At 58.8% G+C, this 115,343-nt stretch carries 77 protein-coding genes and 1 pseudogene (2 of these 78 cut by a window edge); 40 read left to right on the forward strand and 38 right to left on the reverse strand.

Translation table 11 applies throughout. From position 1 onward, the window contains the following. Both TBK1r_RS19165 and TBK1r_RS19170 read left to right on the forward strand, forming a co-directional pair. Positions 1–729 carry the 3' portion of an acetyltransferase gene (locus tag TBK1r_RS19165; RefSeq protein ID WP_145214130.1) on the forward strand. Its footprint begins 228 nt before the window's first position, so the window shows 729 of its 957 coding nt (coding positions 229–957); its start codon lies off the left edge, out of view; its stop codon occupies positions 727–729. Then, a complete protein-coding gene (locus tag TBK1r_RS19170; protein ID WP_145214133.1) occupies positions 729–1,121 on the forward strand; it encodes a hypothetical protein in 393 nt (130 codons plus the stop codon). The genes TBK1r_RS19165 and TBK1r_RS19170 overlap by 1 nt, the downstream gene beginning before the upstream one ends. Here the strand turns inward: TBK1r_RS19170 and TBK1r_RS19175 are convergent. The 4 genes from TBK1r_RS19175 to TBK1r_RS19190 all read right to left on the reverse strand — a co-directional run bounded on the left by TBK1r_RS19175 (position 1,081) and on the right by TBK1r_RS19190 (position 9,407). Beyond that, positions 1,081–3,600: a glycoside hydrolase family 3 protein gene (locus tag TBK1r_RS19175; RefSeq protein ID WP_145214136.1), complete on the reverse strand. Its 2,520-nt coding sequence runs from the start codon at positions 3,598–3,600 to the stop codon at positions 1,081–1,083. The two genes, TBK1r_RS19170 and TBK1r_RS19175, sit on opposite strands and share 41 nt — an antisense overlap. Positions 3,601–4,093: 493 nt before the next feature. Further along, a complete protein-coding gene (locus tag TBK1r_RS19180; protein WP_145214139.1) occupies positions 4,094–6,028 on the reverse strand; it encodes a sulfatase-like hydrolase/transferase in 1,935 nt (644 codons plus the stop codon). A gap of 59 nt (positions 6,029–6,087) precedes the next feature. Beyond that, positions 6,088–8,673, reverse strand: coding sequence for a sulfatase-like hydrolase/transferase (locus TBK1r_RS19185; RefSeq protein WP_145214142.1), 2,586 nt, complete (start codon positions 8,671–8,673; stop codon positions 6,088–6,090). Positions 8,674–9,032: 359 nt separating this feature from the next. Further along, on the reverse strand, positions 9,033–9,407 hold the full coding sequence (locus TBK1r_RS19190; RefSeq protein ID WP_145214145.1) for a hypothetical protein: 375 nt from the start codon (positions 9,405–9,407) through the stop codon (positions 9,033–9,035). 175 nt (positions 9,408–9,582) lie between these two features. Here TBK1r_RS19190 and TBK1r_RS38685 point away from each other — a divergent pair, with 175 nt between their 5' ends. The 5 genes and pseudogenes from TBK1r_RS38685 to TBK1r_RS38690 form a co-directional block, all read left to right on the forward strand. Then, positions 9,583–9,798, forward strand: coding sequence for an alpha amylase C-terminal domain-containing protein (locus TBK1r_RS38685; protein ID WP_419580145.1), 216 nt, complete (start codon positions 9,583–9,585; stop codon positions 9,796–9,798). Positions 9,799–9,858: 60 nt separating this feature from the next. After that, on the forward strand, positions 9,859–10,578 hold the full coding sequence (locus tag TBK1r_RS19200) for a beta-xylosidase family glycoside hydrolase (protein WP_145214150.1): 720 nt from the start codon (positions 9,859–9,861) through the stop codon (positions 10,576–10,578). A gap of 264 nt (positions 10,579–10,842) precedes the next feature. Continuing rightward, entirely contained in the window at positions 10,843–13,434 is a 2,592-nt protein-coding gene (locus TBK1r_RS19205) for an alpha/beta hydrolase-fold protein (RefSeq protein WP_145214153.1), read from the forward strand. A 443-nt stretch (positions 13,435–13,877) separates the two neighbouring features. After that, positions 13,878–15,257, forward strand: a complete 1,380-nt coding sequence (locus TBK1r_RS19210) for a Gfo/Idh/MocA family protein (protein WP_145214156.1) — start codon at positions 13,878–13,880, stop codon at positions 15,255–15,257. Positions 15,258–15,305: 48 nt separating this feature from the next. Continuing rightward, positions 15,306–15,659 (forward strand): annotated as a pseudogene (locus TBK1r_RS38690) (hypothetical protein); the annotation flags it as partial. Here TBK1r_RS38690 and TBK1r_RS38695 read toward each other — a convergent pair. Further along, positions 15,639–15,821 carry a hypothetical protein gene (locus TBK1r_RS38695; protein ID WP_419580146.1) on the reverse strand — a complete coding sequence of 61 codons (183 nt, stop codon included), beginning with the start codon at positions 15,819–15,821 and terminating at the stop codon, positions 15,639–15,641. The pseudogene TBK1r_RS38690 and the gene TBK1r_RS38695 sit on opposite strands and share 21 nt — an antisense overlap. Positions 15,822–16,048: 227 nt before the next feature. Here TBK1r_RS38695 and TBK1r_RS38700 point away from each other — a divergent pair, with 227 nt between their 5' ends. The 4 genes from TBK1r_RS38700 to TBK1r_RS19230 all read left to right on the forward strand — a co-directional run bounded on the left by TBK1r_RS38700 (position 16,049) and on the right by TBK1r_RS19230 (position 20,479). Then, entirely contained in the window at positions 16,049–16,576 is a 528-nt protein-coding gene (locus tag TBK1r_RS38700; RefSeq protein ID WP_419580147.1) for an outer membrane protein assembly factor BamB family protein, read from the forward strand. Between the two features lie 248 nt (positions 16,577–16,824). Then, a complete protein-coding gene (locus TBK1r_RS19220; protein WP_419580148.1) occupies positions 16,825–18,093 on the forward strand; it encodes a glucuronyl esterase domain-containing protein in 1,269 nt (422 codons plus the stop codon). Positions 18,094–18,101: 8 nt separating this feature from the next. Further along, the gene (locus TBK1r_RS19225; protein ID WP_145214159.1) at positions 18,102–18,935 is read left to right on the forward strand and encodes a methyltransferase domain-containing protein; all 834 of its coding nucleotides are present in this window, start codon (positions 18,102–18,104) and stop codon (positions 18,933–18,935) included. Between the two features lie 215 nt (positions 18,936–19,150). Continuing rightward, positions 19,151–20,479 (forward strand): IS4 family transposase, encoded by a 1,329-nt coding sequence (locus TBK1r_RS19230; protein ID WP_419580149.1) that lies wholly within the window; start codon positions 19,151–19,153, stop codon positions 20,477–20,479. 104 nt (positions 20,480–20,583) lie between these two features. Here the strand turns inward: TBK1r_RS19230 and TBK1r_RS19235 are convergent, their stop codons facing one another. Then, complete coding sequence (locus tag TBK1r_RS19235) at positions 20,584–25,815, reverse strand: DUF1559 family PulG-like putative transporter (RefSeq protein WP_419580150.1); 5,232 nt, start codon at positions 25,813–25,815, stop codon at positions 20,584–20,586. A 634-nt stretch (positions 25,816–26,449) separates the two neighbouring features. On the opposite strand from TBK1r_RS19235, the gene TBK1r_RS19240 reads away from it, so the two are divergent. The 5 genes from TBK1r_RS19240 to TBK1r_RS19260 all read left to right on the forward strand — a co-directional run bounded on the left by TBK1r_RS19240 (position 26,450) and on the right by TBK1r_RS19260 (position 35,214). Beyond that, positions 26,450–27,766: a Gfo/Idh/MocA family protein gene (locus TBK1r_RS19240; protein WP_145214165.1), complete on the forward strand. Its 1,317-nt coding sequence runs from the start codon at positions 26,450–26,452 to the stop codon at positions 27,764–27,766. A gap of 75 nt (positions 27,767–27,841) precedes the next feature. Next, entirely contained in the window at positions 27,842–29,425 is a 1,584-nt protein-coding gene (locus TBK1r_RS19245; protein WP_145214168.1) for a phytoene desaturase family protein, read from the forward strand. A 27-nt stretch (positions 29,426–29,452) separates the two neighbouring features. Further along, complete coding sequence (locus tag TBK1r_RS19250) at positions 29,453–31,807, forward strand: hybrid sensor histidine kinase/response regulator (RefSeq protein WP_145214171.1); 2,355 nt, start codon at positions 29,453–29,455, stop codon at positions 31,805–31,807. A gap of 108 nt (positions 31,808–31,915) precedes the next feature. Further along, on the forward strand, positions 31,916–34,096 hold the full coding sequence (locus TBK1r_RS19255; protein ID WP_145207905.1) for a recombinase family protein: 2,181 nt from the start codon (positions 31,916–31,918) through the stop codon (positions 34,094–34,096). A gap of 71 nt (positions 34,097–34,167) precedes the next feature. After that, a complete protein-coding gene (locus TBK1r_RS19260) occupies positions 34,168–35,214 on the forward strand; it encodes a response regulator (protein WP_145214174.1) in 1,047 nt (348 codons plus the stop codon). Positions 35,215–35,262: 48 nt separating this feature from the next. Here TBK1r_RS19260 and TBK1r_RS19265 read toward each other — a convergent pair whose 3' ends face one another. The 3 genes from TBK1r_RS19265 to TBK1r_RS19275 form a co-directional block, all read right to left on the reverse strand. Then, complete coding sequence (locus TBK1r_RS19265) at positions 35,263–36,594, reverse strand: sulfatase-like hydrolase/transferase (protein ID WP_145214177.1); 1,332 nt, start codon at positions 36,592–36,594, stop codon at positions 35,263–35,265. Between the two features lie 148 nt (positions 36,595–36,742). Further along, positions 36,743–38,092 (reverse strand): DUF1552 domain-containing protein, encoded by a 1,350-nt coding sequence (locus TBK1r_RS19270; RefSeq protein ID WP_473772437.1) that lies wholly within the window; start codon positions 38,090–38,092, stop codon positions 36,743–36,745. After that, the gene (locus tag TBK1r_RS19275; protein ID WP_145214180.1) at positions 38,089–40,170 is read right to left on the reverse strand and encodes a DUF1592 domain-containing protein; all 2,082 of its coding nucleotides are present in this window, start codon (positions 40,168–40,170) and stop codon (positions 38,089–38,091) included. The genes TBK1r_RS19270 and TBK1r_RS19275 overlap by 4 nt, the downstream gene beginning before the upstream one ends. A 354-nt stretch (positions 40,171–40,524) precedes the next feature. Between TBK1r_RS19275 and TBK1r_RS19280 the strand changes: the two genes are divergently transcribed. After that, complete coding sequence (locus TBK1r_RS19280) at positions 40,525–43,509, forward strand: outer membrane protein assembly factor BamB family protein (protein ID WP_419580151.1); 2,985 nt, start codon at positions 40,525–40,527, stop codon at positions 43,507–43,509. Positions 43,510–43,987: 478 nt separating this feature from the next. Then, the gene (locus TBK1r_RS19285) at positions 43,988–47,062 is read left to right on the forward strand and encodes a serine hydrolase (protein ID WP_145214186.1); all 3,075 of its coding nucleotides are present in this window, start codon (positions 43,988–43,990) and stop codon (positions 47,060–47,062) included. 84 nt (positions 47,063–47,146) lie between these two features. Here the strand turns inward: TBK1r_RS19285 and TBK1r_RS19290 are convergent, their stop codons facing one another. Further along, positions 47,147–48,373 (reverse strand): FG-GAP repeat domain-containing protein, encoded by a 1,227-nt coding sequence (locus TBK1r_RS19290; RefSeq protein ID WP_145214189.1) that lies wholly within the window; start codon positions 48,371–48,373, stop codon positions 47,147–47,149. A gap of 279 nt (positions 48,374–48,652) precedes the next feature. Here TBK1r_RS19290 and TBK1r_RS19295 point away from each other — a divergent pair, with 279 nt between their 5' ends. Both TBK1r_RS19295 and TBK1r_RS19300 read left to right on the forward strand, forming a co-directional pair. Next, positions 48,653–49,003: a hypothetical protein gene (locus tag TBK1r_RS19295; RefSeq protein WP_145214192.1), complete on the forward strand. Its 351-nt coding sequence runs from the start codon at positions 48,653–48,655 to the stop codon at positions 49,001–49,003. A 112-nt stretch (positions 49,004–49,115) separates the two neighbouring features. Next, the gene (locus TBK1r_RS19300) at positions 49,116–50,435 is read left to right on the forward strand and encodes a DUF3472 domain-containing protein (RefSeq protein WP_419580152.1); all 1,320 of its coding nucleotides are present in this window, start codon (positions 49,116–49,118) and stop codon (positions 50,433–50,435) included. Positions 50,436–50,721: 286 nt separating this feature from the next. On the opposite strand, the gene TBK1r_RS19305 is transcribed toward TBK1r_RS19300, so the two are convergent. Then, on the reverse strand, positions 50,722–51,696 hold the full coding sequence (locus tag TBK1r_RS19305; protein WP_473772438.1) for a DUF3500 domain-containing protein: 975 nt from the start codon (positions 51,694–51,696) through the stop codon (positions 50,722–50,724). Between the two features lie 368 nt (positions 51,697–52,064). Continuing rightward, the gene (locus TBK1r_RS19310) at positions 52,065–53,861 is read right to left on the reverse strand and encodes an arylsulfatase (protein ID WP_145214195.1); all 1,797 of its coding nucleotides are present in this window, start codon (positions 53,859–53,861) and stop codon (positions 52,065–52,067) included. Between the two features lie 277 nt (positions 53,862–54,138). Between TBK1r_RS19310 and TBK1r_RS19315 the strand changes: the two genes are divergently transcribed. Then, positions 54,139–55,344, forward strand: a complete 1,206-nt coding sequence (locus TBK1r_RS19315) for a hypothetical protein (RefSeq protein ID WP_145214198.1) — start codon at positions 54,139–54,141, stop codon at positions 55,342–55,344. Here TBK1r_RS19315 and TBK1r_RS19320 read toward each other — a convergent pair. From TBK1r_RS19320 to TBK1r_RS19340, 5 genes are all read right to left on the reverse strand, one after another. Then, complete coding sequence (locus TBK1r_RS19320; protein WP_419580154.1) at positions 55,341–56,699, reverse strand: sigma-54-dependent transcriptional regulator; 1,359 nt, start codon at positions 56,697–56,699, stop codon at positions 55,341–55,343. The two genes, TBK1r_RS19315 and TBK1r_RS19320, sit on opposite strands and share 4 nt — an antisense overlap. A gap of 28 nt (positions 56,700–56,727) precedes the next feature. Continuing rightward, positions 56,728–60,174 carry an efflux RND transporter permease subunit gene (locus TBK1r_RS19325; protein ID WP_145214201.1) on the reverse strand — a complete coding sequence of 1,149 codons (3,447 nt, stop codon included), beginning with the start codon at positions 60,172–60,174 and terminating at the stop codon, positions 56,728–56,730. Positions 60,175–60,250: 76 nt separating this feature from the next. Continuing rightward, positions 60,251–61,471, reverse strand: coding sequence for an efflux RND transporter periplasmic adaptor subunit (locus tag TBK1r_RS19330; RefSeq protein WP_419580155.1), 1,221 nt, complete (start codon positions 61,469–61,471; stop codon positions 60,251–60,253). A gap of 47 nt (positions 61,472–61,518) precedes the next feature. Next, a complete protein-coding gene (locus TBK1r_RS19335; RefSeq protein WP_145214204.1) occupies positions 61,519–61,728 on the reverse strand; it encodes a hypothetical protein in 210 nt (69 codons plus the stop codon). 125 nt (positions 61,729–61,853) lie between these two features. After that, entirely contained in the window at positions 61,854–62,585 is a 732-nt protein-coding gene (locus tag TBK1r_RS19340; protein ID WP_145214207.1) for a cytidylate kinase-like family protein, read from the reverse strand. Between the two features lie 405 nt (positions 62,586–62,990). Here TBK1r_RS19340 and TBK1r_RS38705 point away from each other — a divergent pair, with 405 nt between their 5' ends. Beyond that, the gene (locus TBK1r_RS38705; protein ID WP_419580156.1) at positions 62,991–63,116 is read left to right on the forward strand and encodes a hypothetical protein; all 126 of its coding nucleotides are present in this window, start codon (positions 62,991–62,993) and stop codon (positions 63,114–63,116) included. A gap of 301 nt (positions 63,117–63,417) precedes the next feature. Further along, positions 63,418–65,232: a TolC family protein gene (locus TBK1r_RS19345; protein WP_419580157.1), complete on the forward strand. Its 1,815-nt coding sequence runs from the start codon at positions 63,418–63,420 to the stop codon at positions 65,230–65,232. 242 nt (positions 65,233–65,474) lie between these two features. On the opposite strand, the gene TBK1r_RS19350 is transcribed toward TBK1r_RS19345, so the two are convergent. Both TBK1r_RS19350 and TBK1r_RS19355 read right to left on the reverse strand, forming a co-directional pair. Further along, a complete protein-coding gene (locus TBK1r_RS19350) occupies positions 65,475–67,535 on the reverse strand; it encodes a glycoside hydrolase family 32 protein (RefSeq protein WP_145214210.1) in 2,061 nt (686 codons plus the stop codon). 54 nt (positions 67,536–67,589) lie between these two features. After that, positions 67,590–68,471, reverse strand: coding sequence for a carbohydrate kinase family protein (locus tag TBK1r_RS19355; protein WP_419580158.1), 882 nt, complete (start codon positions 68,469–68,471; stop codon positions 67,590–67,592). 187 nt (positions 68,472–68,658) lie between these two features. Here TBK1r_RS19355 and TBK1r_RS19360 point away from each other — a divergent pair, with 187 nt between their 5' ends. Together TBK1r_RS19360 and TBK1r_RS19365 are read left to right on the forward strand one after the other, a co-directional pair. Further along, complete coding sequence (locus TBK1r_RS19360) at positions 68,659–68,973, forward strand: helix-turn-helix domain-containing protein (RefSeq protein ID WP_145214216.1); 315 nt, start codon at positions 68,659–68,661, stop codon at positions 68,971–68,973. 472 nt (positions 68,974–69,445) lie between these two features. After that, positions 69,446–70,924 (forward strand): carbon-nitrogen hydrolase family protein, encoded by a 1,479-nt coding sequence (locus tag TBK1r_RS19365; RefSeq protein WP_419581575.1) that lies wholly within the window; start codon positions 69,446–69,448, stop codon positions 70,922–70,924. 100 nt (positions 70,925–71,024) lie between these two features. Here TBK1r_RS19365 and TBK1r_RS19370 read toward each other — a convergent pair whose 3' ends face one another. Both TBK1r_RS19370 and TBK1r_RS38710 read right to left on the reverse strand, forming a co-directional pair. After that, positions 71,025–71,462 carry a hypothetical protein gene (locus TBK1r_RS19370; protein ID WP_145214222.1) on the reverse strand — a complete coding sequence of 146 codons (438 nt, stop codon included), beginning with the start codon at positions 71,460–71,462 and terminating at the stop codon, positions 71,025–71,027. Between the two features lie 48 nt (positions 71,463–71,510). Continuing rightward, a complete protein-coding gene (locus tag TBK1r_RS38710; RefSeq protein WP_372895401.1) occupies positions 71,511–71,900 on the reverse strand; it encodes a hypothetical protein in 390 nt (129 codons plus the stop codon). A gap of 198 nt (positions 71,901–72,098) precedes the next feature. Between TBK1r_RS38710 and TBK1r_RS19380 the strand changes: the two genes are divergently transcribed. Beyond that, entirely contained in the window at positions 72,099–74,228 is a 2,130-nt protein-coding gene (locus TBK1r_RS19380; protein WP_145214225.1) for a PAS domain-containing sensor histidine kinase, read from the forward strand. A gap of 149 nt (positions 74,229–74,377) precedes the next feature. Beyond that, positions 74,378–75,817, forward strand: coding sequence for a sigma-54-dependent transcriptional regulator (locus TBK1r_RS19385; protein WP_145214228.1), 1,440 nt, complete (start codon positions 74,378–74,380; stop codon positions 75,815–75,817). Between the two features lie 363 nt (positions 75,818–76,180). Here the strand turns inward: TBK1r_RS19385 and TBK1r_RS19390 are convergent, their stop codons facing one another. Next, positions 76,181–77,248 carry a DHH family phosphoesterase gene (locus TBK1r_RS19390; protein WP_372897769.1) on the reverse strand — a complete coding sequence of 356 codons (1,068 nt, stop codon included), beginning with the start codon at positions 77,246–77,248 and terminating at the stop codon, positions 76,181–76,183. A gap of 209 nt (positions 77,249–77,457) precedes the next feature. Between TBK1r_RS19390 and TBK1r_RS19395 the strand changes: the two genes are divergently transcribed. Further along, positions 77,458–78,678: a diadenylate cyclase gene (locus TBK1r_RS19395; protein ID WP_145214234.1), complete on the forward strand. Its 1,221-nt coding sequence runs from the start codon at positions 77,458–77,460 to the stop codon at positions 78,676–78,678. 29 nt (positions 78,679–78,707) lie between these two features. On the opposite strand, the gene mgtE is transcribed toward TBK1r_RS19395, so the two are convergent. After that, complete coding sequence (gene mgtE / locus TBK1r_RS19400; protein WP_145214237.1) at positions 78,708–80,027, reverse strand: magnesium transporter; 1,320 nt, start codon at positions 80,025–80,027, stop codon at positions 78,708–78,710. Between the two features lie 479 nt (positions 80,028–80,506). On the opposite strand from mgtE, the gene TBK1r_RS38715 reads away from it, so the two are divergent. Continuing rightward, a complete protein-coding gene (locus TBK1r_RS38715) occupies positions 80,507–80,632 on the forward strand; it encodes a hypothetical protein (protein WP_419580159.1) in 126 nt (41 codons plus the stop codon). A gap of 417 nt (positions 80,633–81,049) precedes the next feature. Then, a complete protein-coding gene (locus TBK1r_RS19405) occupies positions 81,050–81,880 on the forward strand; it encodes a TrkA C-terminal domain-containing protein (RefSeq protein ID WP_145214240.1) in 831 nt (276 codons plus the stop codon). Between the two features lie 23 nt (positions 81,881–81,903). Here the strand turns inward: TBK1r_RS19405 and TBK1r_RS19410 are convergent, their stop codons facing one another. The 4 genes from TBK1r_RS19410 to TBK1r_RS19425 all read right to left on the reverse strand — a co-directional run bounded on the left by TBK1r_RS19410 (position 81,904) and on the right by TBK1r_RS19425 (position 90,564). After that, positions 81,904–83,379 (reverse strand): DUF1501 domain-containing protein, encoded by a 1,476-nt coding sequence (locus tag TBK1r_RS19410; RefSeq protein WP_145214243.1) that lies wholly within the window; start codon positions 83,377–83,379, stop codon positions 81,904–81,906. Continuing rightward, positions 83,376–86,324: a PSD1 and planctomycete cytochrome C domain-containing protein gene (locus TBK1r_RS19415; protein WP_145214246.1), complete on the reverse strand. Its 2,949-nt coding sequence runs from the start codon at positions 86,322–86,324 to the stop codon at positions 83,376–83,378. The genes TBK1r_RS19410 and TBK1r_RS19415 overlap by 4 nt, the downstream gene beginning before the upstream one ends. Positions 86,325–86,801: 477 nt before the next feature. Beyond that, entirely contained in the window at positions 86,802–88,217 is a 1,416-nt protein-coding gene (locus tag TBK1r_RS19420) for a DUF1501 domain-containing protein (protein WP_419580160.1), read from the reverse strand. A gap of 4 nt (positions 88,218–88,221) precedes the next feature. Next, positions 88,222–90,564 carry a PSD1 and planctomycete cytochrome C domain-containing protein gene (locus TBK1r_RS19425; protein WP_419580161.1) on the reverse strand — a complete coding sequence of 781 codons (2,343 nt, stop codon included), beginning with the start codon at positions 90,562–90,564 and terminating at the stop codon, positions 88,222–88,224. A gap of 282 nt (positions 90,565–90,846) precedes the next feature. Here TBK1r_RS19425 and TBK1r_RS19430 point away from each other — a divergent pair, with 282 nt between their 5' ends. Next, the gene (locus TBK1r_RS19430) at positions 90,847–91,857 is read left to right on the forward strand and encodes a 3-keto-disaccharide hydrolase (protein WP_145214254.1); all 1,011 of its coding nucleotides are present in this window, start codon (positions 90,847–90,849) and stop codon (positions 91,855–91,857) included. Positions 91,858–91,979: 122 nt separating this feature from the next. Here TBK1r_RS19430 and TBK1r_RS19435 read toward each other — a convergent pair whose 3' ends face one another. Next, complete coding sequence (locus tag TBK1r_RS19435; RefSeq protein WP_419580162.1) at positions 91,980–92,285, reverse strand: MGMT family protein; 306 nt, start codon at positions 92,283–92,285, stop codon at positions 91,980–91,982. A 53-nt stretch (positions 92,286–92,338) separates the two neighbouring features. On the opposite strand from TBK1r_RS19435, the gene TBK1r_RS19440 reads away from it, so the two are divergent. Beyond that, positions 92,339–93,229 carry a TIM barrel protein gene (locus TBK1r_RS19440; RefSeq protein ID WP_419580163.1) on the forward strand — a complete coding sequence of 297 codons (891 nt, stop codon included), beginning with the start codon at positions 92,339–92,341 and terminating at the stop codon, positions 93,227–93,229. On the opposite strand, the gene TBK1r_RS19445 is transcribed toward TBK1r_RS19440, so the two are convergent. Both TBK1r_RS19445 and TBK1r_RS19450 read right to left on the reverse strand, forming a co-directional pair. After that, entirely contained in the window at positions 93,226–94,503 is a 1,278-nt protein-coding gene (locus TBK1r_RS19445) for a hypothetical protein (protein ID WP_145214260.1), read from the reverse strand. The genes TBK1r_RS19440 and TBK1r_RS19445 overlap by 4 nt on opposite strands. 263 nt (positions 94,504–94,766) lie before the next feature. Then, positions 94,767–96,773 (reverse strand): NAD(+) synthase, encoded by a 2,007-nt coding sequence (locus TBK1r_RS19450; RefSeq protein ID WP_145214263.1) that lies wholly within the window; start codon positions 96,771–96,773, stop codon positions 94,767–94,769. A gap of 310 nt (positions 96,774–97,083) precedes the next feature. Between TBK1r_RS19450 and TBK1r_RS19455 the strand changes: the two genes are divergently transcribed. Further along, entirely contained in the window at positions 97,084–97,545 is a 462-nt protein-coding gene (locus tag TBK1r_RS19455; protein ID WP_145214267.1) for a superoxide dismutase [Ni], read from the forward strand. Between the two features lie 354 nt (positions 97,546–97,899). On the opposite strand, the gene TBK1r_RS19460 is transcribed toward TBK1r_RS19455, so the two are convergent. Further along, entirely contained in the window at positions 97,900–99,207 is a 1,308-nt protein-coding gene (locus tag TBK1r_RS19460) for a DUF1501 domain-containing protein (protein WP_145214270.1), read from the reverse strand. Positions 99,208–99,263: 56 nt separating this feature from the next. Then, positions 99,264–101,009 carry a DUF1549 domain-containing protein gene (locus TBK1r_RS19465; protein WP_145214273.1) on the reverse strand — a complete coding sequence of 582 codons (1,746 nt, stop codon included), beginning with the start codon at positions 101,007–101,009 and terminating at the stop codon, positions 99,264–99,266. A 184-nt stretch (positions 101,010–101,193) separates the two neighbouring features. Here TBK1r_RS19465 and TBK1r_RS19470 point away from each other — a divergent pair, with 184 nt between their 5' ends. Both TBK1r_RS19470 and TBK1r_RS19475 read left to right on the forward strand, forming a co-directional pair. Further along, entirely contained in the window at positions 101,194–101,910 is a 717-nt protein-coding gene (locus TBK1r_RS19470) for a class I SAM-dependent methyltransferase (protein ID WP_145214276.1), read from the forward strand. Between the two features lie 105 nt (positions 101,911–102,015). Next, positions 102,016–103,314 carry a nickel-dependent lactate racemase family protein gene (locus tag TBK1r_RS19475; RefSeq protein WP_145214279.1) on the forward strand — a complete coding sequence of 433 codons (1,299 nt, stop codon included), beginning with the start codon at positions 102,016–102,018 and terminating at the stop codon, positions 103,312–103,314. Between the two features lie 116 nt (positions 103,315–103,430). Here the strand turns inward: TBK1r_RS19475 and TBK1r_RS19480 are convergent, their stop codons facing one another. The 3 genes from TBK1r_RS19480 to TBK1r_RS38720 form a co-directional block, all read right to left on the reverse strand. Next, complete coding sequence (locus TBK1r_RS19480; RefSeq protein ID WP_145214282.1) at positions 103,431–104,438, reverse strand: CvpA family protein; 1,008 nt, start codon at positions 104,436–104,438, stop codon at positions 103,431–103,433. A gap of 204 nt (positions 104,439–104,642) precedes the next feature. Continuing rightward, on the reverse strand, positions 104,643–105,950 hold the full coding sequence (locus TBK1r_RS19485; protein ID WP_145214285.1) for a DUF1559 domain-containing protein: 1,308 nt from the start codon (positions 105,948–105,950) through the stop codon (positions 104,643–104,645). A gap of 61 nt (positions 105,951–106,011) precedes the next feature. After that, on the reverse strand, positions 106,012–106,176 hold the full coding sequence (locus tag TBK1r_RS38720) for a hypothetical protein (protein WP_419580164.1): 165 nt from the start codon (positions 106,174–106,176) through the stop codon (positions 106,012–106,014). Positions 106,177–106,588: 412 nt separating this feature from the next. Between TBK1r_RS38720 and TBK1r_RS19490 the strand changes: the two genes are divergently transcribed. After that, on the forward strand, positions 106,589–107,194 hold the full coding sequence (locus TBK1r_RS19490; protein WP_145214288.1) for a DUF2585 family protein: 606 nt from the start codon (positions 106,589–106,591) through the stop codon (positions 107,192–107,194). 249 nt (positions 107,195–107,443) lie between these two features. On the opposite strand, the gene TBK1r_RS19495 is transcribed toward TBK1r_RS19490, so the two are convergent. From TBK1r_RS19495 to moaA, 3 genes are read right to left on the reverse strand one after another with little or no spacing between them, the layout of a single operon-like run. Beyond that, positions 107,444–108,520 carry a sugar kinase gene (locus tag TBK1r_RS19495; RefSeq protein ID WP_145214291.1) on the reverse strand — a complete coding sequence of 359 codons (1,077 nt, stop codon included), beginning with the start codon at positions 108,518–108,520 and terminating at the stop codon, positions 107,444–107,446. A gap of 45 nt (positions 108,521–108,565) precedes the next feature. Further along, positions 108,566–109,378 (reverse strand): SDR family oxidoreductase, encoded by an 813-nt coding sequence (locus TBK1r_RS19500; protein ID WP_145214294.1) that lies wholly within the window; start codon positions 109,376–109,378, stop codon positions 108,566–108,568. A 50-nt stretch (positions 109,379–109,428) separates the two neighbouring features. Further along, positions 109,429–110,466 (reverse strand): GTP 3',8-cyclase MoaA, encoded by a 1,038-nt coding sequence (gene moaA, locus TBK1r_RS19505; RefSeq protein WP_473772439.1) that lies wholly within the window; start codon positions 110,464–110,466, stop codon positions 109,429–109,431. A 396-nt stretch (positions 110,467–110,862) separates the two neighbouring features. On the opposite strand from moaA, the gene TBK1r_RS19510 reads away from it, so the two are divergent. The 4 genes from TBK1r_RS19510 to TBK1r_RS19520 form a co-directional block, all read left to right on the forward strand. Continuing rightward, entirely contained in the window at positions 110,863–112,752 is a 1,890-nt protein-coding gene (locus TBK1r_RS19510) for a DUF1800 domain-containing protein (RefSeq protein ID WP_145214297.1), read from the forward strand. A gap of 109 nt (positions 112,753–112,861) precedes the next feature. Beyond that, a complete protein-coding gene (locus TBK1r_RS19515; RefSeq protein ID WP_145214300.1) occupies positions 112,862–114,382 on the forward strand; it encodes a DUF1501 domain-containing protein in 1,521 nt (506 codons plus the stop codon). Between the two features lie 103 nt (positions 114,383–114,485). Continuing rightward, on the forward strand, positions 114,486–114,665 hold the full coding sequence (locus tag TBK1r_RS38725; protein ID WP_419580165.1) for a hypothetical protein: 180 nt from the start codon (positions 114,486–114,488) through the stop codon (positions 114,663–114,665). 47 nt (positions 114,666–114,712) lie between these two features. After that, on the forward strand, positions 114,713–115,343 hold the 5' portion of the coding sequence (locus TBK1r_RS19520) for a biotin--[acetyl-CoA-carboxylase] ligase (protein ID WP_419580166.1). Its footprint extends 161 nt past the window's final position; only the first 631 of its 792 coding nucleotides appear in the window; its start codon is at positions 114,713–114,715; its stop codon lies off the right edge, out of view.

The following is a 115,343-nucleotide window of genomic DNA, read 5'->3' on the forward strand; positions in this document are numbered from 1 at the left end:
GCCTATTTCGACCACCATTTTGCCGGCGAGATTCCCGAATCCAATAACTTGTCGGTGCAAATCGACACCGCCGGAGACGTCTGCACCGGCCTGCTTGTCAATCGTCACCTCGACGGTGCGTTTCTGCCTTGGGCGGTGACCGCATTGTTCGGCGACAACTTGCATGACGCCGCCCGCAGTGCCGCACAGCCGCTGAACCTGACCGAATCGCAACTCGACCAACTCGAAACGCTCGGCACCCTGCTGAACTACAACGGCTACGGCAGCACGCTGGACGATTTGTATTTCCCGCCGGACCAGCTGTACCGCAAGATCCAGCCGTATGCGGATCCGTTCGAGTTCATCGCGTCCGACACCACCTTTCAAACTCTCAGCGACGGTTTCGAAAGTGACATGAATCGGGCCAAGTCGATCGACCCGGTGTTGGAAACCAAACGCTGCGCGGCGTTCACGTTTCCGAACGAATCGTTTTCGCGGCGCGTCAGCGGCGTGTACAGCAACCAACTGGCGCGCGAGAACCCGGACCGCGCCCATGCATTAGCCAGCCTCTTGCCCTCGGGCGACTATTTGGTCAGCGTCCGCGCCCCACTGGCAACCAAAACCGGTGCCGACGAACTGTGTCGCCGATTCCCGACCGGCGGTGGTCGCAAAGCTGCCGCGGGCATCAACGAATTACCCGGTGATCAACTGCAAGCCTTCCTCGACGCCATGCAAAAGCAATTTAGCTGATGGGCACAAAGAACTCGCCACACATCTTGGCACTGGGAACGATGACGGAGTTTTACATTCCGTCGCACAAGCTGGATGATCCCCGCTTCTATCACGGGACTCAAACCGCGCGTTCGGCGATCCATGAGTTTCTGATGCATCGCTATCGAGCCTACACCCAATCCCCGACTCCGGTGAAAGGATATTGGATCGACCCAACCGCCCAGCTCTCGCATGACGTGCTGGAACGATTCGAAGTGTCGTTCAACAAAGAAAGCGAGTTCGACCGGCTGATTGAATTTCTGGTCGAGCTGTGTCGGCGGTTGAGCGAAGAAGCGATCTACGTCACACGAGGGACTCGCAGTTACTTGGTCACAAAAGATCCAGTTGGACCTTCGCCAGGCTCATCTTGAACGTGCCCGAAGTTTGAATCACCATCGCAGCGGTCACGGATTTCAGCGCGTCTCCGGTCGCAAGGTTCGCGACGGGAATCGAAAGCTCATGCCAGACGCCGGGCTGCTGACCGGAGATTCGTTCACCCAGCGAGATCGACTTGGAACCGCCGCTCGTCGCCAGAGCGAAGGTCACGTCGGATGACGGCGGTGTGTCGACGCGAAGCCGAATCTTGATCGAAGCCGACGCAAACTCGGGTGCCGAGAGATCGACGGGGTTTTCCGCCGCCAACGCAAAAGAGGCTTGCCCTTTCCCCGTCCAAGTGATCGTGCGAATGTCCTCCTGCGCGGACTCGTCGGCCGAGACAACGCGAATCGCATCGTTTGCGGTTCCGCCACGCGTCTCGGTCAAGACTATCCGCTCTGCTTCGCTGGTCAACACGATTCGCCACGGTGGAATCGCGCGGCCCCGATCAAAGTATTCGGTCAGATTCAGGCCCGTCTCGCCGCCGCTGGCTTGTTCAGAAAGTCGGGGCAGCGTGGTCGAGTCCGAATACGTCAGACCGTAGCCATACGGGAACAGCGGATCATATTCGGCTTGGCCAACATTCAGGGGCGTTTGCATCGGAGTGCGTGGCCAAGAGTAGGAAAGCTTACCTTTGAAGTCGTGCTGTACCTGCCCTTGCCGATCGGTCAACAAGACGTCGGCGACACCGATCCCCTCGGAACCGGGCAACCACGCGGCGACAAAGGCATCCGACGCGTTGATTTCACGATTGACCCACAGCGGACGACCGGTCAGAAACACCGCGACGGTCGGAACGCCTCGATCGGAATACGATTTCAACAGTCGATAGTCCTTGTCATCGCCCGGCTTGTAGGCAAGCGTTTCAACATCCCCTTGAAATTCCGCATACGGGTCTTCGCCAAACACGACGATCGCCGCGTCCGGCTTGATGGCGATGGAGTCCGTGACGGACTTGTCGTCGGCGACCAGCATCGTCCGACCTCCGGCCGCCTCGACCTGGCGACGAATCCCTTCATAGATCGACGTGCCGCCGGGGAAATCGTCGTTCGAGTTGCCCGTGCCTTGCCATGAAAGTGTCCAGCCCCCGCTCTGTTTGCCGATGTTGTCGGCACCGTCGCCGGCGACGACGATCGTTGAATCGGACCGCAGTGGCAACACGCCGCCGTTGTTCTTGAGCAACACCAGCGACTCGCGTACCGCTTGTCGGGCGACGGCTCGGTGCTCGGGTTTGCCGAGTTCGTCGAACTTTCCGGCCAGCGGTCGAGAGGACGGGGAGCCCGCGTCGAACAAGCCGGCGCGGAATTTGACCCGCAGAATCCTCCGTACCGCATCGTCCAATCGGGCCATGTCCACGTCACCGGACTCCGCCTGACGAAGCATCGTTTCAAACAGCCCCCGCCAACTGTCGGCGGCCATGTACATGTCCAGCCCGGCATCAAGAACGGGCAATGCGTCGGTGGCGGTGCAACCGGGAACTTGGGCGTGTGCGTTCCAATCACCGACGATAAATCCGTCAAAGCCCATCCGCTCTTTCAGCACATCGGTGAGCAATCCCTTGTGACCGTGCAACCGTTTTCCCTGCCACTCGGAGAACGATGCCATCACACATTGAACGCCGTGATTGATCGCAACCGGATAGCCGGCTGCTTGCAGATCGCGAAGGTCTTCCTCCGACATTTGGTTGTTGCCCTGGTCCTTGCCGCCGGTCGTTCCGCCATCCCCGACGAAGTGCTTTGCGGTGGCGATGACGTGCTCACCCTGCAGAAAGGAAGGATCACCCGCGACGCCTTGGATCCCCTCGATCAACTCTCCCGTATAACTTGCCGTCACTTCCGGATGCTCGGCATAACCTTCGTACGTTCTTCCCCAACGGTCGTCTCGAACCACGGCAATCGTTGGGGCGAAGGTCCATTCCTGGCCCGTCACACGAATTTCCCTGGCAGTGATCTCGCCGATCTTGCGAAGCAATGCCGGGTTTCGCGTCGCCCCCAAGCCGATGTTGTGCGGAAAGTACGTGGCGCCGACGATATTGTTGTGCCCATGGACCGCATCGGTCCCCCACAGCAACGGAATGAAGGGGCCGCCCTGTAAATCACATTCGCGGCTGGCGTTGTAAAACGCATCGGCAAGCGACAGCCAATCTTTTGCAGCCGCCCGATTGTTTCCCCCAGGCGCGGAATTGCCTCCGTTGAGGATCGATCCCAATGGATAGGTCTTCAAATCGTCGGGTTGGATCGATCCGATGTCGGCCTGAATCACTTGGCCCACTTTCTGCCGCAACGTCATCTTCTGGATCAACTGGCCGATCCGCGTTTCCATCGCATCATCCAAACCGATCGGGCTGCGTGCGGTGGGCCATCGCTCGGGGTGCACCACAGAATCCTGGGCGAGACCCGTGGAGTCCTGGCTGTGGCCAACGCCCAGCGGCGCCGCAACCAGAAAGCATGCCAAGAAAAGAGAAGAATGGCGCATGGTGATCGACCGTTTGAAGAGGAATAAGCCGGTTGGTTCACCTAGCTTGATTGAAATTCTGCTTCAGTGCGCGCCCCGCCCCTCGTGCTCCGCCAATTTTTGACGTGGGGGAAGCGAAACCCGCCAATGGATCGATCGTTCGATGAGCCCACGGATGGCAGCGCGCACCCACGGATTTTTGACACCCTGTCATCGGTGTGTTGAAGCACTCGTATTCCGTTTCAGCTAAATCTCCGAGTAGTGGACGAGGCGACGAGTCCTCCGCTCAATTTCCGGGTAGCGGACGAGGCGACGAGTCCTCCGCTCAATTTCCGGATAGCGGACGAGGCGACGAGTCCTCCGCTCAATTTCCGGGTAGCGGACGAGGCGACGAGTCCTCCGCTCAATTTCCGGGTAGCGGACGAGGCGACGAGTCCTCTGCGGTCGGCAGATTGGCAAGGACTCGTCGCCTCGTCCACTACCGCCTACCCGAAATGCAAGGTGACGCAAAGCGCTAGGGCATTTTCTGACCGACCACCCCGATCTCCGCGGCGGATGCCCAGGGTTTTCCGTTGACCTCGGAAAACACACGTACGCGGACATAGCGGCCACGCACTGGAGTTTCGCAGTCCGCTTTCTGAGCCGTCCTTACCTTGCCGAACGCCGCCGCGGCGGAGGGTTCTCCGAAGGAGTCTGCCACACCACTGATGGTGAAATCGGTTTTGGCAAAGGCTCCGTTCCAGCCGCCGTCTTGCCGGGCCAAATAGCGAAAGCCGTCGATCTGGTACGTCGCGCCCAAATCGATCACTAGTTCATGGGGCGGTTGGGCGACCCCTTGATCGAAACGGGAGTGCCAGATCGTTTCGGGATTCCCATCGATCGCGTTGGCCGCATGCTTTTCGTTACCGGTGTTCTCGCTGCTGTATCGCACGAGTTTCATTTCGTCGGCCGGCACCAGATTCTTAACGGCCAATCGGTTGATCTTCAGGCCGCGATTGCTGCTGCTCTTCTTAACGGGGTTTCCTTTCGATCCCCATTTCGCTTGCCGATCACGCTCGTGCAACTCTTTGGACTCAAACGTTCCGGGTTGAACCGGTTGGTGAGAGGCTTCGGCGTGGGCGATCATTTTGGCCAACACGTCAGGCTGCTGTTTGGCGAGGTCTGTCGTTTCGCTGACATCGCGGTCCAGATCATACAAGGCCCATGGACCGTCGCGTTTGGGCTGGATCGCTTTCCACTGCCCCATGCGGACCGCCGTCTGTGGACCGTACTCCCAATACAAAAACTCGTGTTGCGGTTGCTCGTGTCCGGTCGCTTCGGCGCCGATTAATTCGGTCAGAATCGACATGCCATCCAGATCCCCGGGGGCTTCGGCGCCGGTCAGTTCAGCGAGCGTCGGGAACACGTCGACTTGGCTGAAAACCAAATCGCTGACTTGACCGGCCTTGATCTTGCCCGGCCAGCGCACCAGATACGGAATCCTCAGCCCTCCCTCGTAAAGATTCCCCTTGCCGCCGCGGAATTCGACTCCGGTCACGGGATTCTTGTTCGGGCCGAAGTAACCGCGCGGATGTTCGTTGTCGCGAAACCGATCCTGGCCGCCGTTGTCACCGGTGAAGAAAACGATCGTGTTGTCTTCGAGATTCAATTCGCGCAGCAGGTCCAGCACCGATCGCAGGTCGTTGTCGATCATCGTGACCATTGCCGCATAGTTCTTGGCCTCTTGTGAAACGTTCGGATCGTTGAACCACGCATCGTCCTTGTAAGCGGCCACTGCGGGATCATCGGCCGGGATGTCGTACATTCCGTGCGGCGGAGTGACTGGGAAATAACAAAAGAACGGTCGATCCTTGTTCTCGCGGATGAACGCTTTGCCCCGCTTCATGATCTCGTAGTGCGAGTACGTTTCTCCTTCGCGCCCCCCATCGTTGCCCGGCAGCGGTACCTCCTGGCTGTTTCGCACCAGATAGGGCGGATAGAACGAGTGCGCATGAACTTGGTCGTAGTATCCGAAGAAGTCGTCGAAGCCATGCTGTTCCGGCACGCCGGTTGATCCGCGTCCGCCGGCGCCCCATTTGCCAAATCCGCCGGTCGCATATCCACGTTGCTTCAGCATGCTGGCGATCGTCGGCTCGCCGGCGCGCAGCGGCGTGCCGCCGGGGTTGTCGCGAACCGAACAATGCCCCATGTGCTTCCCGGTCATCATGCAAGCGCGCAGCGGACCACAAACCGGTGCCGCCGCCAGGGCCTGGGTGAACCGAATCCCTTCACGCGCCATCTGGTCGATGTTCGGCGTCCGCAAACGACCATTTCCCATGTGCGAGAGTTCGTAGTACGCCAGCTCGTCAGACATGATGTAGACAATGTTCGGCGGTCGTTCGGCCGCGCGGACACTGGCGGCCAGGCCGATCAAGAGACAGACGAGCGGGAGGCAACAACGTGACGACATGGCAGGACTCGTGCAGGGGGACGGATATGCGAGGTGATGACAACGAACAGAGTGGATTGTCAATGCGAGCTGGCGGATTGATTCGATCGAAGGAGCGCGTCGAGATCGTCGAGTGATACGTTTAAAACTTCCATCGTTTGCTTCGCGCCGGAAAACGCGATCAACAGGTGTTCGTCGTGTTCAATGATGTGTGGGTAATCGACGTGTCGACCGCCGACGAGCTGAAACAGGTGGGTGAAGGCCAGCCCGTCCGAGCTGACGGCCAAGGTCAATGGGTCGCGTCGACGCGGGTTGGCGTTGGACACCAGCACATAGTAGCCCCGCGAGGTTCGCAGCACAAAAAACTTACTCGTCGCGTCAGGGAAATCTGTCTTCACGATCGGGCTCCACGTCCGGCCGTTGTCGCTGGAAAAGGTTCGCAGCAATCGTCCCGAACGGCCGTTGTCGCGAATCAGGCCGACAAGGTTCCGGCCGTCGGGAAGCACGTACCAGTAGGGTTCTTCCGGGCGACCGCTGGCGTCGTAGCTGGCCAGCGGACGGATCTTCCAGTCGTCGAAGGCAGTGTCTCCGCCGATCATCACCGAGACCTGCTGGCAATGGTCGCGACGCGTCATCATGAATTCGCCTTGCGGCAATCGCTTGGGCGGGAAATTATTGAGCGTGTCGTCCATCACTGTGCCGTGGGCTCTCCACGTTTGCTCGCCCGCGTCCCAGCGAAATGCTTCCAGACTGAGTCCCTTGCCGGGATATGCCGGCGCGTTGAAGTGGCTCGCCAACGCCAGCAGCTCGCCATCACGGACCCACAGCCCACGTGCGATCCAACCAAACCCGGGTGTCCGCGGCGGCCCGGACAGATCCGCCGGCTGACTCCAACGCAACCCGTCATCGCTGGTCGCATAGGACACGCGGGTGTCCGGTCGATCGTGACCCGGTACCACATTGCGCAGTTGCTCGGGCGTCAGGCCCGGCCTCGGTACGCCCGGACCGTCACTCCACATCGCCCAGTACTTGCCTTCGAAATGAGCGAGATAAGCGTGCTGATGAACCCAGGTTCCTGCGCGGTCTCGGACGTCACTGATGATGGCGTGTTTTGACGGAACCGGGGTAAGATCGTTGAAATTGATTCGCGACGCATCGGGGCCGGTGGTTTTCAGATCCAGCATCCGTGGGCTGCCCGGATTCTTCACAGGGTGCGGACGAGCATCGGTTCCAGAAGCGGCAACGGCAGACTGGGCGGCCAGTTTTTCGGCAAGCTTCTTTGCCAGGTCAGCGACGGCGTTTTGATACTCGTCATGGTCCACCACGTTCACGGTCTCGTGCGAGTCATTGCGGTGATCGTATAGTTCGCGGGCGAGGACTTGTTCGGTTTTGAAGTCCCGCCACTCGGTGTAGCGAAAGGGTTTGGCGCGAATCGAATACCCCATCACTTCGGGCAGTTTGCCGCGCAGGTAATTGGGACGCGGTGTTTGGGTGAGAGCCACTTCGTGGACACTCGCCGAGGGATCGTCCAGCAACGGCACCAAGGAGACACCTTCGACGTCGTCCGGTGTTTGCAAGGCACAAAGTTCCGTCAGCGTCGGATAGAGATCCAGCAATTCCACCAGGGCGTCCGTGCGGCCGGCCGCTTCGTGTTTGGGGGCGTCGATGATCAGCGGGACGCGGGCATCGAGTTCAAACGCCGTTGTTTTCCGTGTCAGACCGTGTTCACCCAGATGCAACCCGTGATCGGACCACAACACGATGATCGTGTTGTCTCGCAGTTGCAGTGCATCCAATTCATCCAGCACGCGGCCGATCTGCGCATCCAAGTAACTGATCGCGGCGAGGTGCCCGTGATGCATTTCCCGCAACTCTTCCGACTCCGCGCCCGCGTTGAATCGGGCGCTCGTCAATGCGATGTCGGGAACGTCTTGGGGTGGTTGTACGTCGCTCGGAATTGGAACCTTGTTTCGATCATAAAGGTCCCAGTATTTTTTGGGAGCGTTGAAGGGCGTGTGTGGCTTCCAAAATCCGACGGCCAGGAAGAACGGATCGTCACGCCGATTGAGTTTCCGCAAGGATTCGACGGCCGTTTCCGCGACCCGCCCGTCGAAGTAGGCGTCATCGGGAACCTCGCGGCATTCGATGCCATTTTTTCCCGAAGCGAGATTCGGCGGCACCGCTCCGTCGACGATCGGCTTGTCGTTGGAGTGGCTGTTGTAGTGCAGCACCGACGGCACGCTCCAGGATCGGGGATCGCCTTTCCAATCGTCTTGCCGCCAGTTATGGAAAATCTTTCCGACACATTGTGTGTGATAGCCGTTGGATTTGAACCATTGTGGAAGCGTGACGGCATCGGGCACGTTCTGACGGAAGTGTGTCGGCAAATCCCAAACCCGCAGCGTATCGGGCCGCATGCCCGTCAGCAGCGATGCCCGGGAGGGATTGCAGACGGTTTGCTGGCAGTAGGCATGTTCGAAAACCATGCCGCCGGATGCGAGCCGATCGATGTTCGGCGACTTCACCGCCGCATCCCCGTAGCACCCCAGCTGGACCCTCAAGTCGTCGATCGCGATGAACAACACATTCGGCCGCTCGGCGCCGGCCGACGCTGCCATCAGCGCCAAACAACACGCGGCAAAACGAAGAGAGAGAGAACGGAGCATGATGCGTGACCTTCTTGCGAGCCAGAAACGGAATCAAGGGTCGGCTATCATAAAGGATTCAGACGCCAACAAACTCGGACTGGCGATCTCTGGGCTACTGGAAAACGAAGGTCCGTTCGCAGCGACATCGGTCGCGATTATTTCCACCCACAGTCTGCTCGCGTCCCTTCGGGCTTTTCGGTACGCTGCGAACGTTGCGTGAATGAGACCGAGGAGGGTAACGTGTGAAGCATTTGTCGCCAAAGTAAGTGGCATTGAGCTTGCGCTAAACTGCTAAAGGCTCTGCTAAGCACAGCGGCAACATGCTTCACAATGCAAAAGAAAAGCGTTTCGCTGCGCAATCCGTTTGGAGAGCCATACTACGTATCGTGGTTACGAACATGTGCTTGCAGGGCCTGAAGTTTTGCATCCAACGCGCCTCGCCCCAAAGAGATCAGTTCCGCATCCGTCGAAATGGGATCCCCGAGGAATTCCTGTAGCACCTGGATCTTACCGGTTAGCTTTCCCTTCTCAATGCCTTCTTCACGGCCTTCCTCGCGACCTTCTTCCAAGAGACGATCGGCGATCGACCCCGGATAGAATTGTGTCGGAAACACGCTTGCGAGTGTTTGCTTCAACTCTTCGGAAGTTAGATCGTTGTTTGCAGACATCGCGTACACCTGAATTGCGTCAAGCCATTGCCGGATCGAAAAACCATCGCCAACACTTCTCAAAATCTGCAGGATCGAAAACAATTCCGCCTGCAGTTGCCGGTCGCGGCCGTCAAGTTCGACAGTGCGAACTGAAAGAAGTTGTTGTGCGGCGTCGGGAGGTGATGATCATCGTCCATCCACGCAAGTTACCCTACCTCGTCATTCTTTTCCACAAACGCGGATCCCGTGCAATCCCGTTGGGGTTGGTGTCCTGGTGGTGATCAATTTCGGCCCGACCAACTTCACCAACCACAGTTACGGAGTGGCCGCGGGAACGGACGGTCAATGGACGCAGGCCTTGTGCACTCAAGATTCCCGATTCGGCGGGTGGGACGGTGCGGGAAACGCGTTCTACGAACCGACGGTGCAAGCTGATGGTAAACTCTACCTGAACCTGCCCAAGTTTTCGGTCATCGCGATGCGACGCAAGTAGACAGGGGCAAAGATGCGGCGACGCGTCTGAATCAACGAGCCACCACAGACATCAAGCAACATGAAACGCACTCTCCTCAGAAGATTCTGTCTGATCGCGGTCCTGGTGAACGCGTCGGCGCTGGTTGTCGTCGGCCAAGAAGGCGAAAACGCCAAACGCGAGGCTGTGGAGGCTCGGGCGGAAGCTCAACTGATCGTCGATACGTTTCAAGGTTCGATGCGGAAACAGTGGCGATGGTTGCGGGAAAACAAAGACGGATGGAAGCTGTCCGATTCAGGCCTGCAAGTCCTGGTCGAACCAGGCAACATGTGGGGTAAAGCCAACGACGCGAAGAACGTGCTGCTTCATCCGGTGCCCCGGGCCTGGCAGGACTCCGTCGACGTCCGTGTGCAACTGGAGCAGCATCCGAAGAAACGCTGGGAACAAACGAATCTGGTCTGGTACTACAGCGATTCGACGATGGTCAAGATCGGGTTGGAAATTGAGCACGGCATCACCAACATCGTGATGGGACGCGAAGAAAAGGATCGCACGCGCACCATCGCAATCATTCCCTATCCCGGTGAAACCGTCCAACTGCGATTGGTCATCGACGGACCGGAGCTGAGCGGTTTTTATCGCAAACCCGGTGAGCATGAATGGAATGCCGTCGGCACGGCCGCCCTGCCGGAAGACGCCTCCACACCGCCACAAGTCAGCCTTCAGTTCTATCAAGGCGAGGTGGACTCGGGGCGTTGGGCCACCGCCAGTCATTTTGAAATGAGGCCCCTGGAGCGGTGACGGGTTGAGTGATCGTTGGGGCGCGGAGAGAGAGGGTCAAAACATTGACTGGTCAAAAAATGAAGGCAGCTGGTGGGACAGGATGCGCAAAGCCTCGTGCACCCGCCTCCCATTTTTTGACCACCCCATTTTTTGACCACCCCGTCTTTTGATCCCGGGCCTTCCACCTACCTCCCCGCGGCACTTGCTTACCGGTCAGCGGCAAACGATGATGTGCAGCCTCCCGCACCATCTCTCCCCATTTCGCCGCCCTCCTGAGACATCATGAAACCCCAAGCCTTGCTCGCCCTCGTCGCCTTGCTGGCGATGCCCCCCCTGTGTGCCGCGGACGACTCTCCACCCAATGCGTCCGATCGCCAGGTCCAACCGGATGTTCCCCAAGGGAAACTCAGCGAAGGCGTCTTCGCCGACAGTCGCGTGTTCCCCGGTACGACGCGCCAGTACAGCGTCTACGTTCCGGCACAGTACAACGCGAATGAGCCGGCAAACTTGATGGTGTTCATGGACGGTAAGAACTACGCCAAGGCCGACGGCGCGTTTCGTGTTCCCGTAGTGTTTGACAATCTGATCCATCAAGGCGCGATGCCGGTCACGATCGCCGTCTTCGTGAACCCCGGCACGATTCCGGCGTCCAAACCCGGCGCGAAAGACCGCAGCAACCGTTCATTCGAATACGATTCACTCGGTGACCGCTATGCAACGTTCCTGGTCGATGAATTTCTGCCCCTTGCGTTGAAAGGACTCAACGTTTCTGACGACGCCAAACGCCGCGCGGTGTGCGGGATCTCGTCCGGTGGCATCTGCGCGTTCACCGTCGCCTGGGAAAAACCGGATCAGTTCGGCAAAGTGCTCAGTCACATCGGCAGTTTCACCAACATCCGCGGCGGTTGGGCTTATCCCGGATTGATTCGCAAAACGAAAGCCGCTCCCAAACCGATCAAGGTGTACCTGCAAGAAGGCAAGGACGACTTAAACAATCTGCACGGAAATTGGCCACTGGGAAATCGCGACATGGCGGCCGCGCTGCAGTACGCCGGTTATCATTACAAGCTGGTGATGACCGAAGGCGGACACAGCGGAAAATGGGGCGGCGAAGTCTTTCCGGACGCACTGCGTTGGCTGTGGTCTGATGATTCCGAATCGACCGTGATCCCGTCCACGGAAACCAATCCCGAGTGGCAACCGCATCCCGATGCAATCGCCGACGACTCGGTTCCCAAGGGAACCGTCGAGCAGATGGAGCCCTGGGAATCGAAGATCTTTGATGGCACGATCCGTGATTGGGCGATCTACGTGCCGGCACAATACAAGGCGGACACGCCTGCCGCGCTGATGGTGTTTCAGGACGGTGAGCGAATGCGTGACATCAAGGGACGCTGGCGGATCCCGATCGTCTTTGACAACTTGATCGCACGCGGCGAAATACCTCCGACCATCGCCGTGTTCATCAATCCGGGACACCACAAGTCAAAGCCTCGCCAAGGCAAAAAGTCATCCAACCGCAGCTTTGAATACGACAGCCTGGGTGATCGATACACGCGATTCTTGTCAGAAGAAATCCTTCCCGCGGTCCAGCAGCGCTACAACCTTTCTTCCGATCCTGCGATGCGGGCGATCGGCGGGTCCAGTTCCGGCGCCATCTGCGCCTTCACCGCCGCCTGGGAGCGTCCCGACCAGTTTGGCAAGGTTTATTCAAACGTCGGCAGTTTCACGAACTTGCGCGGCGGCAACGTCTATCCCGCACTGGTCCGCAAAACGGAACCCAAACCGATCCGCGTTTACATGTCCGACACCAGCGGTGACGTCGACAACGCGTTCGGAAGCTGGCCCTGGGCAAACCAGCGCATGGCATCGGCGCTCAAGTACATGGGTTACGACACCCGTTTTGATTGGTCCGAAGGCTACGCGCACAACGCCGATTTCGGCAGCGTGCGTTTTCCCGATGCGATGAAATGGCTTTGGCGAAACGAGACACACCAGCCGGTGCTAGACACCAGCGGAGACTTGCGCGGCGATTTGACGCTGCTGAACCTGTTGATCCCGGGGCAGTCCTGGGAAGTCGTCGCCACGGACCTCGGGTTCGCCGACGCACCGTGCAGCGACGCCGAAGGCAATTTTTTCTACAGCGACATGAAGGCGCCGGCGGTCTACCGCGTCAGTGCCGATGACGGAAAACAAACGGTGATCGCCAAGGAATCGGTCAGCGGGTTGATGTTCGGTCCCGACGGACTGCTGTACGGATGCCAGGGTGCGATGGATCGAGTGATTTCGATTGACCCGGTTTCGGGTGTGGTCAACGTGGTCGCGAGCGGTGTCAAGCCGAACGACTTGGCCGTCTCCGCGAATGGATTTGCGTTCATCACCGAGACTCGGGCCAAACAAGTCACGCGGATCAACTTGAAGACCGGCGAAACGACGGCGGTCGACAGCGGAATCACGCGTCCCAACGGAATCGCGCTGTCCAACGACGGGGGCACGCTGGCCGTTTCCGATTCCGGCGGCGAGAGCACTTGGACGTTCAGGGTCCATCCCGACGGCAGCCTGGACGCCAAAATGCCGACCATGCCGATGCGGCTGGCGATCGACGCCAAGGGTGAATTTAAATTCAACGAACCGCCGCCGTACCTGACCGCGTCGCGGGGCGATGGCATGGCCGTAGACAAGGCAGGGCGTTACTACGTGACCAGCTCAGTCGGCGTGCAAATCTTCGATCCGACCGGGCGTCCCTGTGGCGTGCTGCCCACACCCGATCCGACCAAGCCGCTGACCAGTTGCACACTGGCCGGGGCGCATCATGACACGCTGTACGTGACCAACGGCTCGACCGTCTATCGCCGCAAGCTGAGTGTGAAGTAGCGACGTTTGCCCAGACGTATCCACAAGGCCCAACGGGCCGACAGAGTGTCTGCCGGTGGCTCACCGGCCTGTTGATTTAATCGCGACCGAAACAATGGTGAGCCGATGGCGCTAGCCACGGGCCTCCAAGGGCAACGTCGTCTTCACTAAGCCCGCGGCTAGCGCCGTCGGCTCACTAAATCGACAGGCCGTAACGCCCCAGTGCCCTTTACATTGACACCGATCGGGGTGTTTCTGGTGAGCGGTAGGGCGCGAGCCCTCCGGTCTTTCAAGGTGAAACCGGACGGCTCGCGCCGTTCCGCTAACTCAAGTAAGTGGCATGAGGCGCCAGCCCTCCGGTCTTTCGCAAAAGACCACCCGTTTCGTGTTACAATTTCCAGGTGACACCAGCGGGGGTCATCGCACGTCGAGACGCCCTCCATCATCGATCCAACGAGACGAACATGAACAAAAAGACTCAGCCGATCACGCGTCGCCAATCCATCCAAGCCGCCGCGGCCGGTACTGCTGCGGTCTTCGCCGCCCCGGCCATCGTTCGCGGACAAAACTTGAACGACAAAATCCGAGTCGCGATCGTGGGCATGGGGGGACGCGCCAAAGCCCACGCGGAAAGCCTGGTCGAACTGGAAAAAGAATCGACCTCCGGCGTCTCCCTGGCAGGCATTTGTGATTGCGACGAAGCCAAACTGAAATCCGCCGAAACGGTTTGGACCGAGCGCAGCGGTCACAAGATCCAAACCTACGACGACATGCGACGTGTCTTGGATGACCCGTCCATCGACGCAGTCACCTTCGCCACACCCAACCACTGGCATTCGCTGAACGTGATCTGGGGCTGCCAAGCGGGCAAAGACGTGTATGTCGAAAAGCCCGGGTCGCACAACATCTCCGAAGGCCGCAAGATGGTCCAAGCGGCGCGCAAGTACAACCGGATCGTCCAGCACGGAACGCAATGCCGATCGTCACCGAACATCGTCGAAGGCATCGACAAACTGCATCAAGGCGTGATCGGCGACGTCTACTTTGCCCGCGGCATCGCCTACAAGATCCGCGGCGACCTGGGCAAGCATGCACCGCGACCGGTGCCCGAGGGACTCGACTGGAACGCATGGTGTGGACCGGCCCCCGTGCACGAATTCAGTAACTTTCAACATCGTCGTTGGCACTGGATCTGGGACTACGGCAATGGAGAAATCGGCAACCAGGGCGTCCATCAAATGGACATCCTGCGTTGGGGCCTGAAACTGGACACGCACCCGGTGCAGGTCTCATCGGTGGGTTCCAATTACATGCAAGAAAAAGTCCATCAGAGCAGCGCCGAAACGCCGGGTGTCTTGTCCACATCGCTGAAATGGGCCGACGGCAGGATGATCGAGTTTGCGGTCCGCGATTGGTACACCAACGCCGAAGCGGGCTTTCGCGATAAGTATCCCTTCGTCCAAAAAGACTTTCCCGTCGGAACAATCTTTTTGGGCACCGAAGGCACGATGATCATCCCCGACTACTCGAGCTACTACACGTTCCTGGGACGCAATCGCGAACCGGGGCCGAGCGCTTTTGAAGAGGGCAGTCCGATTTCCAACCTGCCGCATTTCCGCAATTGGGCGCTTGCGGTCCGTGCGCGAAACCCAGAATTCCTCTCGGCGGAGATCGAACAGGGACATCATTCTGCCGCGCTGTGTCACTTGGCCAATATCGCTTACCGCGTCGATCGAACGCTGCACTTTGATCCGGAAAAAGAAACCTTTAAAGACGATCCCCAAGCGGACCGTTTATTGACGCGACCGGCGCGCGGTGCGTTCACGGTACCTGATGTCGTTTAATCCGGAAGCAGAACGATCGGCAATTCATCTTCAACTGAGAAACCAATGATGACGAAATACGGCTTCATCCTGTCAACGTTTTTGCTGGGGTTCGCACTCGTCCAGCCCAGCGTCCACGCCGACTGGCCGCAATGGCGCGGATCGGCGGACTTGGGCAGTGTGGCGACGGGAAACTATCCGTCGGAACTGAACGACCAGACCCTGCGTTGGAAAACAGCGCTTCCCGGCAAGGGATGTTCCACTCCGATCGTCGTCGACCAGACCCTGTACGTCACCGCGCCGAGTGACGGTGTCGATGCATTGGTGGCCGTCGATTGGTCCGGCAAGGAAAAGTGGCTGACGAAATTCGGCCCCGAAGTCAAAGGGAAACATCGCAACGGCTCAGGCAGCAACGCGTCCCCCGTCAGCGACGGTGATGCGATCTTCGTGTACTTCAAAAGCGGGACGTTGGCCGCGGTGGAACGCGACGGCACAGTACGATGGCAAACGAACCTGGTCGATCGTTTCGGCAAAGACACTCTGTATTGGGACCACGGGACGTCGCCCGTTTTGACGAAGCGACATGTTGTGTTTGCGCGGATGCACAACGGTGAATCATGGCTAGCAGCATTCGACAAACAAACCGGCGACATCGCATGGAAGGAAGCGAGGAACTATCAAACGCCGCGTGAATGCGACCACGGCTACTCCACACCACTGGTGATCGATCATCAGGGAAAGGAGTCGCTACTGGTCTGGGGCGCACAACACTTGACGATCCACGACGCTCAAGATGGACGCGTGATGTGGACATGCGGGAATTTCAATCCCGACTCCAATCAACTTGGCCCGTCGTTGCCTCGCCGGTCCTGGTCGATGACATGGCGGTCGTCGCCTTTGGCCGTAACGACAAGGGGGCACCGCGACTGTACGGCATCCGCATGGACGGAAGCGGCGACGTCACCGAGACGAATCACGTTTGGTTTCGCGATGACATCTCGACCTTCGTCCCCTCGCCCGCTGCTTACAACGGACACGTCTACCTGGTCCGTGACCGCGGTGAAGTCGAATGCATCGATCCGGCGACCGGCAAAACGATCTGGAGTGACGCGTTTCCCAAAAACAGGAACTCGTACTATGCGTCACCGACGATCGCCGCCGGTAAACTATACGCGGCGCGTGAAGACGGCGTCGTCTACGTCGCCGATGTGGCCGACGGCGAATTCCGATTGCTGTCCGAAAACGATCTGAAAGAGTCCGTGATCGGATCGCCCGTTCCGATCGAAGACCGCATTTTCATCCGCGGTGAGAAGCATCTGCTTTGTTTCTCGTCCAAGTGATCGCTACGTGTTCGCGGCCTGGGAACACAATGTCGTGGAGGCTCCCGCCTTCCTGGCCGCTATACGGGCCGACCGGCAGAGCCGGCGTGGGTGGCAAGCAAGATGCTTACCCCACCCTATCCTTGTTCCCGGCCGCCGACGGCGAATGGCCGCAGCGGCCTTGCGTTCCAAGGTAGAGCCTCGGAACGAGTTGAAGAACCGACACCCCCACCGCATCAACCACTCCCACCGCATCAACCACCCCTATCATGCAACGACATTCCTTCCTTCTCACCAGCGCGATGCTGCTCGCCGCGATGACGTTCACGGCACGTCCCTCCATCAGTCAAGAGGCGACATCCGCCTGGCAAGCCAATCCCGACCTGGTCGAGAAGCTGACCAAGCAGCGTCGCGAGTTTAACTACGTCGAATCAAAAGTCCCAACCTACACGTTGCCCAATCCGCTGGTGACTCGCGGGGGCGACCTGATCCGTTCGCCGAAGGAATGGAACGAACGTCGTCGCGGCGAGCTACTGGAGTTGTTTCGCGAGCAGGTTTATGGACGTCGCCCCGACACCGAGTACTCGTTGCGGTTTGAGCAGACGGCAGAAACCACGCGAGCGTTCGACGGTGCCGCGACCGGCCGCGAAATAAAAGCGATCTTCGAAATCGACGATCGTACGTTTTCATTTCCGTTCGTCGTCTTTGTGCCCAACAACGCGTCGGGGCCGACCCCGGCGGTGATCCACATCAACAACCGCTACTTTGTTCCGCTGGCGACCGCTGTCGAGAAACCGGATCCGTTTTGGCCGGTGGAAACCTTCATTGAGCGTGGTTATGCAACGGCATCGTTCCACACCTCGCATGTCGACCCCGACAAAAAAGACGGCTATCCCGACGGAATCCGCTCGTTCTTTGCCGACGGAAAGCCGCCCGAAGACACCGCGTGGCGAAGTCTGTCGGCTTGGGGTTGGGCGGCCAGTCGGGTGCTCGATCATTTGCAAACGATCGATTCGATCGATGCCTCACGCGTCGCGGTCTCGGGCCACTCGCGGGGCGGAAAAACGTCGCTGTGGGCAGCGTGCGAAGACGAACGCTTCGCGATCGCCTACAGCAACAACTCGGGGTGTGGCGGCGCCGCGCTGTCACGACGGGCATACGGGGAAACCGTCGAGCGCATCACGACGTCCTTCCCCCACTGGTTTTGCAAACCGTTTTCCGACTACGCCGGTCGTGAGAATGACTTGCCCGTCGATCAGCACGAAGTGGTCGCGCTGATCGCACCGCGAGGCGTCTATGTCGCCAGCGCTGACGAAGACCTGTGGGCGGATCCGAAAGGCGAGTACGCATCGCTCGTCGCCGCCGCTCCCGTGTTCGGTCTGCTGGGAAAAGACGCGATCGAAACAGCGACCATGCCGCCGCTGGGTCAGCAACGCATCAAGGGGCAGACCGGTTATCACATCCGCGCCGGCGGACACGGACTTGGTGAACTGGACTGGGACTTTTTCCTGGACTTCGCCGACACGTTGCTGAAGTAGTTTGCACGATGTTTGAACTACGCTGCACCGTCCGAAACTGTACCCAACTGCTGAAACTGCGTGACAACGCGCTGCGATGCGAGTCCGGTCACCACTTCGATCGCGCCAAGGCGGGATACTGGAGTCTGCTGCAACCGCAAGACCGCAAGTCGCTTAAACCCGGCGACTGCGACGACGCCGTCCTGGCCCGGCATCGTTGGCTCAAGCGTGGGCTCGCGACCGGGCTGGTCGAAACACTGCGGCCTTGGATCAAGTCGCCGATCGACGGAGAGGATTCGCGATCGATCAGGACACTGGACCTGGGTTGTGGCGAAGGTTCGTTTGGGCCGGCACTGTTTTCAGATAATCCGAACGGCTACTGTGGCATCGACTTGTCCAAACGCGCGATCAAACTCGCCGCACGGGGTTGGCCCGAGGCGACTTGGGTGTTGGCCAACGCGGACCGCACGCTGCCGGCCGCGGACGGCAGCGTCGACCAAGTGATTTCGTTGTTCGGACGCCGACCGGCCGAAGAGATTTCGCGTGTGCTGGTTTCCGACGGAAACTGCATCATTGCCGTGCCCGGCGAAGAGGATTTGATCGAGCTTCGTGAAAGTGTTCAACAAGAGGGGCATCGACGCAGCCGGTGGGGAGCGGTCGCCGATGAACTCTCCGCAGCCGGTTTGCAGTTTGTGGAACACCAGAACTGGCGACAACGTGTCGAACTGGCCCCCGATGCGATCGCTGATGCATTGGCGATGACCTACCGCGCCGTGCGACGCTCCCAACAAACGCGTGCGGAATCATTGATGGCGATGAACGTGACGCTGGCGGCCGATTTAATCTTGCTGCGTCGGCCGTAGAGAAAATCCATGCCAAGAGCGGACCTTGAGCGATGCCTAAGGCGATGGATGTAAACGACCGTTGGCCGAAACCATCCGCTCAGCAGTGACCAACGACCCTCCCCTCGCTTCGCTCGACCCCATACGCACCAAGTTAAGGAATTGAGGTAGAAAAAAAGCGGAAAAACCTTCATGAGGTAGTTATCACCACAACCTCGGAAGAAGGAGTTTCCGCCGTGAAGACCATAGATCGATTGGCCACTTTGTTACAGACCAGTTTCGGAGAACTTGCCGAGCAATCTGCCGCCGAATCCAAGGTCATCAAACGACGACGAAAGTTTGATGCCTCAACGCTCGCGAAGTCGTTCATTTTGGCCATGCTAGCCAAACCGACCGCCAACGAGGAGGACATTGCCAGCATGGCTGCTTCTGTGGGGCTGACGATTTCTCCCCAGGCCGTTGAGCAACGATATAGCGATCAATTGGTCGCCTTCTTTCGTTCGCTGTTTGCCAAGATGAGTATGCAGGTCATGCACTCCGAGTCGAAGCTCGCCCCGCTTTTGGAACGATTTACGTCGGTCAAGCTGATCGACAGTTCGGTGATCAGCTTGCCGCCGAGTTTGGCAGCAGAATTTGCAGGTTGTGGCGGTGTAGGGGAGCACAATACCGCTGCAGTGAAGCTTCAAACCGAACTTGACCTGGCCAATGGGGAGTTGCAGTGCATTCAACTCGAACCAGGGAAGTCGCCCGATCAGGCAACAAACCGTCAAGTCGTGCCACTCCAGAAAGGCTCACTTCGAATCGCTGACCTCGGCTATTTCTCATCCGCCGTCCTTTCGTGTTATGCAGCGTGGGGAGCCTTTTTCCTGACGCGATTGCTTTACAACGTGAAAATCAAGGTGGACGATCACTCCGAAGGGCTAGTTGCTTGGCTGAGCCGACAAAATGACTCACTGATCGACTGCGACGTCACAGTCGGCCAAGGCACTCCGCTGGACTGCCGATTGATCGCATGGCGAATCCCCAAGGCAATCGCCGCGAAACGTCGCAGGGAAGTTCGCAAACGGGCGAAAAAGAAGGGCCGTACACCGAGTCAGGACCGCTTGGCGGCTTGCGACTGGAACTTTTTAGCCACCAATCTTGCAGTAGAGCAATTGAGCGTCCAAGAGGCGATCGTTTTGTACCGCAGCCGCTGGCAAATTGAATTGCTCTTCAAGCGATGGAAAACGTACTGCCAGATCGATCTGATGGATGGGCGCACGGACACCATTTCGATGGCCCGGTTTTGGGTCCGCCTCTGTGGTGCACTTCTCCAGCAGTGGTTGGTCATACTGGCGGGCTGGTTCGAGAATTCATCGCTAAGCTTCGCAAAGATAGCTAAGCGGCTTGCAAATTGGATGGATGAATTGGCCAGTTGCCTCGTATCGCATTCAAGACTTTGCGAATATCTCGCAAAAATCCGAAACCGAGTCCTACCGATCTGCAAGCGAACAAAAAGGCGGAAAAAGCCGGGAACTGCGGAATTGCTCCGCGATCCCAACTTGCTCGAATATTCCTTAACTTGATGCCTATGCCCCTCGCTTCGCTCGACCCTCCCTGCCAGGGAGGGTGACTTTGGATGTATGGGTATCCATGCCTGCCAGGAGGTTGAAGTCCCAGACGCGCGTTCTCACCGCATTACCTGTTCCGCCACGAAGACGCGTTCTCCGCCGCGTGGGGTGACGAGCGACTTGAAGGCTTCCGGCTCGATGGTTGAACGCAAGAAATTGACTTGGCCATTGGCGAAGCCCACCGTCAGCCCCCTGGCAATCGGAATGTTTTCCAGTCCCTTTCTAGGTTCTTCGATCAGAAACGGAAAGTCATCGGGTTTGGTCCAGGTGACTTCGCGGCCTTCGGGCGCCTGCAGCATCAGCAGGGTGTTTTCGGGACCGTCGGAGATCGATTGATAAGGCGTGCTTGGTAGATACGGATGGTTGATCGTGCCCAAGCCGCGAATCGTCATCAGACGTGTGGTGGTGCTGTCGCTACTTGCATCGAAATCCCGGAAGATGTCAGGCATGTAAGGGATCAACTTTAGATTGTGCGGGCTGTCCCAGGGCTGGTCCAAGCGAAATTGCTCGTACAAGTCCCGGTAATCGAGCGATCCCAAGATGTGGACCCGCCAGCTTAGATTTCGATCGTTCAATAATTCCGGATTTCGCTGATACGTTTGCAGCAGGCAAGATAAGACGGCCCGCATTCCATAGGCCTCAAAAAGCCTTCCCTGATCCTCGCCGACATACGGGTATCCGTTCACATGGGCGCTGTATCGCATCAGCGTCGCGGCGTCGACCAATTCGCCTGCGGTGCTGGTCGCCAGCGCGTGAAAGATCTGGGGCGATAAGGAACGGGGAAGGATCTGACATCCGGTACCGGTGATCAGTCCGACACTTTTCCCCTCCGCTGAGAGCGACTGAACCAGATTCGTCGGATCAACCTCGATGTCGACGGGCTTGGTCCAGGGCACGGCTTTGTCCGGTCCAACCATTCCACCCAAAATGGTCGAGGCGCGGTTGTCGGTCATCGGCATGTCCTTGCTGACCAGAGAGTCACGGATGCGTTCATTGGACAAACACATCCCGCGGCCGATGAACAGACAAATCTGGGTCAGGGATTCTTCGCCGGACTTGGTGCGATAAACCTCAGGCATTTCCTTGAGTAGCGGGAGGTTCGTTTCACTGTCCCAGGGTTGGTCGTGATCAAAGCGATCGTAGAGCGATTGATGGCCCAAGAACGGTAACAACTCCACGCGCCAGCTCAGGTTTAATGTCGTGCCGCTGGTGGAAGATTGCACCTTGGGGAAAGTGCGGTAGTTGCTCATGTATTGCTGCAACGCCTGACTGATTTTCGCGAGGGAGGACTCCGCTACGATCGTGTAGTAAGGTTTCTTGTTCGCTCCCGCCGCCGGTACTGCGGGGACCGGATTGGGAAGTGGGATGGCGCCGCGAACGATCGCAGGTCGATCGTAGCGTGGTGCCCGTCGGTTCCGCGCGACGAGATCAGACTCGGTCCAAATCTTCACGTCCCACTGATTCTCAACCGCGGGGTCAACCAACGATTTACACTCCGCCACCACTGGCGATGGCATGCTAAACGACACCGTTTGCCCGTTGACCAACATGCCGCGGACCTTAGGCATCCGAAGCAACGTGGGCAAGGGTTTGGGACGCGTCCAAGTGACTTCTTGATGTTGCGGAGCGAAAATGATCGCGAGCTTGTTCTCCAAAGACGGAGCATCGGAATCCAACGCTCCAATCACCGGTTCGATCGCCCGGATCCGGGTTCGTCCGGGTCGCGAACCGAGTGTGTATACCTCCGGAATTTGCTTGATCAACGCGTAGTTGTGAGTGCTGTCCCAAGGTTCATCGAGATTGAATTCGCGATAGAGAGACTGATAGCCGATGAGGGGCAATAAGTGAACGCGCCACGACAGCTGACTTTCTTGGGGCAACTTTAGATCTCGCAACTTGGATCCGATCCATGCAAACCGTCCGATCATGGGCTTGGTGGGCTTGTCCGATTCCCGCACGACATCACTCCGCACCGCGCCGAACTTGTATCCGTTGGGTGGCCGGTCGGCTGCCTTGTCAGCGGCGAACCATTTCTCCGACACGTGCTCGTTGCCGGAGATCGAAATCAGAGATTGCAATTTGAGTGGATGGATCCCTTGGGGAAACGAAAGCACATCGCCGGTTCCCAAGACCGCCATTGTCGGAGTGGTCGAGGAGATCAACAACTCGGACGCGACTTCGTCGTCTTTCAACGGCTTGGGTTCGGGTCGTGTCCACGGCACCTTCGCGCCCTCCCCGGCGAACAGGATGACCGCGGTTTGGTCGCCGCCGTCGTCGAAGAAGACGCCGTTGCCGATATCAGGCATCTGCGCGCCGACACCCTGTCGCCAGATACTGCGGATCTGTGTCGAATCGACAGCGGTGCCAAAGCGATAGACCGCGGGCATGCGGTCCAACAGACTCTTGTTGTGTTCGGAATCCCAAGGTTCATCCAGTTTAAACTCCGCATACAACGCTTCCTCGCCGAGATGGGGCAGCAGGTGCACGCGCCAAGAAAGCTTGGTGTCGATGCGCAGTGGTGTGTTTTGGTAAAAACCACGATCGATGCACTTTTTGACGGCTTCGGCGATGGTTCGCAGGTTGGTGCCAACCTGATCGAACGATACCTCTTCGATCGGCTGGGTGGCCGCCGGCACTTTCGTTTCCGTTGTCGCTTTTGCAGTCGAGTCCAACGTCGATGTGGTTTTGGCCGCGCCCTCCTCGTTTGACGTGACGGCGGGCGGCGAAGTCCCATCGGCCGATGCGTTCCCGCCGATCGACACGACGGATTTCTCGATCGGAACAACGTCAGGCTCGCTGCGATCGAGCGCCGCGATCACCATACCACTGGCCCCGTAGAGTCCGCCGCCGATCAGCAGAAAAAAGATCGCTGCCAGACCGGCGACCGTTTGGGCGACCAACCAGGACGACATCTCTTGCCGGCTGTCCCCGTCGTGCGACGGAGTGTCATTCTGTTTCAATTCGACCACCGGCCAGAGCTTGGACGCCCGTTCTTTCAGCTTCAAAATCTCCGCCGTCTGATCCGCTCCGAGCTGCTCCGCGATTTCGATTCTCGAGTTGACCGCTTCAAAGCTCTCCTTGTCGAAACCGAGGGCTCGGTCCATCGCGTCGCCGGCCTCCTTCAGCTGTCCGAGTTCCCAATGTTGACGGCCGAGGGTGCAGGCGACGGAGCATGCAAAATCAGCCGGCAAGGAGCGTGAGCGTTTCAGCAGCTCGCGCAGGTCCGCGATCGATCCCTCATGATTTCCGGCCGATTGATATACAGCGGCTCGAAAGAAACGCACTTCTGGCGGGTTCCCCGCTTGCTTCATCACCGTGTTGATGTCCGCAAGGGCCTTTTCGTGCTCGGCCATTTCGTAATAGACCTGAGCGCGACGCAGCCGTGCATCGAGATCGCCTTGCTTGATCATGTCCGTCATCACATCGATGATGACCTGATTGAACTTCAAAACGTTCTCGGCGCGTTTCTCTGCGAAATCGGCAAGCAACGTCGACATCTCGTCTCGAACCGGCACCCCGGATTGGTCAAAGAGTTCGATCGCGGGTCCCGAGTCTGTTCGGCTTGCCGATTTCCATCGCTGTGCCAATGCGACACGCTCAACGGGGGCCGGGTGAGAATCATAGACGGTTGTTTTTCGACACATGATTGCGCGGATGGCTGCGTCGATATCACGCTGGTCGAACGCGTTGATCTCTGGTCGAGGTGCATAGAAATGCGAGGGGGCAAGGTTCGATTTGATTTTGTTGCCGATCGCGCCCGACACGATGTGATCGAATTCAATGTCACGTCGAATCACGTGCTTCAAACCGTCGACGAATGCCGCACTGCCGTAGGCTTCCACTGCCGCCCGATCGGCGAGGACTTCCTGTAATCGGCTCGCCCCGAGCGTCAATCGCGTGAAGAGGTAGTGGAAGGTCCTGAGGAAGTGGATCGTGATGTCCCACCAACGAATCTTGCCACGTTCGCTGATGGCGTCGGCGAATTGATGCATCGCGAATTGAACCTTCAGCGCGACATCCCCGCCCGCGGTGTCTCGGTTTCGAAAGTGCGTGTACTCGTGTGCCAAGATGGCGCGGAGCGAATCGACATTAAAATCATCGAGCAACGCGACGCCGAATATCAGCACGCGCCGTCCCTTGTCACGCAACTTGTCCCACCATCGACCGCGTTCGGTCACGGCCAAATCGGTGCCGGGTGAAATCCAGATCTCGTCGACGCTTCGCGTCCCCATCGTTTCGGCGACGTCGCGAACAAGACTCCAAAACGCTTCGGACTCACCCTGTCGAAGCTGCATCCCGTCTTGTGAATCCGGAATGCGAATCATCGCGGTGCGAATACCACTGACCGCCGTGATCACCCCGCCGACACCACCGATCAAGATCACGGCCAACAAGATCAGATTCAAATACGGAGTGGAAAGCGCCGCGTATCCGATCGTCAGCGGCAGGGCGACCGCACAAACCAGAATGACCGGCAGGGAGATGTAATAGTAGACCCCCGCAACCGTGACGACGCCGCGATACACCCGTCGAATCAATCGAGTGGCCAGCGATCTCGCATCGAGTTGGTTCTGCTCGATCGCTTGGAGCGTGAAACGGCTGAGCAGCAGACCCAACAAATAAATCGCCACCAATCCGATCAACCAGACCATGATGACCCAGAACGTGATCTCGGCGTATTCCCAAACCCACTTCTGATTGTCAATCGCGACTTTCAACATTTGCGCGATGCTTTCGTCTGACAGTCCTAACGCCTTGGCGTTGCGTAACGCGATCTCGGCCGATTGCCAATCTTTGTCCATGAACGACTGCAATCCCTTGAAGTACTGCGCATGGGGGTTGTTGGGAAATTTCTGTACGAATTCGCTGGTCGTTTCGCGAAAGAGTGCATCGTTGCCAACTTGTGCGGACAGTTTTGCCGTTGCGATCCACGGCAAGGGGACCGACGCATTCTGTTTCAAGCTCGCCTGTGCCATCTGCAGTGCTTCGCTTCGGTACTTGGACGCGAAGGCGGCGTTGGGAGCGTATTGGTCGATGGCGTTGATCGCTGACATCATGTTGTCGAGCGACCGATCCTTGGAAAGATTGGCTTGGATCTGAGTTTCAATGCGATTCGCGGCGGCGGGCGTGTACATCGACGCGTTGGACGCGCCCGGCATGGAGGGTGTGGGAACGCGAATGCCGCGAATGGTGTTGGTCGGATTGAAAGCCGGAGAGCGACTGGCGTTGGTCGCGAGCGGGTTTCGAAACACCGGGCCGACGGAACGACCACCGGGTGCGGCGAACGGCATGTTACGTTGACCGTCGAACGAAGAACCTGGCCGGAACGAGTTGCGTGGCGAGGAATACGACGGCGCACCGGGATAGCTCGGCCGACTTGACGGCACGCCGGTCCGCGGGGTGTTGAACCGATTGGGATTCGACGAGGGCGAGTTGTACGAAGGTCTTGAGTAAGAGGGCCGCGAGGTCGATGGTCGTGAGTAGGACGGTCGCGAGTAGGAACGCCCCGAGTTGGACGGTCCGCCGAAGGATCGCCCGCCGCCCGGACTTGGCATTTGCGGTGCAGACGGGAACTGCGCCTCGGCGGCTCCAGGAAGCGACAGCATCAGACAACCCAAGCACAACATCCACCTCCACCGAACGGGCCGACAAAGATAATTCACGATTCCGCCTCGCTCGATTTCTTGGTGCAAGATGCGCGTCTCACCGCGCTGATCCGAATAAAAAGTGTATCCAAACGCGGTGGGGCGCACTGCGGATTTGCAACGCGAGACGCAAAAACAATCGCGGCGAGCAACTTTCCCGACCTCGTCATTGGAAATCGCTCGGGGCCGTGCAGGGTCGCCAGAGAGGTCGTAGACTATGATGACCGACGTTTCCTGCCCGTTGCTTTTGCGTCCCTCCTACTTCCTACCGAAATTCGCCATGAAACGCCCCTCCGAGTCACGACGAGATTTTTTAAAAACATCCGCGGTCCTTTCCGGCGGTTATTGGCTCGGTTCGACGCCGGCCGCGCGTGCCGCCTCGCCGAATGAAAAATTGAACGTCGCTTGCATCGGAGTCGGTGGACGCGGGTCGGCAAACGTCAGTGGCGTCGACGGCGAAAACATTGTCGCCATGTGTGACGTCGATGAATCCAAAGCGGGCAAGCGTTTTGAACAGTTCGACAAGGCTCGGAAGTTCCAGGATTTCCGCATGATGCTGGATCAACTGGACAAGCAAATTGATGCCGTCGTCATCAGCACGCCCGACCACACCCACTTTCATCCCGCTCGCCAAGCGATGTTAATGGGCAAGCATGTCTATTGCGAAAAGCCGCTCGCCCATACCGTGTGGGAAACACGCGAGCTGACGAAGATCGCCAAGAAGATGGATGTCGCCACTCAGCTCGGCAACCAGCGACATGCCAACGAAGGCATGGCTCGCACGGTCGAAGCGGTTCGCTCGGGCGTGATCGGCGAGGTCACCGAAGTCTATTGCGCGGTCGGCGGCTCACGAGGCATGCCCCCGGTGCCCACCGAGTTCCCTCCCGTCCCGAGCCATTTGAACTGGGACCTGTGGCAAGGGCCCGCCCAAGAACGTCCCTACTCGCCGGAGTATTGTCCTTACAAATGGCGTTTCTGGTGGGACTACGGCACCGGCGAAACGGGCAACTGGGGCTGCCACATTCTGGACATCCCGTTTTGGGCGTTGCAGTTGAAATATCCCGACCGCGTCGATCTGGATGAAGTGCCCAGCCCGGATCAAATCGATCCCCAGCGGACTCCCAAGTCGATGAAGACGCGTTTGGAATTCCCGGCGGAGAAGGGACACGGCGCATTGACGCTGCATTGGTGGCATGCATCGTTGGGCGACGTGTTTAAACAACACAAGACGGTTCCCGAGAAAGGGGCCAACACCTTGTTCGTCGGCACCAAGGGCACGATCACAGCCGGATTCAACGGCTACAAGGTCACGCTCAACGACGGCGGCCACCCGGAGGCTCCCGAGAAAACGATCGCCAAGTCCCCGGGATTCCACCAGGAGTGGATCAACGCTTGCAAGGGCGGACCACGTTCGACGTGCGACTTTGTCGACTACACCGGCCCGCTGGCCGAATCGGTCCTGTTGGCCAACACGGTGTTTCGCGCCGGTGGCGGGTTTGACTGGGATGCCAAGGCGTTCCAAGCGAGCGGCAACGACAACGTCGAGCAATACCTGATGCCGAACTTTCGCAAGGGCTGGAAAGTCGACGCGGTTTAGGACCAATCAGTGCGGCAAGCACATTGTTTGCCATCGAATCGAAACGCAAGCCGGAAGCTTACGCCACGAAGTTCTATGTACGATACGATCATCATCGGCGGCGGCCACAACGGATTGATCACGGCGGCTTACTTGGCCAAGGCCGGCAAGAAGGTTTGCGTGTTGGAGCGTCGTGGCACGCTGGGCGGATGTGCAACGACCGAAGAGCTCTATCCGGGCTTTCGGTTTTCGCCCGCCGCCTATGTCGTCAGCTTGCTGCTACCGGAAGTCATCGCCGATCTGCGGCTGAAGGAATATGGCTACCAGGTACTGCGCCGCGACCCGTCATCGATCACCTTCGACGGCCAGGGCCGGCATCTGGTTTTGGGGCACGACGCAAAGCGAAATTTTGAATCGATCGCAGGATTCAGCAAGAAAGACGCCGAAGCGTTTCCGGCATACGAGAAGATGCTGACCGAGATCGCCGAGCGGTTGGAGCCGCTGTTGAAGACCGTACCGCCGCAGTTGCCCAGTCGGCTTCGCAAGACCGGTTTGTGGGACAAGGCCAAGAACCTGGTCGGCGGGCTGAAAACCGGATCGCTGATGCAGAAGTTGCTGTACGAAGACCCCGGCGCGATGGAAGTCTTGACCGGTGCGGCCGATCGGATTCTCAATCGTTGGTTCGAATCGGATCTGTTGAAGGGCACGTTGGCAACCGATGCGATCATCGGCGCGTTTCACGGTCCGTCCTCACCGGGAAGCGCCTACGTGTTGCTGCACCACGTGATGGGCGACGCCGGGGGAGCGCGCGGCGTCTGGGGGTACATCAAGGGCGGCATGGGAGGTCTGGCCGCGGCACTCCGTCAGGCCTGTCTGGATCTGAACGTCGACATCAAGATGGAAGTCGAGGTCCAAGAGATCCTGGTCCAAGACAACTCGGTGCGCGGCGTGTCGACATCCGACGGCGAGTTCGTTGGCAAATCGGTCGCCTCGGGAGTCGACGCCAACCGAACGCTGCTTCAACTGCTCGACTCCCGGCATCTGCCCGACGAGTTCGTTCAACAAGTCAAAGCCATCGACTACTCCTCGGCCAGCGGCAAGATCAATCTTGCCCTGGATGGATTGCCCGATTTTGGTGTCGACCCGCAACTTTTGCGTGGCACGATTCACACCACGCCGAACATGCAATTCATTGAACGTGGCTACCAAGAAGCGCTGGCGGGGAATTACAGCAGCAAGCCGGTGCTGGAGATGACCATTCCGTCCAACGTCGATGACAGTCTCGCACCGTCGGGAAAACATGTCCTGTCGCTGTTCGTCCAATACGCTCCCTACCAACTGTCCGACGGCCGGCACTGGGACGACGAAAAAGACGCATGGGTCGAGAGCTGCATCGACATGCTGCAGCAGTTTGCACCGGATATCCGCGACAAGATTCTGTTCACCCACGCGATGACGCCGCTGGATCTGGAGCGGACGTACGGGTTGACCGGCGGCAACATCATGCAAGGGGCGATGCATCTGCATCAACTGGGGCCGTCTCGCCCGCTGATCGGCTGGTCCGACCACCGCACACCCGTGAAGCGACTGTACCTGTGCGGCGCGGCGGCGCATCCCGGAGGCGGCGTGATGGGGGCCTGCGGACGAAATGCTGCGGGCATCATCCTGAGCGACCTTTAATCGGCTTCCAGACGTACAATCAATGGAATGCGTCTTAATTTACAAACCAAACTGACGATTTTCGTTGCGGTGGTCGTGTTTTTGACCGCCACGCTGGCCAATTTGACGAGTTTTCAATTCGCCAAAACCAGTCTGATCGGACAGATCCACCAGCGATTGCAGACCGCCGCGCACGATCGCCAGCAACGCATTCTCGCCTACGTCGATCAGCAGAAAGAACGGGCGCTGCTGGTCGCCAGCCGAACCCGCCTGCGGAGCTATCTCGCCGAACGGATCGAGGGCACGGTCGGCGAAGCGAGGTTTCGCCAGGGCGTCCAGCGGATCCTGATCGACGCCAAATTGAGCACCCCGGAGTTCTTGTCCATCTCGATCACCGACCCACAAGGCCAAGTGATCACGTCGACCGACGAAAGCCACCTTGGGAACAACTACTCCGATCATCCCGACTATTCACAAGGACGCATCGATGCCCATTTTGGGACTCCGTTTCAAAACGACGACGGCCAATACGTTGCCTGGATGACAGCGCCGGCAAAGACCAACGACGAGGAGTTTCTGGGAGTAGTGATGGTGCTGCTGGACGTCGATGGCTTGATCCGGATCCTGCACGATTCCACCGGCCTGGGAGACTCCGGTGAAGTGCTGATTGCTGCGCAACAAGGCAACCGACTGCACTACCTGATCCCTTCGGCAAAGCCGCACGACGACGCGTCAGAGAACCTCGAAACGGAGGCGATGAATCGAGCGATTGCTGGTGATTCGGGCCAAGAAGTGGGCCGCTATGCGGGAACCGACGTGCTGATCGCCTGGCGACCGATCACCTTGCAAGACCCCGAATTCCAAAAATGGGGCATGGTGGTGAAAATGGATTGCGAGGAAGCGTTCGCGCCGATCGGCAAGCTGCGCAACATGCAATGGTTCCTGGAAGCCGCGCTGGTGTTGCTGAGCGTTCTGGGGGCGTTTGTCCTGGCCAGACGGTTCACGTCTCCGATTTCACGACTCGCCAAAACCGCAGACATGATTGCCGGGGGTGACCGCTATGCCCGAGTCGCGGTGGATTCGGATGACGAACTGGGACGACTGGGAACGTCCTTCAATCGCATGACCGACGAATTGGTGAGGGCTCAGGTGACGCTCGAAGATCGGGTCGAAGAACGGACGCGGGAGCTGGCCGAATCCAATCAATACTTACAGAAAGCGCGTGAAGAGGCCGATCAGGCGAATCGAGCCAAGAGCGAGTTTTTGGCCAACATGAGTCATGAGATTCGCACCCCGATGAATGGGATCATCGGCATGTCGGACCTGTTGGACGGAACACCACTTTCATCGGAACAACGCGAATACCTGGGGATGGTTCGCGGGTCGGCCGATTCGCTGCTGCGGCTGCTCAATGACATTCTGGATTTTTCCAAAATCGAAGCCGGCAAACTGGAATTGGAATCGATTGCGTTTGACCTGAGAGACACGGTGGAACGGACGGCCCGCTCGCTAGGTCATCACGCTGCAGACAAGGGACTGGAACTGGCCTGCCGCGTCGACCCGGACGCCCCACAAGTCATCGTCAGCGATCCCGGACGGCTCCGTCAAATCATCGTCAACCTGGTCGGCAACGCGATGAAGTTCACCGAGGCCGGTGAGGTGGTCGTCGCCGTGGACCTGGAGGACCGCAGCGAAACGCATGCCCAACTGCACTTTTCGGTCCGCGACACGGGGATCGGCATCCCAAAGGAAAAACAAGACAGCATTTTCGAGTCGTTTTCACAAGTCGACGCATCGACCACGCGTCAATACGGAGGCACCGGGTTGGGGCTCTCCATTTCGGGTCAACTGGTCTCCATGATGGACGGTCGGATCTGGGTGGAAAGCGAACTGGGCCAAGGGATGACATTTCACTTCAATCTGAACTTGGAAATCGGGCAACCGCTGACGCCCTCTCCCCCGGCCGCGTTGGAAGATCTGGCAGGCCTGCCCGTGTTGGTCGTCGACGACAACCGAACCAATCGATTGATCTTCAACGAGATGCTTCAGTCCTGGGGGCTGGCCCCGACGTGTGTCGCCGATGGGCAGACGGCGCTGGAGGAACTCGAACGCGCCGCCGCGGCCGATTCGCCCTACCAACTGGTGCTGCTTGATTGCGTGATGCCGAACATGGACGGCTACGATGTCGCCACCAAGGCCCACGAGCCAGAACACCCCCGTTTCAAAGTCTTTACAAAAGTCGCAAGAACCAATAGTTTCAGCGTTTTCGCTACTTCAGCTTGCGACATGGATCGAAAAGACCTTTCCAGAAGAACACGGAGGAACGAAATGCCAGCAAAACAAAAAAGGGGGACAGCGCGCCCACCACAGCAGCCCGGCGGCCGCAAACAACATTGCGTCTGACGGAGCTTTGGGAAGCTCTTCCAGACGAACAGAAGAGAAAGGCAGCACGGGCACTCGTGCAAATCGTGGACAACGCGTTAGCGGCTCTACCGGAAAAGGAGGCCGATCATGAACGCGATTAAGACCACAGCAATTTGCGATTACAACGATGACAAGCAGAGTGTGTCGCTGCTTGGAAAGTTTTCTTCAAAGGTGCAAGATCGACATCTCTGCAAACTTGCAGTTGTCTACGTTCGACAGTCCACGCAGCGCCAAGTTGTCGAAAACCGGGAATCGCGTGAGCGTCAATACGGCCTAGTTAATCGCGCCGAACAACTCGGGTGGGCTCAAGAGAGAATCCTCGTCATTGACGACGACCAAGGGATCAGTGGCAGCTCGGCGGATAATCGACCTGGGTTTCAACGACTGATGACGGAAGTTTCCCTCAAGCATGTTGGAATCGTGTTGGGGCTGGAACTCAGTCGCCTATCGCGGTCTTGTAAAGACTGGCATCATCTCATCGAAGTCTGCGGGGTGTTTGGTGCGCTGCTTGGAGATGAAGACAGTATTTACGATCCTCTCGATTCAAACGATCGGCTCCTCCTGGGAATGAAGGGTGCGATGAGCGAGTTCGAATTGGTGACTATCAAGAACCGGCTGACACGTGGTGTGCAGAATAAAGCTGCGCGCGGCGAGCTGATTCTTTCAGTGCCAATCGGATACGTCAAATTGTCTGGTGGCGAAGTTGTGAAAGACCCTGATGAACAAGCTCGATCGATGGTTGAACTTGTTTTCGAGAAGTTTGAAGAAACGGGTTCGGCTTACGGCGTATTTCGATATCTTGCCGATAATCAATTAAAAATGGGATTTCGCCTCCACAAGGGGCCCCGTCGAGGCGAACTTGAGTTTCGTTTGCCAACATCAGCTCGCGTGCTCAACATTTTGAAGCACCCCATCTATGCCGGTGCCTATGGCTACGCAATGCGACGCAATTGCAAGATGCATCGGAACGTCGACAATCTCAATGAGAAGGGTTGGTTCTTATCGCCGGAAGACATGGGCGTCTGCCTCAGAGACAGAATGCCCGCGTATATCACGTGGGACCAATATCTCGCTAACCAAGCGAAGCTTCAAGAAAATCGTTCGACGCGGAAAAGCAAGGGAATTCCGAGGCGTGGGGACGCGTTGCTTGCTGGGTTGGTGAGATGCGGACGTTGTCACAGGCAAATGATCACGTCTTATAAGACCGATAAATTGCCGTCGTATTGCTGCGATGAGTTCGTGCGAAACCAGACTCTTGAAGGATACTGTGGTCGCCTCGCTGCGAAGTGGATCGACGAGCTTGTTTCATCACAAGTGCTTCGAGCTGTTGCGCCCGCAGCGATCGAACTGAGCGAAGCAGCGACGAAAGAAATCGAAATCGAGAGACAACATCTACATCGACAGTGGAACTTGAAGATCGAACGCGCTCAGCAAGAATGCGATCGGGCAAGACGTCGATATGAAGCTGTCGAACCCGAGAATCGACTTGTCGCACGGACTTTGGAGTCAGACTGGGAGGCCCTACTGATCGACCTTCAAAACATTGAGGATGACTACGAGCGGTTCAAGTCGACTTCTCCAATTCAACTCAGCGATCAAGAGAAACTGCGGATCAAGTCTCTGTCATCATCTGTCCCTGAAGTCTGGAGGGCGGAAAGCACAACGAACGAACATCGCAAAATCATCATTCGCTGTCTCGTCGATCAAGTCATCTTGACGATCGAGGATGGCACTGAAAATGTTGATGTAACCATTCTCTGGCAAGGTGGTTTTCGGAGTCAACATGCGATCTGCAAAGCGGTTGGATCATACTCACAACTAAGTGACTACGAACAGCTCTGCAAACGAATTGAGGAACTTCACCGGCAAGGGCTTCACCATCGAGAGATTGCAGCTCAACTTAATGAAGAAGGATTTCGCACAGCTCGCAGGCGCGGGAAGTTCACGACGCAAAATGTGGGAGACTTGATACGGCGTTTGAACCTACGTGGAGAATTGTTTCGCGATGGCATGCTCGGCAAAGATGAATGGTGGATTCCAGATCTGGCTGACAAGCTTGGCGTCATTCAGCAGAAGGTCCACTACTGGGCCAGGCAAGGCTGGGTTCACTCGCGGCGGACGCCCACAGGGAAGCACTGGATTGTCTGGGCCGATCGAGAAGAACTGCGCAGACTTCGGAAACTCAAGAAGCTGCATGGGTCGTACATCGCCAAAAATCATCCAGTCTTGGTCACGCCGAAAGACCGACCGTCCGATCCTGATTCATAAGCACTTCGAATTCATTCTCGCCAACTTCTTTTATGGAACCAAAACAGGGATATCCTGATGTCTGAATCAAAATGCTGGAAAACGATCAGCTGCGACACACCAAAACCATCATTATCTCCTCGGCGACCAGCGAAGACAAACAACGGTGCAGCGACCTAGGCGTGGCCAGTTATGTGACCAAACCCGTCGTGCAATCGGAGTTTCTCGAGACGATCCTCAACGCCATGGTATCGCCCGATGACATTGTGGACATCGATCCACCCAACGATGTCGAGCAGCCCGATGTGGCGTTGCGTGTATTGATGGTCGAAGACGGTTATGTGAACCAGCGTGTGGCCAGCGGGTTGCTGGAACGCATGGGACACCAAGTCCAAGTCGCCGGTGACGGAAAACTCGGCGTCGAGGCCTGGCGAGACGGCCAGTTTGACGTGATCTTGATGGACTGGCAGATGCCCGTCATGGATGGGCGAGAAGCGACCCAACAAATTCGTCGCGAAGAAGCGTCCACGGGAAATCACATTCCCATCATCGCGATGACCGCCGCGGCCATGAAAGGGGATCGCGAACGATGCCTGGAAGCCGGCATGGACGATTACATCAGCAAACCCATTGACCCCAAGGAATTGGCCATGGTCCTACGGCGACACGCCCCCGACGATTCCCCCGCCGCCACGGAGGCGTCGAAAGAGGCGTCCACGGATGATGCAACCGTCCAGCCCAACGCGGAGGCAGACGGGGAAGTCACACCCGATCCACAACCCGACTACGAGGTCATCGATATCGAACACGCCCGCAATCGAATGCGAGGCTGCAACGACGCGTTCTTGACGGAAATCGCGAAAGTCTTACGCGAAGAGGCGGCGCAGCGTGTCAAGGAAATCGAAGACGCGCTGGCGGCCAGCGACGTCAAAGTCGTCACCCGAGGCGCGCACACGCTCAAAGGCGCCGCGGCAAATTTTGGCGCCAAACCCGTCGTCGAACTCGCCGAGCAAATCGAACGACTCGGTAAAGCCGACGACTTGGCTCCCGTCCCCGATCTCCTCGAATCTCTCAAACAGCAAGTCGCCCGGCTCGACGTCGAACTCGAAGCCTTCGTGAACCGGCAAATCGATCCGTAGCCTTGATGGCGGAATGACAGAATGGCCGCCAAAACCTCTATCCCCCGGCTACTTGATTTGAATCGGTGAGGTTGCGGGCGGATCGTTGCCTTCGATCTTTCGCATCAACGCGTTCAGCTCAGCAACTTTCTCGGGGTGCTCCGCGGCCAGATTCGTTTGCTCGCCCAGATCGGATTTCAGGTTGTAGAGTTCTTCGACCTTCTTTCGATCGTCTTCGACCGCGTAGCCGTGAAAGAAGGCGTCGGCTTTGAGGTATTTCCAATCGCCCTGACGCACGCCGGCGTTGTTGTAATAAAAATGCTCGCGTCCGGTTTCGCGGTTTCCCAACAGCAAATCGGTCTGGTCGATACCGTCGATGCGGCGATCGCTGGGAACTTCAAATCCGGCCAAGTGTGCGAAGGTCGGCATGAAGTCGATGGTGGCGAAAATGGCGTCGGAAACGCGTCCCGCAGGCACCTTGCCCGGCCAGCGGACGATGCAGGGCAGTCGATAGCCGCCCTCATAGCACGACCCTTTGCCGTTGCGAAGCGGACCGGATTGGCCCCAGAAAATTGATCCGTCGGGATGGCCCTTTTTCCGGTCGGTGTACTTCGGTTGGTTCCACGGCCCGTTGTCGCTGGTGTAGATCACCAACGTATCCTGGCGCAACCCCAGGTCATCGATCACATCGAGCAGCCGTCCCGTTTCGTAATCGAACTCTTCGACGACATCCCCGTACAATCCGCCGGCGGACTTGCCGCGGAAACGATCCGAGGCGTCAATGATGGTGTGCATCATGGTGTGGGCGAGATACAACACGAACGGCTTGTCCGGGTCGCGTTTGTCTTTCAGATACTCGATCGCCTTGTCGGTGTAGAGTGTGGTCAGGCTGCCCATGTCATCGGTCGCGCCGGCCGGTTCATTGTTCTCGTGGAACCGGACGTTGCCGCCGTCGTTGGCCCCCAAGGTTCCGAAGTAATAATCGAACCCTTGTGCATTGGGCATTCGATCGAGGATGGCTTTCCGGTTTGACACGTCCCACTTGCCGATGCAGGCGGTTTGGTATCCCGACCAGCGAATCAACTCGGCGAACGTGATTTCCGACGCCGGCATGCCCCAGCCCTTGCTGCGAAGCGGTTGGCGTCCGGTCAACAGCGCCGATCGCGACGGTCCGCAGACCGTCTGAGAGTAAAACGAGGTGAACCGAGTGCCTTCGGTCGCCAACTGATCCAACCGCGGCGTCTTGTTCGTTTCGTTGCCATAGCATGCCAGGTCGGCGTAGCCCTGATCGTCGGTGAAGACGATCAGGATGTTGGGCTGCTCCGCCGCGTTGAGCGCCGAGACCAATAGAAAAAGTAGCAGCGAACCAGTAGAGCAGGCAAATCGAACAGATTGACTCATGGTGATCTCGCAAAAACGCAGTTTGGTGAGGCGGCGTAGGGCATGCTGTGCATGCCACAAGTCTAGTTAGGGCATGCTTGTGCATGCCACAGGTCTAGGTAGGGCATGCTGTGCATGCCACAAGTCACGCAGCGCGTGACCTACAGTTCTAGGCCAACAACGGATCGACCGTGCCGGTGCTGTCGGCGAAACGCTTCATGTCCAGCCCCATCAAGCGGGCCTGGGTCAGCCACAGATTCGCCAGCGGTGTGCCTTCGGGCATGTTGATGTGCTGGCCGGACTGAACGCTTTCACCTCCGCCGGCGACGATGATCGGCAAATCGTTGTACTGGTGCGTGGAACCGTCGCCCAACCCGGACCCATAGGTGAACAATGTATTGTCCAACAGCGACGTACCATCGGCCTGTTCCACCCGATCCATTTTGTCGATTAAGTAGGCGTACTGTTCCATGTGAAAACGATCGACCTTCAACAGATCGTCGATCATCTTGGTTTGATTGTGCGACATCTGGTGATGGCTTCGCGGTTGATCGAACAGACTTTCAAACAAGAAGGGCGTATCCCAACGTTCGGGTCCGACCATAAACGTCGTGACATTGGTCAGTCCGGTCTGCAATGCAACGACCATCAGGTCGCCCATCAAGCGGATGTATTCACCGCGGGGCAGATAGGCTTCGGGCGGTTCTTCGAAGTCGACTTTGGCAAGTTCAGCCTTCATGTTTTCCAGCCGATCCATTTGCGTTTCGATCGTGCGAATCGAATCGAAATACTCGTTGAATTTCAACCGGTCGGCGTACCCGAGGTCGCGTTGCAACGATTTGGCGTCTTCCAAGACGAGATCGGTCACATCACGGTAGCGATCGATTTCCTGGGTCGAAAACAGTCGGTGATACATCTTCCGCGGGTCTCGGATCGACGGTGCAAGGTGTCCGGTGCCGTACCACGAGATGTTGTCAAAGTAGATCGATTCCTTGTTATCGCGGTGACTGTTGCAACTGAATTCGAGCGTCGGAAACGGAGTCGCCTTGCCGACTCGATCGGCGACCAGATGATCCAGCGTTCGATCCAACGGCCATGCGGTGCCTTTGATCGTGTACGGTTCCGCACTGCTCAAGTAACACGAAGCGCATTGCGCGTGGACATCGGTCCCTTGCTGGAACGTCCGGTCCATGCCGGTGATCAAATTAATTTTGTTCTTGAAGGGTTCCAGCGGTCGCATCGTGGGCGTCAGCTCGCCCAGCGGTTTGACGCTGAAAAAGGGATCCTGCTTACCCAGCGACGTCATGACATTGCCGAGGTTCCCTTTGGGGATCACATCGTTGGCCTCGCCGGGAAAGAACCCGCGTCGGACGACACCGATCGGCACGTAGAAATGCGCCATCCGCTTGGGCACGCTGATCGCCGATCCGGCCGTCGCCAGACTTTCCATCCAAGGCAGCGACAACGCCGCGCCGCCGAGTCCGCGTAGGAAGGTTCGTCGTGAAGTGCGGTGCATCATTCGGCCTTGGGGTTGGTTTTACTTTGAAAGGGTTCGCTCCGGATCACTTCCTTGATCAGCGTTTGGATCTTGTAACCATCGTCGGCGGTTGCCGCGGCGATTTGGTCCAGTGCGATCTGATCCGGTGCCGACAATTCACGGGCGAGCCCGAAGGACAGCAGGTGGCCGGCCAACGCGCGGGTGAAACGATCTTTCTCGGCCAGCACCGCATCCTTGAATTCGACCACATCCTTGAACGCGTGCTTGCGAAACAAGGTGCCCGCGACATCCACCGACCGACCGTTTTCATACTGGCTTCGCCACCGGCCGACCGGGTCATAGTTTTCCAACGCGAATCCCAGCGGATCAATTTGCTCGTGGCATCCCTTGCAATCACTTCGTTCACGGTGCAGAGAAAGCCTCTCGCGCAGCGTCAGATGTTCTTCACCGGCCGGCGGTTTCTCACCCAACGGCGGCACATCGGCCGGCGGCGGGTCGGGCGGATTGTTGAAAATGGCGGTCGCGATCCAAGCCCCACGCGTGATCGGCTGGGTTCGATCGGGACCAGAGGTCATCGTCATCACGGCCGCGTTGGTGATCACGCCTCCACTGCGCCGATCCGATACGGGAACCCGACGAAACTCCAACACCGTCACCCCGCCGCCCCGTTTCTGGATGTCCGAAGATTCGCTACGAAGCTCGCCATAGGCATCTTCCAACAACACCGAGCGGTAGGTGAAATCGGAGTCAATCAACTGTGTGATAGGATGGTTTTCGATCAAGACGGTTTCGAACAACAGCAGCGGTTCGATCATCATGTGCATGCTGTCGCGGTACTTCGCGAAGTAAAACTCCGGATACTTCTGCGGATTCGGAACCGACGAAATGATCCGTTCCAACTGCAGCCATTGGGCCGGAAAACTGTCACAGAACCGTTTCAGTTTTCTGTCCTTGAGCATCCGGGCGACCTGGGCATCCAAGGTGTCGGGCTGTTTCAATTCCCCTGCCACAGCAAGCTCCAGCAGTTCTGCATCCGGGATGCTGCCCCATAAGAAAAACGACAGCCGTGACGCGAGTTCCAAATCATCGACGGCTTGGGCCGTCGTCGAATCGCTGGATCGATCGTACAGATAGAGAAACGCTGGCGATGAAATCGTGGCGGCGGCGATCGATTTCATCGCATCGGTCCATTCGACTCCCGCGGTGAGCTGTCGCAACGTGAATCGGACGTATCGATCGAGAACGTCGTCGCCGACCGGGCGTCGAAAGGCGCGGGACAGAAAGGGTTTCAGGCGCTGCCGCAGTTCCGCGTCCAAGTCGGCATCGTCTGCCGGCGCGGCAAAAAACGTTTGCCAGATGCCGACGTTGTGGGGAACAAAATCGGGACTTTGCGTGATCGATTGCCCGAGCGCAAGAAACGCTTCCATCAACAAGGGCGATAACGAGAGGTGGTCGCCGCGGTTGTCGAAACCGTGTTCGGCGCGGAGGTCTTGCGGAAACGCCGCCACACCCGCCAGACGCGGTTCGATCAGCTGCGACTTGCCCAGCGGACGACTTCCCACCGAAACAACCTCGGCCATCCGGCCGGTTTCCGGTTGAAAGTACCCTTTGTGCTCACGCACCATCCGCTCGGGAAGGGTGAAGACGATGCATTTTAGATCGAACAAATCGATCACGGCGTTGTTGTATTGAAAACGATTCATCCGCCGGATCGGAGTGTGCGCGAAGGCCTTCTTCTCGGCGACGGACGCCTGAAGGATCGCTTTGAGTTCCGAAACCAGTTTGCGACGCAGTTTCGGGTCCAGCGGTGGTTCGTCTTCCGGCGGCATCTCCTCCAAATCGAGTACATCGATCAAACCGCGGACGAGTTCGGTGTTTTGTGAGAGACCTTCTGCACGTACCGCCAGCAAGTTCACGTCGCCTTCGATTTCGTCGTTCGCACCATGGCATTTGACACAGTGCTGTTTGAGTGCCGGTGCAAGGATCTCGGCAGAGGCATCGGGGTCGGACGCGGCGGCTGAGCAGAAAAAACACGCCAACAGCAGAAGCGGGACGATGATCGCCAGGGCCGAGAGTTTCTGGAATGCGTGATTCGGCATCACTGGCAAATTCCGCGAGTGCGTGGAGGGATGACCAAGAGGGGCGGGTGGGAGGCAGGAGCGGAAATCGCCGGCGGTGGAGTCTTGGCGGATTTCGGCCAACGTCAAGTTTAACCTGTCCGAGCCCGTCACGCCAACGTTGCCGCAGGCCTGTCGGTTGCGGCCACGTGCGACGCCACCCCGCCACCCCAGCGGGACGCGTTAGCGACCGGCGCGTGATCGATCCACGACCCACACGCGCCACTGGCTCACGCCACGTGCTGGTGTGCCGCCAGCGAGACGCCACCCGACCAGAAAGCTCGTTACAATGGCCGATTGGTCAGGGCAGTCACCCCCATGCAACGGGACGAAACGATGGTACTCCGATCCGTGTCTCCGGCCATGCTGGCCACGATGATGTTCTGCGGCGTCGCGACCGTTCTGGGCGGTCAAGCCGACGACGATCTCAAGCGAATGGAGATCGACAAGGGCATCGTCGCACTCGTCGGATTACCCGACAACAACGTCGACTACTTGATCGACCTGTGCCAGGCCAGTGAACTGACGGTCTATTTCCAAACCCCTGATGCTCGCCAGGCCCACGACGTGAGACGAGTTGCCGATGCGGCGGGTGTTTTGGGAACGCGTTTGTTCGTCCAAACGGGATCGGGTCGGTCCATTCATCTGGGCAACAACATGGCCGACCGCGTCCTGGTCTTCGAATCCGACAGCCGCGCACCATCACGGCAAGAAATCTTACGCGTCTTGCGTCCCAAAGGTGTGGCGTTTCTCGGTGACGAAACCTTCACCAAGCCGGTTCCCGAGGGCGCCGACGATTGGTCTCATCCGTATCACGGCCCGGACAACAATCCGCAATCCGACGACCAATTGGTTCGTGGCAGCTTGCGAACCCAGTTCATCGGGTACCCGAAATTCAGTCCCATGCCGGAACAGACGGTCGTCGCGGGCGGGCGGATCTACAAAGCGATGGGGCACATCGCCCACAAGGCCAACCAGAACGACATGCTCAATACGTTGTTGTGCATCAACGCCTACAACGGAACGATCCTATGGCGACGTCCGCTTTCCCCCGGTTTCATGCTGCACCGCAACACGATGGTCGCGACCGACGACGCGCTTTACCTGGGCGACCACGAAGCCTGCAAAATCATCGATGGTCGAACCGGAGAAACCATCGATGAAATCAAGGTGGGGACCGACATCAGTGACGGCCCGGTCTGGAAGTGGATGGCGATGCGTCACGGAATCCTGTTCGCGATGGTCGGTAACCCCGAAGCCAAACTGGAAACCCAACGCGCCATTCGACGCGGGCTGGGGCACTGGCCTTGGGGCATGTGGGACGGCCACGACTACAACGACCCCCGTACCTCGTTCGGCTTCGGTCGAACGCTGGTCGCGATCGATCTGAAAACGAAAGAACGCCTGTGGCACTATCGGGATGACGAGTTTTTGGACGCCCGCGCGGTGTGCATGAACGAGAGTCAGATTTTCTGTTATTGCCCTGGCAAATTCCTGGCTTCGATCGATCGGTACACGGGAAAGCTGAACTGGAAGAACACCGACAAAGACCTCTTGGATGCGATCGGCGACAATCAAAAGGCACAGCACTACATCACCGGTTACGCCACCACGTGCTACATGAAGTGCAATGCGGACTACCTGTTCTTTGCCGGACCACAACGCGCTCGCATGGTCGTCGCCTCCGCTCACGACGGCAAACTTGCCTGGACACACCCGACGGGCAATCTGCAACTGGTGCTTCGTGACGACGGCGTTTGGGCGGCCGGTCCGCAAAAGTCAGAAAACGGAATGAAGTTCGATTACGGAACCGGCGACGTGCTGGCGACGTTTCCCGCCCGCCGCGCCTGCACGCGGGCGACCGGTTGCGCCGACAGCATCTTCTATCGTGCCAACGGCGGCACCGTTCGAGTGCTGACGGAGTCCAACACGGCCCAGCACATCGACCCGATGCGTCCGCCGTGTCAGGATGGCGTCATCATTGCCGGCGGACATCTGTACTGGGGGCCTTGGATGTGTGGTTGCCAATTGTCGCTCTACGGCAACATCGGTCTGCGCCCCGGGGACGATGCGGCCGACGAAACGAACGACTCGAACGAACCCCGCTTGGTCCGCGGCGACATCGAGGCGGCGGTCCAATCGCTGGACATCCATCCCGGGGACTGGACCACCTACCGCGGCAACAATGCCCGCACGGACACCTCACCGGTGGCGATCCCCGAGGATGTCCAAGAACGGTGGGCGGTCCAAGTTTGTCGCGATGCGTTGCCGACCGCGCCGGTCACCGCCGGCGACATGGTCTTCATCGCCGATCGCACCGGTGCCGTCCAAGCGATCGACGGGGAGGGAAAGTCGGTCTGGAAAGCGTACACGGCCGGACCGATCTATTACCCGCCGGCGGTCGCCCACGATCGCGTTTACGTGGGGTCAGCCGACGGACGAGTCTACGCCTTCGCGGCCCGGGACGGACGATTCCTGTGGTCGTACCGCGTCGGTCCGAAAGATTATTGGATCTCCGTCTATGACCGTCTTGTTTCCGCATGGCCCGTCGCGGGCGGCGTGGTGGTCGACGGTGACACGGTTTACGCGGCTGCGGGGATCACGCACTACGACGGCACCCACGTCGTCGCACTCGATGCGCGGACGGGAGCGTTAAAGGTTTCCAACACGACGTCGGGAACGTTGGAACGTGAAGTCAACAACGGCATCAGTCTGCAGGGCAACCTGACGATCGTCGATGGTGAACTGCGATTTCTTGCCGGCGGCGTCTATGAGACGGCACGCTATGACCTGGAAACACTGGAGTGCCTCAACACGCCACGGGCTCAAGTCAATTCGCAATTCCGGACGGCGTTCTACCCGTATTATCCGGCGTATGGAAAATACGTCTCGTTGGATTACCAGTGCAGCGATGGCTGCCAGCTCAGCCACGACGCCAGTTACGAAGGCAGCCAATTCGTCAACTTGGCTCGCCAACAGCCGTTGGCACCGGGGACTCCCAAACCCTACAAAGAAGCGGCGCGGTGGGTCCGTCGTGGCGGTGAAGCCCCCAAGGCGATCTGGCAAGACACGGGCAATCGACGGTTCACCAGCTTCGCCGTCACCGATGAAACATTGCTGGCGACGGGCCATCCCGATGGGAACGAATCCGACGCGTTCCTGGTTTCGATCAACACTCGAGATGGCAGCGACAACTGGATCAAACCGTTACCCGCACTGGCCGTCAAAGGCGGCGTGTCGATCGATCACGCGGGACGGATTTCGGTGGCGCTGGAAAATGGGCAATTGCTCCGCTTCATGCCCGAGCATTCGGGGCGGTGATCCCCTGCAACCTCGTTCCGCTGACTCCTGCTACTGTTAGCGGTAGGGCGCAAGCCGTCCGATCTTTCCCCAATACCGCTAAGTTGAGCGTCGTTTCCTTAGTTGAATGCCCGTAGGCTCGCGCCAAACGGCTAATCTTTGTTTGATATCAGCCGGTTCGCGCCAGCGCGAGAGGCCCCTCATCGATGTTAACTTAGCGGCCTTGGGACTTTCCCACCGACTCGACAAGTAACGGTAACCGCTTGGTGAGGGAGGAAAATCTTAACAATCCGCTGACTCTAATGTTTTCTATGTTTGTTCGCGATGAAGCCCGGAGGGCCTAACAGACTTCGCCTGCCCGGCGAAATCCGGTACAGAGAAAACGTTAGAGTCAGAAAATCCATTAAGGGATTGCGTTGTCCTTTTCGCACGATCCTGGTGATCGATCGAATTTTCGCGGCATCTCGCCGTTTCAGTGCCTCATCTTCGGACAACACCCATGGGTTCCAATCGTCAATTCACCTTTCGCCCCGTCGGCGAATCATTGGAACAGCGGCGTTTGCTCGCGGCGATCGAATTGCCAGCGGTTGAAATGCACTCGGAACTCTCCGGCGACGTGGCCGTCGCCCAGGTCAGCGAATCGACAGTCTCCACGCAATCCGTCGCGGCGGCCGCGGCGACGGGGATCGTGGCTCGGCATCGCATGACGTCGACGCAGTACAACGCCGAAGTCGCACGCCTGCAGGACCTCGGATATCGCCCCTTCCACGTCTCCGGGTATGAAATTGCCGGCCAAGACTACTACGCGGCGATCTGGAAGCCCACTGGCAGCACCGCCTGGCAAGCACGCCACGGCATGACGTCGTCCCAATACCAGCAGGAATTCACAGCCCTGGTCGGCCAAGGCTATCGACTGACCCACGTCAACGGTTACACGATCGGCGGGATCGATCGCTATGCCGCGATTTGGGAAAAATCGTCCGGGCCCGGATTTTACGCCCGTCACAGGATGACCGGTTCACAACTGCAAAACTTTGACAACGATTACACCAGCCAGGGCTATCGAATCACAAAACTCAGCGGCTACGCAATCGGCAGCCAAAGCTACTACGCCGCGATTTGGCAGAAACAATCGGGGCCGGCCTACGTGTGGCGTTATGGTTTGACGTCCGCCGAATTTCAAGAACAGTCCGGCCAGTTCGCCGCATCAGGCTATGACGTCGTTGATGTCAGTGGCTACAGCGTCGGAGGTGTCGATTACTACGCGGGGATCTGGGAACAGCAATCGACAACCAGCGGCGTGCTCCGCCACGCCTTGAGTTCATCCCAGTATCAATCCGAATTTGACGCGTTGTTGGCGCAAGGTTACGAACTCCGTCAGGTGGATGGCTACACGGTCGGAGGCATCGACCGCTACGTGGCCAGTTGGACCAAGCCCGCCCAAGCGTTCACGGAGTTGCCGATTTCCGGCACGATGCTTCCGCAACTCTCGGCGCTGACGGAGACCGTCGAGCAATTCATGATCGAGCGACAGATACCGGCCGGGTCGATTGCGATCAGCAAAGACGGCCAATTGCTCGGTGAGATCGGCTTGGGTTGGAGCGATCACGATCAAACCGAAGCGATCGATCCGGATGCGATGTTTCGATTGGCAAGCGTGACGAAGCCGATGACCGACGCGGTGGTCACCAAATTGATCTCCGAAAGCGTGCTCAGTTTAGACGATCAAGTCTTTTGCGCTGCGGGGGCGAGCGATGACTGTCTACTAGACATCACGCCATGGGGCACGCCCGATGCCCGACTCTCCCAAATCAACGTAGGGCATCTGCTCGAGCATCGCGGCGGCTGGGACCGCGATCTTTCGGGAGACCCGGTGTTCAATCAAATCGCGATCGCCGGTGCGTTGGGGATCAGTTCGCCTCCCAATCAATATCAGATCGCACAGTACGTGCTCGGGCAGCCGTTGGATTTTGATCCGGGCACGCGCTACGCCTACTCCAACTTCGGCTACATGATCCTGGGGCTGGTGGTCGAAAACAAAACGGGACGCGACTTCACGGAGTATTTGCAGAACGAGATCTTTCGACCGATCGGAGTTGCGAACACGGAGATTGAACTGGGTCGTAGTCTGCCGGATGACCGCAACGCTCGCGAGCCGAACTATCGCCATCCGTCACTGGGGACCAGCGTGTTTGACACGTCTCAGCTCGTTGCCTTTCCCGACGGAGCGTTCCATCTGGAATCGATGGAATCCTTTGGAGGCCAGATCGCCTCGGCGCGGGCGGTCACAAGCTTTCTGGATCGATACTGGATCAGCGGAGAACGACGCAGCGGCGGAAGTGCAAACTACACGTTCTATGGTTCCTTACCGGGCACCGTGACGATGGCGCGGCAACGGCTCGACGGATTTAACGTCGTCGTCTTGCTGAACCAAAGGACGGATGCAGCGGGAAACACCTATGACGTCAACGTGTTGAAAAGCCGAGTCGATGCGGTGCTGGACACGGTGGACGTCTCGATCACGACGCAAGACACGATCGGACTTTATCAAGGCGACACGTCGTTGTTCCACCTGAAAGAATCGTTCGGCGCGGGGCCGTCGGATCAGTACTTCGCGTTCGGTCCGAGCGGAAACGCCGGCTGGACGCCGCTGGTCGGCGACTGGAATGGTGACGGAACCGACACCATCGGACTGTACCAGGGCGATGCGTCGCTGTTCCATCTAAAGGATTCGTTCTCGCCCGGAGCTGCCGACCACTACTTCGCATTCGGTCCCGCAGGTACGGGCTGGATTCCGCTGGCCGGAGACTGGAACGGGGACGGCATCGATACCATCGGACTCTACCAACCCGACGTGTCGCTGTTCCACCTCAAGGATTCGACCACACCGGGAGCCTCCGACCATTACTTCGCGTTCGGTCCCGGCGGCAATGCGGGCTGGACACCCGTGGTCGGCGACTGGGATGGCGATGGCAAAGACACCATCGGGCTCTACCAACCCGATGCGTCACTGTTTCATCTCAAGAATTCGTTCACCGCCGGAGCATCGGATCAGTACTTCGCCTTCGGCCCGGGTGGAAACGCCGGCTGGACTCCGATGACGGGGGATTGGAATGGCGACGGCACCGACACGATCGGACTGTACCAACCGGACGTCTCTCTGTTTCACCTCAAAGATTCGTTCACCCCCGGCGCCGCCGATCACTACTTTGCGTTCGGGCCCAGTGGAAACGCCGGCTGGATTCCGCTGGCCGGTGATTGGAACGGCCCGACCATCTCCGCCAGCTCAACGGCCGCTGTTGCAGCGAATTTCGTTTCGGCGGCTTCGATGCCGGCGGCGAAGGCATCACCGACCGATTCATCCGACCCGACTGAAGAACTTACCGCGTCTGAATTGTCAACGCGGGTCGTTCGCCATCAGCAGGTGGATCAAGAAATCAACGCACCGGCCGAAACCGACATTGCCCAGACGGAGCGACAGACCCCGAACCGAACGACTCCAGCCATGTCCGGAACGTCGCTCTCAGCTCAGGAACTCCGCTTGCTCGACTTGGCTTGGCAGACGTGGAGTTGAGCTCGGTAGGCAATGCTGTGGATGGGATTTGGGTCAATGCCGCGGAATGAATCCTGCATCAACGGGTACAAGATCGCAAGGCCGCTACTTCTGCAGAAAGACAAACGTTCCCAGCTTGGACGCGGTGGCGACATCGACGCGTCCGTCTTGGTTCAAGTCGGTGGCCAGAATCTGAACGCCGACGCCGGACGCGTCGTCGATTTGGTGCGGTACGTACCGGACCCCGCCGCCGGGTTCACGTCGCAGTTCAAACCAATAGACCACCGGCGGCGCACCGGGATCGATGTCTCCGTCGGGACCGTGCGCCCAACGTCGCTTTCCGGTGATCAGATCCGGCAATCCATCGCCGTTGATGTCAGCCGATGCCAACGCATGAGGCTGGGTGAACGCCACGCCATACCGGTCGATCGCCGAACGATCGCCCATGATCAGGTGTTCGCGAAACGCCATGTCCGGTCTGGTCCCCGATTGTTCGTACCACGCCAATCCCCAGCCATGCGCATCGACGGCGGACAGCACGTCTTGATCTCCATCGCCGTCGACATCGTGCGCAAACATTTGTGCCCCGCCACGGCCCGTTGAAAACAGACCGCGATGAAACTTCCATGGGGACGTCCGCGACGCATCGTCGGGCTGTTCATACCATCCGTCGTTCAGCAACAGATCCAGCTTGCCATCGTTGTTGATGTCGCCGACGCCTTGGCCGTGATAAAACTGCGGCCAGTCTTCGGGTTCGTCGATCGGAATGAATCGCCACGGTTCGGTCGGATGCGATGGATCGGGCTGAATCGAGCCCCAACATCCGTCCCAGTGGCAGATCACTTGGGGAACACCGTCGCCATCCAAGTCCACGAGCGTAGGCGATTCACCTTTGACGCGATGGAACGCCACGTGCTTGTTCCAGGGGGCATCCGATTTGCCTGGATTTTCGTACCAGATCGCTTCGTGTTTGTGGACGCGACCGAGTACCAGGATGTCTTGACGGCCGTCGCCGGAGAAATCGGCAACGAAGCTGAACATGCTGTTGCTGGGACTTTCCGCGGGCGGCAAGGCGATCGGTTCATAAAACGCGTGAGAGCGTTGAAAGTCGGGACCTTCATACCAAAACGGTCCGGCGACCACGTCCAAGTCTCCATCGCCGTCGATGTCACCGCACGAAACGCCGTCGCAGTAATACAGGTCGTTCAAGACCAGTCGCTCGAATCGGATCGCATCGCCGGTCGTGCGTTGCGATGGAACCGGCGGCTGTTGCGCTGCGACAATCGCTATCGAGAAAACCAACCAACAAAGCAGGGTCAGTGCACGTGTCATCTCAAAGCCTGGCAGAAAGAAGCGAATCAAAGCGGCCCATCATACACCGCGAATTTGACACGCGGGGTCGCAATCAATCGCGGAGTCTGAACCGACGGGCTATAGTGCTACGCAGAACCATTTCAGGTGAACCGTCGGGAGGAGATCAAACAGACATGTTCGGGTTGTTCGGCTCCAAGCCACCCCTGACGACTCGCCAGCGGGCCGAGTTGGAATTGCTGATGCGACGCATCGTCCAACGCATCGGCGAATCAACGGTGCAAGAAGTTGACCGCTTTGATGGGAGATCGACGCCCCGGTGTCGCGATCGCTGCGATGAGAGCGGCGTATGCGCTCGGGATCGACCTGTCGGATCACATCGGCGAAATGACAGCGTTGCTGGACGATCCGTCCGTGGATTTTGCCGCAGTCGTTCAGCTGATCGGCCAGCTGGGAGAACAGGGGCAACGCGCCGATGCCGCGATCTGTAAACATTTGGCGCGATCGATCAGGAATTTGGAGGATGAAAAGACAGACATGTTGCTGCGTTGCCTGCGCAGCATCTGCACCGACCCTGCCGCAACGATCACAAAACTGATGCCTCAGATGGACCAGGAGGAGGCCCTTCGCTGGCTGCAGCGCACACACTAGGGAGCAGTCCGACGCCCGCGGCTGAATCGCCGAGCCTGTTCGTCTTGTCGATGCGGGATTATCGTGGTCAGCCTCTCACCTTGATTCACCTTCGCTCCCATTTAGACCGCTGATGATTGACGCGTTTACCAATACAGCCCGCTTTGTCTCTGCCCTGACCCTCCTCACAGCGTTGGCCGCATCACCCGGCAGCGTCAGTCACGCCACCGATTGGACGATTCCCGTCGCCGGCAACGCGTTTCAAACTGCCCCGAACCCGGGCGGTCGAGGTTTTCGGCGAGATGCATCGATTGCCTGGTCCGATCCGGACCAGATCTATACGGTCTTCTTTCGGGTGGATCGCCCCGCTGTCTTGGAGCTGGCGATTCGAGCACGTGTCGCTGACGGTCCGAGCAAGTTGGCCGTCCGCGCTGCTGAACAAAACTTCAACGCCGCGATCCAATCGCCGGACTTCTCCGTCAACCCGGTCGGGCAGATCGAAGTCCCCGAGGCCGGTTACGTCCGCGTTGATCTGCAACGGGTCGAGCGTGGTGGAAGCACCTACGCCGACATCAGTGACTTGATCGTCGCATCGGAGTCCGACGGCCTGTCGCTGGACTACGTGAAGTCCAACGCGGGCAACATGTTTTACTGGGGGCGTCGTGGTCCTTCGGTGCATCTGCGTTACGAAGTCCCCCGCGATCAAACACTGCAATACGCCTACAGCGAACTCACCGTCCCCGAAGGCCAAGACCCGATCGGTTCCTACTTCATGACCAACGGGTTTGGCGAAGGGTACTTTGGGATTCAGGTCAACGGTGCAAACGAACGTCGCGTCCTGTTCTCGGTCTGGAGTCCCTTCAAAACCGACAACCCGCGTGACATTCCCAAAGACCAACAAATCGTGATGCTTGCCAAAGGCCCCGAGGTGCACGTCGGCGAGTTCGGCAACGAAGGCTCCGGCGGCCAGAGTTATCTGGTCTACCCTTGGAAGGCAGGGACGACCTATCGTTTCTTGACCGAAGTCCGACCGGACGGACAGGGAAACACGATCTACTCGTCGTGGTTCGGAGACAAAGCCCGACAGACCTGGCGATTGATCGCAAGCTTTCGCCGTCCCCAGACGGACACACACCTGACGGGATTCCACGGATTCCTTGAAAACTTTTCGCCGACCCACGGGCACATCGAGCGTCGTGCAAACTACGCGAATGTTTGGGTGCGCGACATCAACCAGCAATGGCATGAATGCACCCGCGCGCGATTCTCGGTCGATGCAACCGGCCGGGGTCGTCACCGCTTGGATTTCACCGGCGGTGCCGATGGCGATCACTTCTTTCTACGCAACTGCGGTTTCTTTGACGAAACGGGTCGACCGGGCGAAACCTTTACCCGCAGCTCCACCTCCGACGCGCAGCCGGAGATCGATTTCGACGCGCTACCGCGGGATTGAGGCCGTTGGTGTCTAGGCTTTAGCCGATCCTCCACTAGCATTTCGCCGCACCGTGGTTTTCGGTTAGGCGGTAGTGGACGAGGCGACGAGTCCTTGCCAAGATGCCGACTACACAGGACTCGTCGCCTCGTCCACTACCCGAAAGTTAAGCTGCGGTAGACTGCTAGACGCCTGAAGGCGACTCGCGGAGCGCCCAAAGGCTGCACACCAACGGTTGCCGGATCCCGTTCCGGCGAAACGTCCGGTCGTCAATTTCAATCGGAACGGATACAAAACGTCGTGGTGTCTAGGACTTCACACCGATATTGATGTAGGCGTGAACGTGCGGGGCGCCGCGGAAATGCCAGACCAGCGACGGGCCTTCGACGCGCCAAATGTCCCAGACCTTGTCGTCGTCCAGATCTTCTTCCTGATAGAACGCCATGTGAAGCTGGTCGAGCCCACCGCTGCTCTTGAGAATCGCCATCACCTCATCGACGTCTTCTTCTCGATAGGGTGCCAACAAAACTTTCAACGTCGATTCGACCAGTTCTTTTTGATCGTTCGCCAGCTTGCTGACGGCGATGCCTGGGAATTTGCCACCGGCGCCTTGTAGCTGAACCGCGGTTTCTCGGGGTGCCTTTTTCAGCAGCGCCGCTTCCGCTTGATCGGCATCGAGTGCCTGGAAGACTTCGTTGGTCTTTTGGGTTTGGTAGAAGAACAGGTTGTCGCTCGGATTCTCTTCACCGTGGCCATAGACGATCGGTCCGCCGAATGCCGCCTTGTCGACGCGATTCCCGTCGGCACGCATCGTCAGGTGCCGCCCAGTCATTTCGAATTGGAACTGGTCGGTGCCGGGTTCGCCGAAGATGGCGACACTGTAGTTTTCCATCCCTCCGTCATCTTCATCCATCTGCTGGATCAGGCGTTCGTAACCATCCTTGGAGGTGATGTTGCGAACGATTTGATCGATCAGGGTTTGTTGTTGCTTGGAAAACAAGTCGTCGCCGATGGTCACTTTGGTGACGTGCCAGTTCGCGTTGATCTTGCGGCGGTCTTGGTGATCGAACGGTCGCCAGATCGCCTTCTTTTGTTTTTCCGAAAGCGATGCATAGAGTTCGGCGACCACGGTTTCCGCGGACGTCTTCGATGTCGCGGCATGAGCGAACCGTGGGTCGAATAGACCCGCCGACGCGACTCCGGCGGCAACGGCTCCTCCAAGTTTGACAAAGTCTCGTCGGGCAACACGCTGGCCATTGCGACGCGTTTCGGGACGGTTCATGTTCATCTCTGTGCTCACTGAAAGATTGGGGGGAAGGTCCAGGCGGGAACCGTCGAAGGACGGCGGAACGATTTCATCTTAGCAAGTTGCCGACTGTGACGCACAATTCTTGGTGATGATCCATTCCCAGCATGCCCACTCTTCGTGGGCGTCGCTTTTAACTCCCAATCTGATTTTGAGTGCGCTTCGTCGTTTCGTAGGGCATGCTGTGCATGCCAATGGGCCGTCAGGCACAGCCTGACCTACGCCGAAACTCGAAACCAGAAAAGCTGGAAGGTAGACACACTCACCATTCGCAATCAATCAAGCCACCCTCCCCGGCAGGGAAGGGTGAACAAAACGGCCCTCCAACTTTTCTCGGGCGTTGCCTACTTGTCGCGGCGCGTCAAAATCACTTGGTGCGGGCCTTGAGTCTTTCCCTCAAAGACGACGTCGACGGCGAGGGTCATTTGCCCCGCCGGGAGTCGGAGATCGGTCTTGTGTCCGCGCCGCTGTCCGGCGGGGATTTCGAGTGTCTTGATCAGTTTTCCCACGGTAATTGTCGCGGTTCCGGCCGGTGGGTCGCCCGCAAAAACAATCTCCACCTCATAGCTCCCTGCCTCCGGGGCCTCCAGCAACCAGACACCGTTGGAATTGCCCGCCCAAGGACGCCCCTGGATGTGCCGCCAGTCCTGACGCGTCAAAACACTACGTAGCTCATGTTCAGTCCCGATGACGATCTGCGGCGGCGCGTAGTTGTCCGGCCGTGTCGAACTGACATCTTTGAACCAGGCTTCGTATCCGCGTTTGAGTCGCTGCACCACGTCAGGGTGTTGCTGGGCAAGATTGTTGGTTTGACGCGGATCCTTGCTCAGATCGTAAAGCTGAAAACTCGGCTCGCCGGCAAAACGTTCGTTGCCAAATCCACTCGGGTGAACAAGTTTCCAGGGTTCTTCATGAAGGGCAAAGTGATGGTAGCGTTGCGGCTCGTTCCCTCGATGGGTTTGTAAAACGACTTGGCGTTTCGGCAAGGTCGTGGCGTCACCGGTCAACAGCGTCAGAAAGCTTCGCCCGTCGAGCTTGTGTCCATCGGGCACCTCGATTCCGCAAGCATCCAGCAAGGTGGGAAGCAGATCGATGTGCGCGCACAGCACGTCGCTGCTGCGACCGGCTTGTACCTGGGCGGGCCAGTGAAAGACCAGCGGCGAGCGAATGCCACCGTCATCGACGGCCGCTTTCATGCCACGCATGTCGCCGACGTACCGCATTGTGTTGGGACCATTGTCGTTGAGATAAACGACAATCGTGTTCTCGGTCAGGGCGAGTGCGTTGAGTTTCTTGAACAGTCGCCCGACATTCTCGTCGATGTTGGTGATCATTGCGGCGATCCGCGCCAACTTGTCGCTCTCCTGCTCCAGCCGCTTCGGATTCAGTTTGTTGACCAGGATGGGTGAAAAATCAACCTTGCGGTACTCCTGGTACAAGGCTTCGGGCACGTCGTGAAAGGGACCGTGCGGCGCGTTGGTGGCAATGTAGGTGAAGAAGTTTTTGTCAGCCTTGGCACTCTGTTCGATGAAATCCATCGCGGCATCAAAATAGATGTCGGTGCAATAGCCTTCCATCGGTGTTTCTTCGCCGTTCTTGATCAGCGTCGGGTCGGTGTACTTGCCTTCGGCGTCGATCGGATCGGAGGGTTGGCCGATGCCACCGCCGCGATGCACCAGAGAGTCTTGAAATCCTTGGTCCATGGCCCGGAGTGGATAGTTGTCGCCCATGTGCCACTTGCCATAGATCCCGGTGCGATAACCGGCGTCTCTCAAGAACTCGGCGATCGTGACTTCGTCGGAGTCCATCATCGCTCGACCGATGTAGGTGTCGATACAACGGGTGCGGTAGTTGTATCGGCCGGTCATCAAGCAGGCTCGCGTGGGCGCGCAAACCGGACTGACATAGAACTTGCTCAGAAAACCACTGCGGCGGTGCATCGCATCCAGCTCGGGCGTTCGGATCACCGGATTTCCCATGAACCCGTAATCGCCGCCTCCCTGGTCGTCGCTCATGATGACAATCACGTTGGGCCGTTCCGCGGCGACGGCACGCGTGGTGGAGATTCCCGGGACGAAGACGCCCAGGCAAAAAAGGATCGCGAGGACAACGATCGCCGGGACAATGGGTTTTCTCTGCATGGAGTTTCTCAAGGATAGGGGCGACGGCCCGGTAGGAAGATGGGTGAGGCATTCGACGCGGATCGTTTCGTTCGCACCATCGTAACCCAGTCGGTCACGCTGTGCGTGACTGCCGATGCGTCGGTCACGCGGTGCGTGACGATTGGCATGCACAGCATGCCCTACCAACTACCCAGCGACCTCTCGACGGATCGGCAGTCCCGGCCGGAATGCCATCGGTTATAGTGTGCTGTGCCATTGCAGCGGTCCACTTCCCTCGCCCGAACGTGCAGGTCCGATGAGAATTTCAACCCTGATCCTTGTTGCCGCCAGCTTCGGATTCAGCGCCGGTGCGCCGTGCCTGGCGCAGTCCGTCCCGTCGGCGAAACAACTGGAAAACTGGCGACAGCGTTTCCCGGATGCGGATACAAACCGCGACGGCACGCTGACGATCGACGAGGCGAATCGGTACCGCCAGAAGATGTTGTCGCGGGCGACCGGGCAAGGCAATGTCGGCGGCGCAAGCCGCGGAGCGCCGCGCGAGTTCAAGGTCAATCCCGGCTGGGACCAGGAACGTTTTCCCGAACACGCCGTTTGCTACCTGCCGCCGCAGGAGATCAAAGCCATTTTCGAGCAGTCGGTGAAGGGAAAACAACCCGCCGTGGTTGCCTTTGAAAAACCCCGTGACGGCGCGCTGCGGATCGTCGGCACCGGACACAGTTTCATGGCGCCGGGCTACCGGACGTTTCCGATCATCTGCAAAGCGGCCGGCATGACGCAACCGCTTTACACGCACACCGGGGGCGGGATGACCGGCAGCACACGCTACAAGTGGGAACAAGAAAACGGGATCTTCGATTTCGAAGGCCGCCCCGAGCCGAAACTGCTTGCATCGATCGCCAACGCCGAATGGGACGCCATGATGTGGGGGCCGTACTTCAACGACCGACCCGCTTATTATTCGTGTTGGATCGATTTCTGTTTGAAGTACAACCCCGACATGAAGTTCTATCTGTCGGACGCTTGGCCACAGCTGTATCAACTCGGCACGAACCCGAAGTCGGAAACTTTCTTTACCGAAGAAGTCTTTGATCGACTCGGCGCGGAACGGCGAGCAGAGTACTCGAAGCAAGTCGAGGTGCTTCGCCAACAGTATCCCGACAAAATCTTTATCATGCCGACGTCCGACGCGATGGTCTTGGCGGCCAAGGCTTACTTGCGAGGCGAGTTGCCGGGCGTCGAGGGCATCCACCGTGTGATCGGCGGCAAGGAGCGTTCCTTGTGGCGCGACCAACTGGGACACATCGGTCCCGGTTTTGATCGACTGGAAGGCTACGTGTTCTATGCCACGCTGTATGGAAAGTCGCCTGAATTGATTGAAGCCGACATCCCGTTCGACGGGAACGCGTCCTTCCCCGGCCCCCAGCTGGATCGAAAGTTTCGCCAGATCGCCTGGCAGGCCGTCATCGGCCACCCGCTTTCCGGCGTCACGCAATCGCGTTAGTGGAGGTCATATTTTTTCATTTTGTAGTGTAGCGTCCGCACGCTGATTCCGAGTGACTTTGCGGTTTGTTCACGATGAGAGTCGTTGGCTGCGAGAGCATCCTCAATGCCTGATTTCTCAGCCGTTTCCGTGATTTCAATGAGTGTCCGAGCGGAATGGTTCCGCTGGCCCTCGCCTCTGGACAGTTCCTCCGGCAGGTCACCGATTCGAATCAGATCATTCGCCGAGGTCACGACGATACGTTCGATGACGTTTCGTAATTGACGAACATTCCCGGGCCAACGCGCGTTAATAAAAAGCTGCATCGCATCCGCATCGACGCTCTTTAGCGGACGACCGTGACGTTTGCAAAAGTGGTCCAGGAAGTACTCCACCAATAATGGAACATCGCCTCGTCGAGACCGTAGCGGCGGAACATGGATGGGGACGATGTTCAGCCGATAGAAAAGGTCTTCGCGAAACGTTCCCTCGGCAAGCATTTTCGAAACGTCACGGTTGCTTGCCGACACGATCCGAGCGTCCGAACTCTGCTCTCTTTCACCGCCAACGCGTTTGTAAGTTTGTGATTCCAAAACGCGCAGCAGATCGACTTGACTCTTGGCTGGGATTTCTGTGATTTCGTCGAGGAAGAGCGTCCCACCAATCGATTGCTCAAAGAAGCCTGGTTTCTGTCGCGATGCACCGGTGAACGAGCCTTGCTCGTGCCCAAATAACTCGCTTTCGAGCAGTGATTCCGGCAGCGCGCCCAGGTTGACGGGGATGAATGGTCCCGCCGACCGGTTGCTTTGGTCGTGAATCGCCTTGGCGATCAGTTCTTTGCCGGTTCCGCTCTCTCCCTGAATCATGACGGTCGCATCAGTCGATGCAACTTGGCGGATTTGAATCAGCAACTCCTCGAGGGTTTGACTGTTGCCGACGATCCCGCCAATCTCGCCGACGGCGGCCAGCTTCTCTTTTAGTTCATGGTTTTCATCTTGTAGTTGATGGTGCTTGAACGCCCTGCTGACCTGTTGGCGAATCAATTCCAGGTCGACCGGCTTGCTGATAAAGTCAAAGGCCCCACGCCGCATGGCATCGACAGCCGTCTCCATGCTGCCGTGAGCCGTAATGACGATGGTGGTCGTGCCAGGTTTCCTCCGTTGAATCCATGAAATCAATTCCAATCCGTCTCGGTCGCCTGGCATCCGCACGTCGGTGATGACAAGTTGAAAGTTACCTGCATCAAACTTGTCGAGCCCTTCATTGACCGAGGCTGCGGTCTCGATGGTGCCTGCGACTTTGGACAGACCTCTGGCGAGCCCCGAGCGAAGATTGGGCTCGTCGTCGACGATCAGGAGATTGAATTTGCGTTCCACAGACGTGCTCTCGCTCTCTGAAAACCGGTCAAGTCGCATCCGCTTCGTGACGCTCAAAGCGTTCGCTTAAAGGCTCTTCGTGCTCGTCCCGGATGAGGTGTCGCCCATCGGCGAACTTCGCGAACAGGTAATACAGCCCGGGGATCACCAACACGCCGACGATTGTTCCTAGCAGCATGCCGCCCACTGCCGTGGTGCCAATGGTGCGGTTACCGATGGCACCTGGCCCCGTCGCTCGGACCAACGGAATCAAGCCGGCGATGAAAGCAAACGAAGTCATCAGGATCGGTCGAAAGCGTAGCTTGCCACCTTCGATACCGGCGTCTTTGACACTCAGTCCCTGTTGCCTACGTTGAACGGCAAATTCAATAATCAGGATCGCATTCTTGCCGAGCAATCCGACCAACATCACCAAACCGATCTGGCAATACACGTCATTGGCAAGTCCCATCGACTTGAGAAAAAAGAACGAACCGAACAATCCGACCGGCAACGATGCCAGCACCGCGATGGGAATGATGAAGCTCTCGTACTGCCCCACCAGTACCATGTAAACGAAGATCACAACGATCGCGAAGATATAGATGGCGGTGTTACCGGCCCTGGCTTCGTCATAGGCAAGTCCGCGCCAGTCGATATCGAAACCGTTGGGCAGCGTTTCGGCGGCGACTTCTTTGATCGCAGCGATTGCTTCGCCACTACTATACCCCGCCGCCGGCGCCCCCTGAATCGGGGCGGTCGGATACAAGTTATAGCGACTGATTTCGTTCAGCCCCTGCTTCTTTTCGATTCGCATGAATGCGGAATAGGGAACCATTTCGCCCGCTTCATTCTTGACAAACATGTTGTCGAGGTCTTCAGGATAACGGCGGAACTCAGGGGCGGCCTGGACGTAGACTTTGTAGAACTGGCCGAACCGCACGAATCCCTGTTCCCAGGTGCTGCCGATCACGATTGATAAGTTGTCCATCGCGTCTCGAATTGAAACGCCTTTCTGCATGGCAACATCATTGTCAATGATGATTTCGTATTGTGGATAGTTCGCGGCAAAGAAGGTGAACAAGCCTTTCAGTTCGGGTCGTTTGCCAAGCGCCTCCATGAACTTGTCGGTTTCTTCGCCGAGCGCGGTGTAATCGCCACTGTTGGTTTTATCGAGCAGGTTCACCGAAAACCCGCCGGCGGCGCCGAAACCGGGGACCGCAGGCGGTTCAAAAAACTCCAACTTGACGTTTGCAATGTCGGTTCCGCGCTCCTCCAACTGCTCAATGATTTGTTTCGACGTCAGTTCGCGGTCGGCCCATGGCTTTAAGTTGATGATGCAAGTTCCGGCGTTCGACCCGCGGCCCTCCGTAAGGACTTCATACCCGGCGATCGAAGAGACAGAAGTGATCTCGTCCATCCCCTTGCAAATCTTTTGCAGTTCGTGACATTTTGCATTCGTGTATTCCAACGTCGACCCCGGTGGCGTTTGCACGATGCCATAAATCATCCCTTGATCTTCCAGGGGAATGAATCCGGTCGGCAGCACTTTGTTGACGACCAGAATGCCGTAAGCAAACACGGCAATCACAGCCACGGTTACGAAGCGGCGAGTGATGATGTGGCGAAGGATGCCCACGTAGCCACCGGTGACCTGTTCGACGCCGCGGTCAAAAACATGCAGCATCACGCCGATCGGGCTGCGCCGCTTCGCGCTGCCCTCGAATCCCGAAAAGGTTGCTCGAAACGAAAACGCGGCGAGCAGGGCGACCAGCAAAGCGAGGACCTGCACTCTCGTGTCGGTCAGTTCAAACTGCTCGGAGAGGACTTCGTGAACGATGTCGACGTGCAAAAGGAAAAACGCCCCAGTTCCGACAGCGGTACCGAGCAACAGGCATAGTAGCCCGCGAAGAACGGACGCGTATCGTCCGGCTGTTTTGTCCATGCCGCGGTTGAGCATTCCGACGATGCCGCGACCGCCCTTGTCATCGAGCGGCTTCAAGATCATCGCGCACAGCACGGGTGTGAGCGTCAAAGCCACCACGCCCGAAATAACGATCGACATCGCCATGGTCAGCGAAAACTGCCGATAAAACACGCCCACAGGGCCGGTCATGAATGTGACGGGAATAAACACGGCGGTCATCACCAACGTGATCGCGATGATCGCTCCGCTGATCTCGCGGACAACTTCTTGCGTCGCTTGATAGGGGCCAATCTTTTTTGCATGCATCTTTTCATGGACCGCTTCGACCACCACGATCGCATCATCAACCACCACGCCAATGGCAAGCACCAGCGCAAACAACGTGATCAGATTGATCGACATCCCGAACATCAGCATGAAGAAAAACGTGCCGATCAGGGAGACGGGAACGGCAAGGGTGGGAATCAGTGTGCTGCGAAAGTCGCCCAGAAACAAATAGACGACCAACGAAACGAGGATGAATGCTTCAAACAGGGTGTGCAGCACCTTTTCGATTGACGCATCCAGAAAGTTCGAGACGTCATAGGTGACGGCGTAGTCCATCCCAGGGGGGAACGACGCCTGCTTGATCTGCTCGACCTTTTCCTTGACCAATTCGATCACCTCAGCGGCATTGGATCCGGGCGTTTGCTTGAGCACGATGGCCGCTGCGGGCAGGCCGTCGATGTCGGAGTAAAGGTCATAGAACGACGAACCGAGCGAGACGTTTGCGACGTCACCCAGACGCAGAATCTCGCCTTCGGGTGTCGCTCGCAGAATGATCTTGCTGTATTCTTCGGGCGTCTTGTATCGACCGACCCAAGTCAAAACGTACTCGAGCGTTTGCGAGGTCGTTCCCGTGGCTTGACCGAGCCGGCCCGGCGATCCGATCATGCTCTGTTCGTCGAGCGCCTTCATCACGTCTTCCGCGTCGACTTTGTAGGCACGCATCCGATCCAGGTCGAGTTCGACCCGCATCGCATACGCTCGATTGCCGAGAATGGTGGCACGACCGACACCGGGAATGCGTTTGATCTCGTTGAGAATGTTGACCGTGGCATAGTTGTAGAGATAGTTCTGGTCGACCTTGGGGTCGGTACTGAACACGTTCACATACATCAACATGCTGGTCATGTTCTGCATCACGATAATGCCTTCACGCTCAACGATCGGTGGCAGATTGTTCTTGACCATCTGCACACGGTTATTGACGTTCATGACCGCGACATCCGGATCGGTTCCAGGCTCGAACACGATTTGAATGGTGCCTTCACCTGCGCTGGTGGCGTCTCCCATCATGTACCGCATGTTGGGCACACCGTTGATGGCCTGTTCCAGTATCACCATCGTCGAGTCGATCAGGATCTTGGCACTCGCTCCGGGATAGGAGACCGACACGCGAACGCTGGGCGGAGCGACCGAGGGGAATTGCGAAATCGGCAGCACGTTGATGGCCAGGCCACCCATGAACAGAATGAGCAGCGAGATAACGATGGCGAGCGCGGGCCGATGCAGAAATTTCTCAAACATGGTCTGGTGGCGTTTCAGTGTCAAGGCGAAAGTCATCCCGACTTTCGAAGGCAGGTGTGGGGCAGTCCGACGAAGCCTATTCGGCGTGGTACTTCAAATTGGCAAGTACGGTCTCAGGCTCTTCAAACTCGTACTCGATCCTCTCGCCGTCGCGAACTTGGCGAATACCTTCCAACACGATCTTCTCACCCGCCTCCAAGCCTTCGGCGACCAGAAAGATGTCGTCCTTTTCGTTTTGAATCACGATCTCTCTTTGATGCACCACGCCGTCTTCGTCGATCACATAAACGTACTTCTTGGCCAAGATCTCAAAGGTCGCACGCTGGGGGATGACGATCGCATCCTTTTCGACCTCGTGAATCAGCACCGTCCCGGTCTGACCGTGGCGTAGCAACCCTTCGGGGTTGGGGAAATCTGCGCGAAACGCAATGTTTCCAGTTTCGCTGTCAAAGTCGGCTTCGATTGCACCAATCTTCCCGGGATGGCCAAAAACCGTATGGTTGGCAAGCTTTAGTTGCACGTTCAATCTGTCTTGACCCTGCCCGGCATTCATTGCCGCTTGATACTCCAAATAGCGGGATTCCGGAACGTTGAAGTAGACCCACATCACGCTGTTGTCGGACATCGTCGTCAACATCGCACCTTCATCGACGAGGCTCCCTTCCTGTTCGTGCAACCGGTCGACGATGCCATCGAATGGTGCTTTGATGTCAGTAAAATTCATTTCCGCCTGTGCCAACTTGACGTTGGCAAGCGCTTTGGCGAGCTTCGCCTTCGACAGCTTTAGCTCCTGCGGCGACACGATGTTTTGCTGCACCAGACTTTCAGTGTTGTCGTATTCGACCTGGGCCAATTGAGCTTCGGCCAGGTCAGCATCGAGTCGTGCTTCGTAGAGAGTTGACTGGATACGAAACATCGTCTGGCCCGCTTGGACCTTTTGGCCCTCGCTCACACCAATCTCTTTCAAGTAGCCGCTCTCGAGCGAGCAAATTTCGATGTGTCGACGGGAGTGTATTTGGCAAACGTATTGCTGTGTCAACATCACGTCTTTGGCAACCGGGCTGGTCACGGTGATTCTGTGTTGAGCGTGATGCTCACCACCGCTGTGTTCGCCTGCCGAGTGTTGTTCGCCGTCGTGCAGGGGCAATTCGTGCGAACCAGTGGAGTCATCAACGTGCTCCCTTCCCGAGTCATGTGATCCGAAAGATTCGTGATAGGTTTCTTTCAGCTTGTCAACACTCGCCATCGAAAGAGAACCGATCGCGAAGAGTGCTGCTACAATCAATTTGACACGCATTGAAGGGAGTTTCCTTGAATTCATGGGGAAGTTGGTGTGAAGGGACGTCAGCCGACAACCGACAACCGACTGGTTTGAAAAGCGATCTCGGCGGTCGCGAGATGAACGGCCCGACCACCGCCTTGGCGGGGCACCGCAACCTCATCGAGAAACGCACAGCCTTTCCGCTGCATCATCCGTGCCAATCCTGTTTTCCAGATCCCCGTCGACCCGAAAGAGATGGTGTTTTGCCTGGGATTTCGCAGCAAATTCGTCATCGAAGCTAGTGCAAAAAAATACACGTTTTGGTCGACATCTGCAAGGATTTGCGCGGCTGCGGCAAGCGTTTGCACATGCCATTGCCAGACGCCCCTCCGCAGTGAGGCTGGCACGAGACGCAGCATCAGCCCACGTTTTGAGGCCGCCGAACGAGACGTTTTTGCCCCAGATGCCCTAAGGACTCGACGATCGTGTCCGCCGCGTCGTCGAGTGAGAGATCACCAACGTTGACGACCAAATCGTACAAGTGCGGATCGGAAGCTTTCTGATGAAAGTGCTCTTTGATGTAGACGTCACGATTGTGATCTGTCTCGGCAACAAACCGACAGGCCTCTCTCTCGCCAAGCCCTCGCTTACGCATCACTTGAGCGACGCGAAAATCCATCGGGGCGACGATCCGCACGGACAGACCGTGATCGCGGGGCAAGATAAAGCGAGCGCCACGGCCGACGATGACCACTTTGCCGTGCGTGGCAGCCAACAACAACAACTTGGCAACTCGGTGGGTGTAGGTCGATTCAGAAAATCCAAGCCCTCCGATTCGCGAGGTGATGATTGAACTGAGCCAGTTTTCGTGACGTTCATCGACACGACTGATCAGGCAACGCGGTGTGCCGTAGTGTTGGTGCATGTAATCGACGATTTCCTGGTCCAGTAAATCCCACTGCATTCGCTCGGCGACCTTTTGGGCGATCTCGCTGCCGCAAGCACCGGTTTCGCGGGACAATGCCAAGTAGGGGCCCACTTGGTTTGGCAGGTCACGCGCGGCCAGTCGGCGGTGAGTCTTTTCGGCTTGAACCCACTTGAAGATGTTGCTCTCTACTTTGTGTTCGATGGCGGGGACGTGTAGTACCACGGGTCAGTTCCTTTGCTGGGGACACGGTTGGGTGATTTGACCATCGCGGGGAGAGCACGTGACGGACCAAATCACGAGACGGTGGCCACCAGCGGCGCGGTTCACCAGAGATTCTTCCATAAGCGGCGCCGCTGCACCGCCTTGCGGTGATTCAATAAAGTAGAGACAACCGTTTTCGCTGGTGCTCCGGATGAAGCAATCCGTTGCAGACAAGTGCCAGCCTCTGCAGCCCTGCTCGACCATCGAAACCCTAACTGACGGCATCGCAACATCCGTCGCGCGACAGATTATGTATTGGTCCCCCAAAGTCTCGGTGGCTCACACGACAGGCCAATCGTCTCGACACGCGCCTCGACCCGGCATTTTCGTAGTGATTGGCATCAGACTTGCTCCTGAGTCAACACGATGCAACTCGATCAAACCGACTTCGTTTGGTATCTGTGTGAAATCGTTCGCCGGATCTTGCCTGGCTGTCTCGTCGTTGCCGTGGCGACGATTGCAATCCTGCCGGTGCAGGAAGAGAGGCGATGACCGGCAGAGTCAACGCAAACGAATCGTTCGAAACAGTCATTCTGCAAATTTTGGCACAGTCGAGAGGAATCGGCTAACCTGATCAATCCAATACAACCGGTAGGGCGATAACCACCGTACCCAATCGGCTCCACGCATCCAGTGGAGCCGAACGAATTGAATGTGCAAAGTCGCTCGGCAGGACGCCATCACGCGAAGGTCATCAAGGACGAACATGAACCGGAATCGCTCACCACTGCATACTTTACCGATTCGTGAACGAAGTGAGCCGGACGAGGCCGGGGGCCCGTCCGAGTCGCTGATGCATGATCGACACGCGTCTTCATCCACGACATGCTGCGGTCGCCAACGGAGCAAACGCAGGAAACGCGTCGTGCTCTCAACGCTGTTTTGCGTCACCTTGCTGACCACTTCCGGTTGCGGCATCCCAGGACTGAGGTGCGCGAAACCGGGGCCGGCCATGCCGTCGGCCTACGCCTGGAACAACAGCATCCCGTTCTGGAGTTCCAACCCGGTATCGACATCGGCCGTTGACGCCGCTCCTGACATGTCTCAGGACGATGCGGCAACTCTCCATCCCCCCCAACAGTCCGAGTCATTCGCGGATTTCATCCAATCAGCCAGCTTTGTGCGACCGGCTGAACAAGATGAAGAAACGCTGACGGGCATGGATGAAGCAAACAGGGAAATTGAATCCGAAGGGGACGGCCAAAAGGATGATTCGACCGACGCCACGGGCACATCGTCCGGCGGCCCCGACTTCGGCATGATCGATACGGATGTCGGACCAAGCGACAGCAATGTTGACATCGCACCGTTTGAAAATTCGGCACGGTTGCCACAGGGTATCTTCTATAGCGACCCGTATTTGCTAAGCCTGATTAGCGAAACGCTGTCAGGGAACCAGGAATTGAATATCCTGTCCGAAGAAATCCGAATTGCGCACAACGAAAGCTATGCTCGTAGCGGCGAGTACCGACCTTTCGTGACACTGGGTGCGGGCGCAGGATTTGAAAAAACCGGTCGTCACACCCGCGCCGGTGCCGTCGAACATCAACTCGAAGTGGCACCTGGAACCGAGTTTCCCGATCCGCTCGGTGACTTCGCCTTCGGTGCAAATGCCTCCTGGGAGCTGGACATCTGGAAGAAGCTCCGCAATTCGCAGCGTGCCGCCGCGATGCGCTACCTCGGAACCCAAGAGGGCCGAAACTACATCATCACTCGCGTCGTCGCCGAGGTCGCAGAGAACTACTATCGGCTGCTTTCGTTGGACAACCGTCTGCAGATTTTGCAATCGACGATCGACATTCAACAGCAGAGCCTAAAAGTTGCCAAAGCCAAGAAAGCCGCCGGGCGCGGAACCGAACTGGCCGTTCAGCGTTTCCAAGCCGAAGTCCAGAAGAACCTCAGCGAACGATCTCTGATCGCCCAGGAGATCGTCGAAGTCGAAAACCGGATCAACTTTCTGGCCGGCCGTTATCCGCAGCCCGTCGAACGGATCCAGGGTGAATTTGTGGATCTGAACTTGACCACGCTTGGGGCCGGCATTCCCTCAGAGTTGCTGCTGAACCGAGCCGATATCCGCGAAGCCGAACGACAGGTCGCCGCTGCGGGATTGGATGTCAAGGTTGCCAGAGCACGGTTTTATCCTTCGCTCAGCTTGACCGCCGGACTCGGTTGGAACGCCTTCAGCACCGGCTATCTGTTCCGAACGCCAGAGTCCTTGCTCTACGGGATGGCCGGTGAACTGGTTGGACCACTGATCAACAAACGAGCGATCAAGGCTGACTATTGCAGCGCCAACGCGGCTCAGTTGCAGGCGATTTATAATTACCAACAGACCGTTCTCCAAGCCCACATCGAAGTCGTCAACCAGATCACCAAGGTGGAGAACTACCGGCGCAGCATCGAGGTCAAGAAACGGCAGCTCGCATCTCTACAAGCTTCCGTCGACGCGGCCAACAAACTGTTTCAAAACGCAAGAGCTGAATACGTCGAAGTCCTGTTGGCTCAACGAGAGTTGATGGAAGCCAAGATGGTTTTGGTGGAAACAAAGAACGAACAACTCTCGGCAATCGTCAACGCCTACCAGGCACTCGGCGGCGGTGGTTTTTAGTACAGGGCCAGCTCTCACTCAACTTGCCCAGCGTACGTACAATTGACATCGAGTTCCGATCTGAAGGTGGGTTTTGTCGAGGCTGCACCAACATCGATCGCGGAGCGAGGCCGACTCGTGCTCCGTGTCACCTTGCGTTTCGGGTAGGGGGTATTGGACGAGGCGACGAGCCTTGCCATTATGCCGACTGCAGAGGACGCGTCGCCTCGTCCACTACCCGAAAATTGAGCTAACACGGAACACTAATTGTCCCCGATAGGGTGCCAAATGCTGTCCAGGACGTGCAGCGTTGTCGCGGTGACTTGGGCCGATTCGTCGCCGGCGAAGACTTCGATCGTCGGCTTTTGGCCGGACGGAAAAATGCGGTCGCTAATCACGGCTTCGCCATCGTTGATGAACACTTCGATCGAAGACCGATCCACCAACAGCCGCAGTGAGACTTCGCCATCGAGGACGCGAGCCGGCGCTTCGTGGCGTCCCGCAAACGCCTGATGAAAGGCAACATTGCCGGATTTCCGCCGATCCACGTAGACCGCACCCGGCTCGCGATCGTAGCCGACTTCGGTGAATTCATCGTCGCCGGTGCGAATGCGAAGCCCGACCGAGCGAGCGGTGCCGGGCTTCAACGTCGTCTCAAGCTCAAACACCCTGTCCGTCAGTTCGCCCGGCTTGGTCACCGCGACCGGCGGCCAAGTCGCCCCGTGTGTCTGGATCGATCGACTGTGAACGCGCAGCTGCTGCAGTTCTTTCACCGGTCGTTGCACCAGGACGTAACCACCGGAGTCATCGCCACCGGAGTCATCGCGACCCGGTGTCTTCCGTAAACTCAACGTGCGTGGCACCGACATGCAGCTGCGCCAGGGGGACGTCGGGACGAGACAGGTTTGCCAATTGTTGAACCAACCGATCCAGATGCGGCGTCCATCGGACTGCGGGATGTCGGACCAACTCACCGGCGCGTAAAAGTCTCTTCCGAAGTCGACCCACTTGGCCTCCTGCGTCGCCGTGAACCGGGTGCCGTCGAAATGGCCGACGAAGTACTCGCCGCCACTGCCGCCGGCCACGCTGCCGCTTCCCATGTCGACCTCCAGCACCCACAACGTCTTTCCCTCGCCGCCTTCGACCGGCAATTCGAACAGGTCCGGACATTCCCAGTTCGACTTTTGTGCCACACCCGCGGGACCGAAACGACTCAGTTCGCTCCAGTCTTTCAGATTCTTCGACGCATACAACACCACGACTTTTTCTTTGGCGAGCGAGACGACCATGACCCAGCGACCGGTCGCTTCGTGCCAGAACACTTTGGGATCACGAAAGTCGGGGTTGTCGATATCCAGCACCGGGTTACCGGCGTACTTCGTCCAGGTCCTACCGTTGTCGTTGCTGTAGGCCAGATTTTGAACCTGTTTGCCGTTGCCGTGACCGGTATAGATCGCCACCATCGCGGGCTGGTCCCCGCGGCGGAATCCCGAGCTGTTGTGATGATCTACCACACAGCAACCGCTGAATGCCATGATGCCGTCGGCTTCGGGAATCGCCAGCGGCAGGTGTTGCCAGTGGGTCAGGTCGGCGCTGACGGCGTGGCCCCAACTCATGTGGCCCCACGAGTTACCCGCGGGATTGTATTGGTAGAACAGGTGATACTCGCCGTCATGAAACACCAGCCCGTTGGGATCATTCATCCAATTGATTTCAGGGCTGAAGTGATATTGCGGCCGCAGCGGCTCGCGCAGGTAGTCGGCCGATTGTCGATACTTGGCGAGCTGGTGCTCCAGATCAAAACGTTTCGGCGGATCGTCGGTCTGGACCAGATGATCGACTAGCAGATGGCCCCATCCGCCGGTCGCACGGTCATAGATGCGAACACGCGCTTGCCGCCCCGCAAACTCCCCCACGTCCCAAGACGACCATTGCAGTTCCTCCGACTCGGCCCCGCTGGCAACACGCACCGATTTGCCGTCGACCAGCAATTCGATACCGACGCTGTCTTGCCGGGCACCGCCGCCGATCAAAAACGCCAGATGGCGGCGCCCGATCGTAAACGGGGGACTGGTGGCGGTCCCGGTCGTCGCGTCTCCTCCCACGAACGTGTTGATCAGACCCTGACCGCGAAATCCTGACACCGGCATTTGATTGGCAAGGGTGCCAGATGCCGGCTGCGCACCAAACGCGTCCCCCGTGATCGTCCATTCGCCGTAGGAATCGGATTCGAAATCATCGATCAACAAATCGTCAGCGATCACCGCGTGGCTCGAACAGACCGATGCGACGATCACGACGAACAGGATTTTCACAACGCTCATTGGCAAAATTTCCTTGGGCGGCTCGCAGGTCTGTCAGATCAGCAAACCGGGCATTCAGGGTTTCATCAATTCGTCGGGAAACGTCATCGTCGCGCCCGGTTGTGAACACACATACGACGCCACCGCGATCGCATTTCGGTTGACGGTGTCGATGTCTTGCCCGCCGAGCAGCCCCAGGGTGATCGCGGCGGTGAAGGCATCGCCCGCGCCGACGGTGTCCGCCACCTCGGTGGGAATCCCCGGAAGATCGCTGACCTCGCTGTCGGAAACGATGGCCGCGCCATCCGCCCCGCGTGTCAACGCGACGTAACGCAACTGATGCCGCGCGGCCAGTTGCCGCATCACGTCCACGTCGTCGCCGGACAAGCCGCTGATCCGGGCGAGTCGAGGCAGCTCGTCGTCATTGAGTTTGAGCACATTGGCCAGTGCGAGCGATTGCTGGATGACGGAATCGTCGTAAAAGGGCTCTCGCAGATTCACGTCTAGAATCCGCAGCGCCGATTCCGGTGTCGCCTGGACGAACTGGTTGATCGTTTGGCGTGACGTTTCACTGCGTTGTCCGAGGGTGCCGAAGCAGACCGCGTCGCACTGCGCCGCGACCTTGCCCAAGGCATCGCTGCAGACCAGATGATCCCAGGCCGAATCGTCGGCAAAGTGATAGCTTGCCTTGCCATCATCATCGAGCTGGACGTCGACTTTTCCGGTCGCGTGTTGATTGACCTGCAACACCGAGGTGTCGACGCCGCGTTGTTTCAGCGATTCGATCGCCTTGCGTCCCAAATCGTCCTCCCCGACGGCACTGACCATCGACACCGCAGCGGCGCCACGCGACAACTCCGACGTGCTGCACGAAAAATTGGCCGGGGCACCTCCAAAACGGGGTCCATCAGGAAAAACATCCCAAAGAATTTCACCAATCCCAACAACCTGATGCACAACCATCACTCCTCTGCGATTCCCGTTCGGGTCTGCATGTCCTCCGGAGAAACGCCTTTCGTCTCCGGCACAAAGAACTTCACCCGATCCACTGCAGCACCATCATACCGCAGAAGGAACCCAGAATTACCGCCCCTCGACCACCGCTCTGTTCAAAACGGCACGGGAGTTGTTTTGCACAGTCCCCATGCACCACAACGAACCGATTCTGCCGACCACCACGCATGATGGTATTGATTTACCGGATGTCCCGGCCGAGCACTCCCCCCTCGAACGGGCCGCGTGGCAACAGGGTTTGGAGCAGGAGGTTCTTTGGTTGTTGACCCAAAAAGCCTCGTCAATTCGCGAAGAAATCTATGATCGGGTCGACGAAATCTTGTTGCGAACCACGTTGGAAGCGACCGGAGGGAACATCAGTCAGGCGAGTCATCGTCTGGGAATCAGTCGGCCGACGCTGAGAAGCCGGCTTCGCCAACTGAAGATCGAAATGCCGACGTCGTGATCGTGATGGAAAACTTCTTGCCAAACCTTGCGAAAGACTTTGCCACCGAACACCCGATCAGCTTTGAAGTCTTGGGACGCGATGAAAAAATCGCTCGTCAATCATTGCCCCCCAACCGTCGGACCACCGGTGTGTGGTCCGACACCGTTGAATCGCGGTCCGTGAACAGCCCAGACCCTGGCGCCAAGGATCTGTGGACAAACGAGACTCAGCCGCCCTGCGAAATTGGTAAAAAAATTTCCAGTTTGTACGGCTGTCAAAATGAATCGAAGCAGCGAGACTGAACATGAATTGGCGTTCAACCGCTGCGGCGCATGGATCATCCTCACGCAATCAAAAATTAATGAATCAACCCACGACTCCCGTTAATCGCCACCCCGATCACGCCGTGTTGAGCGGCTCGCACGTGGGGGCGGAACCGGATTTTGATGTCTCCGAATTTGAACGCAAACTGCTCGTCCGCCAGCTCCGGATGGAAGATTACGAAGCCTTGGTGAGGATGCAATTGCGTTGTTTTCCCGGCATGGAACCGTGGGGCCGCGACCAGATCGAAAGTCAGCTCAAGCATTTTCCCGAGGGCCAGCTCGTTGTCGAATGTGACGGACGCGTGGTGGCCAGCAGCAGCAGCCTGATGCTCGACTACGACGACGACCTGGAGTGGTGCGACTGGAAAAAAACGGCCGATGCGGGCTACATTCGCAATCACCGGCCCAAGGGCGACACGTTGTACGGCATCGAGATCATGGTCGATCCCGATTTTCGCGGGATGCGACTGTCACGTCGACTCTACGACGCGAGGAAAGAGCTCTGCCGCAGCCGAAACGTGGAACAAATGATTGTCGGCGGACGCATCCCCGGCTATCACAAGTATGCCGACCAGATGAAGGCGTCCGAGTACGTCGATCGCGTCATCAACAAGTCGATTTTTGACCCCGTCTTGTCCGCCCAGGTCGCCAACGGGTTTGCGCTGGAAGGGTTGCTGAAAGACTACCTGCCCACGGACACCGAAAGCTGTGGCTACGCGACCTTCTTGATCTGGCGCAACCTGGAGTATTCGCCGGTCAGCAAGCGGCGGCACCGCCGCACCGTCCGCCCGGTCCGCATCGGTGCGGTGCAGTACCAGATGCGAGCGGTGGCGGATTTTGACGAATTCGCCCGCCAGATCACGTACTTCGTCGATGTCGCCGGTGACTACCGCTGCGATTTCCTGTTGTTCCCCGAGTTGATTACGACCCAATTGCTTTCCATCATCCCCTCGCTGCGTCCCGGCGAGGCGGCTCGAAAGCTGGCCGAATACACGCCCCGATTGATGGAAGTGTTCGCAGACCTGGCGATGAAATTCGATACCAACATCATCGCCGGATCGCACTTCATTGTCGAAGACGATCGTCTCTACAACGTCGCGTTTCTGTTCCATCGGGACGGGCGGATCGACAAACAATACAAACTGCATATCACGCCCAGCGAACGCTCGTGGTGGGGCGTGGAAGGCGGACCGTCGATGGACGTGTTCGATACCGATTGCGGCAAGGTCTCGATCCAAGTCTGCTACGACTGCGAATTCCCGGAACTCGGTCGCTTGGCGGCGGGCCAAGGGGCGGACATCATTTTTGTCCCCTACAACACCGAGAGCCGACACGGCTATCTCCGCGTCCGTGCCTGTGCCCAAGCCCGCTGCATCGAAAATGACGTGTATGTGGCCATCGCCGGCTGCACCGGGAACTTGCCCTTCGTCGAAAACGCCGACGTGCACTATGCCCAATCGGCGATCTTGACGCCATGCGATGTCACCTTCGCCCGCGACGGGATCGGTGCCGAAGCGAGTCCGAACATCGAAACCGTCATCATCCACGACGTCGACTTGGAACTGCTGCGACGCCACCGTGAACGCGGCAGTGTCACCAACTGGAAAGATCGCCGCACCGATCTGTACGACGTGACCCAAAAGTGAATCGCTGGCCGCCAAGGCGCCGGGCAACGCTGTGAAGCATTTTTTTAGCGGTAGGCGTCGGGGTTGCGGAACCAGGCGGTCCCTGAGCGGCGTCGGCGGGTCAGTTCCCGTTTCGATCCGCGGCGGCGGGTGCATCAACGCTTTCGCAAGAAACGCGGGCGAATTCGACTTCGTAAGCTGCGAAGTCTCGCTCGATGCCCTCCAGGTCCTCCAGAATCGATCGACGGACGGCGCCGCTGGAATCGGTATCGGCAGCCACATCGATCGCGTTGTCCACCCCACCGATCAATCGGCGACGCCGTTTCGACAGCGGATCGATGGCTGTCGCGCCCGCGCGGTCGAGCGACTGGTCCTGCAGGCGAAACAGGGCCAATAACTGCTGGTGAAGTCTACCGAGTCGGTCTTCCAGCAACATCGACAGGTAGTGGCTATTTCCCTCTTGGTCATTGACGCCGACCGTCGCCTGTTCGGCAAGTGCGATCGCGTTGAAAAGCGTGTCGTGAATGGATTTGGCAAGATGGCTTGATGATGCAACCATGGCTGAGAAATGCCTTTCCGTGTGGAAATTGTTTTGCCAGGATTTCGTTCACGCGGTCGCGGGATCACCGCAAGACAGCTCTTCACAAAGTGAACGGCAGGCAACATAACCTACTGATACAGGATACTTTGCCGCCAGCGCACTCGCTTGATCGAAGAGCCTGATCGCGACGGCGAGTTCCCCCGATTCGAAGGACTGTAGGGCCGAACGAGCGTACTCCGCCGCCGTCCGCGCGTCGCTTTCGACCACGGCCAGCCATTCGGCGGCCTGCCGCCAACACTGCGATTCCTCGCCCCGCGTGGCCCTGGCCGCCACCCATGCCTGCCGCGACAGCAACCCGCGCAAATTCAGTCGATAGGATCCGAACTCGGTGTCCCAGCAACACCCCACCCAGCTTTCTTGAGCAAGTCGTACTAATGCACCGAGTTGAGTTGACATCGTGGTTGTTCGCGAAAAAGGCAAGGAGCGGATGATGGGAGTGGTCCTGTTCGGCTAAGTTAAACGGTCGCACGTCCCGCACTCTCCGGTACGCAGCTTGCACGACCTGACGCAAATGATGTTCCCATTGAGGTGCCAAATCTTTTGCCACAGGGGCTGCGGCGGTGCATCCACTCCCTTTGTTTTTAATGCCCATTCGTGAAAGCCCTGATCCGCCGAAATGCTTTCCCGATCGTTTGTAGCGCCGCGGTCGTGTTGACCGTCGGCTCGTTCGTGATCGCCTACCGGGCGATGAGCGATCTGCCGGTTGCCAATCAACGCATTTCTCTCGCCCAAGTCCGGCTCCAGCAACTCGGTTCGTTGCGCGCCAACCTGGCCGCCGCCACGTCTCGCGTCCGTGTTCTCAATATGGGCGGCGACGATCAAGATCGGCTGGAATTGGCCGAAGCGATTGCCCGGTGCGACCAGCTGCTCGGCGAATTGCAGACCGCAGACCAACCCAATGCACCCTCGTTGTTGGGCCGGATTCACGACGGCGTCGGTGACTTTCTGGAACTGCTGCGATCGGCGAATGTCGCGCAAGGTTCGGTCAGTGACGAGCAGCTGTTGCAATTGCGCCAGGAATCGAAATCGCTACGGTCGCGGCTGGAGTCGCTCGAAGAATTACTCCGCGGCCAACTCGACAAACTCCGCGGCGTTCTGGATTCGAAACGCCAGGGTGCCCTTTCCGGCTTGGTCGCCGGTCACGCGGTGATGCTGGCCGCACTGGCGTTGCTGTACACCGCGCGGCGCTCGGAACATCACCGCCGCTTGGTCGCTGACAGCAAAACCGCCGAAGCCGATCAGCGATTCGAACTGTTGTTCCAAAGCAGCGGAGACGGGATCATCGTGACCGACGAATTGGGGCGGATCGAAGTGGCCAATGTCGCGATGGCGGAAATGCTGGGCGTCTCCGCCGACGACTTGCCCGGGCAGGCACTGACACGCTTTTTCGAAACGACCGTGATCGATGAATGGCTTGCCAACCGGCTCGACGACCCAAGCCAACACCCGCTGCTGCTGCGACGGGTAAAAGTCAAACGCACCGACGGGGAACCACTGCTGGCGGAAATCTCGGTCAAACCCCGCACCGATTTCGGAATCGATCGTCTGGCGATTTCGGTGCGTGATGTCTCCGATCAACAGGCTTCGCGGCTCAGGTTGAAACAGCACGAGGCCTTGTTGGCCGAGATTCCCGATCCGATTCATGTGCTCGACGCCGCCGGACGCGTCATCTACTGGAATCGCGGTGCACGGCAACTCTATGGCTATGAAGCCTCCGAGGTGATCGGGCATACGGCAGCCGATCTACTGCAAATCGTTGCCCCCAACGATCATTCCGCCAACGTCCACGGCAGCGACTACGACACCGCGTCCCGCTGGTCGGGTGAACTGCGTGCGACGGCGAAAGACGGAACACGACTGCGGATCGAACGACGACGGACGCGACTGTTTGACGAGGGCGAATCGATCGGTGATGTCATCTTTGACCTCGACTTGGTTGCCCGCACGAAGCTGCAACAGGTCGAGCGGCGTCGCCAGCGGCTCGAATCGCTCGGCGCCTTGGCCGGCGGAATCGCGCACGACTTGAACAACCTGCTGACGCCAATTCTGATGAGCGGCAAAATGCTGCAGCGGGACAATCCCAACGTCGATCGCAGCGGGCTGGTGGAAACCATCGTGATCGGCGCTTCACGCGGCGCCGATCTGATCTCGCAACTGCTGACCTTTGCCCGCGGCGGCGACGGCGTCCACCAGCCGATTCGCCTGCAGTCGTTCTTGCCCGAAATCGTAGCCATCATCCAACGCACCCTGCCGGCCGGCATTAGCCTGCAATTGACGATTGAACCGGACCTGCCCGACATCAGTGGTGACGAAACCGAAATCAGTCAGGTCGTGATGAATCTGGCCATCAATGCACGCGATGCGATGTCCGAGACCGGCGTACTGAAAATCGAAGCGTCGTTGATGACGCTGGTCACCGAACGCTCGTTCTCCTACACCACGCTTCAGCCCGGTGATTACGTCGTCATCAGCGTCTCGGACACCGGTACCGGCATTCCGGTCGGCATCCGGGATCGGATTTTCGACCCGTTCTTTTCCACCAAGCCGCGCGGCCAGGGCACCGGTCTGGGGCTGAGCACTTCGATCGGGATTGTCAAAGGCCACGATGGGGCGATCGGACTGCAGTCGATCGTCGGCAAGGGAACGACGATCTCGGTGATCCTGCCGGTTCTGCCGACCCAAGAAGCCTCCGAACCCGCCCCCGCTGACGCCCGGCTCACTTGATGCGCCGCGTGTTCTCAAATGGGGCGTCTGCTGACTGAGTGGCGGGCTTGTTCGCGTGGCGGTGTTTGCCTGCACGCCAGGGCTTGGATCGCGTCGCACACCTGCCATACTGGATCCCACCTCATCCCCTCCACGATGCCGACTCGGTCATGACGAATTCTCAAACCCTGCTGGTCATTGACGACGACCCGCTGATTCTCCAATGCATGCGATTGTGTCTGCCCGAACCGGACTATCACGTGGTGACGGCGGAATCGGCCGGACAGGCGATTTCCGCGTTTCGCAGCGGACAGCCCGATGCGGTGCTGCTCGATATCCAGCTTCCCGACCAGTCCGGCCTGGCACTGATTCACGAAATCCGCGAGCTCGATGGACGCGTCCCGGTGATTTTGATGACCGGCCATGGCACCTCGGAAACGGCGATCGCGGCGATGAGCGGTGGGGCCTTCGACTACGTCACCAAGCCGTTCGAGCCCGATGAGATTCTGCCCGTCATCGACGCGGCGCTCGAAACGAGCCGCATGGCGCGCAAGCCCGCGATCCTGCCGTCGGAAAAGGAACGCTTGTCATCGGAAAAACCCAGCGACCAAATGATGGGCGAGTGCCCCGAGATGGTCGAAGTGTTTCGCTCCATCGGCCGGGTCGCGTCGCGCGATACCGCCGTCTTGATCCTGGGCGAAACCGGCACCGGCAAAGAAGTGGTTGCCCGGGCGCTCTACCAACACAGCTCGCGACACAACCATGTGTTCCACGCGATCAACTGCGCGGCGATCCCCGAAGCGTTGCTGGAAAGTGAATTGTTCGGCCACGAGAAAGGCGCGTTCACCGGCGCGGAGCAGCGACGCATCGGAAAGTTCGAAATCTGTAACGGCGGCACGTTGTTTCTGGACGAAATCGGTGACATGACGCCGGTGATGCAAACCAAATTGCTGCGTGTGTTGCAGGAAAAGGAGTTTGAACGCGTCGGCGGCAGCAAGACCATCAAAACCGATGTGCGAATCATCGCGGCGACCAACCGCGATCTCGACTCCGCGATGGCCGACGGTTCGTTCCGCAGCGACCTGTTTTATCGCTTGAACGAATTCACGATCTCGTTGCCCCCGCTTCGCGAGCGCGGCCAAGATCTTCCCAAGATGGCGGAACATTTTTTCCATCTGTTCTCGCGCCAGCTGAAAAAAGACTTCGTGTCCATCGCACCGGAAACGATGCAACGTCTGCTGGCCCATGATTGGCCTGGAAACGTTCGCGAACTGCAAGGCATCATCAAGCAGACGTTGCTCAAGGCCAGTGGTCCGGTGATCCTGCCGTCGTTCCTGCCGAGCGGATTCGGCGCCACGTCGCCCGCCTCCGCCCCCGCCGAGACGTCCACCCAAGACTGGCAGGACGGGCTGGCCAAAGAGATCCGCAGGCGATTTGCCGAGGGCTCGTTCACCATCGGCAATGATATTCACGACGACGTCGATCGCATCCTGATCGCCGAAGTCATGAAGTCGAGTGGCAACAACATCAGCGAAGCCAGCAATCGCCTCGGCATCAGCCGTCCGACGCTGCGGAGCCGAATCAATCATCTGCGGATCGACGTCAGCTGATCGCGTCGCACTCCATCGACGCGATCATTGGTCGTTGTCACGTTTCTAAAACAACGCAAGCGGTTAGCGGAACGGCGCGAGCCGTCCGGTTGCGTTTCAAAAACAACGTCAAAAACCGGAGGGCTTGCGCCCTGCCGCTAACAACACAAAACCCGCTTGACGTCCAAATCGATGGCATTGGGCATCCACGTGCTTCGGACACAGAAAGCAGGCGTGCCAAGACAAGCTTGGCACGCCCCTGGGATGGGGACCTACCTGTAACCATCAAGGCCGAACCTCCTGGTCAACCAGTAGCTCCATACCAGTTTATCGCTCTCCGAGGTAGAGTCGTCGGTTGCTCCGTCAACGTTGCTTGACGACGCATTAACGATCCAAGTGTTGGACGATTTCTCGCTTGGCGATCAACCGGGTGCCTCGTTTGCGTTCGACGCCGCAAACGTCCAGCCAACGATCGCGAAGCATGTTTGACATCTTGTCGATCGCGGCGGCGCTCTCGCCCACGTTGGGAATTTTCCCGCCGGCACGGTGGGCGTGGCCACCGGAACCTCCCAGACCTTTCAGGGTCTCACGAATCATCTCCGCCGCGTTGTCTTCAGCATATTGTGTCCGCGCCGAAACCAGCAAGTCCCCGGCGATCACGGCGCCGCACATCACCCGACTGACCGAATCACCCCGAATCAGCAAATCGGCGATCTCGCCCACAATCTCGACGCCATCGGCTCGGGGCAGGAAGCACATCGCCACGTCGTCGTAGAGAAAGGTGTTTTGCAGCGCCAGCAACAGGTCCCCGTAATACGATCGCCGCAGCGGTGCATTGTGAATTTCGGCCAACAACTCGGGTTCGCCGAATTCCATCAACCAGGGCAAGATCAATCGGTCCAGCGACGAATAATGCGACTCGTAGGCGCAGGTCTCGGTGCTGATCGCGTACAGCATCGCGGTGGCCAACTTCGCTCCCGGGCTGATCGCTTGCTCGCGCAGGTAGCTGGCAATGATCGATGCCGACGCGGCGACCTCCACGCGAATGTCGCTAAACGGCGTTTTGATGCTGCGTTGATCGGGGATGTGATGATCGATGATCGCGAAGGGCTTGACCCCCTGACGGGTCAACACGTGGTTGGAAGCTTCCGCCCCGCAATCCACCAGAATCGCCGCGGTGCGGTCATCGAATTCAAAGTCGTCCACCAATTCGATCGGTGGTTCCAAGAGATCCACCATGTGCCGGTTCTCGGCCCGAACGATGGCCCCCCCGCCGATCACCCGTGTCGGCAGCCCCACCGTTTCGTCGATCAGGACTTTCAGTCCCCAACCCGAGGCGATCGCGTCCGGATCGGGATTGTCGTGCATCACGACCACGACCTCGTCACAATCGCTGAGGCTCTCTAATAGCCGTGTGGAGACGGATTTCGCATTCAATTGCGTTGCCTTCATAACTCCGTCGCTTTGATCACACCGAGACCCTCGATTCAAACCAAGGAAACACCGCCCCAGATTGCTATCGTATCCGCGGCCAACACCGCTATAAAGGTTGAGAATTCTGATTCGGCAAAGTTCGAGCACCTCTGGCGTCAAACGGGGCCGGTTAGGCAACGCGGCCCCCGGAAGCGGGCGAAGCTGGACGACAGCCCCCCTGGTTGACCATGATTGAATCGATTCTCTTGACCACAGACGAATTGCGGCGGACCTTCCGCATTGTCGACGCGATCGACATTGTGCTGGTTTCGGCGTTCCTTTACGCCTCGCTGCTCTGGTTTCGCCAGACGACATCGCGGGGGGTCCTGGTCGGGGTGGCAGCGCTCGCTTGGGTGTATTTTGTCGCTCGCAGCCTGGACATGTACCTGACGTCACTGGCCTTTCACACCACCTTTGCCGTCCTGTTGTTCATCCTGGTCGTGGTGTTCCAGGAAGACCTGCGTCGGCTGCTCGAGCGGGTGGCTTCGTTCCAGTCCGTTCCAATCGAACACGGCGGCCAAAGTGGGGTGCAGATCGACTCTCTGGTGGAAGTCGTCTTTCGCATGGCATCCTCGAAGACCGGTGCCCTGATCGTCCTGAAGCGAAAGGAGTCACTTGAACGTCAGCTGCATGGAGGCATCCCGTTGGACGGCAAGTTCAGCGTCCCGCTGATCTACAGCATCTTCGATTCGAGCACGCCGGGACACGACGGTGCGATCGTGATCGATCGTGATCACATCAAACAGTACGCCGCCCATCTTCCGATCTCTCCCAACACCAACAAGCTCGGCGGCCGCGGCACCCGGCACAGTGCGGCACTGGGGCTCTCGGAACGTTCCGATGCGGTCACCATCGTGGTGTCAGAGGAACGCGGCAGCGTTTGTGTGGCTCAAGCGGGGACGTTGAAGGAGATGCCGACTGCCACCGACCTCAAGTCTGTTCTCGACGCCAACTTTGCCTCGGGGCTCGCCGATTCGCGGCCACCGCTCTGGAAACAAATCCTGGTCGACCACGCGGGTCTGAAAGTCTTGTCGTTGATCGTCGCGGTCGCCGCCTGGTTCGTACTCGCCTACGATCCGCACACGGTGCAACGCACCTTCATCGTGCCGGTCGAGTACCGGAATGTGGCCAAGCATTTGGAAATTGACACCTCGGCGCCGAATGAATGCCGCGTGACGCTTTCGGGTTCAGACCGCGATTTTCGTTTCCTCGATCCGGCCAGCCTGAAAGTGTCACTGGATCTGACTCACACCCTGGCGGGCTATCACGAAATTCAGCTCAGTGAGCAAAACATTCAGCTGCCGGCCAACCTGTTTCCCTATCGCATCGACCCGCGCGTCGTTGAGTTGCTGATCAAGGTAAAATTGCCGGAACCGACAACGGCCGAACCGAGCAGCGTTCCCAAATGACGTTGGACAGGCGACACGCCGGCAACGCTTCAAACGATCCACGACATGAACAGCGACGCGAATCCCAGGAAGGCGGCGAATCCGACAATGTCTGTCACCGTCGTCAAAAAGATCGCCGCGGATTGAGCGGGATCGCGGCCCAGCTTCTGCAGAATCAATGGAATCACGGCGCCGGAGATCGCCGCGGCGGCCATGTTGACCACCATCGCCATGGCGATCACCAGTGAAAGTCCTGATCCGGCCAACACCGAATCGCCCGCGGCCATTCGCCACGCAAAGACCGCGATCGCTGTCACGACGGCGACGGCAACGCCGTTGATCAGTCCGCCGAAAAGTTCCTTGTAAATCAGCTGCTTGCGACTGCCGGGAACCAGTTCGCGAAGTGCCAACCCACGCATCACGACAGCCAGCGACTGGGACCCCGTGTTCCCGCCCTGTCCGGCGACCACGGGAAGCAGCACCGCCAAGGCGGCGACTTTGGCGATCGTCCCCTCGAACACCCCGATCACCGCCGCCGCCATGAACGCGGTGACCAAATTGACGAACAGCCAGGGGAGTCGGCTCTTGACGACCATCGAAACGGGCGACAACGCACGCTCGTCGGCACCGGCCCCCACGATCTTCTGTAAATTTTCAAACGCCGCCGCCTGGCTCGACGCCAGCGCATCGGCTTGCTTGACCACCCCGATCAATCGGCCTTCAAAGTCGACCACCGGTAACGCCAGAAAACGTTTCTGCCCCATCAAATCGACGACCTCACTCGATGACATGACATCGGGGACCCGAGTGACCTCCCTGCGCACAATCGGCGCGATCGGGTCCCGCGGCTTGGCCAACAACAGGTCGCGCATGTTGATCACCCCATCAAGCGTTCCGTCGCGTCGCGTGACGTAAAGGTAATGCAGTGCTTCCCGAGGCGCCTGACGGATCGCCGAAATCGCTTCCTGCACCGTGATGTCCGCGGCCAATGAAACGACCCGCGGTTCCATCATCCCGCCCGCCGTTTCGGGAGCGTATTGGGCCAGGGCCAGCAACCCCCGGGAGACATCCTGCGGCAGTGCGGTGATCAACGCCTCGCGATTGGACGGATCCACCTGATGCAAAACCGACGAGGCAACCCGCGGCGGCAGGCGTCCGAGTAATTTGGCGGCCTGGGCCGGTTCAAGTTGAGCAACGATTTCGGCCCCCGCATGCGGGCTGATCCGCTGCAGCAACGCCAGTGCGATTCGGCTCGGCAGCGACTTAAAGAGCCAATGCCGTTCTTCCGAATCGAGTGTTTCAAAGGCCCGCGCCGCATCTTCGGGATGCAACTGCACAAAAACTTTCAGCAGCGATTCAAGAGGTTTCATGGCATCGTCGAATGGAGGGCAGATCTGTGACCTCTAGTTGACGCAATGCGGTCCCCCTGTCAATCGGAGTTCGGCGCGTGTCGTTGCCGATCAACGTAGCCGGAGCAATGGTGAGTCGACGGCGCGAGCGGCGGGCAACGTCGTCACCACCAGGCCCGCGGCTAGCGCCGTCGGCTCACGAAACCGAGAGACAATCACGCCGCGGGTGGAAAACGTTTTTCCGACGCGGCGCAGTTTCTTTTCCACGACATGGCGTCGGCGGCGCGGCTCTGCCCCCTGCAATTCCGTCGGTGTGAAACCAGGATCGCCCCGCGAGCCGGTGCATCGGGATCGACGGGCTGCAAGCTGTTCCCAGGTCTTCTCCGGCCGATCAGATTGGCACGAAAAATGCAATTGACCGATCCGATCCGGTCCGATCCGGTCCGATCGACCCAGTGTGGGTCACCCACCGATTCGTTTGCTCCCGCGAGGAAACTGCAATGGCCAACCGTGGCAAAAACCAAAAGAAACCCAAGGGCTTCAACAAGAAAGTCGCGCCCGTCGTCGCCCCCGTCACGAACAACAAGGGAAAGTCGGCGGCTTCCTCGCGCGGCAAGAAACGTTAAGCCGATCGCCCCAATCCTGACGCGTGCCAAGGCAACCTCGATCATCGCCCCACCACGCTTTATCATAGCGACCCGCAAAGTATTATTTTGGCTTTGCGGGTCGCGTCGTTTTAAGACTGTGACACAATTTCCCAGTAGTGGACGAGGCGACGAGTCCCCCACCCAGTTTCCCAGTAGTGGACGAGGCGACGAGTCCCCCACCCAATTTTCCAGTAGTGGACGAGGCGACGAGTCCCCCACCCAATTTCCCAGGTAGTGGACGAGGCGACGAGTCCCCCACCCAATTTCCCAGTATCGGACGAGGCGACGAGTCCTCCACAGTCGGCAGATCGACGAGGACGCGTCGCCTCGTCCACGACCGCCGACCCGAAACGCAAGGCGACCATTGACTTCCATTCGATCGGCCGGAGACTTCTTTTGATCGGTGTAATTTCACTATTGGTGACGCTCACGCTATCGATGATCGTCACGCGGGTGGCCGCGATGGCGTTGATGTTCACCGGGCTGTCGCGCGAAGCGGCGAAATTCCAGGCCCGATCAGCGTTCACCGGGTCCGGATTCACCACCCAGGAATCGGAAATGGTGGTCACCCATCCCGTGCGGCGGCAGATCGTGATGCTGTTGATGCTGCTGGGCAACGTCGGGATTGCCACCGTCGCCGCGACCGTGATGGTGTCGGTGATGAGCACGTCGAACTCCACCTGGCAAACCCAGGTCCTGTTGTTCTCGATCCTGATCGGCGGCATCACGTTCCTGTGGATCTTTTTTTCCAGTCGTTGGGTCGAACGACACATGAACCGCGTCATCGCCTGGCTGCTCAAAACGTTCACGGACCTGGACGTTCGCGACTACGTCAGCCTGCTGGAACTCTCACGCGGCTACGCGGTGACTGAAATGCTGGTCGAGCCGCGGGACTGGATGGCCGGTAAATCGCTCGCGTCGCTACGGCTGAGCGACGAAGGGATTCTGGTGCTGAGCATTCGCCGCGAGGGCGGTATTTTTCAAGGCACGCCGCGGGGCGACGACCTCGTCCAACCCGGCGATGTGCTGATCCTCTACGGTGATCTGGACGACGTCGAACGACTGGATAAACGCCGGGCCGGATTCAAGGGTGACCAGGAACACGCTATGTCGGTCGAACAGCAAGAGGAATTCGAAGCCGAACAGCGAGAATTGCTGCAAGCCCTCGAAGCCAAACAGGCGCTGGAGTCGGAGATTTTGGAAAAGGCCGAGAAGCTCGACGTCTAACCCATCGTCTCCCAGAGCGGGTCTCACGCCATGATGTCTTCAATCACGCGCGAGGGCTGGGTGACGTTTGACAATCGTTGCGGCAACCCTTGATGCATGTAGGTCAATCGCTTGTGGTCGATCCCCAGCAGATGCAACAGCGTCGCGTGCAGGTCATGCGGCGAGACTTTGTTCTCGATGGCCTCGTAGCCGATCTCGTCCGTTTCGCCATACGAGATCCCGGGTTTGATTCCGCCGCCGGCCATCCACATCGTGAACGCACCGGGATTGTGATCGCGGCCGACAAATCGCATCTCGCGGCCGCCACGGTTTTCCCGCATCGGTGTGCGACCGAATTCGCCGCCCCAAACCACCAACGTGTCTTCGAGCAACCCGCGCTGACCGAGATCATTCAACAGTGCCGCGATCGGGCGATCGACCTCTTCGCAGCGGGTCTTGAAACCGCCGTTGAGGGCTTCGCTTTCGGCCGCACCGTGGGAATCCCAACCCCAGTGAAACAGCTGGATGAAACGCACACCACGCTCGGCCAAGCGTCGGGCGAGCAGACAATTGTTGGCAAACGATTCCTTGCCCGGCTCGGTGCCGTACAGGGCGTGCGTGGCCTTGTCTTCCTGTCGCAAATCAAACGCTTCGGTCGCATGGGTTTGCATCCGAAACGCCATCTCGTATTGGGAGATTCGTGTCAACACTTCCGGATCACCGGTTTCGTTGAACGTTTGCTGATTGATCCTTCCGATCGCGTCCAAGGCGCGGCGTCGCTGTTGCAGCGAAACGCCTTCGGGGTTGGACAGATACAGCACCGGGTCACCCTTGGACCGACACTGAACTCCCTGGTAAACCGAGGGTAAAAAACCGGACCCCCAAACGCTCTTTCCGGCCGACGGCGTCTTGCCGCCTGAGACCAGCACGATGAAGCCCGGCAAGTTTTCGCTTTCGCTGCCCAGACCATACATGGTCCACGCACCGAACGACGCACTGCCTAGATTCTGGTTTCCTGTGTGCAGCAGCAGTTGGGCCGGTCCATGGTTGAACTGGCTGGTGTGCATCGATTTGACGAAACAAACCCGATCGACGACCGATTGAAATTCCGGCATGCGATCGGAGACCCAGGCACCGCTTTGGCCGCATTGTTGAAACGGATACTGCGGCCCCAGCATCTTTGGAACACCTTGGATGAAGGCGAAACGCTTGCCCTCTAAGAAACTGGCGGGACAATCCTGGCCATCAAGCTTTTGCAGTTCCGGCTTGTAATCGAACAATTCTAGTTGGCTGGGTGAACCGGCCATGTGCAGAAAAATGACCCGCTTGGCCCGTGGCGAAAAGTGCGGAATCGATTGCCCGGCATCGGCGGCGTCCGATTGCGTGCCGTCCGGGTCGGCGGCAACCGATCGTTCGCCCAACCAGACCCCGGCGAGCCCCATCGAGCAGTTTCTTAGAAAATGCTTCCGCGTCTGCAGTCGTGCGAATTCTTCTTGAACCTGGTCGTGAATACTTTTCATTTCGTTACCGCTCGATCCAAATTCAGAATGGTGTTGGCGACGATCGCCAGGGCGTCGAGGGCGATCCCCCCGCGGGCGGCGTCACCCGATGGGTCTTCCCGCAAATCGTGATACAGTTGCGTCAATTCATCGATTTCAAGTTGGCCGGGCGGCCGCTGTGTCACCGCCCAGTACATCCACTCGATCGCATCCGCAACGTCCGCCGAGTCATCAGCGGCGGACAGTTCCGTCGCGCGAGTTGCCAGTGCCCGCCCACATTCGACGTAGACGGGATCGTTCAACGTGACCAGCGCTTGCAACGGTGTGTTGGTCGCGATCCGCCGAGCCGAGCACAGATCGCGGGTCGGCGCATCGAACATCAAGAAACTGGGGTAGGGACTGGTGCGTCGCCAATACGTGTAGAGCGCCCGTCGATACCGGTCGGCTCCTTCAGGAGTCTTCCACTGCGCGCCGCTGTAAACGGTTTGCCAAACACCATCGGGTTGCGGGGGCATGACCGACGGCCCACCGAGACGATTTTCCAACAGCCCCGCGACCGACAACGCTTGATCACGAATCATCTCCGCCGTCAACCGTGTTCGCGGACCGCGCGCCAGCAACCGGTTGCGCGGGTCGTGCTCGCGCAGCGATTCCGGCGCCGCGCTGGTCTGACGATACACAGACGACAGCACGAGTTCTCGCAACAGCGGTTTCAGTTGCCAACGGTGTTGTTCACGTAGACGCAACGCGAGATGGTCCAACAGTTCGCGATCCGCCGGTTGTGTTCCACTGGATCCGAAATCTTCCAAGGTCTCGACCAAGCCGATCCCAAACAGCTGCGCCCAGATACGATTGACCCAGACCCGGGCGGCCAACGGGTTGTCGCGCGAAACGATCCAGCGGGCAAAGTCCAACCGGTTGCGAACCGTTTGCTCGGTGTCAAAAACGGTGGGGATTCCCGGCGGGATCTCTTCGCCACGATCGAGCCAATTGCCGCGAATGAATTGACGTGTCGCCCGGCCGACCGCGGCTTGGCGTTGCTGCATCACCGGCAGGTCCGCGCCACGCACTTTCGCGGCCGCTTGCTTCGCTTGCTCCAATGCTTCGGTCGCGTCGGCAAGTGCCTTCGATGCGATCAACTCCGTCCAAGCCGCTTCGTCGCAGACCTGCCAACGAAAATGGCGGATCGGCGTCGCCAGATTACCGGCAACGCTGTTGGATTGCAGCATCTCCAGCCGCAGCACTGCACCGGGGCCGAACGCTTCGGGCACCAGACGATCACGGAGCACAAAGACGGCCCAACGGGGACGATACAGTTTTGGATAACCGCCGACGCCGGCGGCGTCCTTGTCCAGACTCGATCGCGGGTCTTCCGGACCGGTCAGTGCATCGGCGAAGACATCGGCGATCGGCACCGGAATCACGGTCCCGTCCGCCTTCTCCACGGACAGTTTCAACTGACTCAAGACCGAGCCTTGTTCGGGCCAGTTGGCGGGGTTGTCCGAGGCGGGCAGGATTTCAATTCGCAGAGCGGTCAATGGCGGCGCGTCGGCCTGGACCGTGTAACGAACCCCCGGCGGGAACGTGCCGCCGGCGGTGCGGACGCGATCGTCCTCGATCCGCAAGGCGCCTTCGGTACTCGAGGCGTTCGACGGGACCAGCGGACTCCAAGCAACCTTCCCGGCAAGCTCGCTGCCCAGTTGATTGCGTTCATCACGCCGCCGCTGGTAGGTCCGTTGGACTTCGACCGCCGCCGCAAGACGTGCCGGATCGTCGGGGATTTTCAGTGTCGGATAGTCCGAGGGCAAATCGGCATCCAGCGTGTCATTCATGATCGCCATGCAGGCGTAATATTCTTCGTGCTTGAACGCGTCGTAGGGGTGAGAATGGCACTGCACACACCCAAACGTTGTCGCCTGCCAAACGGTCCAAGTGGTGTTGATCCGGTCGATCAATGCCGCGACGCGAAACTCTTCGTCGTCCGTGCCGCCTTCGGTGTTGGTCTGCGTGTTGCGGTGAAACGCGGTCGCAATCAGGTCGTCCGGCGTGGGCTGCTCCAGCAGGTCACCGGCCAGCTGACGGATGGTGAATTCGTCATACGGCATGTCGTCATTGAAAGCCCGAATCAACCAATCGCGATACGGCCACATGTCTCGATGCGGGTCTTTCTCAAACCCTTTCGAATCGGCATAGCGTGCCAAGTCCATCCAGACCGATGCCCATCGTTCTCCGAATCGCTCGCTGCCGAGCAACCGGTCGACTTCGCGCACATAAACCTGCTCCCGTGACGAAGCGTCAACGGCTCGATTCAGTTCGGTCCTGAACGATGCGATACGATCCATCGACGGCGGCAAACCGATCAGGTCAAACGACACACGCCGCAGCCATTCCTCTGGATCGGCTTCGGGTGATGGAGACAGCCCTTGGCTTTTCAGTCGCTCGAGCACCCGTCCATCCAGCGGTTGCCGGGGCCAATTCGACCCGTCGCTTCCGGCCGCGATCGTGGCCGGCTGAAGCGGTTCCAACGACCACAGTCCGCCCCATTTAGCACCTTCGCGAATCCATCGCTCGAGCAATTCGATCTCGCCCGGCGACAAGGGATCGGGATGCTCATGGGGCGGCGGCATCCGCTCATCGGGATCGTCAGACTTGACCCGCTCGATCAAGATCGACGCGTCGGGATCACCGGGCTCGATCACCCATCCGTCCGGCGGCAACACTTTGTCGGCGTACACGAACGACAGGTCACCGGCTTGTTTCACCCCGCCGTGACAAGACGTGCAGTGCTGCGTCAGAATCGGACGGATCTGTTTGTTGAAATCGATCGGACGCTCGGCCTGGACCACGTCGCTGCCGCAACTGAAGCCGACGAGCAGAAAAATTCCAATCAGCCAGTGGATCCGGTCATCTTTCCGATGGGGATTCGCGATCCGGTCCGACAGCAGTGACTTTGCGACTGGGCGCATCCCGCCTAGTAAGCCACCCTCCCGGCGGGCAATGGTGCCTGCAAAACGATTGCGTGTCAGATTTGGCCTGAGCGGACGCCTTCGGCCAAGGGCCGTTGACATCCATAGCCTTGGGCATCGCCCAAGGTACGCAAGCGTAAACGAGAGGAGTTGGCCAACGGCCATAAATAATTGGCTCGTCAACGGCGAATGTTGTGCATGGCCGTTGGCCAAATCCGACTCTGTTTGGATCTTTTCCCTGGGGCGGCGCCACCTCGCAAGTGCTCGGTTGGCTTGCCCCAGGCTACGGATATGCATGCCCCTTGGGCAAAAGGCAACTTGCGTAAACACCCGTGCGTGGCACGAAGGTCGAGCGAAGCGGGGGGAGGTCGAACTGAACATCGCCGATGCACGTCCGGGCACCTGCATGCGACGTAGAACGCTAGCAGCTTGGAACACGCGAATCGCCGGAGGGTGTGAAAGGGACAAGGGCATGACTTAGCTGTTCAGAATCGTGTCGATGACGCGTCCGTGCACGTCGGTCAAACGGAAATCACGTCCCGAATAACGGTAGGTCAAACGTTTGTGATTGAAACCTAATTGATGCAAGACGGTGGCGTGAAAATCAGGCATCGTGACTTTGTTTTCCGTCACCGCCATCGCCAGTTCGTCGGTCGCTCCGTAGGTCATTCCCCCACGCACGCCGCCACCGGCCATCCACACGGTGTAACCATCGATGTGATGATCGCGGCCGACTTTGGTCGGATCCTTGACCTGCTGGACCGTCGGCGTGCGGCCCATTTCGCCACCCCAGATGACCAGCGTTTCGTCCAGCATTCCACGTTGCTTTAGATCCGTCAACAACGCGGCGATCGGCTGATCCGATTCCTTTGCCAAACGCGTGATGTTTCGTACGATCGAACCGTGGTTGTCCCACGGTTGGCCACCGCCGTGGTAGCACTGGATGTAGCGTACACCGCGTTCGGCCAGGCGTCTCGCGTACAGCATGTTGCGGCCCTGAGTCGTCTCGCCGTACAGCTCGCGAATGTGCGCCGGTTCTTGCGACAAGTCAAAGGCATCCGTTCCGGCACTTTGCATCCGGAACGCCAACTCCATCGTGTGAATGCGACTCTCCAATCGCTCGTCTCCCGGTCGCTGTGCCGCGTGTCGCTGGTTCAAGAATTGGGTCAGCGCCAATTGGGCCCGCTGCGACCCGGGGCGAACATCATCACGCGTCAGGTTGGCGACGATCTGTTTGCCGGTATTTTCCGTGTCGATGTGCGTTCCCTGATAAACGCCCGGCATGAACGCACTGGTCCAGTTGCGCGACTGTGCGGTCGGCAACCCGCGGGGACACAAAACGACGAACCCTGGCAATTCATCGCTTTCGTTGCCCAAACCGTACAACAACCACGAACCGAGACTGGGTCGCGGCAGGGTGGCGTGTCCGCAATTGGTCAACAGCAACCCGGGCGTGTGATTGGCGATTTCGCCTTGCATGCTGCGAATGACACACAGATCATCGGCGTGCCGGGCGACATTGGGAAACAGCTCGCTGACCTCCAATCCGCACTCGCCGTAGCGTTTGAATTGGAATGGGGAGCCGAACAGGTTGCCAGCGCGGTTGCGTTGGGTCGGTTGCAACTGTTTCTTGACTGAATCAGGAAGCGGCTTGCCGTCGAGCCGGTTGAGTTCGGGTTTGCGGTCAAACGTGTCCATCTGGGACGGACCGCCGTTCATGAACAAGTGGATGACGCGTTTGACCCGAGCCGGAAAGTGCGGCGATTGCTGGCTCAACGGCGACTCTTCGGGCGCCCTGCCGGCTTCGGCCGGTTCGTGCAACAGGCTGGCCAGTGCGATCGACCCGAGACTGGTCGACTGCAACAACTGACGACGTGAAACGAAAGGGTTCATGTTGCTAGTCCACATACTGAAATTCGTTGCTCATCAACAACGCCTGGGCGACGAGCGGCCACGGCGAAACGATGAAGCGTGTTTGTGGCCGGTCCGGTTTTTGAAATCGCTGTTGAAATTCGACCAATTTCAAAGTTCTGGAAACTTCCGCGGCGACCGGTTCGCGTCCCAAGATCGTCCGAAACAGAAACTCCACCTTGGCCTCGTCACCCTCGATCCGCGTCAACGCGTCAGCCGATGCGATCGCGGCGGCCTGGTCGATCACCAGCGGCGAGTTCATGAGGAACAATGCTTGTTGGGCGACGATGCTTTCGCCCCGCGCGGGTTGCGTTTGCACGGGAGCCGGGAAGTCAAAGGCCCTGAGCGTGGGATCCAAATTGAAGCGATTGATGAATCCGTAGATCGCGCGACGACGGGTGTAGTCGTCGCCCCAGAGTCGCTCGGGGTGACCGCCAATCCGACGGTCCAATCGGCCGGCGACCAGCAACATGCTGTCTCGAATCACTTCGATGGTCAGATGTTTTCGATTGGCCCGCCACAGCCATCGGTTCTCGGGATCCACCACGGCCGCAGTCTCGCGCGTTCGACTGGATTGCTGATAGGTCTGTGACATCACGATCCGTCGCACCAGATGTTTGACCGACCAGTCGTGGCGAATGAAGTCATCGGCCAACCAGTCCAACAATCGGGGGTGCGTCGGCGGAGCCCCTTGCAATCCGAAATCCGATGGCGTGTCCACCAGATGCGAACCGATCAGGTATCCCCAAACGCGGTTGACGAACACACGGGCGGTAAGCGGATTGTCCGGCGAGGCGATCTTGTCGGCCAATTGCAATCGGCCGCTGTTGGTCTCGGGAAACGCGTGCTGCTGCGGATCCAGGATCTTCAGAAATCGACGGGGGACCGCCTCGCCGCGTGCGGCAGCATCGCCCCGGACGAAGACAAACGATTCCGGTGGCTGCTTCCGCTCGGCAACCACCATCGCCCGCTCCGGGGCACCGGGGTGAAACGTGAGCAACTCGGCCAATTCCGTCTCACGAATCTTCTGCGCGATGGGCCGATTGTTGTTTTTCGCCTTCTTGCCCGCAGCCCCGTTGATCTTGGCTTCGATGGCCGATCGCTTCTTGGCAAAGTCGGCGGATTGGGATGGTGTCGGCTGGTACGATGTCAACACCGGCTGCTTCGTTTCGTCCAACGGATTGACCCGAGCGACTGCGGCAAACACGCCTCGCAACGAATAGTAGTCCGCCGTCGGCACGGGTTCGAACTTGTGATCGTGACAGCGCGCACAGGCCACCGTGATGCCCATCAGACCACGCGTGGTCACATCGATCCAATCATCCAACGCTTCGTTTTGCGCCCGGCTGGAATACGGGCCCGATGCATAAAAGCCGAGTGCCGCCATTTCCGGTGCATCCCCCGCGAAACCCATCAGGTCCGCCGCAATCTGCTCTTTCAGAAATTGATCATAAGGCTTGTCGTTATTGAGCGAACGCACGACGTAGTCGCGATAGGAAAACGCGAACGGGTGGTAATGCGGCGTGCGTGTGTCGGGACGATAGTTATTGTCGGTGTCGGCATAGCGAACGACGTCCAACCACAAACGTCCGAGATGTTGTCCGAACTCGGGTGATTCGATCAGTTGGTCGATCAACCGCGGCGTCGCGCCGTCGGGATCCACTTCCGTCGCTTCCTGAAACGCGGTGACTTGCTCAAACGTCGGCGGCAACCCCGTCAGATCACAGTACAAGCGACGCGTCAAGGTCGTGGCGTCGGCGGGAGGAGAAGGCGTCAGCTGGGCGCTAGACAACGCATCGAGCACGAAACAATCAATCGCGTTTTCACCCCAACGCTCGTGCTCGGTATCGATCGCCCCCGGTGACGGGATCTCGACCGGGCGAACCGGCTGAAAGGCCCAATGGTTTTCCGCTTGATCAAACAAGTAGTCCTGGTCGCCCAAACGCGAGAACTCGGTCTCGCCCATGTCATCGGCCGGCCCATGCGCACCACGTCGGACCCACTGCTCGAACAACGCAATCGCTTCGTCATCGAGTCGCTGCTCCGGCGGCATCTGCAGATCATCGTTGTCATAGCGAATCGCGGTGATCAGCAAAGACGTATCGGGTTCGCCGGGAACCACGGCCTTGCTCGTGTCACCACCCTCGATCCACCCCGATCGCCGATCCAGTAGCAAACCGCCCTGCTGCTCACCGGCCTCTTCACTGTGGCACTCGTAGCAGTGCTCGACCAACAACGGGCGGATCTTTTGTTCAAAGAATCTTAGTTCGTCGGCCGAATCATTCGTCCGACGCTCTTCGGCACGCAGAGATCCCGTGCCGCAGGGCATCAGAGCACCCGCAACCAGTCCGGCGAGAACGGTCAAGCGCAAGAGGGCGTGGCGATGGAAACAAGCTTGCATCGACGGGGCAGCGGTTGGAATGGCGAAGAATTCACCGTGGCGGGGGACCGCTCTGCGGCCACCACCATTGTGATCGAGTCGGAAACCGCTGTCCAGGCAAGATCGCGGGTGGTGCAATCACGGCTCACCAGCGGGCGGAAGAACATTAGGATACGATAAGCCCCCAGCATGCTGATCAAACAACCCGAAAACTCTCCTCCAGTCGCCCCCATGAACCGACACCAACCACGACTCGTTGCCCGCAGTCTTAGCCTGTGTCTGCTGCTCTTTTCACCGTTCCTAGCGTCGCTGCGTGCGGAGCCATTGGCGGCGGAATTGGCTGGTGATTGGTCGCTGCAGCTTGATTCCGGTCTGCCGGCCTGGATGAGTGTCCAAGAACGTGACGGCCGACCGTTGGTCTTCTTGCGGTTGTACGTCGGCTCGGCCGGTCCCTATCAGAACGTCGAACAATCCGACGGACGGCTGAAGTTCGCGATCAGGAAGAACAAGAACACAAAATCAACGACCACCGTGGACGTCGGCATGGTCGACGGAAAACTCGACGGCCTGATCTTGCGACAGTCTCCCGATGGCTCGATCCAGCGTGAGCGGTTTACCGGAAAGAAGATTCCGCCGATGCCCACCGTCGCACCCGATTTGTCCAAGGTCCGGTTCGGTCATCCGATCGCGTTATTCAACGGCAAGGATCTGACCGGATGGACGGTTCATGAACCCGAAAAGAAGAATGGCTGGAGTGTCGAAGAGGGCGTGCTCAAGAACACGACTCCCAAGACCGACTTCAGTGCCACCGGTGACTATGCGAACCTGAAAACCGAAGCGGTGTTCGAAGACTTTTGGTTGCATATCGAGTTTCTTGTCGAAACGCAACGCAACAGCGGCATCTACCTGCGCGGGATGTACGAGGCGCAAGTGGTCGATCGAGACTCTCGGATGCAAGGCTTGCAGGGCGTGGGCGCGATCTTTGGCATGATCGAACCCGCGTTCAATGCGGGCAAACCGGGCGGCCAGTGGCAGAGCTATGACATCACGCTGGTCGACCGTCACGTCACCGTGGTCTTGAACGGCGAAAAAGTCATCGACAACCAACCCGTCACCGGGCCGACCGCGGGCGCCGTCCACACCAACCCCACTGAACCGGGCCCGATCTACTTACAGGGCGACCACACCAACGTGTCCTATCGAGACATCTACCTGGCGCCGGTGATCAAGGATGCCCCTTGAGCAGAATGAAAAGAGAATCGATGACGGAAAACGCTGTGTATCGGCTTTCGATCGATCCGTCGTCCATTTTTTTGCCCCTGATCTTTCAGCCACCTCGGCCAAATGTCGGCAGACCGCGTGCGTCAGCTTTCCTTCGTTTTCTTGAAGCGTCCCAACGGGGACTCGACGACACGAAAGGCGTTCAACTGGACGCCTTCGTCGGCCAGGCGTTCGGCTTGGACGCTGGGGTTGCAGGGCGGCAGGTGGCCGTCGCTGTAGACGACGCGCCACCAGGGCAGGGTGTCCATCGATTGGGAAAGCATTCGTCCGGCGGCGCGTGATGCCTGCGGACGGCCGGCCGCGGCAGCGATGTCCGCGAAACTGACGACCTCGCCGGGACGCAAATTCGTGACCGCGTTGGCCATCTGCTGCTGAAATTCAGTTAGCATAGGAGGTTCGGTTCCCAACCCTTGAAACGTCCCAACACCTGGTAGGCCCCACCGTGAAACGTCGTGACTTTGTCGCCGCCAATCTGCTCGCCGCCGCCGGCGCGGCATTCGCCCCCCGACTCCTGATGAGCGACGATGACACGGCAAGTGGCGGCCGCATTCGACAATCCATCATGGGCTGGTGCTTCAACCCGATGGACATGCTGAAACTGGCCGTCGAGTGCAAACGCATCGGCTTGGAAGCCATGGAGGGTATCAATTCAAAGCTCTACGACCAAGTCACCGCGATGGGACTGAATATCTCTTTGGTCGGCAGCCACGGGTTTGCCACCGGGCCGCTGGACCGAGACAATCACGCCGAAGTCGAACAGAAGCTGCGTGACGGAATCGATCTGGCGGTCAAATACGGCGCCCCCAACGTCATCACCTTCACCGGGATGCAAAAGCAAGGCATCAGCGACGCGGCCGCCCGCAAGAACTGTTTGGACTGTTGGAAACGCGTCATCCCCTATGCCGAAGAAAAAGGGATCGGTTTGGTCCTGGAGCATTTAAACAGCAAGGCGCACCTCAACCCCGACGGCAGCGTCCATCCGATGAAGGGACACCCGGGATACTGGGGCGACGACATCCACTTGTGCGCCGAACTGGTCAATGAAGTCGGCAGCGAAAAATTTAAACTGCTCTACGACATCTACCACGTTCAAATCATGAACGGTGATCTGATCGCGAACCTGGAAAAATACCAGTCGATCATCGGCCACTACCACACCGCCGGCAATCCGGGACGCCGCGAATTGGACGGCCGCAACGAAATCAATTACCCGGCCGTCATGCGCGCCATCAAGGCCACCGGGTACCGCGGCTACGTCGCCCAGGAATTCATTCCCACCAGCGAGGATCCGATCCGCTCGCTCGAAGAAGCTTACGCCGTCTGTGACGTCTAGCGAGAACGGTTGAGCCACTGGGTCAGAATGCCGCCGGATCGTTTTCGCGACGGTGGGGCGGCTTGACGGGACGAAGTGACGCCGGCGGAAGGTTCACCGACGGAAAGATCACTGGCCGACGGTTTACTGGCCGACGGTTTACTGGCCGACGGTTCACTGGCCGCACGCTCGCTGGGCAGCCGTGTCGAAACGGATTTGTTCTGTGACGACGTGCGACCGGACGTCAACCTTCTGGACCAGCCGACGAATTTTTCGGCCAACGAGGGCTTGGGACTGCTGGCATCCAGTTCCGGTTCTGACGGTTCAGGTTGTGGTGAACTGGCCGCCATCAGTTCCTCCACCTCCAACGCCACTCGGCCGTCGCTGTTCACGCGGTCCTTCATCGCGACCTCCATTGCGGCCGCACCTGCCCGTGGCGTGACGCCTTGACCGAGCACTTCCAATGACCTTGCGATCGCATCGGCCTCGGCCGAGCTCGTCGGCGACGGCAAGGCCGGCACGGCGTCGCCCACCGGGTTGGACGTGTCTTCGATCAAGTGACCGCTGTCGATCGCCCCGAATTGTTCGCGGAACGAACTGGTCATGCCCGGCGTGTGGAGTCCGAGGGGTTGTCCCTGCGGAAGCACCAGGTCGGTGGAAAAACGGCCCAGCGGCGGATAGTCCATCGCGTGTCCCGACGTCGAAGGCGGATCCAGATGCGAGCCGATTTGATCGATCGCCAAGCTGCCGAATCCGCTATTGATCGCGGTTCCCAGCAGCGCCGGTTCTGGATTGGCCTGGACCGACAGAACATCCACTGCGGCATCCAACTCGGCGACCGGCCGGGCTGGCAGGGCGTTCTGGCTATCGACAACCGCTTCGTCGGCCGAGGACTGCGAATCGGTCGTCGGCATCACCAACGGATAATCTTCGACTCGGAAGCGACGAAGTTTGGGTGGCGCGTCGACGACCAACGGATTGGTCAAAGGCTCGCCACGGCCGGCATCCAGACGCAGAGGATGAGTTTGCGGATTGCGGGTTCGCTGCACAATCGCAGCCGATCGGGCAACGGGAAGTTTGTCGGTTATACCGGTCGTCCCGGTCTCGCCCAGTTCGGCAAAACGAGACGTGTCCTCGCCATCCTCAACGGGGACGGGGGCGACACGAATCGGAGACGTCGTTCGGATCAACTTCGGTAGCTCGCTCCCGTCTGCCGGCACCACACCGGTGGAAAGCACACACAGAGCCGCGGCAAGTTTTGCGACCGATTTGCCGCGACGATTGCTGATTGACATCTCACGCTTCCTTGCTTGACTGCCGACGAGCGAACCATCCTTGGATCGCCCATTGCTGCTCCATTGGCTTCGACGAGTCACCACCACGAGCAAGAATCGAACCGGCGCATGCCCGGCAAAATCGAAACCCCACCGCCGTCCAACACCGTCAACCGGTTAGACACGGACGAACACTCGATTCGGACCAATACGACGTTCCCGAACATCCGTCACGACCGGAGTGCGAACAATTCACCCCCATGCTCAACATTCGCCTTTGTCGTTCAAAACGCCCCACCCTCGGCATCGCTGGGCATCCGCCAGTCACCGCGGGGCGAAAGACTGACCGAACCGACTTTGGGACCATCGGGCACACAATTGCGTTTGAATTGATTGCGAAAGAATCGCGTGATGAACTGCTCGAGCGTTGCCGCGATGGTCACCGAATCATACGGCTGATCGAACGTCGCTTGGGAGGCGAGATAGAGGATCTTGTCGCGTGTGAAACCGTTGCGGACGAAGTGGTACAGGAAAAAATCATGCAGCTCGTAAGCGCCGATGGAGCTTTCGGTGTTCTGCCGAATGGTGCCGTCACTGGCCGGCGGCAACAATTCCGGCGAGATCGGCGTCTCGGCGATCCGGTGCAGCAAGGCACTGAGTTGACCCTCGAAGTAGTGATCCGCGGCGTAGCGGACCAAGAATCGGACCAGCGTTTTGGGGATCGAAGTGTTGACGTTGTACATCGACATGTGATCGGCATTGTAGGTCGCCCATCCGAGCGCCTGTTCGCTCATGTCGCCGGTGCCGAGCACAAACCCGCGGTTCATCAACAACATCGTGCGGAGCCGCGCCTGCACATTTTCGAAGGTCAAATCGGCAGCGTCGTCGGGCAACTGATTCAGTTGACGTTGTAGTGATGCAACGGTCGTGTTCGCGTCGATCTCCAGCCCCAGCGGTCGGTGGCCGAGCGAGTGAAAGGTGTCCAAACAGAGTTGCCGAATGTCGATGCAATCGCCGGTCACCCCGGTCGATTCGATCAGCCGATCGGCACTGGTTCGGGTGTGATCGGTGGTGCCGAAACCCGGCATCGTGATCGCATGAATCGATTTCCGTGGCCAACCGGCGGCATCGACCGCCTTGAGCGCAACCAACAGTGCCAGGGTGCTGTCCAATCCGCCGGAAATGCCGATCGCCAACGGCGTCGACGTTGGCAGACACGACAGTCGCTTGATCAGACCGGCCGATTGGATCGCAAAGATTTCGCCGCAACGTTCGGCCAATTCATCTTCTTCGGACGGCACAAAGGGATGGGCATCGACATAGCGAAGCAGTTTCTCTGGCGCCGCTTGCTTTGCAGCGTCCTTTTGCTTCGCAGTGTCCTTGACCAGCTCGATCGTTCGATACTCCTGTTTCATTTGATCCGCGACATCATCAAACGATCCGACCACGCGTCGGTCATGGGCCAGTCGCTGTAGATCGATGTCACAGGTGACGGACATCTCAGCGACCCATTCGGGCGACCGGCCGTCTCCGATCCGCCGCGACTGGCCGATCAGCGAACCGTTTTCGGCGACCAGACAGTGCCCGCCGAAGACCAGGTCGGACGTCGACTCGCCCGGTCCGGAGGAAACATACGCATAAGCGGCGATACAACGACCCGATTGCGACTTGACCAAGTCACGACGCCACGCGGCCTTGCCGATCGTTTCGTTGCTGGCCGAAAGATTGACCAACACGTTGGCTCCGGCGACCGACGCATGGCTGCTCGGTGGAATCGGCGTCCAAAGGTCTTCGCAAATCTCGATCGCAATGACGGCTTCGCCCTGGCGGAACAACAGGTCCGTTCCGAACGGAATTTCCTTTCCCGCGAGGGCGACCGTTGCGGGGTCGGCCGGTCCGGAGGGTCGGAAATGCCGCCCCTCGTAGAACTCGCGGTAGGTCGGCAAAAACGATTTCGGCACGACGCCGGCGACCGTCCCGCCGCAGACGACTGCGGCAACGTTCATCAGTGAATCCCCGACCACCAGCGGCAATCCGACGATCACCGCGCCGCGTCGGCCCCGAGTCGACTCGGCGATCCGCATCAACCCCTCCGCCGCGCCGACCAGCAGTGCATCGCTGCCAAACAGGTCACCGCATGTATAGCCCGTCAGTGCCAGTTCGGGCAGCACGGTCAAATCGGCCTCGACGTTTCCGATCGAATTCAAAATCGCTTCGGCGTTGGCCGCCGGATCAGCGATGACGGTCTGCGGGGCAACCGCGTGGATGCGAAAAATTCCGTGCTGAAACAATGCAGTCGTTCTGGGGGTAAGGGGGAGTGTCGCGGAAATCACAGGATCAAAACGAGAATTTCACGCAACGTTTTGACCGCTCGGCCCATTGTAACCTGCACCGGTCCGACCGCACTCCCGGCGAAACCCCCGATCTGCTGGACCGGATTATTCGCGGTCTCTGGACAGTCCCCCCGCCACCTCTGCCGGCTTGCGCCCTATAATCTGAACCCGCTTCGCTTCGACGCCGGCGCTCTGAACGCGGACCGGCGACGCAGCGAACGATCTGTGTCTACCTGTTTGAATAAACGACTTGATGAGAGAGAACGACATGACCCGAATTTTGACCGCTGCATTTGCACTGATGATCACCGCGTCGATCGCCATGGCCCACTGCCAGGTTCCCTGCGGCATTTACGGAGACCAATTGCGGTTTGAACAAATGCTCGAAGATGAGCACACCATTTCGAAGGCTCAGCTGCAGATCAACGAGATCGCCGATGGCGAGATGTCGGCCCAATCGATCAACCAAGCCGGACGCTGGGTCACGACCAAAGAAGAGCATGCGACGAAGATTCAAGACACGATCTCGGCGTACTTCTTGGCCCAACGGATCAAACCGGACAGCGAAGGTTACACCAAGAAACTGACCGCCGCCCACGCTGTTATCATCGCTGCGATGAAGTGCAAGCAGTCGGCGGATCCGGAAACCGCCAAGGTGCTCGAAAAAGCGATCTTCGATCTGTACCGCGCGTACGAAGGCAAAGAGCCCGCCTTCGATCACTCGCACTAGTAGTCTACCGCAGCTCAATTATCGGGTAGTGGACGAGGCGACTATCGGGTAGTGGACGAGGCGACGAGTCCTCGGTAGTCGGCATCTTGGCAAGGACTCGTCGCCTCGTCCACTACCGCCTACCCGAAAACCAAGGTGCGGCGGAATACGAGTCGCACCCAGTCGACGCCGTCACGGTAGGGCACGCTGTGCGTGCCGAATGTTGATGCACCGCATCACCGACAACGGTTTGTTAGCGGCAGGGCGCAAGCCCTCCGGTCTCTGACCGCGTTTCAACGCCGATACCGGACGGCTCGCGGCGTTCCGCTTGCGCCGGTGCCGAATGCGTTGCACCGCATCACCGGCATGTTCGCCTTATGCCAACACCGCCCCGACTGGTTCGCCTTCGCTGATTCTCAGCGGGCGTCCGATCGGGGTTTGGCGTTCTTCGTGATAGGGCACGCCCAGCGTCGACAGGATCGTCGCGTGCAAGTCACCGATCGTGATCGGATTTCCAACGTCGGCCAACGGCTTGTCGGGATCCAGCTTGGGATCGGCCGCCGTCGCTCCGAGTACGCCTCCCTTGCGAATACCGCATCCGGCCAAGAAGGTTGAAAATCCGTGCGGCCAGTGGTCACGCCCCTCGGCCGGATTGATTTGCGGCGTGCGACCAAATTCGCCGCCGCACACGACGAGCGTGGTTTCCAACAAGTCCTGCTCGACGAGCCGGTCCAAGAGCGCCGCCAGGGCTGCGTCCAGGATTTCGCAGCGGGCCGATTGCAAGGAGTGATTGGTGATGTGGGAATCCCACCCGCCCAGCGTGACTTCGACACAACGCACCCCGGCGCCGATCAAACGCGTCGCAGCCAGACAGCCCCGTCCGAACGGTGTTTGGCCGAATTGCTCGAGCGTCTCCTTGGATTCGTTGGAAACATCGAACGCGCTGACCTGCTCGCTGGACATCATCCGTAACGCCGCATCGGTGGACGACTGGTGCAGGGTTCGGTTCTGGTCCAAGTCGCGCAACCGCTGCTGACGGAAGCGGCCTTCGAGCCACTGCAGATCTTTCATTCTGCGATCGAACCGATCTTCGGCGATCGGCGATTTCAGATCCGGGACCGGGTTCTGCGGATCACCGATTTTGAACGCGTCATAAACCGGTCCCAGGTAACCGCCGCGTGCCGGAGCGTTTTGCGGCAGAATCGAGATGTGTCGCGGGATGTCTAACTGTTCGGGAAATTCGTGACACAGGATCGAACCGATCGACGGATGCACCAGCGTCGGATCAGGGCGATACCCGCTCTTGATGTTGTAAATCGCCCGTTGATGATCGCCTTCCTTGCTCGTCACACTTCGGATCAGCGACCCCAAATGCATCTTCTCGGCCACGCGTGGCAACGTGTCGGCGATCTGCAGGTCCGGCACGCTGGTCGGGATCGCTTTAACTTCGCCGCCGATAGCCGATCCCGGGTGCGGGTCAAACGTCTCCAATTGACTGGGGCCACCCTCGAGCCACAACAGGATCACGTTCTTGGGCCGCGACGTCTCGGTCGCACCGACCGCGTCGGCCCAGGCGAGTTGATGGGCGATGGTCGAAAGCATCGCCCCGCCGGCACCGGCCCCCAACAGCGTGCGCCGAGACAGATGGGCATGCGGGTCGCAAAGCAGATCGTGATGGGACATGGGATCGGGCCGTGAGACGGAATGGAATGGCGGATGGTTATCGCGACGGAATGATGCTAATGATTCCACGTGAATTCGGTGCTGTTGGCGAGCGTCCAATAGAGGTCTTCCAGCGCCTCTGCACGGTCAGAACGCTCGGTCATCTTGTCGATAAAATAGTCACGTTCTTCCGTGCTCGGATAGCGATTGAGCAGACACAAATAAATCGTCTCGATCGCCTGCGCGTCGTCACGGGCGAACAGGTTGATGTGCCCGGTCGCGTTCAAGATCGGATTCGGTTGTCCAGCTTCGCGAAGCATGTTGCCGTTGATCATCAACAGCCGTTGCGGAATGGTGATGCCGTCCTTGGAGAACTCGTTTTCACCCAGATCACCGAAACGTTCCAAAAAGTCATTGATCGAACCGTATCGGATCAATTGAACCAGCAACGAGGAATCACGATTGATCGCTTTGATCTTCGACGCCTGCACGATCGATCCGGCCACCTGTTCGGCGCGCAATCGGGTCAAGGGAAACACCGCGTAGCGTTCTTCGTGTTGCGGGGTGACATCGAACGTCGCCCGACTGTCAACGCGAAACGCATCACATTGTGCGATGATCCGAATCGTCCGTCGAACATCGCGGTGTTGCACGAAATCGTCCACGATCGGCTCCAACATCGGCGGCAGTGGTTCATCCAGCGGCAAGTTGTCGACCGCCTCAGTTGCCGAGCGTCCGAACATCAACGCCCAAAACCGGGCGACGGCGGCGCGTGAGAACTGGCGGTTGTCCCGATGCGTCACCCAAGTCGCCAATCGCGATCGGGCATCCCCTTCCTCGGGCAACAACTCTGCGGCGTAGGGCACCGCCGGCGCCACCTCGACCGTTTCGGATGCATCCAGGTACTGGTATTCGTAGTCCGCCTCGCCCGTGCGAACCCCTTGCAATCCGTTCGTCTTGGCGCTGCTGTAGAACGCCGCCAACTGGTGAAAGTCTTGCTGTCGACCTTCGCGAGTCTCGACGGGATCGCCCAAGTTGACGTTGCCCAGAAAGTCGTTGTGACATTGCAGACAATCGATTCGCAATCCCAAAAAGGCGCGGCTGGTCCGGGCCGCCAAGCGAATCGGATCCGGATTGCCATCGTTGCTGTCGAACGTCACGGTCAAAAAATTCACTTCCGGACGGTCCGTCCAAAGCCCTTCGGCCGTGATCAAGTCGCTGACAATCTGGTCGTACGGGCGATTGGCAGCCAACTCGTCGGACAACCAGTGACGAAAGCGACGTCTGCGATAAACAATGAACGGGCCTTCGTCGGCACCGACAATGAACCGTGTCCAACGCTCGGCCCAATAGTCATGGAATCGCGGGTCACGCATCAAATTCGACAGGTGTGTCGATTCACGCTGGTCTTCGGGCAGACTTTCCAACGCGCGAATTTCTTGCAGCGACACGCCGCTACCGATCAGCGCCAACGACGTTCGGCGACACGAGGTCATCCAATCGGCCGGCGGGGCACTCTGCAACCCCAACGCGGCAAGTTGTTCGTTGCGTGCCGCGTTGACCGCTGCGACGACGCGATCGATCGATTCGGACTGGGCCGAAACTTCTCGCGGTGCAGAATCGACATCAGTGGATTCCAGAACAGTCGATTTCGGAAGGCCCGAGGGAGGCGAACCGTCCAAGCGAACGTCGCTGGCCGCTTCAACCTCGCCACGACGATCGTTGGAGGGTTCAGACAGCCCGGACGCCATGTACCCGAACGCGATCAGCATCAACAGCCCGAACCAGCTCCACTTCGCGACGGAGACGAAAAATTGTTTCATCGGATCATTTTCAGATTAGTTGCGTCGCCGGTTGTCATCGCTGGGTTTGCATCACTGGTACAGTCGCTGGACGCCACGCTATTATCCACCAAACGCGGCAGGAACGGTGAGTGATTCTCGTTCCATTCGCCGCCGATGAGCCGATCTTGATGATTGGCGCCGAAAAAAACTTACCGGATTCTTCATGTCAGACCCTACCGACCCGTTTTTCGAACCCTACGACCGCGACGAGATCGCTTACGGGGACGTGCCTTCGGCTCCCCTGGCCGCCTACCTGGACCAAGTGGACTGCAGCGGCCAGGCGATCGACCTGGGGGCCGGAGCCGGGCGTGACACCATTGCGTTGGCCAAAGCCGGTTTTCACGTCACGGCCGTCGACCTGAGCCCGCGGGGTGCCGAGCGGATCCGGCAACGGGCCGAGGCGGCCGGCGTCGGCCCGCGTGTGCAGACCTGTGTGGCGAACGTTTGCGACCACGAAATCCAACCCGACGCCTTCGACGCCATCTGCGCGACGACCGTGTTGGATCATGTCCCCGCCGACGATGCCCGGCGGGTTTGGAAACGAATGATGGCCGGTCTCCGCGACGGCGGCGTCGTCTACGTCGAAGTCCACACGACCGAAGACCCCGGCTGTGACCGCTGGCCGGGATCACAGAATAATGCCCCCCAAAGCGAAACCGCCGGCGCGGTGGTCAATTACTTTGCCCCCAATCAGCTCGCCCGTTGGGCCACCGACGAGGCATCTGCACTGAGGATTTTGCGCTACGAGGAACGTTTGGAATGGGACTACACGCACGGTCCGGAGCATCTGCACGGCAAGGCGATCCTGCTGGCCGTCAAAGCCGGCGCCCATCCGCCGTGGTACGGCCAACCGGTCGCCTTTCCGCGACGCGATGCTTAAGCAACCAGCGGGAGAGCTGTCGAAACCGATGGCACGATCGGCTACCCTTGATCGTTTGACGCAACGTTTACAACCGATCATCCAGTCTCCGGGTCTGCAATCTCGATGCAAGTGTCGCTGCTTTACGGTCGAAACGGGATCGCGGTGCCCTTGCCCCGTGACGCCGACGTCACGCTGATCGCCAAGCCCGAGATGCCGCGACTGGTCGATCCGGTTGCCGCCGTTCGCCGAGCCTTGCAAAGCCCCGGGGAGTCGAGCGGTGCGGCGGGGCTGCACGAAATTGCCGCGGGTGCTAAGAGTGCCTGCATCGCGATCTGCGACATCACGCGGCCGGTTCCCAATCACCTGTTCCTGCGGCCGATGATCGAGACACTGGTGTCAGCCGGCGTGCCGCAGGATCAAATCACGGTCTTGGTCGCGACGGGATTGCATCGTCCCAATCTCGGCGACGAGCTTGCCGAATTGATCGGCGACCCTTGGGTGTTACGGCACGTCAACGTCGTCAATCACGATGCGCTCTGTGACGAAGACCACATCGAATTGGGCCGAACCCCCACCCGGCAAACACCGGTCAAAATCGATCGCCGGTTCGTCCAAGCCGATGTTCGGATCGCCACCGGGTTGGTTGAGCCGCATTTCATGGCCGGCTATTCGGGAGGCCGCAAAGTGATCGCGCCCGGCTTGGCGCATGCCGAGACGATTCGGACGTTTCACAACCATCGCTTCATGTCCGACGCCGCCGCCGCCAATTGCAATCTGCATCGCAACCCGCTGCATGAAGAACAATTGGAAATCGTCAAGATGATCGGCGGCGCGTACGCGCTCAACACGGTCATCGACGATCAACGAAATCTGTCCATGGTCAACTTCGGTGAGATCACGGCCAGTCACCAGGATGCGGTCTCCTTCATCGGCCAGTACTGCCGCGTCCCCGTACCGCACCGCTTCCCGACGGTGATCACCAGTGCCGCCGGATACCCGCTGGACAAGACGTATTACCAAACCGTCAAAGGGATGGTCGGCGCGATCGACATCCTCGAGCCCGGCGGCAATCTGATCATCGTGTCCGAGTGCAGCGAAGGGTTGGGATCGGACGACTACGCCGCCGCCCAGGCAACGCTGACGCGTTTGGGATCCCAGGGCTTCTTGCAATCGATCCGGCACCAACCTTTTGCAGAGATCGACGCCTGGCAGACGCAGATGCAAACCAAAGCGACGGAGCAGGGAACGGTCCATCTTTACTCGTCGCTTTCCCCATCGTTGCAAGCGCTCACCGGGGTCTCCATCGTCGACGATCTCCAAGCCACCATTGAGGCTTCCCTGGACGCCAGCGCGTGCAAGTCCGTCGCCGTCATCCCCGAAGGCCCCTACGTGATCCCGTATGTGCAAGCCCAAGTGGCGTAAGCTTCCAAGTGGCGTAAGCTTCCAGCTTGCGTCCCGGCAAGCGAAGCTTGCCCCCCCTGCAACACGCCGAGCGAAGCTTGCGAAGCGGCAAGCTGGAAGCGTGCCCCACCTGGCTGTCACAGTTCCTGCAACGCTTGACGGACCTTGGGCAGGAAGTCGGGGTGATCGACCAGACGCATCACCGCAGGGCTGTTGAGCAAATGCATCAGCAACGGTTGATCCAGCGGACGTTTCTGCTCGAACCATTCCTCGAGTACCGGATCGTTGCGAATTTCATCGATCGCCGCGGCAACCGCGGGATCGGATCCCAGTTCCGCGATGTCGGGATCGTCCAATAGACGCTGGACGTTTTCGGGGTCGCCCAAGCGGCGCACCGTCTGGCGAAACTCGTTGACGCCGGCCAGCGATTGGAAACGCTCGAAGGGGTTGTAGTCACGAATGAACGGCCCGAGCAGGCTTTGACGGGTTTGCGAAGCCCAATCGTCGACGGCCGTCGCGACGGCGTTGTCCCGGATGTCGTCCGCACGCTGCCACATCTGAAGGCTGATCAGTCCGCCGAGCAGCAGGTAACAGATCGCAACCCCTTCAACCAATCCGATGGCAAATCCGGCGAAAAGGTTGGCCCAGTTCCAGACGCGGCGTTTGGCGAACACCCAGTTGCTGATCATCGTGATCAAGAGCGTCACCACCAGTGAAATCAGCACACCGATCGCAGCGATGCAAAGGAAACGATTGGCCAGCCCGCTGGTGCCAAACCGTTCGGAAAACGCGACTTGGTAGTTCATGCCCATCGCCGGCGCGTAGGCAATCGCGGCGACCAGTCCCAGGACCGATGCCGCGATCCGGCCGAACCCCATCCTGAATCCGCCCCAGCCGGACAGCGCGATGACAACGATCGTGATGGCGGTAACGGGATCACCGCGCCGATACAGCAGCACCGCCGCGACGAGGCTGCCCAGTGACAGCGGATAGAACAGCCATGCCGGCATCGGAATCGGATCCCCCGGCTTCGGCTTGCGTCGTTTTTTCTTGCGTCGAAATCGATTCGTCGCGGTGGGATCGGCCATGGCGGCGATTCGCTGGTCGGGGATGAACCGGTACTTACACGGCCAATCATAGGCCATCGGTTCTGCCGACAGCGGCTTCCACGGCGAATGGCTGCCACAAAAAAACCGGGCCCACGTTGCGACGGTCCCGGTCAATCACGCGGTGAAGCATCTTTTCAGCGGTATTGGATCGCAGCCCCCATGCGCGAGCACCGGCCACGCGACGCCCCTCGCTGACGCGGCGCACCTGGCGGTCGGCGTCGATTCAATGCCTGCCGATCGTCACTGATTGAGCTGTTCTTGGATCACCTCGCGATTGGCACGCGTCCCCAACGCCCCCCACAACCCATACGGGCTGGCGGCACCGGGGCTCCGGTTTCCGGTCCCGTTGTAGACCACCGTTCCGTTGCTCGGATCGCCCGCCTCGATCGAATCGGTGACGAAAATCACGGCACCATCGCCCATCAACAGATGGGCGCCTCCCGGGTGTCGGCTGCTCGCCGAGAGCACACCCGGCGTGGTGTCTTCGAGCGACATGCAGGTCTCCGAATTGGGCGGAAGAATCGTATTGATCGCCGTGTAGGGTTGCATCCCACTGGCCCAACGAAACCCGCGCCCCTGATTACCCGCCATGACGTCGGTCAACGACGGATCCCAGAATCGGGGACGATCGGGGTCGATGTCATCGCGGCAGGCGGTGGGATCATTTCGCAACCCGCTGAAGGTCCCGGGAGCAAAACTGTGGGCCAGGGTGCGAATGTCACGGTCGCCCAGATCGGTCGCAATTTCACCGTACATGATGGTGTTGGACAGTCCATCCAACACGTCGCGAAACTTCTTCTCCACCCGCGGCACGAACATGCCCCGCGCCGACGCCAACAAGCTAGCGTTGGAATTGCTGTGGACTTCGATCTTGGGATCTCCACGCAAGTTGAACCAGTACGGACCGTTGTCGGTGTAGTGCAACCCGTCGCCCAGACACGCGGCGTAGTTGGTCCGTCCCATGGCCGGCAAACCGACGCCCGGATCGCTGGGGCAACGGAGCATCGGAATCTCGGTCATCCACGGCGGATACGCGTTGTTGCTTTGATTGACAATGACCACACGATTGGGTTCTTCGGTCGGCGTCGGCCCCATCGCAGGCCACGGCGGAACACGCGTCACACCCGGATTGGTCAAATCAACCGAGTTGGGATTGCTGATCTGATCCCAAAGCCCTTGCTGCTCGAAGAAAGGTGTCAGACCGACAAAGGTGCTCAACATCATCATGTTGCAGTCGTCGCCGTATTCGCTGAACCAACTTCCCGTGGGAGGAAGCCGGCGGGTCCCGTTCAGGTGAGTCGGCAGCTGCTTGTACGCGGCGTGGTAGTTGTGAACGGCCAAACCGATCTGTTTGAAATTGTTGCTACAACTCATCCGCCGCGCGGCTTCACGAGCGGCCTGGACCGCCGGCAACAACAGGCCGACCAGGATGCCGATGATCGCGATCACGACCAACAGCTCGACCAGCGTGAACGCCCTGGGTTTGTGTGGACTCGTGTTGTAGGAACTGGGTTGAAGCGAAGAAGGCCTGCGAGGATGCCTTGGCATGTTCGTTCCCTCATCAATGATCACAGTCGGACGGAATGACGATTCGTTGACGGACGTCGCGTCACTGGCGTTGCTCGGCCAATGCTTTTGCGGCACGTTCCCGGTTGGCTTGCTCCTGCTCGCTCATCTGATAGGTCTGCGGTTGGATGACCGTGGGCTCGCTGGAACCACAGCCGGCCATCGTGACCGACGCCAAGATGAACGGAAAACATAAAATTCGATTCATGGCATTGCGAATCAAAGGTAGAGTTCCAGCCTGAACTGTCTTTGAACTTTGTCGCTGCCGTCGCCAGATGGTGGTTTTTCGTGTTTTAGCGACCGCAGCGACATCGGGTCTCCTTTCAGCGACGGAGCGTAATGCTTAACCCCCGCGCAGCCACTTCGAAACCCCCCAAGTTGCATTGGGCGAGAAAAACCACAAGCTCGTTACATAGTGACGCTTCCCGATTGATCGGCTGATCCGCGACGATGAATGTCGATGGGAAGCGTAGGTGCCGTTGTCGCGGCCCAACAGACATTTGCACGCCATCGAGTTCACCAACCTAACCTCAGCGCCGAACCGGGCGATCATTCACGGCGGCCGAGTTTTTTTACAACTGACCCGAGCTCCCTCCTTCCAATTTTTCTGCCATCTGGTGATGCAAGACTCCCGATCCGAACCACAGCCGAACGATTCATCCGTTCCCACCCCACGCGCCCGACCGCTGGGGCTGGACGTGGTGATGATCGCGATCTTGATGGCCGCCGCGCTGTGGATGCTCGGGCGAACGCCATGGTGTCAATGCGGGGAGTACTCACCCTGGTCCTGGGACATCAACTCCCAACACAATTCCCAGCACCTGATCGACCCGTATTTCTTTACCCACGTTCTTCACGGCGTCCTGTTCTTTGCCGCGCTGTGGCCGCTGCGACACCGATTGAGCGACGGGATTCGACTCAAATTGGCGGTCGTGTTCGAAGCCGCCTGGGAGATTTTGGAGAACACGCCGTTGATCATCGAACGCTATCGCGCGACAACCATTTCGCTGGACTATTACGGCGACTCGATCGCCAACAGTGTCTTCGATCTGTTGGCCTGCATCACCGGGTATGCCATCGCATCGCGGCTGCGATGGACCTACAGCTTGGCCTTGTTGATCGTCGTCGAAGTGGTGCTGTTGGCGACGATCCGAGACAGCCTGTTGTTGAACGTCATCATGCTGGTTTGGCCCAGTGATGCGATCTTGCAGTGGCAATCGGGATAGGGCATTCCCACGGGACTACACATCAGCACGCGGCGTCAGCCAGTGGCAACTACATTGACGCCGAGCAAAGTGTTCTTTGTTAGCGGCAGGGCGCGAGCCCTCCGGTCTTTCACGGTGAAACCGGACGGCTCGCGCCGTTCCGCTAACACCTGCAGAGCCCAAGCATGTCAGCACGTGGCGCGTTGGCGAAACCGTCACGCGCCGCTCGCTCACGCGTCCCGCTGACATGCCCGGCCGGGCCTCCACCCGCTAGCGTTTCACGCGCGCGTTGCCTTGCCAAATGCTCCACACTTGGTCTTCGTCGGCGGGTTGGCCGTAATCGGTCAGCATGGTTGCCGCCAGCGCGCCGGTGGCCCAGCCGAACTGGGTGCTCTTTTCGACATCCCATCCGTTGAGCACACCATAGAGCAGTCCGCCGACAAAACCATCGCCGCCGCCGATCCGATCCAGCACGCCGATTTCGCGCGGCTCCACGACGGTAAACTCGGTCCCGTGAGACACGATGGCGCCCCACATGTGGGAGTTCGCGCTTTCGACTTCCCGCAGCGTGGTGGCAAACAAGGTGGTGTCGGCGTACTCTTTTTTGACCCGTCCGATCATCTCTTTGAAACCGTCGATCTTCGCCCCGATGTCCTTTCCTCCGGCTTCGGGTCCCTGGATATCCAGACACAATTGAAAGTCTTCTTCGTTGCCGATCAGGATGTCCGACAGGCTGGCGATCTCTTTGAACGCGGCCGACAATTCGTCTTCGCGACCGACCCAGAACGAAGCCCGGTGGTTGAGGTCAAACGAAATCCGTGCGCCGTGTTTCTTGGCCGCGCGGGCGATTTCCAAACAGAACTGGCTGGTCTCTTCGGACAATGCCGCGATCAGACCGGACATGTGAACGATCTTCGCCCCTTCGTCGCGAAAGATTCGATCCAAATCAAAGTCTTTGACACTGAGCAGACGCCCGACTTCACCGGCACGGTCGTTCTGGACGCGCGGACCGCGCGAGCCCCAACCGCTGTCGGCCATGTTGATCTGGTGCCGAACGCCCCACGGGGTGGATTGTTCGAATTCGGGGCCTTCGTAATCCATGTGCCGCCGCGCCAAGTCGTCCTTGATGAACCGCGCGATCGGACTGTCTTTGACGAACGCCGTCAAAATCTTGACCGGCAAACCGAGAAAGGACGACACGCTCCCGACGTTCGACTCGGCGCTCGTCGCCTGCATCTTGAAGGTGTCACTGCAGTGGAACGGTTGATGGTCGACCGGCGTCAACCGGGTGCCCATGCTGGTGGGGATGACGAGGGCATACTTGGCATCATTGCGAAGTTCGATCATTTCCGATGGTCTCGTTGTGCGACGAAATGGTTGGGGAAAGGCTGGTTAAATGGTGACCGATGCGAAGCCGCCATCGATCGCGATGTTTTGTCCGGTGACGAAAGACGACGCCTTTCGACTGGCCAGCCAAATGGTCGCACCGGCAAGCTCTTCCGGATTGCCGAAGCGGCCCATCGGCGTGTGCCCGATGATCTGACCGCCACGCTCGGTGTAACTGCCGTCGTCGTTGAACAGAAGCTTTCGGTTTTGTTCGGCGGGAAAGAAGCCGGGGCTGATCGCATTGACGCGGACTCCGGTGGTCGCCCATTCACGGGCCAGCCACATCGTCAAGTTGATCACCGCGCTCTTGGCCGCGGAATAAGCGACGACACGCGACAGCGGGATGATGCCGCTCATCGAGGCGATGTTGATGATGCTGCCCACGCCGGCGTCGATCATGTCTTGACCGAACACCTGGCAAGGCAACAGTGCGCCGCCGACCAGGTTCAGATCGAAGACATCGCGCCACGCATCCAGCGGCAACTTACAGAAATCGCCTCCCGGTGGAATCGTCGCCTCGGGGCGATTGCCGCCGGCGGCGTTGACCAGCACCGAGGTCGGCGCGCCGGCCCACTGGGAAATCGCCGTCCGGGCCGCATCGAGCGACTCGGCGCTCAAACCATCGGCGGCAAAGAATTTCGCCTCGCCGCCGCCGTCGGTGATTTTTTTGGCCCGCGCTTCACCGCGTTCGGCGTTGCGGCCGATCACGGCGACCTTGGCACCGCCGGCGCCGAGTGCTTCTGCCATCAGCCCGCCCAATTCGCCGGTTCCGCCAATCACCGCCGCGACGTCGCTCTTGAGATCAAATAGATTATTCATGGGCGGTAATTTAATCTGTCCGGCAGCCCGCTAACAGTGTGGGTTGGAGTTTACCCGCCGATCGAATACATCGGACGCTCGGGCGGAGCAAAGTCGCCGTCGTCGATCCCATGGCCGGCCGCCTTGGCCGCGACCGCCCGCCGAAACTGCTCGACGAGTTCGTCGTCGTGAAGGCCGCCTCGTAGCAAGTCCCGGATCGAAAACTCCTGCTGCGAGAACAGGCAATTCCGAATCGCGCCGTCCGCTGTTAAACGAATCCGGTCGCACGCATCACAAAACGGCTTGGTCACCGATTGGATCAGCCCGATCGAATGCCCGCCCGGCAAACGAAAATCAGAAGCCGGCTGCGATGCGCTCGGCGGAGGAACCGGCACCAGCGGCCCAAATGCTCGCTCGATCATCGCGCCGATCGTCTCGCCGCTGAGCACGTTCTCGGTCCGCCAGGAACGGTCGGTGTCCAGCGGCATGAATTCGATGAATCGAATTTGGACGTTGCGTTGCATCGCAAACTTGACCAGCGAGATGATTTCGCTTTCGGTGACGCCTTTGACCGCCGTCGTGTTGAGCTTGATCGTTTCGAACCCTGTCGCGATCGCCGCGTCGATCCCGCGGATCACCTGATCGATACCGCTGCGTCGTGAAACCTTTTGAAAGTTCACTTCGTCCAGCGTGTCGATGCTGATGTTCAATCGCTTCAACCCGGCCCGGCGCAACGGCTCGGCAAACTGCTCCAACAGAATCCCATTGGTCGTCAACGACAAGTCATCCAAGGCATCAATCGACGCCAGCATCTCGACCAGTCGGGGCAGATCCTTTCGCACCAGCGGTTCGCCGCCGGTCAAGCGAATGTCGCGGATCCCACAACGCGACGTCAACACGTCGGCGATTCGCTGAATCTCTTCAAAGGTCAGCAACGTTTCCCGCGCGGCAAACTCGGCGCCGAATTCGGGCATGCAGTAAAAGCAGCGGAGGTTGCAGCGGTCGGTCACACTGATCCGCAGACTGCGATGGACACGACCGAATCGGTCGACCAGCAGGTCGCCGATCAAACTGTCGGTGGGACGTTCGGCAGGTGGAGGCGTGATCAATCGCTCGCGTCGCTAACAGGGAACAAAGTACAGAAGCGTCAATCCGTTCGGCGCCGCTTCAGCCTAGCGGAATTGATCCAGAGTTTCGACGTCCTCACCTCGCACGAAACCGAGCGGGGGTGGAGCGAGTCAAACCACCCATTGGAGCAGCTTCGCCGGGCGTTTGGATACAAACACTTACACGATGCAGCACCCAAGGGGGGAGGGGTGGCGATTATTTGGGACGCAAGGTCCATGAAGCCGGCATTGCGCTTTGCACCGAGGCTTGCTTCCCGTTAATTTCGAACGCCTTGGCGGCGGCGAATTCGACCGCGTCCCGCATTTCGCCAGGCTAATCCCTCTCTCGTCTTTCTTTTCCCAGCCGGCGTTTTTCCAAATTCGTTCTAGGTGGTGATCATGCGCAAGCAACGCGATCGACTTCAATGGGCTCTCTCTGCACTGTTTCTGGTCACATTGATCGGCTCGTCGTCGCTTGACCCCGCGGTTTGTCCGGCAGGTGAATTTCCGGTCAAAAGTTCGCGCGACGTGCGGCTGATGAAGGCCAAGGTTCGAGCGGCGCAGTTCCTTTCCAAAGCGACCTTCGGCCCGACGCAGGAGTCGATCGATTCGCTCGCCCGCCGCATCAGTGAGATTGGTTTTAAACGCGCGACGTCGCAGTGGATCGATCAGCAATTCGACTTGCAGCCGACGTCGCACGAAGCCGTCGCACGCGACATCATCCATGTCGATGGACGCGAGCCGAATACCCAGAGCATCGGCGTTTCGTTGTACCGCTATCAAGCATGGTGGCACATCGCACTGACCAGCGAAGACCAATTGCGTCAACGGGTCGCCTGGGCACTGTCCCAGATCTTCGTGATCGGCGACTCGGGAACCGGTTTCAACAACGACGACAAACGATCGATCGGCGGAGGCAGAGAGACGATCACCGACTGGCTGGGGATGTCCGACTATTACGACATGCTGTCCGAAGGGATTGACGGAACCTACCGCGAACTTCTCGAAGACGTGACCTACCATCCCTGCATGGGTGACTGGCTGAGTTCGCGGGGCAATCGCAAGGCCAACATCAGCGCGGGGCGATTCCCCGATGAGAATTACGCCCGCGAGATCATGCAACTGTTCTCGGTCGGTCTGTACCACATGCACCAAGATGGTCGTCTGAAGATCGATGAGAACGGCAATTTAATCCCCACCTACGACAACGAACAAATCAAAGAACTCGGGCGGTTGTTTACGGGATTTAAATACAAGCACTACTCTCGAAACGACTTTTACGTCCCGCGGAACTTTGGCGAACCGATGGAGATCCATGTCGCCGAACACGACAACAACTTAAATTACTCCGAAGATCCGAACGCCCCGGCGAGCAAAACGGTCTTCGGCACGGTATTGCCTCCGCTGCCGTCCGCGGTGACGCAAGCGGACGTGAAAGCCGAGATCGGCGCGGGACTCGATGCGATCGCCAACCACCCCAACGTGGCCCCATTCATCTGCCGGTTGCTGATTCAGCGGATGGTGAAATCGAATCCGTCCCGGGCCTACCTGCGCCGGGTGACGCGTATCTTCAACGACAACGGCCGCGGCGTCCGCGGTGACCTCAAGGCCGTGGTCAAAGCGATCTTGACGGACCCGGAATTGTATCGCGGTCATCGTGTGGTACGGCGAAGGAATCCGACTCGTGTGGATGTGATCGTTCGCGGCACCGAGTACAGCCGACTGCGCGAACCGATCCTGCGTACAACATCTCTGATCCGAGCGATGCGGCCGACGACAAATTATGCGGCCGGCTACATGATGCTTTCCAACGGCGTCGGGGGCGAATTCGGCCAAATGCCCTTCCGCTCGCCCAGCGTTTTTAATTTTTACTTGCCCGACTACCAGCCGCCGGGCGACTTGATCGGTCACACCCCGTCTCGGCGCAATCCGTATGATTCGTTGTACGCACCCGAGTTTCAAATCCTCAACGGTGTGACGGCTAACAAGATGCTGAATCGTTTTCGAGTCTGGGCTTACAGGCGTTACGTGCAATATGGAATGCGGAAGGGCACCTGCCGGATCACGTTCCATCTGGAGCCGGAATTGGAGTTGGCCAAAGACCTGGCCAACCTGGATGAAATCCTGAGGCGTTTCGATCTTTGGTTGTGCAACGGCTCGATGAGCGAAGCGACGAAAACGAGCATCAAGAACGCGATCGCCAGCGAACCGTCCGCCTCCAACGTCGAACGTCTCGAAGTGATACTCAACGCCGTCGTCCTGTCCCCGGACTGCGCGGTGGAACAATAGCCCGAGCAAGAGGCCGAGCCATCGCCCCAGCTTTTCATCGGCGCGATCAAACGAACGGCTTGATCGGCGCGTTTCCCAAACACTCTTCTGCTTTTTCGGATCCCTTGCCATGAACCTTCACTCCAACGAATCGATTTTCACCTCGCGTCGCGCGCTGCTCAAAGCCGCCGGCGGTTGCGGCCTGATGACGAACACCTCGTTGATGGCAACGCTATTGAATCTACAAGCGACAAAATCGTTGATGGCGGCCGAAACTAACCCGACCGGTTACAAAGCGATCGTGTGCCTGTTCCTGCTCGGTGGCAACGACTCGTACAACATGCTGGCGCCGTACGACGGCACCCCGACCAGCGGCGAATACGGCGATTACGTGAGCGCCCGCGGCGGCGTTCACGATCCCGACACCAACCCGAGCGGTCTGGCCATCGATCGCAATTCACTCGTTTCCGTCGCCGGCCCCGACGCGAGGAATTTTGGACTGCACCCCGCCATGGCCGCACAAGCCTTTGCCGAACCCGCACCCGATCCGCTGCCCGATCCTTCCACGACCGGTGTCGCCGGGCTCTACAACACGGGGAAATTGAGCTTCGTTTCCAATGTCGGGTCGCTGATCGAACCCACCACGCGGGCCCAGTACAACTCGCGTGCCGGACTTCCCCTCGGTTTGTTTTCCCACGCCGACCTGCAGCGCCACTGGCAAACCGGATTCCCGCAATCACGCAGCAAGATCACCGGCTGGGGCGGTCGCATGGCCGATCTGTTGCAAAGCACTAATTCCAACCCGACCGTCTCGATGAACATCTCGGTCAACGGCATGAACCTGTTCCAGACCGGTTCGGACGTGATCCCCTATGCGATCGGAAACAGTGGTGCGACGAAGGTCAATGGCTATTCAGGTAGCTTGGGACGCCAGGATCGGATGAACTCCCGGGCCATCAATAACATCTTGGACCAGACCTACAACGACCTGCTGGCAAAATCATTTGCCGAAACCAACCGCAATTCGGCCGAAGCCGCGCTGGAATTCAATACCGCCACCGACGCGGTCGACATCATCACCCCGTTCGCATCGGAAAACCCGAGCAACCAACTGAAAATGGTGGCCAAGGTGATCGGTGCCCGAGCGACCCTCGGCCAAACACGTCAGATTTTCTTTGTCACCAACGGCGGTTGGGATAACCACAGCGGCCTGATCGGAGCCCAGCAGACGAATTTGGCCGAAGTCAGCCGGGCGATCCGTTCGTTCTACGACGCCACCGTTGAACTGGGCATCCAAAACGACGTCGCGCTGTTCACCGCCTCGGACTTCGCCCGCACCCTGGGCACCAACGGCCAGGGCAGCGACCACGCCTGGGGAGGCAACCAGATCGTTTCCGGCGGAAGCGTCGACGGTGGCAAGCTGTTCGGCAAGTACCCCACCAGTCTCACCAGTCCAGTCGATCCGATTGCCGGCAACTTGAACCTCGGCCGCGGGCGGCTGATTCCGACCACCTCGGTCGACGAGATGGCTGCGGACCTGGCGATGTGGTTCGGCGTCGGCAACAATCAAGACCTGGTCGACGTGATCCCCAACATCCGAAACTTCTTCTCCGCCGGCCCAACCGCCGGCCCGCTCGGATTGTTCACCTGAACCAAGTGGCGTAAGCTTCCAGCTTGCGAAAGTGGCATCAGCTTCCAGCTTGCCAGCGCCGCTCCTCGGCAAGCAAGATGCCTAGTCCACCATCGATCACCCCATGAGCTACGACGACGAAGACGACGAGGAGTTCGACTACGACGAATTCGTCGAACGCGAATTCGGAACGCCGCTGCGTTCCAAAAGCACACCGCTTCACTGGCAACTCGTCGCGATCGGACTGCTCATCCTGTTTGCACTCTTCACCTGGATGTCGCTTGGACTTTGGATGCCGTTCTGAATTGTGACGAAGGCGTCACACCGAGTTTGCGCCACACCCTCGATCACTTGATCCGAAACGCGGTGATCGCTTCGGCGGTCTACCGCAGGGAAACCGCATCGACCAACAGCGATGCGCTGGCAGAGTTGCAGACGAACCGGATCGACGATCGCTTGCTGCCGCGGCTGTACGTGGCCGACCGCCAGACCGCCGGCCGCGGCAGACACGGCAATTCGTGGATCAGCGAAGAGGACGCGTTGACGTTTTCGTTAGTCATTCCGTTTGAGTTGTCCCACCCGTCCGCGTCTGTGCTGTCACCCGCCGTCGGCGTTGCAGCCGCCCGCGCGATCGAATACAGCTGCCCGCCGTGCCGCGTCGCACTGAAGTGGCCCAACGACATCTGCGCCCTGCGGTCGAATGGCTCCACCACGTCCCCCATGCTGCATAAACTCGGCGGCATTCTGATCGAGACCAACGCGACGATCGCCGGACGGATGGTGATCGGGATCGGCTTGAATCTGAACGGGAAACCCAACCTGAATTCCCAGCACTCCACCCCGCCGGCGTCCATCGCTGAGATCGCTAATCGCCGCGTCAGCCGCGAAACGTTGCTGGCCGCCCACGCCGAATCGCTCTCCGAAATGCTCGGCGAACTCGACGACGGTCCAGACGAAATGGTCCGTCAGTACCGGTCGCGCT

This window comes from Stieleria magnilauensis, assembly GCA_007753675.1.
GTDB classification, from domain to species: Bacteria; Planctomycetota; Planctomycetia; order Pirellulales; family Pirellulaceae; genus Stieleria; species Stieleria magnilauensis.

Excerpts from the sequence above, each read along its gene's own strand:
- TBK1r_RS19495 (WP_145214291.1), bottom strand. The coding sequence starts at position 108,520 with ATGATCGAACTTCGCAATGATGCCAAGTATGCCCTCGTCATCCCCACC.
- TBK1r_RS38700 (WP_419580147.1), top strand. The coding sequence starts at position 16,049 with ATGCGGGAATTTCAATCCCGACTCCAATCAACTTGGCCCGTCGTTGCC.
- TBK1r_RS19310 (WP_145214195.1), bottom strand. The coding sequence starts at position 53,861 with ATGCAGAGAAAACCCATTGTCCCGGCGATCGTTGTCCTCGCGATCCTT.
- TBK1r_RS19420 (WP_419580160.1), bottom strand. The coding sequence starts at position 88,217 with ATGAACCCTTTCGTTTCACGTCGTCAGTTGTTGCAGTCGACCAGTCTC.
- TBK1r_RS19210 (WP_145214156.1), top strand. The coding sequence starts at position 13,878 with ATGAACAAAAAGACTCAGCCGATCACGCGTCGCCAATCCATCCAAGCC.
- TBK1r_RS19330 (WP_419580155.1), bottom strand. The coding sequence starts at position 61,471 with ATGCGTGTCAAATTGATTGTAGCAGCACTCTTCGCGATCGGTTCTCTT.
- TBK1r_RS19445 (WP_145214260.1), bottom strand. The coding sequence starts at position 94,503 with ATGTCAATCAGCAATCGTCGCGGCAAATCGGTCGCAAAACTTGCCGCG.
- TBK1r_RS19235 (WP_419580150.1), bottom strand. The coding sequence starts at position 25,815 with ATGCCGTTCGCCGCACCCGGTGGTCGTTCCGTCGGCCCGGTGTTTCGA.
- TBK1r_RS19460 (WP_145214270.1), bottom strand. The coding sequence starts at position 99,207 with ATGTCCCATCACGATCTGCTTTGCGACCCGCATGCCCATCTGTCTCGG.
- TBK1r_RS19325 (WP_145214201.1), bottom strand. The coding sequence starts at position 60,174 with ATGTTTGAGAAATTTCTGCATCGGCCCGCGCTCGCCATCGTTATCTCG.
- TBK1r_RS19510 (WP_145214297.1), top strand. The coding sequence starts at position 110,863 with ATGCGCAAGCAACGCGATCGACTTCAATGGGCTCTCTCTGCACTGTTT.
- TBK1r_RS19490 (WP_145214288.1), top strand. The coding sequence starts at position 106,589 with ATGCAAGACTCCCGATCCGAACCACAGCCGAACGATTCATCCGTTCCC.
- TBK1r_RS19220 (WP_419580148.1), top strand. The coding sequence starts at position 16,825 with ATGCAACGACATTCCTTCCTTCTCACCAGCGCGATGCTGCTCGCCGCG.
- TBK1r_RS19360 (WP_145214216.1), top strand. The coding sequence starts at position 68,659 with ATGCACCACAACGAACCGATTCTGCCGACCACCACGCATGATGGTATT.
- TBK1r_RS19265 (WP_145214177.1), bottom strand. The coding sequence starts at position 36,594 with ATGAGTCAATCTGTTCGATTTGCCTGCTCTACTGGTTCGCTGCTACTT.
- TBK1r_RS19335 (WP_145214204.1), bottom strand. The coding sequence starts at position 61,728 with ATGACGAATTTGCTGCGAAATCCCAGGCAAAACACCATCTCTTTCGGG.
- TBK1r_RS19305 (WP_473772438.1), bottom strand. The coding sequence starts at position 51,696 with ATGAACCGTCCCGAAACGCGTCGCAATGGCCAGCGTGTTGCCCGACGA.
- TBK1r_RS19245 (WP_145214168.1), top strand. The coding sequence starts at position 27,842 with ATGTACGATACGATCATCATCGGCGGCGGCCACAACGGATTGATCACG.
- TBK1r_RS19275 (WP_145214180.1), bottom strand. The coding sequence starts at position 40,170 with ATGCCGAATCACGCATTCCAGAAACTCTCGGCCCTGGCGATCATCGTC.
- TBK1r_RS19390 (WP_372897769.1), bottom strand. The coding sequence starts at position 77,248 with ATGAAGGCAACGCAATTGAATGCGAAATCCGTCTCCACACGGCTATTA.
- TBK1r_RS38705 (WP_419580156.1), top strand. The coding sequence starts at position 62,991 with ATGCAACTCGATCAAACCGACTTCGTTTGGTATCTGTGTGAAATCGTT.
- TBK1r_RS38720 (WP_419580164.1), bottom strand. The coding sequence starts at position 106,176 with ATGAATCGAATTTTATGTTTTCCGTTCATCTTGGCGTCGGTCACGATG.
- TBK1r_RS19485 (WP_145214285.1), bottom strand. The coding sequence starts at position 105,950 with ATGCCAAGGCATCCTCGCAGGCCTTCTTCGCTTCAACCCAGTTCCTAC.
- TBK1r_RS19200 (WP_145214150.1), top strand. The coding sequence starts at position 9,859 with ATGAAACGCACTCTCCTCAGAAGATTCTGTCTGATCGCGGTCCTGGTG.
- TBK1r_RS19280 (WP_419580151.1), top strand. The coding sequence starts at position 40,525 with ATGGTACTCCGATCCGTGTCTCCGGCCATGCTGGCCACGATGATGTTC.
- TBK1r_RS19410 (WP_145214243.1), bottom strand. The coding sequence starts at position 83,379 with ATGAAAAGTATTCACGACCAGGTTCAAGAAGAATTCGCACGACTGCAG.
- TBK1r_RS19465 (WP_145214273.1), bottom strand. The coding sequence starts at position 101,009 with ATGAAACAATTTTTCGTCTCCGTCGCGAAGTGGAGCTGGTTCGGGCTG.
- TBK1r_RS19470 (WP_145214276.1), top strand. The coding sequence starts at position 101,194 with ATGTCAGACCCTACCGACCCGTTTTTCGAACCCTACGACCGCGACGAG.
- TBK1r_RS19255 (WP_145207905.1), top strand. The coding sequence starts at position 31,916 with ATGAACGCGATTAAGACCACAGCAATTTGCGATTACAACGATGACAAG.
- TBK1r_RS19515 (WP_145214300.1), top strand. The coding sequence starts at position 112,862 with ATGAACCTTCACTCCAACGAATCGATTTTCACCTCGCGTCGCGCGCTG.
- TBK1r_RS19385 (WP_145214228.1), top strand. The coding sequence starts at position 74,378 with ATGACGAATTCTCAAACCCTGCTGGTCATTGACGACGACCCGCTGATT.
- TBK1r_RS19185 (WP_145214142.1), bottom strand. The coding sequence starts at position 8,673 with ATGCTCCGTTCTCTCTCTCTTCGTTTTGCCGCGTGTTGTTTGGCGCTG.
- TBK1r_RS19365 (WP_419581575.1), top strand. The coding sequence starts at position 69,446 with ATGGAAGATTACGAAGCCTTGGTGAGGATGCAATTGCGTTGTTTTCCC.
- TBK1r_RS19170 (WP_145214133.1), top strand. The coding sequence starts at position 729 with ATGGGCACAAAGAACTCGCCACACATCTTGGCACTGGGAACGATGACG.
- TBK1r_RS19270 (WP_473772437.1), bottom strand. The coding sequence starts at position 38,092 with ATGATGCACCGCACTTCACGACGAACCTTCCTACGCGGACTCGGCGGC.
- TBK1r_RS19370 (WP_145214222.1), bottom strand. The coding sequence starts at position 71,462 with ATGGTTGCATCATCAAGCCATCTTGCCAAATCCATTCACGACACGCTT.
- TBK1r_RS19500 (WP_145214294.1), bottom strand. The coding sequence starts at position 109,378 with ATGAATAATCTATTTGATCTCAAGAGCGACGTCGCGGCGGTGATTGGC.
- TBK1r_RS19250 (WP_145214171.1), top strand. The coding sequence starts at position 29,453 with ATGCGTCTTAATTTACAAACCAAACTGACGATTTTCGTTGCGGTGGTC.
- TBK1r_RS19225 (WP_145214159.1), top strand. The coding sequence starts at position 18,102 with ATGTTTGAACTACGCTGCACCGTCCGAAACTGTACCCAACTGCTGAAA.
- TBK1r_RS19350 (WP_145214210.1), bottom strand. The coding sequence starts at position 67,535 with ATGAGCGTTGTGAAAATCCTGTTCGTCGTGATCGTCGCATCGGTCTGT.
- TBK1r_RS19430 (WP_145214254.1), top strand. The coding sequence starts at position 90,847 with ATGAACCGACACCAACCACGACTCGTTGCCCGCAGTCTTAGCCTGTGT.
- TBK1r_RS19180 (WP_145214139.1), bottom strand. The coding sequence starts at position 6,028 with ATGTCGTCACGTTGTTGCCTCCCGCTCGTCTGTCTCTTGATCGGCCTG.
- TBK1r_RS19395 (WP_145214234.1), top strand. The coding sequence starts at position 77,458 with ATGATTGAATCGATTCTCTTGACCACAGACGAATTGCGGCGGACCTTC.
- TBK1r_RS19425 (WP_419580161.1), bottom strand. The coding sequence starts at position 90,564 with ATGCCCTGCGGCACGGGATCTCTGCGTGCCGAAGAGCGTCGGACGAAT.
- TBK1r_RS38695 (WP_419580146.1), bottom strand. The coding sequence starts at position 15,821 with ATGTCGCTTCGTCAAAACGGGCGACGTCCCGTGGTCCCAATACAGAGT.
- TBK1r_RS19205 (WP_145214153.1), top strand. The coding sequence starts at position 10,843 with ATGAAACCCCAAGCCTTGCTCGCCCTCGTCGCCTTGCTGGCGATGCCC.
- TBK1r_RS19260 (WP_145214174.1), top strand. The coding sequence starts at position 34,168 with ATGCTGGAAAACGATCAGCTGCGACACACCAAAACCATCATTATCTCC.
- TBK1r_RS19290 (WP_145214189.1), bottom strand. The coding sequence starts at position 48,373 with ATGACACGTGCACTGACCCTGCTTTGTTGGTTGGTTTTCTCGATAGCG.
- TBK1r_RS38715 (WP_419580159.1), top strand. The coding sequence starts at position 80,507 with ATGGCCAACCGTGGCAAAAACCAAAAGAAACCCAAGGGCTTCAACAAG.
- TBK1r_RS19415 (WP_145214246.1), bottom strand. The coding sequence starts at position 86,324 with ATGCGCCCAGTCGCAAAGTCACTGCTGTCGGACCGGATCGCGAATCCC.
- TBK1r_RS19240 (WP_145214165.1), top strand. The coding sequence starts at position 26,450 with ATGAAACGCCCCTCCGAGTCACGACGAGATTTTTTAAAAACATCCGCG.
- TBK1r_RS19300 (WP_419580152.1), top strand. The coding sequence starts at position 49,116 with ATGATTGACGCGTTTACCAATACAGCCCGCTTTGTCTCTGCCCTGACC.
- TBK1r_RS19435 (WP_419580162.1), bottom strand. The coding sequence starts at position 92,285 with ATGCTAACTGAATTTCAGCAGCAGATGGCCAACGCGGTCACGAATTTG.
- TBK1r_RS19175 (WP_145214136.1), bottom strand. The coding sequence starts at position 3,600 with ATGCGCCATTCTTCTCTTTTCTTGGCATGCTTTCTGGTTGCGGCGCCG.
- TBK1r_RS19315 (WP_145214198.1), top strand. The coding sequence starts at position 54,139 with ATGAGAATTTCAACCCTGATCCTTGTTGCCGCCAGCTTCGGATTCAGC.
- TBK1r_RS38725 (WP_419580165.1), top strand. The coding sequence starts at position 114,486 with ATGAGCTACGACGACGAAGACGACGAGGAGTTCGACTACGACGAATTC.
- mgtE (WP_145214237.1), bottom strand. The coding sequence starts at position 80,027 with ATGAAACCTCTTGAATCGCTGCTGAAAGTTTTTGTGCAGTTGCATCCC.
- TBK1r_RS38710 (WP_372895401.1), bottom strand. The coding sequence starts at position 71,900 with ATGTCAACTCAACTCGGTGCATTAGTACGACTTGCTCAAGAAAGCTGG.
- TBK1r_RS19475 (WP_145214279.1), top strand. The coding sequence starts at position 102,016 with ATGCAAGTGTCGCTGCTTTACGGTCGAAACGGGATCGCGGTGCCCTTG.
- TBK1r_RS19455 (WP_145214267.1), top strand. The coding sequence starts at position 97,084 with ATGACCCGAATTTTGACCGCTGCATTTGCACTGATGATCACCGCGTCG.
- TBK1r_RS19480 (WP_145214282.1), bottom strand. The coding sequence starts at position 104,438 with ATGGCCTATGATTGGCCGTGTAAGTACCGGTTCATCCCCGACCAGCGA.
- TBK1r_RS19345 (WP_419580157.1), top strand. The coding sequence starts at position 63,418 with ATGCATGATCGACACGCGTCTTCATCCACGACATGCTGCGGTCGCCAA.
- TBK1r_RS19285 (WP_145214186.1), top strand. The coding sequence starts at position 43,988 with ATGGGTTCCAATCGTCAATTCACCTTTCGCCCCGTCGGCGAATCATTG.
- TBK1r_RS19295 (WP_145214192.1), top strand. The coding sequence starts at position 48,653 with ATGGGAGATCGACGCCCCGGTGTCGCGATCGCTGCGATGAGAGCGGCG.